The organism is Streptomyces albofaciens JCM 4342 (assembly GCF_008634025.1).
GTDB lineage: Bacteria > Actinomycetota > Actinomycetes > Streptomycetales > Streptomycetaceae > Streptomyces > Streptomyces albofaciens.
In genome coordinates, this window is the sequence record NZ_PDCM01000002.1 from 56,944 (window position 1) to 172,286 (window position 115,343).

Annotated in this window: 92 protein-coding genes and 10 pseudogenes (2 of these 102 only partly in view); 54 read left to right on the forward strand and 48 right to left on the reverse strand. The window is 70.3% G+C overall.

Going from position 1 to position 115,343, the window contains the following annotated elements; all coding sequences use genetic code 11:
- From CP973_RS40100 to CP973_RS21270, 5 genes are all read left to right on the forward strand, one after another.
- Positions 1-61 carry the 3' end of an ArsR/SmtB family transcription factor gene (locus tag CP973_RS40100; protein WP_167538472.1) on the forward strand. Its footprint begins 425 nt before the window's first position, so the window shows 61 of its 486 coding nt (coding positions 426-486); its start codon lies beyond the left edge, outside the window; it ends in the stop codon at positions 59-61.
- A 256-nt stretch (positions 62-317) separates the two neighbouring features.
- Positions 318-2,978, forward strand: a complete 2,661-nt coding sequence (gene lanKC / locus CP973_RS21255; RefSeq protein WP_150243932.1) for a class III lanthionine synthetase LanKC — start codon at positions 318-320, stop codon at positions 2,976-2,978.
- A 104-nt stretch (positions 2,979-3,082) separates the two neighbouring features.
- On the forward strand, positions 3,083-5,032 hold the full coding sequence (locus tag CP973_RS21260; protein WP_150243934.1) for an FtsX-like permease family protein: 1,950 nt from the start codon (positions 3,083-3,085) through the stop codon (positions 5,030-5,032).
- A complete protein-coding gene (locus tag CP973_RS21265; RefSeq protein WP_167538473.1) occupies positions 5,029-6,375 on the forward strand; it encodes an MFS transporter in 1,347 nt (448 codons plus the stop codon). Before CP973_RS21260 ends, CP973_RS21265 begins: the two co-directional genes overlap by 4 nt.
- A gap of 10 nt (positions 6,376-6,385) precedes the next feature.
- Entirely contained in the window at positions 6,386-7,159 is a 774-nt protein-coding gene (locus tag CP973_RS21270; protein ID WP_150243937.1) for an ABC transporter ATP-binding protein, read from the forward strand.
- Between the two features lie 193 nt (positions 7,160-7,352).
- On the opposite strand, the pseudogene CP973_RS21275 reads toward CP973_RS21270, so the two are convergent.
- Positions 7,353-7,502: pseudogene (locus tag CP973_RS21275) on the reverse strand (ISAzo13-like element transposase-related protein); the annotation flags it as partial.
- A 259-nt stretch (positions 7,503-7,761) separates the two neighbouring features.
- Complete coding sequence (locus CP973_RS21280; protein ID WP_208853272.1) at positions 7,762-9,438, reverse strand: nitronate monooxygenase; 1,677 nt, start codon at positions 9,436-9,438, stop codon at positions 7,762-7,764.
- A gap of 410 nt (positions 9,439-9,848) precedes the next feature.
- On the opposite strand from CP973_RS21280, the pseudogene CP973_RS21285 reads away from it, so the two are divergent.
- Positions 9,849-10,652, forward strand: a pseudogene (locus tag CP973_RS21285) (IS5 family transposase); the annotation flags it as partial.
- A 632-nt stretch (positions 10,653-11,284) separates the two neighbouring features.
- On the opposite strand, the gene CP973_RS41810 reads toward CP973_RS21285, so the two are convergent.
- The 3 genes from CP973_RS41810 to CP973_RS21305 form a co-directional block, all read right to left on the reverse strand.
- Positions 11,285-11,659, reverse strand: coding sequence for a methyltransferase domain-containing protein (locus CP973_RS41810; RefSeq protein ID WP_425282008.1), 375 nt, complete (start codon positions 11,657-11,659; stop codon positions 11,285-11,287).
- Positions 11,656-12,045 carry a hypothetical protein gene (locus tag CP973_RS40455; RefSeq protein ID WP_150243942.1) on the reverse strand — a complete coding sequence of 130 codons (390 nt, stop codon included), beginning with the start codon at positions 12,043-12,045 and terminating at the stop codon, positions 11,656-11,658. The genes CP973_RS41810 and CP973_RS40455 overlap by 4 nt, the downstream gene beginning before the upstream one ends.
- A gap of 86 nt (positions 12,046-12,131) precedes the next feature.
- Positions 12,132-15,503, reverse strand: coding sequence for a hypothetical protein (locus CP973_RS21305; RefSeq protein WP_150243944.1), 3,372 nt, complete (start codon positions 15,501-15,503; stop codon positions 12,132-12,134).
- A gap of 380 nt (positions 15,504-15,883) precedes the next feature.
- On the opposite strand from CP973_RS21305, the gene CP973_RS21310 reads away from it, so the two are divergent.
- Together CP973_RS21310 and CP973_RS21315 are read left to right on the forward strand one after the other, a co-directional pair.
- Entirely contained in the window at positions 15,884-18,319 is a 2,436-nt protein-coding gene (locus CP973_RS21310; protein ID WP_150243946.1) for a LamG-like jellyroll fold domain-containing protein, read from the forward strand.
- 151 nt (positions 18,320-18,470) lie between these two features.
- Positions 18,471-20,585, forward strand: a complete 2,115-nt coding sequence (locus tag CP973_RS21315; RefSeq protein ID WP_167538474.1) for a glycerophosphodiester phosphodiesterase family protein — start codon at positions 18,471-18,473, stop codon at positions 20,583-20,585.
- A gap of 918 nt (positions 20,586-21,503) precedes the next feature.
- Here the strand turns inward: CP973_RS21315 and CP973_RS21320 are convergent.
- Together CP973_RS21320 and CP973_RS21325 are read right to left on the reverse strand one after the other, a co-directional pair.
- Positions 21,504-22,055 carry a GNAT family N-acetyltransferase gene (locus CP973_RS21320; protein ID WP_167538475.1) on the reverse strand — a complete coding sequence of 184 codons (552 nt, stop codon included), beginning with the start codon at positions 22,053-22,055 and terminating at the stop codon, positions 21,504-21,506.
- 12 nt (positions 22,056-22,067) lie between these two features.
- Positions 22,068-23,303: an NsdA family TPR-like regulatory protein gene (locus tag CP973_RS21325; protein WP_150243952.1), complete on the reverse strand. Its 1,236-nt coding sequence runs from the start codon at positions 23,301-23,303 to the stop codon at positions 22,068-22,070.
- Positions 23,304-23,501: 198 nt separating this feature from the next.
- Between CP973_RS21325 and CP973_RS21330 the strand changes: the two genes are divergently transcribed.
- From CP973_RS21330 to CP973_RS21340, 3 genes and pseudogenes are all read left to right on the forward strand, one after another.
- A complete protein-coding gene (locus CP973_RS21330; RefSeq protein ID WP_150243954.1) occupies positions 23,502-23,906 on the forward strand; it encodes a DUF6415 family natural product biosynthesis protein in 405 nt (134 codons plus the stop codon).
- A gap of 445 nt (positions 23,907-24,351) precedes the next feature.
- Positions 24,352-24,739 (forward strand): annotated as a pseudogene (locus CP973_RS41815) (NF041680 family putative transposase); the annotation flags it as partial.
- A 1,682-nt stretch (positions 24,740-26,421) separates the two neighbouring features.
- The gene (locus CP973_RS21340; RefSeq protein ID WP_150243956.1) at positions 26,422-27,243 is read left to right on the forward strand and encodes a DUF1963 domain-containing protein; all 822 of its coding nucleotides are present in this window, start codon (positions 26,422-26,424) and stop codon (positions 27,241-27,243) included.
- A gap of 573 nt (positions 27,244-27,816) precedes the next feature.
- Here CP973_RS21340 and CP973_RS21345 read toward each other — a convergent pair.
- A complete protein-coding gene (locus CP973_RS21345) occupies positions 27,817-28,416 on the reverse strand; it encodes a TetR/AcrR family transcriptional regulator (RefSeq protein WP_150243958.1) in 600 nt (199 codons plus the stop codon).
- Between the two features lie 117 nt (positions 28,417-28,533).
- Here CP973_RS21345 and CP973_RS21350 point away from each other — a divergent pair, with 117 nt between their 5' ends.
- The 7 genes from CP973_RS21350 (at position 28,534) to CP973_RS21380 (ending at position 33,670) form a co-directional block, all read left to right on the forward strand.
- On the forward strand, positions 28,534-29,283 hold the full coding sequence (locus CP973_RS21350) for an SDR family NAD(P)-dependent oxidoreductase (RefSeq protein ID WP_150243959.1): 750 nt from the start codon (positions 28,534-28,536) through the stop codon (positions 29,281-29,283).
- Positions 29,284-29,298: 15 nt separating this feature from the next.
- The gene (locus CP973_RS21355; RefSeq protein WP_150243961.1) at positions 29,299-30,048 is read left to right on the forward strand and encodes an SDR family oxidoreductase; all 750 of its coding nucleotides are present in this window, start codon (positions 29,299-29,301) and stop codon (positions 30,046-30,048) included.
- A gap of 63 nt (positions 30,049-30,111) precedes the next feature.
- The gene (locus CP973_RS41820) at positions 30,112-30,336 is read left to right on the forward strand and encodes a transposase (RefSeq protein WP_150243963.1); all 225 of its coding nucleotides are present in this window, start codon (positions 30,112-30,114) and stop codon (positions 30,334-30,336) included.
- Positions 30,337-30,575: 239 nt separating this feature from the next.
- On the forward strand, positions 30,576-31,562 hold the full coding sequence (locus tag CP973_RS21365) for an aldo/keto reductase (protein WP_150243965.1): 987 nt from the start codon (positions 30,576-30,578) through the stop codon (positions 31,560-31,562).
- Positions 31,559-32,191: a TetR/AcrR family transcriptional regulator gene (locus tag CP973_RS21370; RefSeq protein ID WP_150243967.1), complete on the forward strand. Its 633-nt coding sequence runs from the start codon at positions 31,559-31,561 to the stop codon at positions 32,189-32,191. Before CP973_RS21365 ends, CP973_RS21370 begins: the two co-directional genes overlap by 4 nt.
- A 64-nt stretch (positions 32,192-32,255) precedes the next feature.
- On the forward strand, positions 32,256-32,972 hold the full coding sequence (locus CP973_RS21375; RefSeq protein ID WP_167538476.1) for an alpha/beta fold hydrolase: 717 nt from the start codon (positions 32,256-32,258) through the stop codon (positions 32,970-32,972).
- The gene (locus CP973_RS21380; protein ID WP_150243971.1) at positions 32,969-33,670 is read left to right on the forward strand and encodes a carboxymuconolactone decarboxylase family protein; all 702 of its coding nucleotides are present in this window, start codon (positions 32,969-32,971) and stop codon (positions 33,668-33,670) included. The genes CP973_RS21375 and CP973_RS21380 overlap by 4 nt, the downstream gene beginning before the upstream one ends.
- A 64-nt stretch (positions 33,671-33,734) precedes the next feature.
- Here CP973_RS21380 and CP973_RS21385 read toward each other — a convergent pair whose 3' ends face one another.
- Positions 33,735-34,262 (reverse strand): MarR family transcriptional regulator, encoded by a 528-nt coding sequence (locus CP973_RS21385; RefSeq protein ID WP_150243974.1) that lies wholly within the window; start codon positions 34,260-34,262, stop codon positions 33,735-33,737.
- A 59-nt stretch (positions 34,263-34,321) separates the two neighbouring features.
- Here CP973_RS21385 and CP973_RS21390 point away from each other — a divergent pair, with 59 nt between their 5' ends.
- Positions 34,322-35,266, forward strand: a complete 945-nt coding sequence (locus CP973_RS21390) for an amidohydrolase family protein (protein ID WP_150243975.1) — start codon at positions 34,322-34,324, stop codon at positions 35,264-35,266.
- A 457-nt stretch (positions 35,267-35,723) separates the two neighbouring features.
- On the opposite strand, the gene CP973_RS21395 is transcribed toward CP973_RS21390, so the two are convergent.
- Positions 35,724-37,145: a phenylacetate--CoA ligase family protein gene (locus CP973_RS21395; protein WP_150243977.1), complete on the reverse strand. Its 1,422-nt coding sequence runs from the start codon at positions 37,143-37,145 to the stop codon at positions 35,724-35,726.
- Between the two features lie 133 nt (positions 37,146-37,278).
- On the opposite strand from CP973_RS21395, the gene CP973_RS40460 reads away from it, so the two are divergent.
- Positions 37,279-37,521, forward strand: coding sequence for a hypothetical protein (locus CP973_RS40460; protein ID WP_208853273.1), 243 nt, complete (start codon positions 37,279-37,281; stop codon positions 37,519-37,521).
- A 199-nt stretch (positions 37,522-37,720) separates the two neighbouring features.
- On the opposite strand, the gene CP973_RS40465 is transcribed toward CP973_RS40460, so the two are convergent.
- The 3 genes from CP973_RS40465 to CP973_RS21425 form a co-directional block, all read right to left on the reverse strand.
- Positions 37,721-37,942 carry a hypothetical protein gene (locus tag CP973_RS40465; RefSeq protein ID WP_208853274.1) on the reverse strand — a complete coding sequence of 74 codons (222 nt, stop codon included), beginning with the start codon at positions 37,940-37,942 and terminating at the stop codon, positions 37,721-37,723.
- Between the two features lie 83 nt (positions 37,943-38,025).
- Complete coding sequence (locus CP973_RS21410) at positions 38,026-38,562, reverse strand: GNAT family N-acetyltransferase (RefSeq protein ID WP_150243979.1); 537 nt, start codon at positions 38,560-38,562, stop codon at positions 38,026-38,028.
- A gap of 636 nt (positions 38,563-39,198) precedes the next feature.
- On the reverse strand, positions 39,199-39,558 hold the full coding sequence (locus CP973_RS21425; RefSeq protein ID WP_150243985.1) for a hypothetical protein: 360 nt from the start codon (positions 39,556-39,558) through the stop codon (positions 39,199-39,201).
- A gap of 558 nt (positions 39,559-40,116) precedes the next feature.
- On the opposite strand from CP973_RS21425, the gene CP973_RS21430 reads away from it, so the two are divergent.
- A complete protein-coding gene (locus tag CP973_RS21430) occupies positions 40,117-40,950 on the forward strand; it encodes a rhodanese-like domain-containing protein (RefSeq protein ID WP_244409921.1) in 834 nt (277 codons plus the stop codon).
- Between the two features lie 805 nt (positions 40,951-41,755).
- Here the strand turns inward: CP973_RS21430 and CP973_RS40990 are convergent.
- Positions 41,756-41,887, reverse strand: a pseudogene (locus CP973_RS40990) (DUF6010 family protein); the annotation flags it as partial.
- Between the two features lie 123 nt (positions 41,888-42,010).
- On the opposite strand from CP973_RS40990, the gene CP973_RS21435 reads away from it, so the two are divergent.
- Positions 42,011-42,949: a GlxA family transcriptional regulator gene (locus tag CP973_RS21435; RefSeq protein WP_150243987.1), complete on the forward strand. Its 939-nt coding sequence runs from the start codon at positions 42,011-42,013 to the stop codon at positions 42,947-42,949.
- Positions 42,950-43,526: 577 nt separating this feature from the next.
- Positions 43,527-43,862 carry a hypothetical protein gene (locus CP973_RS40110; RefSeq protein WP_167538477.1) on the forward strand — a complete coding sequence of 112 codons (336 nt, stop codon included), beginning with the start codon at positions 43,527-43,529 and terminating at the stop codon, positions 43,860-43,862.
- Positions 43,863-44,002: 140 nt separating this feature from the next.
- On the opposite strand, the gene CP973_RS21445 is transcribed toward CP973_RS40110, so the two are convergent.
- From CP973_RS21445 to CP973_RS21470, 6 genes and pseudogenes are all read right to left on the reverse strand, one after another.
- Positions 44,003-44,245 carry a superinfection immunity protein gene (locus CP973_RS21445; protein WP_150243989.1) on the reverse strand — a complete coding sequence of 81 codons (243 nt, stop codon included), beginning with the start codon at positions 44,243-44,245 and terminating at the stop codon, positions 44,003-44,005.
- Between the two features lie 786 nt (positions 44,246-45,031).
- On the reverse strand, positions 45,032-45,433 hold the full coding sequence (locus CP973_RS21450) for a hypothetical protein (protein ID WP_150243991.1): 402 nt from the start codon (positions 45,431-45,433) through the stop codon (positions 45,032-45,034).
- Between the two features lie 232 nt (positions 45,434-45,665).
- Positions 45,666-45,978: pseudogene (locus tag CP973_RS21455) on the reverse strand (IS5 family transposase); the annotation flags it as partial.
- 1,099 nt (positions 45,979-47,077) lie between these two features.
- Complete coding sequence (locus CP973_RS21460) at positions 47,078-47,968, reverse strand: SDR family oxidoreductase (RefSeq protein WP_150243993.1); 891 nt, start codon at positions 47,966-47,968, stop codon at positions 47,078-47,080.
- A gap of 115 nt (positions 47,969-48,083) precedes the next feature.
- Positions 48,084-50,660, reverse strand: coding sequence for an FAD-dependent monooxygenase (locus tag CP973_RS41630; protein WP_341874844.1), 2,577 nt, complete (start codon positions 50,658-50,660; stop codon positions 48,084-48,086).
- 94 nt (positions 50,661-50,754) lie between these two features.
- A complete protein-coding gene (locus CP973_RS21470) occupies positions 50,755-58,140 on the reverse strand; it encodes an amino acid adenylation domain-containing protein (protein WP_150243997.1) in 7,386 nt (2,461 codons plus the stop codon).
- A gap of 522 nt (positions 58,141-58,662) precedes the next feature.
- Between CP973_RS21470 and CP973_RS40115 the strand changes: the two genes are divergently transcribed.
- Positions 58,663-58,983, forward strand: a complete 321-nt coding sequence (locus tag CP973_RS40115; RefSeq protein WP_167538478.1) for a hypothetical protein — start codon at positions 58,663-58,665, stop codon at positions 58,981-58,983.
- A gap of 637 nt (positions 58,984-59,620) precedes the next feature.
- Here the strand turns inward: CP973_RS40115 and CP973_RS21480 are convergent.
- Both CP973_RS21480 and CP973_RS21485 read right to left on the reverse strand, forming a co-directional pair.
- On the reverse strand, positions 59,621-60,613 hold the full coding sequence (locus tag CP973_RS21480; protein WP_150243999.1) for a hypothetical protein: 993 nt from the start codon (positions 60,611-60,613) through the stop codon (positions 59,621-59,623).
- The gene (locus CP973_RS21485) at positions 60,610-60,954 is read right to left on the reverse strand and encodes a PadR family transcriptional regulator (protein ID WP_150244001.1); all 345 of its coding nucleotides are present in this window, start codon (positions 60,952-60,954) and stop codon (positions 60,610-60,612) included. Before CP973_RS21485 ends, CP973_RS21480 begins: the two co-directional genes overlap by 4 nt.
- Positions 60,955-61,419: 465 nt before the next feature.
- On the opposite strand from CP973_RS21485, the gene CP973_RS21490 reads away from it, so the two are divergent.
- Positions 61,420-62,331 (forward strand): hypothetical protein, encoded by a 912-nt coding sequence (locus CP973_RS21490; protein ID WP_150244003.1) that lies wholly within the window; start codon positions 61,420-61,422, stop codon positions 62,329-62,331.
- 367 nt (positions 62,332-62,698) lie between these two features.
- Here the strand turns inward: CP973_RS21490 and CP973_RS21495 are convergent, their stop codons facing one another.
- Positions 62,699-63,157, reverse strand: a complete 459-nt coding sequence (locus tag CP973_RS21495; protein WP_150244004.1) for a DUF2867 domain-containing protein — start codon at positions 63,155-63,157, stop codon at positions 62,699-62,701.
- A 521-nt stretch (positions 63,158-63,678) separates the two neighbouring features.
- On the opposite strand from CP973_RS21495, the pseudogene CP973_RS21505 reads away from it, so the two are divergent.
- A pseudogene (locus CP973_RS21505) lies at positions 63,679-63,898 on the forward strand (gfo/Idh/MocA family oxidoreductase); the annotation flags it as partial.
- 57 nt (positions 63,899-63,955) lie between these two features.
- Here CP973_RS21505 and CP973_RS21510 read toward each other — a convergent pair.
- The 5 genes from CP973_RS21510 to CP973_RS21530 all read right to left on the reverse strand — a co-directional run bounded on the left by CP973_RS21510 (position 63,956) and on the right by CP973_RS21530 (position 68,388).
- Complete coding sequence (locus CP973_RS21510; RefSeq protein WP_208853276.1) at positions 63,956-64,654, reverse strand: SDR family oxidoreductase; 699 nt, start codon at positions 64,652-64,654, stop codon at positions 63,956-63,958.
- A complete protein-coding gene (locus CP973_RS21515; RefSeq protein ID WP_150244006.1) occupies positions 64,636-65,106 on the reverse strand; it encodes a VOC family protein in 471 nt (156 codons plus the stop codon). Before CP973_RS21515 ends, CP973_RS21510 begins: the two co-directional genes overlap by 19 nt.
- A complete protein-coding gene (locus CP973_RS21520; protein WP_280119022.1) occupies positions 65,103-66,314 on the reverse strand; it encodes an MFS transporter in 1,212 nt (403 codons plus the stop codon). Before CP973_RS21520 ends, CP973_RS21515 begins: the two co-directional genes overlap by 4 nt.
- Positions 66,315-66,427: 113 nt before the next feature.
- Entirely contained in the window at positions 66,428-67,576 is a 1,149-nt protein-coding gene (locus CP973_RS21525) for a ferritin-like domain-containing protein (protein WP_208853277.1), read from the reverse strand.
- Between the two features lie 20 nt (positions 67,577-67,596).
- Positions 67,597-68,388, reverse strand: a complete 792-nt coding sequence (locus tag CP973_RS21530; RefSeq protein ID WP_150244010.1) for a DJ-1/PfpI family protein — start codon at positions 68,386-68,388, stop codon at positions 67,597-67,599.
- Between the two features lie 257 nt (positions 68,389-68,645).
- Between CP973_RS21530 and CP973_RS21535 the strand changes: the two genes are divergently transcribed.
- The 5 genes from CP973_RS21535 (at position 68,646) to CP973_RS21555 (ending at position 72,673) form a co-directional block, all read left to right on the forward strand.
- The gene (locus tag CP973_RS21535) at positions 68,646-69,419 is read left to right on the forward strand and encodes a cupin domain-containing protein (RefSeq protein ID WP_208853278.1); all 774 of its coding nucleotides are present in this window, start codon (positions 68,646-68,648) and stop codon (positions 69,417-69,419) included.
- A gap of 51 nt (positions 69,420-69,470) precedes the next feature.
- On the forward strand, positions 69,471-70,028 hold the full coding sequence (locus CP973_RS21540; protein WP_150244012.1) for a type 1 glutamine amidotransferase domain-containing protein: 558 nt from the start codon (positions 69,471-69,473) through the stop codon (positions 70,026-70,028).
- Between the two features lie 129 nt (positions 70,029-70,157).
- A complete protein-coding gene (locus tag CP973_RS21545) occupies positions 70,158-70,889 on the forward strand; it encodes an HAD family hydrolase (RefSeq protein WP_150244014.1) in 732 nt (243 codons plus the stop codon).
- A 22-nt stretch (positions 70,890-70,911) separates the two neighbouring features.
- Positions 70,912-71,580 (forward strand): type 1 glutamine amidotransferase domain-containing protein, encoded by a 669-nt coding sequence (locus tag CP973_RS21550; protein ID WP_150244016.1) that lies wholly within the window; start codon positions 70,912-70,914, stop codon positions 71,578-71,580.
- A gap of 124 nt (positions 71,581-71,704) precedes the next feature.
- Positions 71,705-72,673: a LysR family transcriptional regulator gene (locus tag CP973_RS21555; RefSeq protein ID WP_208853279.1), complete on the forward strand. Its 969-nt coding sequence runs from the start codon at positions 71,705-71,707 to the stop codon at positions 72,671-72,673.
- Between the two features lie 124 nt (positions 72,674-72,797).
- Here the strand turns inward: CP973_RS21555 and CP973_RS21560 are convergent.
- Positions 72,798-72,995 (reverse strand): annotated as a pseudogene (locus CP973_RS21560) (IS5 family transposase); the annotation flags it as partial.
- Positions 72,996-73,324: 329 nt separating this feature from the next.
- Between CP973_RS21560 and CP973_RS21570 the strand changes: the two are divergent.
- The 4 genes and pseudogenes from CP973_RS21570 to CP973_RS41825 all read left to right on the forward strand — a co-directional run.
- Positions 73,325-73,675 (forward strand): sensor histidine kinase, encoded by a 351-nt coding sequence (locus tag CP973_RS21570; RefSeq protein ID WP_150244020.1) that lies wholly within the window; start codon positions 73,325-73,327, stop codon positions 73,673-73,675.
- Positions 73,675-73,779 (forward strand): annotated as a pseudogene (locus CP973_RS41005) (hypothetical protein); the annotation flags it as partial. The gene CP973_RS21570 and the pseudogene CP973_RS41005, both read left to right, overlap by 1 nt.
- 154 nt (positions 73,780-73,933) lie before the next feature.
- Complete coding sequence (locus CP973_RS41010) at positions 73,934-74,113, forward strand: hypothetical protein (protein ID WP_244409922.1); 180 nt, start codon at positions 73,934-73,936, stop codon at positions 74,111-74,113.
- A gap of 29 nt (positions 74,114-74,142) precedes the next feature.
- Positions 74,143-74,187 (forward strand): annotated as a pseudogene (locus CP973_RS41825) (hypothetical protein); the annotation flags it as partial.
- Positions 74,188-74,412: 225 nt separating this feature from the next.
- On the opposite strand, the gene CP973_RS21580 reads toward CP973_RS41825, so the two are convergent.
- The 4 genes from CP973_RS21580 to CP973_RS21595 form a co-directional block, all read right to left on the reverse strand.
- Positions 74,413-74,946 (reverse strand): lasso peptide biosynthesis protein, encoded by a 534-nt coding sequence (locus CP973_RS21580; RefSeq protein WP_167538479.1) that lies wholly within the window; start codon positions 74,944-74,946, stop codon positions 74,413-74,415.
- A complete protein-coding gene (locus CP973_RS21585) occupies positions 74,943-75,218 on the reverse strand; it encodes a PqqD family peptide modification chaperone (RefSeq protein WP_150244024.1) in 276 nt (91 codons plus the stop codon). The genes CP973_RS21580 and CP973_RS21585 overlap by 4 nt, the downstream gene beginning before the upstream one ends.
- 42 nt (positions 75,219-75,260) lie before the next feature.
- The gene (locus CP973_RS21590) at positions 75,261-76,895 is read right to left on the reverse strand and encodes an asparagine synthase-related protein (protein WP_167538480.1); all 1,635 of its coding nucleotides are present in this window, start codon (positions 76,893-76,895) and stop codon (positions 75,261-75,263) included.
- A gap of 214 nt (positions 76,896-77,109) precedes the next feature.
- Positions 77,110-77,223, reverse strand: a complete 114-nt coding sequence (locus CP973_RS21595) for a lasso RiPP family leader peptide-containing protein (protein ID WP_107088640.1) — start codon at positions 77,221-77,223, stop codon at positions 77,110-77,112.
- A gap of 176 nt (positions 77,224-77,399) precedes the next feature.
- On the opposite strand from CP973_RS21595, the gene CP973_RS21600 reads away from it, so the two are divergent.
- Both CP973_RS21600 and CP973_RS21605 read left to right on the forward strand, forming a co-directional pair.
- Positions 77,400-78,422 carry an ATP-binding cassette domain-containing protein gene (locus tag CP973_RS21600; RefSeq protein ID WP_150244028.1) on the forward strand — a complete coding sequence of 341 codons (1,023 nt, stop codon included), beginning with the start codon at positions 77,400-77,402 and terminating at the stop codon, positions 78,420-78,422.
- Positions 78,419-79,294 (forward strand): ABC transporter permease, encoded by an 876-nt coding sequence (locus tag CP973_RS21605; RefSeq protein WP_244409923.1) that lies wholly within the window; start codon positions 78,419-78,421, stop codon positions 79,292-79,294. Before CP973_RS21600 ends, CP973_RS21605 begins: the two co-directional genes overlap by 4 nt.
- A gap of 216 nt (positions 79,295-79,510) precedes the next feature.
- Here the strand turns inward: CP973_RS21605 and CP973_RS21610 are convergent, their stop codons facing one another.
- Together CP973_RS21610 and CP973_RS21615 are read right to left on the reverse strand one after the other, a co-directional pair.
- Positions 79,511-80,083, reverse strand: coding sequence for a GNAT family N-acetyltransferase (locus tag CP973_RS21610; protein WP_150244030.1), 573 nt, complete (start codon positions 80,081-80,083; stop codon positions 79,511-79,513).
- Positions 80,084-80,183: 100 nt separating this feature from the next.
- Positions 80,184-80,495 (reverse strand): hypothetical protein, encoded by a 312-nt coding sequence (locus CP973_RS21615; protein WP_244409924.1) that lies wholly within the window; start codon positions 80,493-80,495, stop codon positions 80,184-80,186.
- 877 nt (positions 80,496-81,372) lie between these two features.
- Here CP973_RS21615 and CP973_RS21620 point away from each other — a divergent pair.
- Complete coding sequence (locus tag CP973_RS21620) at positions 81,373-81,729, forward strand: hypothetical protein (protein ID WP_150244032.1); 357 nt, start codon at positions 81,373-81,375, stop codon at positions 81,727-81,729.
- A gap of 76 nt (positions 81,730-81,805) precedes the next feature.
- Here the strand turns inward: CP973_RS21620 and CP973_RS41830 are convergent.
- Positions 81,806-81,952: pseudogene (locus CP973_RS41830) on the reverse strand (DUF6283 family protein); the annotation flags it as partial.
- A gap of 900 nt (positions 81,953-82,852) precedes the next feature.
- Between CP973_RS41830 and CP973_RS21625 the strand changes: the two are divergent.
- The 4 genes from CP973_RS21625 to CP973_RS21640 all read left to right on the forward strand — a co-directional run bounded on the left by CP973_RS21625 (position 82,853) and on the right by CP973_RS21640 (position 85,699).
- Positions 82,853-83,056: a cold-shock protein gene (locus tag CP973_RS21625; protein ID WP_150244034.1), complete on the forward strand. Its 204-nt coding sequence runs from the start codon at positions 82,853-82,855 to the stop codon at positions 83,054-83,056.
- A 342-nt stretch (positions 83,057-83,398) separates the two neighbouring features.
- Positions 83,399-84,889 carry a DEAD/DEAH box helicase gene (locus CP973_RS21630; RefSeq protein WP_150244035.1) on the forward strand — a complete coding sequence of 497 codons (1,491 nt, stop codon included), beginning with the start codon at positions 83,399-83,401 and terminating at the stop codon, positions 84,887-84,889.
- Between the two features lie 47 nt (positions 84,890-84,936).
- On the forward strand, positions 84,937-85,341 hold the full coding sequence (locus tag CP973_RS21635; protein WP_150244037.1) for a CBS domain-containing protein: 405 nt from the start codon (positions 84,937-84,939) through the stop codon (positions 85,339-85,341).
- Positions 85,342-85,390: 49 nt separating this feature from the next.
- Complete coding sequence (locus CP973_RS21640) at positions 85,391-85,699, forward strand: SCO5918 family protein (protein ID WP_150244039.1); 309 nt, start codon at positions 85,391-85,393, stop codon at positions 85,697-85,699.
- A 262-nt stretch (positions 85,700-85,961) separates the two neighbouring features.
- Here CP973_RS21640 and CP973_RS21645 read toward each other — a convergent pair whose 3' ends face one another.
- The 3 genes from CP973_RS21645 to CP973_RS21660 form a co-directional block, all read right to left on the reverse strand.
- Positions 85,962-86,300, reverse strand: coding sequence for a MerR family transcriptional regulator (locus tag CP973_RS21645; protein ID WP_150244041.1), 339 nt, complete (start codon positions 86,298-86,300; stop codon positions 85,962-85,964).
- 1,029 nt (positions 86,301-87,329) lie between these two features.
- A complete protein-coding gene (locus tag CP973_RS21655) occupies positions 87,330-88,718 on the reverse strand; it encodes a phenylacetate--CoA ligase family protein (protein WP_150244043.1) in 1,389 nt (462 codons plus the stop codon).
- A complete protein-coding gene (locus CP973_RS21660) occupies positions 88,715-89,329 on the reverse strand; it encodes a TetR/AcrR family transcriptional regulator (RefSeq protein ID WP_208853280.1) in 615 nt (204 codons plus the stop codon). The genes CP973_RS21655 and CP973_RS21660 overlap by 4 nt, the downstream gene beginning before the upstream one ends.
- 91 nt (positions 89,330-89,420) lie before the next feature.
- On the opposite strand from CP973_RS21660, the gene CP973_RS40120 reads away from it, so the two are divergent.
- Complete coding sequence (locus CP973_RS40120) at positions 89,421-89,576, forward strand: hypothetical protein (RefSeq protein WP_167538481.1); 156 nt, start codon at positions 89,421-89,423, stop codon at positions 89,574-89,576.
- Between the two features lie 1,182 nt (positions 89,577-90,758).
- Here the strand turns inward: CP973_RS40120 and CP973_RS21665 are convergent.
- The gene (locus tag CP973_RS21665) at positions 90,759-91,667 is read right to left on the reverse strand and encodes a hypothetical protein (protein WP_150244046.1); all 909 of its coding nucleotides are present in this window, start codon (positions 91,665-91,667) and stop codon (positions 90,759-90,761) included.
- 1,164 nt (positions 91,668-92,831) lie between these two features.
- Here CP973_RS21665 and CP973_RS21670 point away from each other — a divergent pair.
- The 4 genes from CP973_RS21670 to CP973_RS21685 all read left to right on the forward strand — a co-directional run bounded on the left by CP973_RS21670 (position 92,832) and on the right by CP973_RS21685 (position 98,596).
- Positions 92,832-93,596 (forward strand): GNAT family N-acetyltransferase, encoded by a 765-nt coding sequence (locus CP973_RS21670; RefSeq protein WP_150250023.1) that lies wholly within the window; start codon positions 92,832-92,834, stop codon positions 93,594-93,596.
- 624 nt (positions 93,597-94,220) lie between these two features.
- Positions 94,221-94,772 (forward strand): sugar O-acetyltransferase, encoded by a 552-nt coding sequence (locus CP973_RS21675; RefSeq protein WP_150244048.1) that lies wholly within the window; start codon positions 94,221-94,223, stop codon positions 94,770-94,772.
- A 729-nt stretch (positions 94,773-95,501) separates the two neighbouring features.
- Positions 95,502-96,842 carry a cytochrome P450 gene (locus CP973_RS21680; protein WP_150244050.1) on the forward strand — a complete coding sequence of 447 codons (1,341 nt, stop codon included), beginning with the start codon at positions 95,502-95,504 and terminating at the stop codon, positions 96,840-96,842.
- A 407-nt stretch (positions 96,843-97,249) separates the two neighbouring features.
- Positions 97,250-98,596: a cytochrome P450 gene (locus CP973_RS21685; RefSeq protein WP_244409926.1), complete on the forward strand. Its 1,347-nt coding sequence runs from the start codon at positions 97,250-97,252 to the stop codon at positions 98,594-98,596.
- A gap of 453 nt (positions 98,597-99,049) precedes the next feature.
- Here CP973_RS21685 and CP973_RS21690 read toward each other — a convergent pair whose 3' ends face one another.
- The 4 genes from CP973_RS21690 to CP973_RS21705 all read right to left on the reverse strand — a co-directional run bounded on the left by CP973_RS21690 (position 99,050) and on the right by CP973_RS21705 (position 102,253).
- A complete protein-coding gene (locus tag CP973_RS21690; protein ID WP_150244052.1) occupies positions 99,050-99,394 on the reverse strand; it encodes a hypothetical protein in 345 nt (114 codons plus the stop codon).
- 288 nt (positions 99,395-99,682) lie between these two features.
- Positions 99,683-100,906 carry a beta-ketoacyl-[acyl-carrier-protein] synthase family protein gene (locus tag CP973_RS21695; protein WP_150244054.1) on the reverse strand — a complete coding sequence of 408 codons (1,224 nt, stop codon included), beginning with the start codon at positions 100,904-100,906 and terminating at the stop codon, positions 99,683-99,685.
- The gene (locus CP973_RS21700) at positions 100,903-101,169 is read right to left on the reverse strand and encodes an acyl carrier protein (RefSeq protein WP_150244056.1); all 267 of its coding nucleotides are present in this window, start codon (positions 101,167-101,169) and stop codon (positions 100,903-100,905) included. Before CP973_RS21700 ends, CP973_RS21695 begins: the two co-directional genes overlap by 4 nt.
- A 40-nt stretch (positions 101,170-101,209) precedes the next feature.
- Positions 101,210-102,253, reverse strand: coding sequence for a 3-oxoacyl-ACP synthase III family protein (locus CP973_RS21705; protein ID WP_150244058.1), 1,044 nt, complete (start codon positions 102,251-102,253; stop codon positions 101,210-101,212).
- Positions 102,254-102,446: 193 nt separating this feature from the next.
- Between CP973_RS21705 and CP973_RS21710 the strand changes: the two genes are divergently transcribed.
- Both CP973_RS21710 and CP973_RS21715 read left to right on the forward strand, forming a co-directional pair.
- The gene (locus CP973_RS21710; protein ID WP_150244060.1) at positions 102,447-104,702 is read left to right on the forward strand and encodes an MMPL family transporter; all 2,256 of its coding nucleotides are present in this window, start codon (positions 102,447-102,449) and stop codon (positions 104,700-104,702) included.
- Positions 104,702-105,607, forward strand: coding sequence for an AurF N-oxygenase family protein (locus tag CP973_RS21715; RefSeq protein ID WP_150244062.1), 906 nt, complete (start codon positions 104,702-104,704; stop codon positions 105,605-105,607). The genes CP973_RS21710 and CP973_RS21715 overlap by 1 nt, the downstream gene beginning before the upstream one ends.
- Before the next feature lie 3 nt (positions 105,608-105,610).
- Here the strand turns inward: CP973_RS21715 and CP973_RS21720 are convergent, their stop codons facing one another.
- On the reverse strand, positions 105,611-106,549 hold the full coding sequence (locus CP973_RS21720; protein WP_425282009.1) for an SDR family NAD(P)-dependent oxidoreductase: 939 nt from the start codon (positions 106,547-106,549) through the stop codon (positions 105,611-105,613).
- Between the two features lie 361 nt (positions 106,550-106,910).
- Between CP973_RS21720 and CP973_RS21725 the strand changes: the two genes are divergently transcribed.
- A complete protein-coding gene (locus CP973_RS21725) occupies positions 106,911-107,426 on the forward strand; it encodes a 2,4'-dihydroxyacetophenone dioxygenase family protein (protein WP_150244066.1) in 516 nt (171 codons plus the stop codon).
- Between the two features lie 242 nt (positions 107,427-107,668).
- Here the strand turns inward: CP973_RS21725 and CP973_RS21730 are convergent, their stop codons facing one another.
- The 3 genes from CP973_RS21730 to CP973_RS21740 form a co-directional block, all read right to left on the reverse strand.
- Positions 107,669-108,178, reverse strand: coding sequence for a GNAT family N-acetyltransferase (locus CP973_RS21730; RefSeq protein ID WP_150244068.1), 510 nt, complete (start codon positions 108,176-108,178; stop codon positions 107,669-107,671).
- Positions 108,179-108,287: 109 nt separating this feature from the next.
- Positions 108,288-108,761, reverse strand: a complete 474-nt coding sequence (locus tag CP973_RS21735) for an NUDIX hydrolase (protein ID WP_150244070.1) — start codon at positions 108,759-108,761, stop codon at positions 108,288-108,290.
- Between the two features lie 128 nt (positions 108,762-108,889).
- The gene (locus tag CP973_RS21740) at positions 108,890-109,612 is read right to left on the reverse strand and encodes a TetR/AcrR family transcriptional regulator (protein ID WP_150244072.1); all 723 of its coding nucleotides are present in this window, start codon (positions 109,610-109,612) and stop codon (positions 108,890-108,892) included.
- A 56-nt stretch (positions 109,613-109,668) separates the two neighbouring features.
- Here CP973_RS21740 and CP973_RS21745 point away from each other — a divergent pair, with 56 nt between their 5' ends.
- The 4 genes from CP973_RS21745 to CP973_RS21760 form a co-directional block, all read left to right on the forward strand.
- Positions 109,669-111,333 carry an FAD-dependent monooxygenase gene (locus CP973_RS21745; protein WP_150244074.1) on the forward strand — a complete coding sequence of 555 codons (1,665 nt, stop codon included), beginning with the start codon at positions 109,669-109,671 and terminating at the stop codon, positions 111,331-111,333.
- A gap of 523 nt (positions 111,334-111,856) precedes the next feature.
- Positions 111,857-112,870, forward strand: a complete 1,014-nt coding sequence (locus CP973_RS21750) for a hypothetical protein (RefSeq protein ID WP_150244076.1) — start codon at positions 111,857-111,859, stop codon at positions 112,868-112,870.
- 100 nt (positions 112,871-112,970) lie between these two features.
- Entirely contained in the window at positions 112,971-114,494 is a 1,524-nt protein-coding gene (locus CP973_RS21755; protein WP_150244078.1) for an amino acid permease, read from the forward strand.
- A gap of 109 nt (positions 114,495-114,603) precedes the next feature.
- Positions 114,604-115,343 carry the 5' portion of a GNAT family N-acetyltransferase gene (locus CP973_RS21760; protein WP_150244080.1) on the forward strand. Its footprint extends 61 nt past the window's final position, so 740 of the gene's 801 nt are visible here — the first part of the coding sequence; the start codon lies at positions 114,604-114,606; the stop codon falls past the right edge of the window.

A 115,343-nucleotide genomic window follows, 5' to 3' on the forward strand; every position in this document is an offset into this window, starting at 1 on the left:
GCTCGGTCGCCATCTTCTGCACGCCGGCCCGGACGCCGACGAACCGTGTGCCACCACATGACAGACGGCTCGGCGGCCGACCCTTCCATGACACCCGACGGCTTTCGCCTACGCATTCCTGCGCCCTTCTCGTGCGCCATGTCTACAAGTCAGCCGCTATGTGCCGCCCTGTTTAGCTGACACTAAAAAGGTTGCAAGTTGTACGACCGTCTTGGATCATGATCTTTCATTGACAGGGCCGGGAGCCCCGACCTCTTCATTATGTCCGGCGCACCGCTGGGCGAGTTCCCTACAGCTAGGGACAACGGAGGAACGAAGTGGACCCGAAATATGGGGTGTATATCGTCGCGGATCCCCATTGGTATGAGCCACTGGAACGCTGTGACGATGTCGCCTCGCGGTTCTCTTTGGCCGAGCGTGAATTACCTGACGGGTGGAAACGGGACCGGTATGGCATCTGGGAGATTCTCACCCCTATTGGGGGGCCGCAGTTGCCCAACCAAGGCTGGAAGATTCACGTCACCGCCACGCCCGATACCGCAGAGAAGACCATCGAGCAGACCTGGGCAGTGTGTCGGCGGCTGAACCTTTCCTGGAAGTTCCTGCGCAGCCGTCGCGTCACGCATGTGCTCAACAGCAAGTACGCCAGCCGCGCCGCCAGCGGAAAGGTCGTCACCGTCTATCCGCGTGATACCGAAGAGCTGCGCATTGCCCTCACCGAACTCGATGCGGTACTTGGCGGCCGCCCCGGTCCGTACATCCTCTCCGACCACCGCTGGAACACGGGACCGGTGTCGGTCCGGTACGGGGCCTTCACGCTGATGTGGTGCGAACTGCCCGACGGCTCACGGGTGCCGGCACTGCGCGATCCGCAGGGCAACGCCGTCCCCGACCGGCGTCGGCCGGCCTTCACCGTTCCCGACTGGGTCGACATCCCGGACTTCCTCACCGCCAGCCTTGCCGCAACGGCCGGGTGCGCTGACATCACGCTCAACGGCTATACGGTGCTCATGGCCCTGCACTTCTCCAACGGTGGTGGCGTATACCTGGCCGAGGCCCCCGACGGCACCCAGGTCGTCTTGAAGGAGGCGCGCCCGCACGCCGGTCTGGACGCGGCCGGCGCTGACGCGGTGGCGCGGCTGCGCAACGAATGGTCGGCCCTGGAAGCCGTCGGCCACCTGCCGTTCGTCCCACGCCCCATCGAGTACTTCACCGTCTGGGAGCACCGCTACCTGGCCATGGAGCATATCCAGGGGGAATCGCTCAGCACGTGGATGGGCCGCGACTACCCGCTCACCCGGCATGAACCCGATGAGCGGGTACGGGCCACGTACACCACGCTGGTCATCGACTACTTGGGGCAGGTGGAGTCCGCCGTCGAGGCCCTGCACGAGGCGGGGCTGGCCTTCGGCGACCTCCACCCGCACAACATTCTCATCCGTGACGACGACACCATCGCCCTGGTGGACTTCGAGACCGCCACGGCTGTCGACACCGAACGCACCACCGTGCTCGGCGCCCCCGGCTTCATCGATCTGTCACTCACCGGCGCCCGCGAGTGCGACCTCTACGCTCTGGGCTGCTGCCAGCTTTCCGCGGTCATGCCGCTCACCGGCCTGATACAGCGCACGCCGGCGGTCGTCGGCCACCTGATCGAGATGGCCACCACCGCCTTCCCGACGCTGCCGGCCGCATACGTCGAGCGGATGGCGGAACGCCTGGCCCTGTCCCCGACCGTGCGCCCCCACCTTCCCGGATACCGGACCGACGCGGTGCCCGCGCTCACCTCACCGCGCGCCCCCTCTCTGCTGCGCGGCATTGACCGGGCCGCCGGCACCACCCGCACCGACCGGCTCTTCCCCGGCGATATCGCCGGGCACCGGGACGGTGCGCAGCTCGGCCTCGCCCACGGAACACCCGGAGTCCTCCTCGCCCAGCTGAGCACCGGCTCCTGCGTAGACCCCGAGCACCTGAGGTGGCTGGAACGCGCGGTCCGGCGGGCGCCGGCCGGCACCCCGCTCGGTCTGTACGACGGCCTGGCCGGCACGGCATGGCTGCTGCACCGGCTCGACAACCCACTGGGTGAAGAACTGATCGACCGCGTTCTCTCCAGCCGGCTGCCTTCCTCGCCGGGACTGTTCAGCGGACTGACCGGCATCGCCCACCTTTTGTTGGACGTCGGCGTGCGTAACGAAGCTCTCACACTGGCAGCGGCCGTTCGGGACCGCATCGGCGAGGACGGCGCGCTGGACCGCCCCGGCCTGATGTACGGCTGGTCGGGACCAGCCGTACTGCTCGCCCGCTGCGCCCACCTGACCGGCGACGAGGAGTGGGCCGAGGCCGCCGCGACTGCTGTCCGCGCTGACCTCAAGCATGCGCGGGAGCTGGACGGAACCCTCCAGATGAGCAGTTCCCGACGGCTGCTGCCCTACCTCGCCGAGGGCTCGGCCGGAGTCGCCCTGGCAGCCATGGCACTGCCCGGCACGCAAGCCGCCGAGATGGACGTCCACGCCATCGTGACGGGGGCAGCACACGCCGCAGCGGTCCACACCGTGGCCCAGGGCGGCCTGTTCAACGGCCGGGCCGGTCTTGCCTACTTCCTGTCCCACGCCACTGCCCACGTACCGCAAGCGCGCAGGTGGGCCGAACACCAGCTGCGCCTGCTGTCCCTGCATGTGGCCGACCACGACGGCGGACAGGTCCTCTACGGTGACCAGCTCCTGCGCCTGTCCACCGACCTGGCCACCGGCGCCGCCGGCGCCCTGCTGGCGATGCAAGCAGCCAAGACGTCCGGCGCGCCCCTGCTGCCTGGTGCTCACCCGACCAGAGCTGATCACCGGCCGCAGCGGCCCGCCGGATCCTGTGCATCCGCACGCGGAGAGGAGGTGCCCGATCATGACGAACGTTCTCGCACTGCAGGAACTCGCCGAGGACACCCGCCTGGAGGGGCTGAGCACCATCAGCTTCATCGGCTGTGACACCTGATGGCTCTCAGCCATGAGAGAGGGGTGCGGGGGGCGCCACGTCGAGTGTGGTCTCTCCGCACCTTCTCCAGCCGATCGCTCTGTGAAGGACAGCAACCGTGTCTGTGGCGCCCCCCTCCCCGCCCCCTCTGAGCATCCCCCGCCTCACCCCCACCCGCCTTCTCCTGTCGGAGGTACGGGTGTATCCCGGGCGGGTGATCGGCGTGGCGGCAGCGTGCTGCGCCACCGCGGCGGGGGTCGGGGCCTGTCTGTTGCTGCTGCTCGGCGCGAGTCTGGCCGATCATCAGGCGGACTCGCCCGAAGCGGCCGCCGCCCAAGGCGCTCAGCAGATCATGGGGCTGCTGATGTCCATGCTGCTGATGTGCGCGGTCCTGGTCACCGGCTCCACCGTCTCGCTGTGGACGGGACAGCGGCTGCGCCAGTTCGCCGTCCTCAGGGCCCTGGGGACCACCGCCGCCCGGCTGCGGCTGATGGTGGCCGCGGACGTGGCACGCCTGGCCCTGGTCTCGGCGGCCGTCGGTGCCGCAGCCGGAGCCCTGCCGCTCGCAGTGCTCGGCCGTCACTTGCTGATCGAGCAGCAGATGTGGCCCGCCGGCACCTCGCTGCCGCCGCCCGTCCAGATATGGGGCGTCTGCGCCGCCGTGTGCCTGGCGACCGGCGGCATCGGCGTACTTGCCGCGCTGCTGAGCGTGCGGGCCGCAGGACGGGTCAACGCGATCGACCTCCTGAAGGACCACGAGAGCGCGCCCGGACTCCAGCGGAGTCGGGCCCGGTTGATCACCGGTCTGTCCTTGGCGTTGCTGTGCGGGTCCCTGCTGCCCTATATGGTCCTCTCGTCGCTTCCGGCGAAAGTACGCGCCGGCATCCCCACAGCACTGGCCCTGCTCGTCATCCCCACTCTGGCCGTGCTGGCCCCGTGGATCATCCCGCCGCTGACCCGACCGCTGTGCGCGGTCCTGCGCGTGCTGGACCGGCGCGTGGGCGCCGTCGCCACCGCAGGCCTGCGGGCCACGCCCGCCCGCACCGCGGCCCTGGCCGTTCCCGTCCTGCTGGCCGTGGGGATCACCGCCTGCATGCTCGGCGCCGGCGCCACCCTGGGTCGCGCGACCCAGCAGGAGGTCGCATCGGCGCTCCGGGCCGACGCGGTGATCAGCGCGGAACCGGGAGTTCGGCTCCCGGCCAGTCCCGGCCCGCTCCCTGGAGCCACCGCCACCCCCGTGGTGGCCACCCAGGTCACCGTGCCCGGCCGCAAACGCAGCTCAGCGCCCAAGCCGGTCCGTGCCTGGGGCGTGGACGGACGCGTGCTGACACGCGTGCTGGACCTTTCCGCGCGGGAGGGGGACCTCACGAAGGTCGCCGAGGGCACCTTCGCCGCAGGTGCCACCTTCGCTGACGAGGCGAAGTGGAAGATCGGCCAGTCCGTCGACCTGACGCTGGCGGACGGGACGACACAGCGGTCCACCCTCGTCGCGACCTACACGCGGGACCTGGCGTTTCCCCGCATGATTCTCCCGCGCGCCACCGCCCTCGCCCACACCGCCTCCGCCGCTGCCGACCGGATCTTTTTGACCGGACCGGGCAACGCCTGGCCCGCGGCGAAAGGCCAGACCGTCGCCTCACGCGAGGAATACGCGCAGACCTTCACCCGCAGCCCCGGCGACGACCTGGCCGCCCGGCTGATCGTGGCAGTGGTCGCGGCATACGCACTGCTGGCGGCGGCCAACACCAGTGCCCTGGCGCAGCGGGACCGGGCGGCGCAGCGCGCCCACCTGCGGGCCTTGGGGCTCAGCCGGTTCCAGATGCTGCGCTGTGTGCTGTACGAGGCACTGGGCGCAGGGGCGGTCGGGGCGGTGCTCTCCGGCCTGGTAGCCGTGGTGTGCCTGGTGCCGCTGTCCGTGACGCTCAGCCTCGGTCCGCTGCCGACGGTCGACGCGCCGTGGACCGGGGGTGTACTGGCGGCTGCCGCCGTGGCCCTCGGCGTCCCCGCCGTCCTGACGGCCCACCCGCTGCTGGCCGTCCAGCGGCAGTTCGCCCGGAGAGGCCAGTGACTGCAGCGCCGCCGGGGCCGGCACTGGGCAGACCGTTCTGGCTGCTGTTCGGCGAGGAGGCCGCGTCAGCGTTCGGAACAAGCGCCTCGGTCATCGCGCTGCCGGTGGTCGCGATGCGGGCCTCCGGGGATGTCCGGCAAGCCGGGCTGGCGAGCACGGCGTTGTCCGCGGGCATTCTCCTGGCCCGTCTGCCCGCCGGAGTGTGCGCGGACCGATGCAACCGCCGGACGCTGCTGCGCTCCGGCAATCTGCTCGGCGCGGCGATCCTCGCGACTCTGGCGCTGCTCCAGTCGCAAAAAGCCCTGTGCCTGCCCGTGCTGGCGCCTGCCGCGCTCCTTTTGGGCATGGCCGGAAGTACCCTGGTCCCGGCCGAGAACGTCGCCGTCCGGACGTTCGTGCACCCCGACCCTGTCCCGAAGGCCTTGTCGTTGATGCAGGCACGCACAGCCGTGTCCATGATCGCCGGGCCGGTGGCCGGCGGCGCGCTGCTCACGGTGGAACCGGCGTGGGTCTTCACCCTCGATGCCGCCACCTACCTCCTCGCGGCAGCATGCGTGGCGGCCCTGCCACCGAGGGCAGGGTTCATCGGCGCCGGGCAGCTCACACTGAAGGCAGCCTGCGACGGCGTCCGTTTCCTGTGGCGCTCGCCGTTCCTGCGATACGCCGCGGTCAATGCCGCTGTCCTGAACCTGATCTTCAACGGTCTGTTGATCGTCATCATCACCTCGGCCGGCAGCGGAGAGCGGGCCGGTCTGGGCATCGGGTTGCAGACCGCGGCGATCGGGGCCGGGGCCCTGGGAGGTTCTCTGATCGCGGCTCCGGTGGCCCGGCGTCTGCCGGCAGCGCGCGGGATCGCGTTGTCGACCGGCGCGATCGCTGTGGCATTGACTTGCTTCGCGCTCGTGCCCGGCGGCGCGGCTGCGGCGTTCCCGCTCGCCGTCGCCTCCGCTTTCGGACCGGTGGTCACCGTCTTGCTGACCACCGCGCAGATGCGGATGACTCCGGCTGAGCTTCAGGGCCGGGTGCACAGCGGGACCAGTTTCCTCGCTCAGGCCGCCTCCCCGCTGGCCCCGACTTCCGCCGCCGTGTCCACCCATGCCTTCGGACTTCTTCCGACCGTGCTGGGAGCCGCGCTGGTGGTGGTCCTCCTCGCTCTCGTCGGCAATGTCGTCACCGCCCGCCACATCCCCGTCTCATCACCAGCCACGGCTGGACGCACCGCGGCCGGCGGAGCCGGTGCTGAGACGACCGACGCCCGCGGAACCAGCGCAACCGAGCTGCCGGGCACGGGCCAGGACACCGGAGCCGGTGATCAGAAACCAACGCTCGGAAACCAGGAATGAGGTACCGCACATGACTCCGGCACACACCCCGCCCAGCCACCCAGATGATCATCCGGCAGCCGCTGCCTACGGCCTCACCAAGGTCCACGACATGGGCGGCCACCGGGTCACGGCGTTGGACAAGGTGTCCTTGGACATCCCCCGAGGGCACTTCACCGCCATCATGGGTCCCTCGGGCTCCGGTAAATCCACCCTGTTGCATTGCCTGGCCGGGCTCGACTCCCCGTCCTCCGGCGCGGCCTGGATCGGTGAGGTGAATCTGACCGAGCTGTCGGACCGGCAGCTGACGCTGATGCGCCGGGACCGGATCGGTTTCATCTTCCAGGCGTTCCACTTGCTGCCGACCCTGACTGTCTTGGAAAACATCACCCTGCCCACGGTGATCGCCGGTAAGCGCCCGGATCCGCAATGGCTCACCGAGGTGATCGCCACGCTGGGCCTGCGGGACCGGCTGGCCCACCGGCCGCCGCAACTGTCCGGCGGGCAGCAGCAACGAGTGGCCTGTGCCCGTGCGATGCTGAGCCAGCCGGAGATCATCTTCGCGGACGAACCCACCGGGAACCTCGATTCCCGGGCAGGCGCCGAGGTGCTGCGGCTGCTTCAGGAGTCGGTCCACCGGCTCGGCCAGACCATCGTCATGGTCACGCACGACCCGGTGGCCGCCTCCTGCACCGACCGTGCGGTGTTCCTCGCCGACGGAAGGGTCGTCGACGAACTGCAGCAGCCGACGAGGGACCGGGTGCTGGCCCGTATGCGGCTGTTCGACGCCACAGGCAACCCCTGAAGCGAGCGCGGTCTCTGGGGCAGAACAGTGCGGCCAGGAGGTGGTGCCCTGTGTCGTTTTCGAGTCCGACGAGACACCGGGGAAGGAGGGGGTGCCTGGCGCCGAGCCGGCCGGCCGTCGGCCCTCACCCACCGCCAGGCTCGCAGTGCGTCGCTGGCCCGGCGCACTCCTGCGACGCTCGGCTATTCCGCTCCCAGGCGCCCGGATCGAGTTCGGCGTGGACGGTCAGCCCGGTGCGGGTGGTGGTCGCCGCGATGCTGTTCACGATGACGTCGTGGCTGGTCAGCGGGCGGCCGGGCCAGTTCATGGAGATGCGGGAGAACAGCCGGTGCTCGATCTTGTTCCGCTGCAGGCGCGCCCGGCATCGCGATGCGCTTGCTGTCGAGGACCGGCCCGGCCTGATCCCGCCGGGCGACCGGGGCGCGTCCTTCGAAGACGACGGCCGCAGCCTGGCGGACCACCGCCAAGCCGGTCGGCGGGCAGCTGCGCAGGGCGGATCGCGGCACCCGGCACCCGGCACTGCGCGCTGATAGAACGCCGGCAGCGGCAGTTCCCGGGTGTGGCTCACCGGTGCCCTGCCCCGGTGCGGCTCCGTGCAACGGTCACTGGCGTCGGGGTTCTCGTCCGGTCGTCCGGGGAGCGGTCCCGTCTTCGCGTCCCCCCGTCAGCCACTCCACTACTTCGACTGCCCGATAGGGGCCGCCGTCCGGGCTCAGATCCGCCAAGAAAGTCAGGTCTTGGCCCAAGGTGACGACCGGCGGTTCGTCGCCTCCGAGGGGATGACGCTGACCGAGCCCAACGCTGGCCAGTAGCCCGTTGCACAGGCAGAGACGGCCCTCAGTGTCGGCAGCCGAGCCGCCCTTGCGGAGGTAGGCGGCCTCCGGTTCGGCGGGGCAGCGGTAGCCGATCGTGCCCTTGGCGGTGCGGTAGGGGACGCGCAGGTAGCCGAGGTCGCACACCCGGCGACGGGCTGTTCGGACCGCGGGATCGGACAGGGTGCCTGACACCTCAGCGACCTTGAAGGGGAAGCCGGTGGGCGATGCCCTCGGATCGTTGCGTACCTTCAGCGCCCCGGCGCGAGCCCGCGTCCTCAGCACCTGGCGCAGGCCGGGCTGCAGGCCCGACTCTTCGCACAGCGCGAACGCACTGCCGACCTGCACACCGGCCGCACCCAGGGCTCGCGCCGCCGTGAGCCGTTCGGGGTGGGCGGCACCGCCCGCGAGCCAGAAGGGAAGGCCGATCCCCGCCATCTTCGCGAGATCGGGGTGATCGCGCGGTCCATAGACGGGTTCGCCTTTCGCGTCGAGTTGCAAAGCGCCGCGCGGCGGAGCACTGTGGCCGCCTGCGCGATGGGTCTCGATCACAAAACCATCGGGTACCGTGGCTTCATCGCGGGCCAAATACGAGGCCAGGAGCGGCAGTGACACGATGGCAAGCACGTTCGGTCGTCGCAACGGTCGGGCGAGAACCGCCGATGGGGTGAGGTGGGGCATCTCGGCCGTGGATGGCCTCGCGTCCGGCCGGAGCGACTCGATCCGCACATCTCGTACCTGTCGCTTGCCTTGCGTCGGCGCCGTCCCACGGCAGCCCGTCCCCGTCCTCTCGCCCCCGCCGTCGATGTCGCTACCGCACTGACAGCCCTGGCCCGCCCCGAAGCCCGTGCGTTCCAGCAGGGCGGCCGGATCGAAATAGTGGTCGTAGTCCTCCTCGGCCCCGTCGAACCTGACACGCACGGTCACCGGCTCCAGCCGCGCAAGCCGCCGTGCCAACTCAGGCACGTGCCCGGGGACGCCCGCGCCCACCAGGACCCAGTCCACCCCCGCGAGGATCGCTCCGAACATGCCGGGAGCGAGCCCCAGTTGAACCTTTTCCAGGTAATTGATCCCGACCGGTCCCTCGTGCCCCTCCTTGGCGAGCCACACCTCTACGAAATTGCCGAGCACGGTGAGCAACTCGGCCTGCTCCCCGCGCTCGACCCGCAGCATCGGCTGCGCACGAAGGCGCTCTCCCGCCGCGACACCGCCTTCGACATAGAAGCGGTCCAGGACCGCGGTTGCCAACTCCGGTACGGGAAAGGCCGCAAGGGCGCGGCGCACGTCACCGCCCGGGTCGCCGATCTGGAGCCGTCGTGTCAGAAGAGCATCGAGTGCCGTGCCCGACACGACACCAAGCTGCCCGACGGAGCTGACAGCGCGGGCCAGTCGCCAGCCGGAGACACCGACGCCCATCCCGCCCTGGATGACCTCCGGCAGTTCTCCGCCCGCTCTGACCACCGGCATACCCCACCACCTAGCTACTCGATTCCCACAACCTACGGTCCCGTAGGTTCAGTCAGAGGCCCAGTCTTGACCACCGGAGCCCGGAGACACCCCGGCGAAAGGCCCGATTTGGGGTGACCAACGGCCCCCTGGCGGGGGCTCTTGGACCCCAACCTGTTCGTTACTGAACGTCGCGCCCTGCCGCAGCCAATTCGCCTACACCCTCGACCCGGGGATGCCGGGCGGCCAGGACCTGGGCCGCGGGGGCCGATACCGAGGGGGACCTGGTAGGTGCGGTGAAATCGCTGCGTCAGGCTGCCCCCAGCCTGACGCTCACGGCTGCCTACCAACGTGTCAAGGACGTCGCAGACCACGCGGCCTCAGGAGGTCTTGCAGAATGATCTTCGTGTGGCACGGTGGAGGGGACGGTGATGTCGTTCCTCGGGGTGAGGGTGACTCGGCGGGAGCCATGGGAGGTCAGCGACGAACTGTGGGCAGTGATCGAACCGCTGCTGCCCAGGCGCGAACGCCGCTACCGGTACCCGGGCCGCAAACGGATCGATGACCGCAAGACATTGCAGGGCATTCTGTCCGTGCTCCACACCGGCATCCAAAGGGAGTACCTGCCGCAGGAACCGGGCTTCGGGGCAGACCCCACGTGCTGGCGCCGCCTGGCCGTGTGGCAGCAGGCCGGTGTGTGGGCCCAGTTGCAACACGTTCTCCTGGACCGGTTACGGGCCGCGAACCGGCTGGACTTCTCCCGCGCCGCGATCGACTCCTCGCGCGTGCCGGCCAAGCGGGGGCGAAGCCGCCCCAAAGTCTGCCCGAGTCCGGTTGACCGAGGGCGGCCGGGCTCCAAGCACCATGTGCTGACCGACGGCGGCACTGTGCGGCGGGTCTCGCTCACCGGCGGCCATCGCAACGACGTGACACAGCTCCTGCCGCTGATCGACACCGTGCCGCCCGTCCGGGGCCGCCGCGGACGACCGCGCCGCAAACCCCGGGCGCTGTATGCCGACCGCGGCTACGACCACGGGATCTACCGCCGCCGACTGCGCCGGCGGAACATCGTTTTCAGGATTGCTCACCGCGGGCAGGCACACGGCTCGGGACCGGGCCGTATCCGGTGGGTCGCCGAAGCCGCCATCGCCCACCTCCACGGCCCCCGCCGACTGCGAGTCCGCTGGGAAACACACGACGACATGCACGACGCCTTCCTCCAGCTCGCGGGTGCACCAACGGATCGGGTGTGCGCCGGGGCTGAGCGGCATCGGGGAGTTCTTCTCGACCGTACTGACCCTCGGCCTCCCGACCTGGCTCACCGGCCGGCTGCACCTCGGTGCCGGGACGTACGCGGTGGTGCTGGCGGCGATGGGCATCGGTCGGTGGTGGGCAACCTGCTGACCGGGAATGTGGCCCTGCCGGGCCGCTTCCCGGGCGGATACTGCCTGGTGTGGGCGGTGCGAGGGGTGCTGCTGGCCGCGTTCGGCCTCAGCAGCAGCCTGCTGGAAGCGGCGGCCATCGCCACGACGGCGAGCACTCTGGTACCGCTGACCTCGATCAGCCTGAACACGGAGATCGACTACCTGCCGGGGCCGGAGCGGCTGCGGGTGTTCACCACCGACTCCGCTTTGCTCGTCCAGCGGACGCCGCCAGGCGTCGGCATCGTAAGCGTAATGGACGACGGGCAGACGGGCGCCGCTGGTCAGCGTGAGGTTGTTTACGCTGCAGCCGGACAGTGCACCGGGGCGGGGGTCGTTGACCGTGAAAGCGAGCAGCCCGCCGGGGCGGAGCCGGTTGCGGATCACGGGCAGGGACTGGGTGGGGTCGGCGTACCAGAGGGCGCCCTAGATGGAGAAGCAGGCGTTCAGCCAGGGCAGTGCGGCCAGACGGTGACGGCGTCGCCGATGCGCCAGAACAGGGTGGGCAGGTGTCCGTAGCGGGCGCGGGCCTGGGCGATGCGATGTGCGGCGACATCGATGCCAATGGCGAGCGCGGCTCCGTGGGCGGCGGCGTGGGCGATGTGTTCGCCGGTGCCGCAGCCCAGTTCCGCGACGCGCAGCCCGGCGAGGTCGCCGATCCAGGCGAAGTCGCCGACCCCACACCGGATGCGCGCACGGCACCGAACTTCCTTTAGCGCCTGCTTCTCGCCGTCGCCTGGCGTGTGCAGCGACGGTTCTGGTGTCGATGCCCAAGGAGGTTTCCCGTGGCCGCGGCCCGGTGTGTCTCCCCAAACGGTCACTGCGACAACGCATAAGCCACAAACGACATCACGATGACAGAAAAGACCGCGAACACGGTGTACCGCGCCGGGACATCGTACTTCTCCCGCTTCACCCCCCGGCCGATCTCCTCGGCGTACTGGTGCATGAGCTTTCGTGACGGGAAGAGGCCGACCGTGATGCCGAACCAGGCGAAGGAGTACAGCACCAGCATGTGCCGTGACGACCAGTGCTGGTACTGGAGTTGCCCGACCAGCACCATGCCCAGGCAGCAGGCGACGGAGACGGCCGGGAAGACGGTTCTCGCTTTGCGGCCCGGTATCCACTTGGCCATGGCGAAACTGAAGACGAACGTGGCCGCGGCCGCCATGAGTAACAGGTAGGCCAGGGGCAGGGATACGAGCATGGGGTGATCCTTTCGGCACGCGAGGCGCGGGGGCCGGCGACCCGTACGAGTCGTCGGCCCCCGCGGCCTGCCGTGCGTGGACCGGGTCAGAATCCCAGCGATCCCAGCAGGCCGGTGACCGGCGATACAAGGTCGTGTCCGAACTGCGTAATCTTCGTCACGACCCTACTGCCGCCGGCGGCGCCGATCCACTTCGACTGCCCGAAGGTGATCAGGCCCAGAGCCGCGCTGCCGGCGGAGGCCCAGAACTCGCCGCTGTTGAAGCCGTGCTCGATGCCGGTGAACAGCGAGCTGATCCCGCCGAGCGCCACGGAGGCGATGGCGAGGCCGCCCGCGATGGGTTCGAGGATGGGCGCGGCGGGCGGGAAGATCAGACCGGCGAGGCCCAGTCCGGCCGAGAGGAAACCGGTGCCGATGCTGGCCCAGTTGGTGGCGTTCGCCCACCACCCGGCATCCCGCCACCAGGGGGTGTCATCGCCCTTGACCTGGTCGTTGTCGGGCGTGTCGATCGGGTTCTTGCCGCTCTCCCTGGCCTTCCTCGCGGCCTCGGCCGCGGCTTTGGCCGCCGCGGCGATCTCGGCCTGGCGCTTGGCCGCGGCGATCGAGCGGGCCTGGCTCGCGGCGACCGCCGCCGTCCTGGCGTCCTTGCCCGCCTGGACGGCGGAGGCGCGGGCGCTGTTGGCCGAGGCCTGCGCGCTGTTGGCCGAGGCCGTCGCGCGGCGCGCCGCGCTCAGCGCGCGGTTGGCGGAGAAGTTCGCCGACCGCGCCGCCGACCGGGCGGTGGCGGCCGCCTTCTTCGCCTCGTTCGCCGAGGCCTGTGCGGCGGCGGCCGACTTGTCGGCGGCGTCCGCGTTGTCCTTCGCCTCCTTCGCGTACGACGCCGCGCGGTCGGACGACTTCTTGGCCTTGTCCGCCCACTCCAGCGCGTCCTGCGCCGCGTTGCGGGCCTTGGCCGCCGCCTCCTGAGCGCGCGCCGCGACCTCCTGCGCCTTGTGGGCGATCTTCGCGGCCGCGGCGATCGCGCCCCGGATGGCGGCGATGTGGGTGGCGGAGTCGTGGTCGAGCTGGGCGGTCTTGTACTGCACCGAGGCGACGAAGTTACGGCGTATCCACGCGGGCCCTTCCATCGCGGCCTCCGCGTGGGCCTTGGTGTACGGGCCCGCCTTGGCCAGGATGGACGCGGTCGCCACCGCGTCGTCCTCCTTCAGCGCCTCCTGGTACGCGGAGTTGAAGAAGGTGTGCAGCGCCTTGGGCGAGCCGTCGTCGAGCGCGGCGGTGACCGCGCGCCGTACGGCGGTGCCGGGCTCGGTGGTCAGGATCCGGGAGATCTGGACGCGGTTGTCGTCCGCGGCCGCCTGGATGGCACCGGATTCCAGGAACGCGGTGGGGGCGTCCGAGGCGTCGCTCTCCAGTGCCTTCTGCGCCGCTTCGGCGATGGTCGGGCTGGAGATCTGGGCCAGGTAGAGAACGGTCTCGCGGTCGTCCTGCCCCTGTGCGACGGCCCGGTCGGTGTCGATCCAGGCGTGCACGTCGGCGTCGGTGCCCGCGAGGGCGAACCGGGCCGCCTCCCTGCTCCACGTCCCGTGCGAGTTGCTCAGGGCGATGGCGGCCTGGCGGCCCACCGTGGCGGCCAGGGCGAGGTCACCGGCCTTCAGCGCCGCGTCGGCCCGGGCGATGAGGTCCTTGGTGGCCTGGTCGGTCTGTTCCGCCTGCGATCGCTTCTCCGCGAGTTCGGCCCGCTCCTGCTCCTCGATCTGCGCCAGCAGCCGGGCTTCCTCCCTGGCCTGCTTCGCGTCCTCGTCCAGGCGCTGCCACTCGGCCTCGCGGGCCTTCTTCTCCACCTCGATGGCTTCGGTGACGGCCGCGGTGGCGTTGTTGGCGGCCTTGGTGGCCTCGTTCGCGAACTCCTGCGACTTCTTCGCGTACTCGACGGCCTGCCCCGCGTACTTGGCCGCCCACTCGGCGGCCTCGGCGGACTTCTCCGCGTGATCGGCGGCGGAGTTCGCCGCGTCACGAGCGGCCCGGGCCGCCTTGGCGGAGGCGTTGGCCAGCGCTTGGGCGGTGCCGGCGGCGTTGGTGGCGATGGCGGCGTTCGCGTTGGCGATGCCCGCCTGGCGCTTGGCCTCGGCGGCCTCGGCGCGCGCCTTGCCCGCCGCGGCGGCGGCCGTGGCGGCGCTGGAGGCGGCGGAGGCGGCGTTGCGGGCCGCGGACGCGGCGGCGCTGCCGGCGGAGGCGGCCTGCGCGGACGCGGCGGCGGCGTGGTCGGCGGCCTTCGCGGCCGTACGGGCCTTGGCCGCGGCGTTACGCGCGGCGACCGCCGCGTTCTTCGCGGCGGATGCCTGCGAGGCGTTCTTGGAGGCGGCGATGGCCGAGTGGTAGGCGTGGGCGGCGGCGCTGCCCGCGGTGGCGGCCGCCTGGCTCGCGGCGGTGGCGGCGTAGGCGGCCCGCCGGGATGCGGCGACGGCGGCGTGCGAGGCGCGGATCGCGGTACGGGCCGCGTCCGCGGCGCCCTTGGCGGCACTGGCCGCCTTCCGGGCCGCCTTGCCGGACTTGACCACGTCCTCCTGGGCGGCCGCGGCCTCGGTCGCCGCCTTCTGGGCGGCCTCCTTCGCCTTCTCGGCCGCCGTGACGGCACGGGCGGAGGCCTCTTCGGCGAGCTTGGTCTGGGCGTCGGCCCGCTTGCCCTCGCGCTCGACGACCGCGACGAGTTCCTCGATCGTGGCGGACTCCTGGTCACGGGCGCGCGCGATGTGCTGGCCGGTGTCCAGGAACCATTCGAGGTCCTGGGCGGAGCCGTCGAGGGCTCGGGAGGCGTACTTCTTCACCTCCGGCCCCGCTCCGACCAGCAGCTTCGACACCTCCACGCGCAGGTCCTCCTGGCGCGCGGTGTACTGGCCTCCCGTCAGGAAGGTCTCCAGGGACGACTGGGTGCCGGCGTCGAGGGCGAGGCCGGCTTCCCGGCGCACGGCCTTGTCGCCGGTCGCCATCACGGTCGAGGTGGCCACCCGCAGGTCTTCGAGGACGGCGGGCTTGAACCCGCCCTGGAGGAAGGCCGCGATGGCCGAATCGCCGCCCTCGATCGCCGCGACGGCTTCGCGGCGGATGCCCTTTCCGGCGCCGGCCAGGGCGGTCATGATCGCGACCCGGTTGTCCTCCACCGTCACCCTGGGCAGTTCCTCGGCCAGGAAGGTCCGGATGTCGGCGTCGGTCCCCACAAGGGCCCGCTCGGCCGCCGCGCGGGTGGCCTTGCCGCCCGTCATCCACGCCTTGACGGCCTTGGCCCGGTCGGTGTCGGGCAGGGCGAACGGATCGTCGCCGGTGCCGCCGTCCGCGGGAGCCGCCGCCGGAACCGCCGCGGCGGAGACGGGGCTGAGGACGAGGCTCGATGTGGCGGCGACTGCGCCGGTGGCCGCTAAAGCGGTGAGGACGCGTCGTCTGCTCCAGTAGGTGGTGTCCAAGGTGGTCCCATCTGACGGCGCCCGGCGGCAGGACGCGGGCGGGCGGTGTGCCGCCGGACATGCTCACGTTGTGGTGGTCGGCACGCGTATGTCCGGTCATGGCGCCGGAAGTTGAGCGATGCCAGGACAGAGCGTGCCTCGTGACGATAGGCAAGTAAAGGTGATGTTGGCTATCTGTGTGCATGAAGTAAAGACGTGAGAAGGGATACAAAGCAGCTATGTACATGACTAGCTGCATTTGTCCGAATCTTTCCCGTGGTTTGCGGCACGGAGGCGTGATTCAATCTGGCCGTCTCCGTGCCCGTACCAGCACCGCACGTGACGCAGCCCGTCCCGGACGGGCGGGCGCGGCTCAGCTCACCTTCACCAAGGGACCTCGTATGAAGCTCGCACGGCGGATCATCGCCACGGGTGCGGCGGCAGCGGCCTGTGCGGCTGCCGTCAGCACCACCTCCACGTCCTGCTTAATCCCGGCCATGGCGACGGTCGCCGACGGCGAACCCGGTTACGCGATCGAGGACTTCGCCTACCCGGGCGCGGACAAGATCAAGGCGGAGAAGGGGATCACCCTCAAGCGCGGCGACGGCCAGATCCTCCTGGCCGAGTGCGGCAGCTCCCCGGGCCTGATGGAGATCTGGTCGCGGAAGAACGACAAGACCTGCTTCGAGGTCACCGGCGCCGCCGGCTACCTCGCGCTGGAGATCCCGGCCGTCTTCTCGGTCAAGGGCAGCGCCGACCAGGCGGCGGACATCACGCTCACCGCGCCGGACGGCAAGAAACAGGAGGTGAAGGTCCCGAAGAACGAGTGGACGCCGGTCGGCGAGTCCACCGATCCGCAGACCCGCGAGCACACGCTGGTCGAGATCTCCGTCGGCCGCTACCAGCCCGCCCCGCTGACCGGCGACCCGGCCCGCCCCTGGCTGACCCGGATCACCGTGAACACGCCGGGCCAGGAAGGCGGCCGCAGCTGCAGCGGAGCCCTCGTCGACCGCACCTGGGTGCTGACCGCGGCCAGCTGCTTCACCGACGACCCGGCCAAGGCGCTGCGGGCCCCGGCCGCCCCCACACCGTCCGCGACGGCCGCCTTCGCCGGCCGGGCCCCAGTGAAGATCAACTACCTGATACCCCGAGGTGACCGGGACGTCCTGCTCGCCCGCCTGGAGACCCCGGTCACCGACATCACCCCCGCCACCCTCGCCGGCGGCCCCTCGGCCGACGGAGCCGCGCTGGTCGCCGCCGGGTACGGCCGTACCGACACCGCGTGGCTGCCCAAGAGCCCGCACACCTCCGGCGTGACCCGCGGCAGCGCCACCGCTACCACCCTCGCGCTGACCGGCGGCCGGATCTGCAAGGGCGACACCGGCGGACCGGTCCTCGACGCCGACGGAAGCATCACAGCGGTGCAGAGCCGGGCGGACCACGCCGGCTGCCTGGGCCAGACCGGGCAGGGCGACAGCGCGGTCGCGGCGCGTACCGACAACATCGTGCCCTGGCTCGACGGCAGCACCTTCAGCGGCAAGGCACGGTTCGGCCTGGACGAGAAGGCCGGCGCACGCCGGGTCCTGGGCGGCGCCGCCCAGGAGTTCATCGCACGGCCGGCCGGCGGAGCGGAACTGGGCGTCCCCGGCAGGAACGGTACGGCGCTCCAGCTCAACGGCACCTCGGCGTACGCGGCCACGTCCGGCCCCGTGGTGGACACCACGAAGTCGTTCTCGGTGTCGGCCTGGGTCAAGCTCGGCGACAAGGACCGCAACTACACGTTCCTGTCGCAGGCCGGGAACCACGCCAGCGGCTTCCAGCTCTACTACTCCAAGACCTACGACAAGTGGGTCTTCAACCGCCACGCCAAGGACGCCGACGACACCGCGATCATCCGCGCGTCGAGCAAGGACGTCGCGCAGCCGGGCACCTGGACGCACTTGGCCGGTTCCTACGACGCGGCGAAGAAGACGGTGTCGCTGTTCGTGAACGGCAAGCTCCAGGAGTCGACGGCATTCACCACGCCGTGGCGGGCCGGCGGCGGCCTGCAGATCGGCCGGCTGCACTACAAGAGCGCCTGGCAGGAGAACGCCCTGGGCGCCGTCGACGACGTACGGGTGATCCAGTCGCCGCTCACGGCGGCCGACGCCGCTTCGGTCTCCGAGGGTGACACCCCGGCCCACCTCCAGGAACTGGCCGCCTTCCCGCTGGACGAGAAGTCCGGCAGCGCGAGCATCAGCGGCGGCAAGGGCGCGGGCCCCGTCGCCACGGTGGCCGGCGGCGGCGCCGAACTGGGCGTGCCCGGCAAGGTGGGTACGGCGCTGCACCTGAACGGCACGACGGCCTACGCGGCCACGTCCGGCCCCATGGTGGACACCACGAAGTCCTTCACCGTCTCGGCCTGGGTCAAGCTGGACGACAAGGACCGCAACTACACGTTCCTGTCACAGGCCGGGAACCACGCCAGCGGCTTCCAGCTCTACTACTCCAAGACCTACGACAAATGGGTCTTCAACCGCCACGCCAAGGACGCCGACGAAACCGCGATCATCCGCTCCACCAGCACGGACGTGGCACAGGCCGGAGTCTGGACCCAGCTGACCGGCGTCTACGACGCCGCGGCCAAGAAAATCCAGCTCTTCGTCAACGGTAAGCCCCAGCCGGCCACCGAATTCACCACGCCGTGGCGCGCCGCCGGAGCCCTCCAGATCGGCCGGCTGCACTACAAGAGCGCCTGGCTGGAGAACGCCGCCGGGACCATCGACAACCTGCGGGTCTGGGACCGGGCCGTCGACGCGGCCGAAAGCGTCAACGACGGCATCAGGGTGACCGGCTGACCGTCACCGTCCCCCGCTTTCCCACCGGGACCCGGCCCGTCGTTCGCGCGCGGGCCGGGGCCCTTTTCTCCATCGGCGAGTGAGTACGCACGTCCCGCGTGCCCGGTCGGTCCAAGAGTGAGGCATCGAAATGAAACCGCGCGGCAGAATCGTGCTGCCATCCCTCCTGATATCCACCCTCCTGGCCGCACTCGGCGTGGCCACGACCAACGGTCTGTTCACATCGCCACCGGAAGCCTGGGCCTCCGGGAGGAACGTACTGACGCAGAAGGCGGCTTTCGGCCTGGACGAGGAGGCCGGCGCGCGCCGCGTCCTGGGCGGTACCGCCCAGGAATTCACCGCACGGCCGACCGGCGGCGCCGAACTGGGCGTCGCGGGCAAGAACGGTACGGCGCTGCACCTGAACGGCACGACGGCCTACGCCGCCACGACCGGACCGGTGGCGGACACCACGAAGTCCTTCTCCGTCTCGGCCTGGGTCAAGCTCGGCGACAAGACCGGTAACTACACGTTCCTTTCCCAGTCCGGAAACCACGCCAGCGGCTTCCAGCTCTACTACTCCAAAACCTACGACAAGTGGGTCTTCAACCGGCACACCAAGGATTCCGACGACACCCAGATCGTCCGCGCGATGAGCAAGGACGCCGCCCGGACGGACGCCTGGACGCACCTGACCGGTTCCTACGACGCGGCGAAGAAGACGGTGTCGCTGTTCGTGAACGGCAAGCTCCAGGAGTCGACGGCATTCACCACGCCGTGGCGGGCCTCCGGTGGCCTGCAATTCGGCCGAGTTCTCTACAAGAGCTCCTGGCAGGAGAACGCCCAGGGCCTCATTGACGACGTACGGGTGATCCAGTCACCGCTCACGGCGGCCGACGCCGCTTCGGTCTCCGCAGGTGACACCCCGGCCCACCTCCAGGAACTGGCCGCCTTCTCCCTGGACGAGAAGTCCGGCAGCGCGAGCATCAGCGGCGGCAAGGGCGCGGGACCCGTCGCCACGCTGGCGGGTGAAGGCGCCGAACTGGGCGTCGCGGGCAAGAACGGTACGGCGCTGCACCTGAACGGCACAACGGCCTACGCCGCCACGTCCGGCCCCATGGTGGACACCACGAAGTCCTTCTCCGTCTCGGCCTGGGTCAAGCTGGACGACAAGAACCGCAACCACACATTCCTTTCCCAGTCCGGAAACCACGCCAGCGGCTTCCAGCTCTACTACTCCAAGTCCTACGACAAATGGGTCTTCAACCGCCATGTCAAGGACACCGACGACACCCAGATCGTCCGCTCCACCAGCACCGAGGCGGCACAGGCCGGAGTCTGGACCCAGCTGACCGGCGTCTACGACGCCGCGGCGAAGCAGATCCAGCTCTTCGTCAACGGTAAGCCTCAGCCGGCCACCGAATTCACCACGCCGTGGCGCGCCGCCGGAGCCCTCCAGATCGGCCGGCTGCACTACAAGAGCGCCTGGCAGGAGCACTTCGCCGGCACCATCGACGACATCCGGATATCCGGGCAGGAATCCGCCGCCCACTGCTCCCGCACCGAAACGGTCGGCCACCGCGGCGCGCCCAAGCTCGCCCCGGAGAACACCCTCGCCTCGCTGGAGGCGGCCGCCGACCACGGCGCGGAATGGGTCGAGACCGACGTGCAGTTCACCAAGGACGGCCAGGCGGTCATCATGCACGACCCGACCGTCGACAGGATGACCGACGGAACGGGCCGCATCGACCAGCTCACCGCGGACCAGATATCCAGACTGACCGTGAAGGGCGGAGGCCGGGTCCCCACCCTGGAACAGGTTCTGGCTTCCCTCAAGCAGAGGTCTGCACGCCTCCTCCTGGAAATCAAGGGACCCCAGTCCCCTGCTCACGTCGAAAAGACCCTCGAACTCGTCACCGAGGCCGGAATGGCCGAGCGCACGATGATCCAGTCCTTCGACGAGGACGTGGTACGCAACGCCGCCGCCTCCGCCCACAAGATGAAGGTCGCCCTCCTCCGCGACAAACTCGACCCGGACCCGGTCGCCACGGCCCGCAAGTTCTCCCTCACGGCCTACTCGATCGCCTACAAGGGCCTGTCGGCCCGCCCCACCGCCCTCGACCAGCTCAAGGCCGCCGGCATCGACGTCTTCGTCTGGACCGTCGACCGCGAATCCGACTGGGAGACCGCGACGACCTGGGGCGTCGACGGCATCATCACCAACCGCCCGGACGTACTCCTCCAATGGCGCAAGTCCAACTGCACGGAGCCGTCCCCCACACACTGAAGGACACACGCCCGGTGACAAAGCGCCCGCACAAGGCCTGAACACTCCTTCCCGAAAAGTGCTTCAAGCCCTGTACCGCCGTCCCCTCCTCACCCCGCGCACAGCGGACGGGAGGGGGCGGCGGTATGACTCAGAGGGTGCGCCGAACGTCAGGAGCCGACCGGGCCATTCCCTTACGGGCAGGCGTTTGGCGAGCGGGGAGACGCTGCCGCGCCAGCTCGCTGCGCGCGGGCCCGAATGCCTATGTCCGGCCCTGACCTGTGGTGGCGGCGTCGACACCCGCGCATCCTCACCGGAGGCCTCGGGCGTTCGCTCAGCTCGGTCGGTGCCCCGGCACCGACCTTGAGCAGCATGCCCTCAGCCTCGCGCCGCGGTGGGCACCCTACGGCCGGCCTTCTCCACGTAGTCAATCATCGCGGTGCCCCAGCTCAGGCAGATCTCCCCCGTCAACTCCGGCGCCCGCCCCGGCCCCTGGTCCCGCTCCCCCCTCGGTCATGCCGCACACCGTAACTGCCGGTTCCCGACCGTTGCTCTGTACCTACGGGCTTGTCTGTACCTACGGGCTTGAGGACTCCGGGACCTTCGAAGACCGCGACGCGCACAGCCCTCGACCTCTTCCTGAAGGACAAGCGCCCCTGCACGGGCCCGGGCCCCGAGGAAGCGGGGGGCATCGACCAGACGCCGGGTGGGAGGCCAGCACCGGACTTCCTCGGGCGCCTGCTCCTCTCTGCCCAGCGACGCATCGACCCTGCCGCGCCGCCGAACCGGTCAACGCCTGCGCTGCACAAGAATCACACAGAGTCCTCCCAGCAGGACGCCGACGATGCCAGCCACGAGGAGAATCGTCAGCACCGCACCGTCCTCACGTAGGGTCGATCACTCCCATCGCCTGCCTTTCGTCGTAGACCAGGCACCAGATCAGCCATGGAGCGGCTCGCGGAGCATCATGGTGTAGACCGGGGCGTCGGCGAAGGGCCGCTGGTCACCGAGAGCGCGGTAGCCCCACTGCTCATAGCGTTGCCGGACCGCCGGATGCGCGGCGTTGACCAGCAGCGTGGCCCGTTGCTCCGGCCGGTCGTGCAGGAGCCGTTCATGGAGGCGGTGTGCCTCGCCGGTACCGCGCCAGGGGCGGCGGACCATCACCTCGAAGACAGCGAAGGTACGCCGGCCGTCTTCGCGCGTGAAGTCGCCCGGCAGTGGATCGGCGGCGGAGTTCCACCAGGCGGAACCGGTCGGCAGCGGGGCACCGAAGGCGTACCCGGTCACCCCTCCCCCGTTGTCTCCCGTGCGGCCGAGGACAGCGCTCCAGCCGTCCAGGGAGGCGTACATGTCGGCGCGCTCGGCGAACCGGTCCACGTTGTGAAACACCTGACCCTCATCGGCATAGATTTCTCGGTAGACGTCGAGCAGCAGGCTGCGGACCTCGCGGTACCGGTCGGCGCGGACCAGCTGCAGCAGGCTCTCGGACACGGCGCTCATCTCCTACCAGGGGTGCGGGCCGATGCGGTGCAGCCAGTCGGCGGCGGTCGGCTCGTACGGTGCGAGGGCGGACAGGCGGGTGCGGAACTGGCCGAGCAGGATGCGGATGCGCGCGGAGGCCGGGGCCGGCCCGGCCAGGGCGAGGGCCTGGTCAGCGGTGGCGCATGCCTGCTCGATGTTGCGCTGAGCGGCCTGGGCCAGAGCGAGCGTGACGGTGTAGTAGACGCGGTTGCGGACCAGGTCGGGGCGCAACTGGGCCAGCGCGTGGTGGGCGCGGTATTCGGCGAGGTCGTACTGCCCGAGGCGCTGGTGGAAGACGGAGGCCAGGCCGTGGAGTTCGGCCGCGTCGAAGAAGCGCAGCCAGCCCGGGCGCCAGGCGGTGGTGTCGGCGCGGGTGAAGGACCGCTCGGCGTAGCCCAGGGAGCGCAGGACGGATTGACGGTTGCCGGTGCGGGCGTGGCAGGAGGCGGTGCGGGCGTGGGCGAGGGAGGCGTAGAGCGGGTCGCGGGCGGCGGCGCGGGAGGTGCGGGCGGCTTCGGCGGCGGCGAGCGCGTCGCTGTACCGGTCCTGCTGCGTGGCGAGCATGCTGATGTTGTGCCAGGCGCGCAGTTCGGCGTCCGCGTCGTGCGCCATTCCGGCCAGGGCGAGCGCCCGGTGCAGGTAGGCGGCGGCCCGGGCAGGGCTGCGGGTGTCGATCGCCGCCCAGGCCGCCGTGGTGGTCGCATCCGCGGCCAGCGCGTACAGCGCACCGCGGGCCCGGGATGAGGCCACCGTGCGGCGCAGCAGTTCCTGCGCCTGGTCGGCGCGGCGCAGCGCCGCATTCTCCAGGCCGCGGCTGCCGCCGTGCGCATCGTCCTGGTGGGCCAGGGCGTCAATCCGTGCGCGCAGGCGCCGGACGTCGCTCATGCCGACCGCGGCGCTCCTCGGCAGGGCGGCGCCACCGGCCGCGGTCACAAAGCGGCGTCGGCGCACCTCGTCCTCCTCCCCGTCAGCGGTACGGGGAACGAACCCCAAGCCGGTCGCCGACCGGCCGGTCACCATCTGCAGGGCCTGGCGTTGGCGGGCCTGCGGCCATGGAGTCTCTCCGGACAGCCAGCGAAAGACGGTCCGGTCGCTGACGCGGCCGCGCCGGCCGGTGAGCTGTTCCAGGGCCGCATTGACCCGGTCGGCCAGCTCGACCGTGGTGAAGCCGTGTTGGTCCATCCAGCTGCCGAGCGCCCGGTTTCTCACCCGCTCCATGAGGCCACGGTAGGGCGCCGGCCGCCCCTACTCGGGTAAAGGGCGGGTCAACTTGTCAGGGTGCCGACGGGGCGAGAGGGCAGTGGTTCGTCATGGTCCGCACGCCCGGCGCGGCGTTGTCTGGGCGTAAGCCGTTCCGGAACGCTCCGGTCCCCGCCGTACGCCGGAACGGGCACCGCACACGAAAAGGCAGCGCACATGGACCAGCAGCACATTCTGTACGACCCCGAGGGACTCTGGGAGCAGGCGCTGCCGCTCGACCGCGAACCGTACCTCTCGCTGGTCACAGCCGTCCTGGCCTGGACGGGCCCGGAGCCGGTGCTCCAGCCCCGCGACTATGAGCAGCTCAACCTGCAGCTGACCGGGCACGCCCGGGCCGTGGCCGGCGACGTCCAGCGGCGCTGCGCCGCACTGCCCAAGAACAGCAAGGCGCGGGCCCTGGCGGAGGTCGTCCTCGGCGAAGCCGAACGCCGCCTGGCAGCGCGGCCGGACGCCACAGTCGCCTGTGTGCAAAACCGTGCCCGCCTCGTACGGGCACTGTACGAACGCCTCGACCACCTGAAGGCTGCCGAACGGCCTGCCCCCGCCACTACAGCGCCCTGAGGAAGCGCTCCAAAACCGCCGCCCGGCGGTACCACCCCATGCCCCCGGGCGGTACGAAGCCCCGGCGCCGCACCGCCTGCGGCCGCCGGGCTTCCGTCGGCGCGATCCCGCCCGGAGACAAGCACAGCCCGATAGGTTCCGGACCAAGCCACTGGGCACGGAGGACCGCATTGCCGACGACATCACCCGCGGCAACGAAACGTGATGACGGCGGTGTCGACCATCGCGTTGAGTGTGCTGCCGCAGATCGACGGCGGGAGGCGCTCGCGGAACTGTCCCGCTTCCGGGCGGCCTTCTACGGGTGCCTTCTGCGCGGGCGGATGCGTTCTTCGCGCTGGCCGACGCGCTGTTACGTGCGGACAGCTCGACGCGGACGCCGGTGGAGTTGTCGTTGCTCGCTGAACACCAGCGCGGTTATGGCTTGCTGTACGGCGCCCTGAACTACCTGGAACACATCTTCCGCCTGTGCAAGCGGCCCCTCGGCCGGACGGGGCCGCGGCTTCGTGACCGGCCCACAGGCGGCGGACCGGTGGACCTGGCTCATCACCGTCGCGCACACCCGGCTCCCCCTCCCCGGACCGCTCCCGGTCGGCCGGCACAAGCCCGGGGACAAGACCACGCGTCCCAGCAAGAGGCTGACACCGACTCGCGTCCGGCGCGGGTTCCGGCACATCCGTCCGCACTCCGCGTGTCCGGCTCGTGCACCGAAACCCAGCCGCCCCGGCCCCGGACGCCCACCCGGCACCAGAAACCGGCACTCCATCACCCGCTACGACGTCGGCAAGCCCCTCGGATGCCCCGCGACCCTCATCAAACGTGACCGCCGAGGATAGAGAACAAGCTCAGGAGCTGTCACCGCTGCGGCTTCGGTCACCCCACCGGATCCCACCGGCCGCTTTCCGGCCATCCCTCGCGGTCGCATCGCCGCACAGGACCTGGGCAGGTTGCCGGTACCCCACGAGCGTGTGGCCGCGGCCGACATGGGTTGCCAGGCCAATCAGAACCGCGCGGCCCTGTATCCCGTGTACCGCGTAGTGCTCGATCCTGGAGGCGAGCGCCCGGGCTGCCCCTCAAGGCCGGGCTCACCACAGGATCCAAGCGCCTTCGAAGGGTGTGTGGCGCTCTCGCCGAGGCGCACCACGCGCCCGCCCGGCATGAACCACTCCGCCGAGCCGACCGTGCGACGACGTCAGGTGCCGGGCTGCCCGCTCGGCTTTCCCGGATGACCACATCGGAACGTACCGTTAGCCCGCCTTCGGCGGGTCGCCTACTGTCTTGGGCCCGACCAGCCTATGGAAAGGCCAGGTGGTTTCGTTGTCCTCGGCACCGCCCTCTCCGAGTAGTGACCCGAGCCCAACGGGTTCCGGACCAGTGCCTTCTCCCCGGCATCGGTCACGCCTGCGCCGGGCACGGGAGTGGTTCGGCGGACTGACCGAGGCCAGCAAAGTCGCCCTTGTCGCAGCGGTGATCACGACTGTCGGTGGAGGGGCGTTCGGTGTGGTCAGCGCCGCCACTACCGCGTTGGGCGGCAGCGGGAGCGGCAGCACCGGCAGCGATGGAACGCCGCAGAAAGCGGCTCCTGTCGAAACATCTTCCAGGCGCAGCACGCCTGGTGGTCGGCCGGATACATCGGACACCAGCCGGGCCACCCCGACCGCCGAGTGCGAGGTCCGCTCCAAGGTCCTGTACTGCACAGGCAACAAGGCCGGGGGCAAGTTGTACCGCCAGCGCGACTACCGTTCCGAAGTTGTCCATACACTCACCGGTACCTCCAGCCGGTATTCATGCTGGGGGCATGGAGCTCCCCACAGCGGAGGCAACGACATCTGGTACTGGACGCACTTCGAGGACGAGGACTACTGGGGCAATGTTCCGGCGGTGGACGTGAGCACGAATCAGGACCCCGCCCCCGGCCTGCCTATGTGCTCGTAACACCCGTGCTTCAGGGGCACCGCCCTCGCCGCCCCACCGGCCCGTGCCTTCCAGCCGGGGCCCGTACAGCGCCCGGCCGCCGGCGCCGGATTGTCCGGTCTCCGCCATCAGCGCGGCACCCCTGGCGGTCTCCCCCGCTGTCCAGCCGGTGATGCCGAACAGCAGCCGGACCAGACGCTCGGTGCCTTCGCGCTCACCAGCAGCGGCTCTAGGACAATGTCCGGCGGTGCCCGCCTGCGGCTGATCGCCTCCGGCTGAAGCAACGGGGCAGCCGCCCGGCTGCCTCCGGTACCGAGTGGCCGACCCGGTCAGCGGCTGAACATCTGCGGGGAGCGGGTGCGCCGACGGTGGTAGTCGTCAACGGCGAGCTCAGGCTCTTACCCAGATGAACCAGGGCGGATGCTTCCCGGCCGGTGAGGACAGCACCGATCTCGACAGGTTCATGGTCGGGTATGCGTTCGGCGAGCTGCTGGACTGAGGCCGCGGGCGCAGGTGTTGGAAAGGCCAGTAGCGCCAAAGTGTTTTGTGTTCACGCGAGTTCGTTCCTGTCGATGCCCGCCCATGATCCCGTTAGGGTGGCCCGATGACCGACGCGAGCATGGACAGAGTGAACCGCTTCCGGGCCGAGGCGGCATCCCGGGATCTGCCGTCGGAGGAGGTGGAGGAGTGGATACGTGTCGCCCGCCCGGCGGTGTACATGGCCGAGGGCGGTGACGGGCCCCTCGTGGCCCGGGTCGGCGGCGACCCCCTGCTGCCGCACGGCGCGCCGAAGCCGTCCGAGCCCTTCGTGGCCTCCGTCGACCTCGCGGCCCTCCCGCCGGGTGCGACCAGCCTTCCACTGCCCGCCGACGGCCACCTGCTCTTCTTCTCCGGCACCGATGTGGGCGGCATCGGGGGGCAGGTGTCCGACGCGGTGCTGTACGTTCCCGCCGGGGTCCCGACGACCCCAAGCCCCCTCGAACACAGTTGGCGCGAGCCGTACCGGTCGCGTGAACTGCGTACGGTCTGGCACCAGCCGAGTGCCCAGATGCCGGAGAGCTTCGCCCTCGACAGATGGGGCGACTTTCCCGAGGACGAGCAGTTCGAACTCGCCGACGAACTCAGCGACGCCTGGGCCCACGTGGGCGGCTACCGCCCTTCCTGGGTTTTGCAGATCGGCGGCCATCCGGTCTCGCCTCAGAACGATCCCGTTCACTACGCCCGTACCCCGGAGGAGGCCGGCCTCGGCGAGCAAGACGGTACGGCCCACGCAGAGGGCGCCGGTGACTGGGCTCTGCTGGCGACCTGGAGGTGCGGCGACGACGTCACGGAACTGGACTCCGGCGTGGCCCACTGGGTGATCCGCCACCGGGACCTGGCGGCCCGGCGCTTCGACCGGGTCCACCGCTACGTCGAAATGGCCTGACAGCGCGGGGCGGACGGCCGGCTCCCCGATGCTCACCGGCCGCCCTCCCTGCCCACGCCCACCCGGCCCGTGCCGCCACCGTGCCGATCGGTCCGGCCGGAACGGGTGCCGCGTCCTCGCTGCCCCGGCCTGCCCCGCCCCGCGGAGCGGGAGGGATACGGGCGTACACCCCTGGGTCGCCGCCGCGCCCTGCCGAGCGTCGCTTGGTGTTCCCCGGGCCGCGGCAGCGGCCGTAGGGAAGCTAGTTGGGTGAGCCGTTCCGATCGATGACGAGCAGAGATCGGCTCGAATGGCAAGCAGAGAACGGCTCGATGACGAACAGAGATCGGCTCGATGACGAGCAGAGATCGACGCTTCGGTACGCCGACTCGGCGTCCTGATCCGCCAGGACAGCCGCCGTCTGGCCGACGTGGCGGACATCCCGGAGACAGCGGCAGCTCTCCGCCGGCTCCTGCTGGATGAAAGCGGTTCTTCTCCTGTGCAGAGCCCGCGGCCATCACGCGCGAAAAACGGCTTCCGATGCCTTCACCGAGCGCAACAGTCAGGGGTTCCGGTCGCTCACGAGAGGTCCGGTTACGCCCGCAGTCCGTCCACCGCCGTGTCGATCGCCGCCAGGGCCGCCGCCCTGTCGAGCCCCGCCCTCGATACGAGCGAAAGGCCCTGGACGACATAGAGCAGGAGCTGCGCCTGGGCCTCCGGAGAACGGGTGTCCGCGACCTCTCCGGCGGCCTGTGCGCGGCGGAGTGCGTCGGCGACGATGCTGGTGAAGCGGCGGTACGAACGGGCGACGATCTCCGTGGCTTCGCTGTCCTGGGGGACGAGTTCGGCGGTCGTGTTGCCGACCAGGCAGCCCTGCGGCACGCCCATATCGGAGATCAGTTCGTCCAGCCGCGCGGGATGGGTCAGGATCTCGCGCAGGGCGGGCAGGAGCGGGCTGGTGTCGAGCGCGGTGACCAGGTGCCGCTCGTACACCTCCCAGTAGAGCCTGACGGCTTCGAGGTAGAAGCGGCGCTTGTCGCCGAACGCGCCGTAGAGACTGCCGCGCTCGACGCCCAGCGCGCCAACCAGGTCATGGATCGACGTGGCCCCGTACCCCCGGGACCAGAACAGTTCGAGTGCCCGCTTGAGCGTCTGTTCCCTGTCGAACTCGCGGGGGCGTCCAGTCCGTGCCACGGGCCCAACACTACGACTTCTTGACTCGGCGTTCAAGAAGTCGTAGCTTCCGCTGCATCACTTCTTGAACGGTCGCACAGAAGTCGGCGCTCACCGGCCGACGCGAAGGGCGGAACCATGGAATTCGCAGGCAAAACGGCTCTCGTCACCGGATCCGGCGCGATCGGCGGCCTCGGGCACGCGACGGCCGGAACACTGGGCGCGGGCGGAGCCGACGTGATCGTGACCGGCACCGATCCGCAGCGCGGTGCCCAGGTCGTGGAAGACCTCCGCGCGGCCGGTGGCGGGTCCGCCGGAACGGTGCGTTTCGTCGCTGCCGATGTGTCCGACGTGGCGGGCGTGCGGCAACTGGCCGAGGAGGCCGGAGCCGTCGACATCCTCGTCAACAACGCGAGCGTGATGACGATCGCCCAGACCACCGGGCAGGGCCTCGCGGGCTACGACGCCGCCTTCGCGGTCAATGTGCGTGCCCCGTTCCTGCTCACCGCCCTGCTCGCGGAGAAGATGGCCGCGCGCGGTGGCGGCAGCATCGTCAACGTCAGCTCCACCGCGGCCGGCCTCGGCATGCCGGGCATGGCCGTCTACGGCGCCACCAAGGCGGCGCTCGAATCGCTGACCCGCACCTGGGCAGCGGAGTTCGCCGCATCGAACGTACGGGTCAACGCCGTCGCCCCGGGTCCGATGCGCACCTCGAAGGTGGTCGCGGCGATGGGCCCGGACATGGGAGGCATGGGGCTGGCCACCGCACTGAAGCGCACCTGCGACCCGGCCGAGGTGGCCCAGGTGATCGCCTTTCTCGCCAGTGACCGGGCCAGTTACATGACCGGGGCGATCGTGGCCGCCGACGGCGGCCGCACCGCGATCTGAAGGGAGGCAGAAACCATGGATCGTCTTGCGGGAAAACACGCGCTGATCACAGGGGGGACGAGCGGCATCGGCCTGGAAACGGCCCGCGAGTTCCTCGCCGAGGGAGCGACGGTCGCCGTCACCGGCCGCTCGCAGGAAAGGCTGGACGAGGCGGCCCGGCAATTGGAGGGCCCGCTGCTGACCATCGTCAGTGACGCCGGCGACGTGCCCGGCCAGGCGGCGCTCGCGGCGCGGCTCCGCGAGGAGTGGCCGAAGCTCGACATCCTGATGAGCAACGCCGCCGACGTCACCCACCTCCCGATCGAGGCGTGGACCGAGGAGGCGTTCGACAGGCTCCTCGCGACCAACCTCAAGTCGCCGTTCTTCCTGATCAGGGACCTGCTGCCGCTCTTCTCACAGCAGTCCTCGGTCATCCTCGTCGGCTCGGTCTCCGCGTACATCGGACACGAGAACGCGACGGTCTACGGCGCGGCCAAGGCGGGCCTGCTCTCCTACACGCGCGGGCTGACCCATGAGCTGAAGGACCGCGGCATCCGCGTCAACGGACTGAGCCCGGGCCCGACGATCACCAACGCGTTCGCTCCCCTCGGCCCCGAACGCCAGGCCGCCCTCTACGAGGAACTCCGGCAGACCGTGCCTCTTCACCGCCTGGGAACCGCCACCGAACTGGCGAAGGCGGCGGTCTACCTCGCCTCGGACGAATCCGCCTACACCGCAGGGACCGTGCTGCGCGTTGACGGGGGCATCGGGCAGCTCGCTTACTAGGTCACTTCTGATGGCTCTTGTCGGTCGGGGTGGACCCAGCTCTGAGCCGGGCACGCGTCGGGCATGGTGCGGCGACATGAACTGACCGATGCGCAGTGGCGGAAGATCGAGCCGTTACTGTCGGCCAACGGCCGGCGCGGTGGGCAAGGGGCCGATCACCGCACGGTGGTGAACGGCGCGTCGTACCGGGCCCGGACCGGGGTGCCCTGGCCGGATCTGCCGGAGCGGTACGGGCCCTGGCTGACCGTGCATGAGCGGCACTGTCGGCGGTCGGCGGACGGCACCTGACAGCACGTCCTGGCACAGCTGCAGACCCAGGCGGATGCCGGCGATCCCGCCGGTGCCCTGCCTCGCGAGCTGGGGCCGGAGTGGGCGGTGAACCTCGGCTCCACCTGCTCCACCTCCTGCCGGGCCCGCCAGCACGCGACCGGGGCCCGGCACCGCCCGCCGTCCGTCTTCCCGCAAAAGGGCTGTACCGCCCGTGTTCCGGCGTCGAGTGTTGCGGATCAGTGGGATCCGAGGTGGCGATGCGCCACACCCCGCTCGGAACGCTCCAGGTCTCGGCGCAGGGACTGGGCTGCATGAGCATGAGCGAGTACTACGGCCGGTCCGACTGGGACCGGGCTCTCTCGGCCGTCCACCGCGCCCTGGATCTGGGCGTCACCCTGCTGGACACCGCCGACATCTACGGCGCCGGCCACAACGAGGTCCTGCTCGGCCGTGCGATCGCGGACCGGCGCGAGGACGTGTTGGTCGCCACCAAGTTCGGCATCGACCGCTCGACGAGTGATCACCGTCGCCGTGTGCGCGGGGAGCCGGACTATGTGCGCCGCTGCTGTGACGCCTCACTGCTGCGCCTGGGCGTCGAGCACATCGACCTGTACTACCTGCACCGGCCACCGCAGGATGTCGAGCTCACCGAGACCGTCGGGGCCATGGCGGAGCTGGTGGCCGCGGGCGAGGTGCGCCAACTCGGGCTGTGCGAGGTCGACGCGGACCAGTTGCGGCAGGCGCACGCCGTGCACCCGATCGCCGCGGTGCAGAGCGAGTACTCCCTGTGGAGCCGGGATGTCGAGGCCGTCGTACCGACCATGGCCGAACTCGGCGTCGGCCTGGTGTCGTACGCGCCGCTGGGGCGCGGTTTCCTGACCGGAAAGGGGGACCCCGGCTCGCTGGCAGAGAACGACTCCCGACGCGCCCACCCCCGGTTCCAGGACGATCACGCGGCCGTCAACCGGCGACTGGCCGAGACGGTGGGCACGCTGGCGGCGCAGATGGGTATCACCGGCGCACAGCTCGCACTGGCCTGGGTGTACGCCCGCAGTCGGCAGCTGGGGATCTCCGCGGTACCCGTCCCCGGCACCAGCAGCCCGGAGCACGTGGCCGAGAACGTGGCCGCGCTCACGATCCCGCTGGACGACGCGGTGCCGGCGCGGCTCGATCCGCTCGCCCGGGAAGTGTCCGGTGAACGGCACGGCGCGCTCCAGGCTTTCCGACCCCGGGTGCAGCTGTGACCGGCCCGCAGAACCGCGGGCGGGGACGGCCCCGCGAGGCCGCGCACGAGGAGCGCGTACTCAGCGCCGCCGCGCAACTGCTCCTGGAAGGCGGCGTCGCCGCGTGCACGGTCGAGGCGGCGAGCCGCCGCAGCGGGGTGAGCAAGCCCGCGATCTACCGGCGCTGGCCGCACCGCACCGCGCTGGCGATCGAGGCCTTCGCCGCGCACATCGACCGCCTGGTGCCGCTGGCCGAAACCGGGGACAGCGCGCAGGACCTGGTCCAGGCCGTCGCCCACCTGGCCGAGTACCACCAAGGCCGCGACGGCGTCGTCTTCGCCCAGCTCGTCGCCGCCGCCGTGCTGGAACCCGGCACCGCCGAGCTGCTCAACGCCCGGTTCTTCGCCCCGCGCCGCGCGGCGCTCCAAGCGCTGTGGGAGCGCGGGGTCGCGCGCGGCGAACTCGACCCGCACGTCGAACCCGATGCGGCGATCGATCTGCTCTTCGGCCCGGTGGCGTTCCGCCTGCTGCTGGGCCACCAGCCCGTCGACGTGGATTCCTGCGTGCGCCTGGCCCGCACCGCCGTACAGGGCCTGCTCCTCACCCGACCGACCACCCCGTCCCCGTCACCGACGGCAACCGGAGGTTAGAACCATCCTTCCCCTCACCGACACTCCCCAGCAGCCCCATGCGAAATTCCCGGGGCGCACCCTAGTGACCTCGCATTCGTTCAGCTTCGCCCGCCGTGAATGGATCGAGGCGAGCGCGCCGCTGTCGGAGCAGTTCCGGGTCGTGGCGGTGGACGCACCCGGCCACGGCGAGGCGCACGCGGTCCCGGGCTACACGATGGCCGAGATGGCCGCCGCGTTCGCCGCCACGATCAACGAACTCGGCCTGACCGACTACGTGCTGGTCGGCCACTCGATGACCGGCAAGATCATGCAGATCCTTGCCGGCCGGGCCGGCGCCGAACTGGGGCTCGCGCATCCACCGGCGAAGCTCGTGCTGATCACCCCCACGCCGCTCGGGCAAGAGGTCGGCGGCGAGGACCTGCCGCGCGAACTGTTCGAGAGCCGCAGGGACGACGCAGACGCCAAGAAGTTCGTGCTGGACCGCACCGCGCTGCCGCTGGAGCCGGACGTGTTCGACCGTGCCTGCGAAGACTACGCGCGGATGAATCGCAAGGCCTGGGACGCCTGGCTGAAGGAGGGGATATACGAGGACTGGGCCGAGCGCGCCGCGCCGATCGACGTCGAGACCCTGCTGATCGTCGCGGACGGCGACCCGACCTGGGGCCTGGAGATGCAGAAGAAGCTGACGGTGCCCCACCTGTCCAACGTCACGATCGCGTCGATCGACTGCGGCCACCAGGTACCGATGGAGGCACCGCAGGCCCTGTCCGACCTGATCACCGCCTTCGCCGCGTCATGACCGGCATCGCTCAGCCCTCGGCCGAGGACCGGGACTGGGGCGGGCGACTGCCCCTGGCCTCCCGCGGCCCGCTCACCGAGGAGCAGCTCGCCACGCAGCGGCGCATGCGGGACGAGGTCGTGCCGTGGGCCCGGCAGGCCGGAGCCGCCGCGGCCACGGCCGAGGGAGACCTGATCGGCCCGTTCAACGCGTTCGTGCACCGTCCGGCCACCGGCGCGGCCTTCCTGGACTGGGTCCTCACCGACCAGGCCCGGTCCTCCCTGACCGCGCCCCTGCGCGAGATCGTCATCCTCACCGTCGGGACGGCGTGGAACTGCGAGTACGAGCTCTACGTCCACACCGCGATGGCCCGGCACGCCGGCGTCGCCGAGCCGGTGATCGAGGCGGTCCTCGCCGGGCGCCCGAGTGCCGACTTCTCGTCCGTCGAGGCAGCCGTGCACGGCTTCACGGACGAACTGACACGCACCCGGTTCGTCCGCGACGACACGTACCGCCTCGCGGTGGAGGCGGTGGGGCAGACCGGTGTCCTCGACATGGTCAACCTGATCGGCGCCTACCTCGCGACCTCGGCCCTCCTCAACGCCTTCCAGGTGCCCGCGCCACCTCCCGCCGAACCAGGCCGGCCGGTTCCTCCGCCAAGACCGGAACGCGGGACCCGCGCAGATCGCGTACGGCTGCGGGCACCGACCCGAGCCTGAGGGCCCGCAATGCTCGGTTGGGGCCGACCGGGGACCAGGTCAGCGAGATCCGTCGCCTGGATGCTCAGCCCTCGTCCGCCGCCGATCCGGCTGTCCTGGGAATGGTCTCGTTGATGAGGCCGGCCAGGCGGTGCAGCTGTGCGGCGAGTACGTGCTGCTCCTGCGGAGTGAACTGCGACAGGGCCGCGTACTGGCGTGCGCGCAGCCGGGCCTGCATGACCGCGAGGTGTTCGGCGCCTTCCTGGGTGAGGCGGATGAGGACCTGGCGCTCGTCACGCGGTGAGCGGCGTCGGGTGACCACGTTCCTGCCCTCCAGCTGCTTGAGCATGCGGGTGGCGGTGGGCACGCTGACCTCGGCGTGAGCGGCCAGGCGGCCGACGGGCAGGCCATCGTCGTCGGCGTCCTCGGCCAGGGGGGCGAGCAGGGCGAGTTGTGCCGTGGACAGGCCGGCGGCGGACTGGCCGGCGGTGGCGGACCGCGAGCGTCGCATCGCGTAGAAGAGCCGGTCGGCGGCCTGGGCCAGCCCTTCGACGCCGGGATCCACCGGCAGGTCAGGGGCGCTGCCGGTTTCGGGATCGCCTGCTTGTCGCATGGCTGTTAGCTTACTGAATGAATTTTATTAGCAAGCTAAGTGTTAGGGAGCGACGCACTATGCCCTTCCCCGCTCGCATCGATGTCCACCAGCACGTCGTTCCGCCTGTCTGGGCCGAGACCCTCGCCGCGCAGGGCCTGGACTCCGGCGGCTGGGCCATCCCGGGCTGGAGCCCCAAGAGCGCGATCGCGATGATGGACCAGCAGGGCATCGCCACCGGCGTCCTGTCCGTCACCGCTCCCGGCGTCCACCTCGGCGACGAGGCGCAGGCCCGGGGTCTCGCCCGTGTCGTGAACGAGTACGGCGCAGAGGTCGTCAAGGACGCGCCCGACCGCTTCGGTCACTTCGCCGGCATCCCGCTGCCCGATGTCGACGCCGCCGTGGCGGAAGCTGTCCACGCGCTGGACACCTTGCACGCCGACGGCGTCGTACTGATGTCCAACGCCCGCGGCCGCTATCTCGGTGACCCCGACTTCGAAGCGCTGTGGGCCGAGCTCGACCGCCGGGGTGCGAACGTCCTCATCCACCCGGCCCAGCCCCCGATGGCCCTGCTCCCGGGCACCCCCGCCCCGCTCGCCGACTACGTCTTCGACACCACTCGCAGCGCCCTCAACCTGGTCCTGAACGGCGTCATGCACCGCAACCCGAACGTACGGGTGATCCTCTCCCACGGCGGCGGCTTCCTCCCCTACGCCGCGTATCGCTTCACCGGCCTGACCTCCACCGTCGTCGACCGCGAGCGCAAGGCCGAGGACATCTTGCGCGACCTGAAGCGGTTCTACTTCGACACCGCCCTGTCCGCCAGCCCCAGCGCCCTGCCCGCCCTGCTCGCCTTCGCCGAACCCGGCCACATCCTCTACGGCAGCGACTGGCCCTTCGCCCCCCACGAGGCCGGCAGCTACTACAACCACTACCTGGAGACCTACCCCGACTTCGCCCCGGGCCAGGCCGACGCCATCAACCGCAAGAGCGCCGAGATCCTCTTCCCTCGCCTCGCACGCTGACCCCGCGGACAGGTGCCACATGTCCACTTCGGGCCCCCGACTCCCCTATCGCCCTGCGTCGGATCGGATCCTGACCCGCCGCGTCTTCCGCGCAGTCGGTCCCCAGGTAGTCGGGCTGCCCGGAGACCGGGCCCTGAGGGCGTGCCGTACGGCTCAGGCTGGTCATACGCGGCTCAGGGACGCATCGGCACCGACGTACGCCCAGGTGAGGTGCGAGTGAGGAACTCGATGGCGTGGCCGTCCGGGTAGCTGACGCACACCCCGCGGCCGCCCGCCCGGCGGTTGATCTGCCGCGGCCTCGGCGGACTGTCTGGTCCACATCGTCGACACCGCACCGCAGCGCCGCCCGCTGCTGTCCAGCCGCCACCGATGGCCGCTCAAGCACTGGGCTGTGGTACCGCCTGACAGGCCCGGCGCCACGAAGGCGCCCTGGGCTTCGCCGGTCGGAAGGCGGAAGTCAGGTGACCCAGCGCTGCTTGGCGTTGCTCCGGAAGGCAGGGTCCTTGTGGGGAAGCAGGATGATCTCAGGCACGCAGCGAGAGGGCAGAGCTCTGTGCAGTTCCCGGTATTCGGCGTTGGTCTGCAGCAGTGCCTGGGTGACGGCCTGCCGGATCTGCTCGCGCAGGTGCTCGGTGCCGACCACGCCGGGAGCCAGTTCCACGCGCAGACACAGGCGCTGCTGGCCAGTCTGCGTGTCCTCGTGCTTGGACAGGTGGAACTTGCCTGATAGCGCGGCGGTCAGGCCGGGCTGTTCCAGGCCCGCTTTGATGTTGTCGGGGTAGATGTTCAGGCCGAAGAAGGTGCAGGTGACGTCGGCGCGTTCGTGCAGGGCGATGAAGTGGCCTGTCGTGTGGCGGGCGAGGGTTTCGGGAAGTGTGAGTCCGCAGCGGTCGGTGGTGTCCGACAGGTCGCTCAGCGTCAGGGTTCGTCCCCTGTCGCCGAGGTGGTGGCGGATCAGTGGCAGGGCACCGCGCATGGTGAACAGGAGGTCTCCGTCGGCGTCCTCGACGTGACGCAGGGACGGATCGAACTCCACGAGCGCGGGCAAGGTGCCGGCGCCGGGGAAGACGGTGTGGTGCGTGTGCGGGTCAGTGGCCGCGACGCGGCGGACGTGCACGGTGAGGGGAGTTTCGGTACCGATGATGCCGGTGTCCGCCGCGCCGTAGATGCTGAGCGAACCGGTCAGGGGATCGGTGATCTGTGCCGCGCGGTGGGTGGCCTCACGCCACCGTTCGGAGAAGTTCTCGCCGGAGAAGACCAGACGCAGATTCAGGGTGCCCAGGGGCACACCGGAGGAGGCCGCAGCCACCAAGATGTCTTTTACCAGGGGCGGGTAGCCCATGAGCAGCGTCTGCTGGAAGGCGGGGGCGACATCGCGCAGGATCCGCACGTTTTCGTCCACGTCGATGCCGGGGCAGATCGCCGTGAGCCGGTAGCCACGCCCGGCCTGGGCGGTGATGGCGCCCAACTCGGCTGTGGCGGCCACATGCGTGCCCATGGCGAAGGCGATGACGCACAAAGTGGGCTTGCGGCGGCAGTCGAAGGTGTCGAAAAGGCCTCGGTGCAGGCGTACGTTCTCCTGGTGGCGCTGATGGTTCTGCGGCCAATAGCCTGGTGTGCCAGTGGAGCCCGAACTCGTGGCGATGAGACGGATTCCGGTGATTTCGCCGTTCCACAGCAGGTCGCGTAGCGGATAGGCCTGGAGGTAATTGCGCTTGGTGGTGGCCGGCACCCGGCGAAGATCGTCCGACTGCACCACCTGGTGCGGATCACACCCCCGACGTTTGAGGAAGTCCGCGTAGGCGGGCACGCGTGCCGCTGCCCGCCGGAACAGCCCAAGCGGCCAGTCGGCGTCAGGCACGGATGCGGCATTCGCCATAGTCCTCCATAACTCTTTCCGTTGACGAACGTATGCCCGACGAGCAAGATCTTCCCTTCTGGATCCGCCGGACGGGTGAAGACCCGCGGCGCCGCGGGTGGCAGCGCCGCAGGGCCGGGCCAGCGGCGGGTCAGTGGCGGGTCAGTGGCAGGTCAGGCGGTCCACCGAGGTGATGATCAGGGGCGGCCTGGGGCGTCCCCAAGACGCCTCGCTGCTGCCGTACGCCGTCGTGGAACAGGTGGGCTCGGAGGTCGAGCCGGTGTGCCGGTACTTGCGCGACCGGATGCTCGGGGACGTCAGCCCATTGACGTGCCGAAGTTACGGTCACGATTTGCTGCGCTGGTTCAGGTTGTTGTGGCTGATGGGCGTCGACTAGGAAAAGGCGACTGAGGTGAGGCCGAGACGGCCGTTCTCGTGGGCTGGCCGCGCAACGCCGATAACCCGCAGCGCCGGCGACGGCGTGGCTCGCCGAGTTCGAAGAGCACTTCGACAAGCGCCGTGTGGAACTGGGCAATTGTGGCCGCCCGTATGGTGCACCGTGCGCACATGAACACGCTTGCATTCGATGCCCGGCCCTACAGGCAGACCCCAGAATGTTGCCCCGGCTCGACGAGATAGAAGGTAATCTGGTGACCCGTCGCCAGATAGCAGAAGTAGAAGGTTGGCGAGGTGAGATCGAAGGAATCGACCTCACCCTGCCCTTCCTGTGAGAGAAACATTCCCACACCCAGCGTTTCACCCGCCGCGTCAATCTCGGCCTCCCTACCCTGCGTCAGCAGCGATAGGACCTTCAGCATAAACTCGTCACCATCGAACGATGGTGACGAGAATCCCTCATGACCCGGCTCCACATCCTGAACCGACCGTCTCTACGCCGATATCACTCCGAGTTTTCAGCACGCCATTCCTCTTCAAGAATGCTGAACATCAGGGAGTCCCGCCAGCCGTCTCGGATCCATGCCGTGTGTCGAAGGTGCCCCTCGTACGTCATGCCAAGCTTGGTGAGCACTCGGGCGGAGCCGACATTCCGCGGGTCACAGGTGGCGAAGATTCGATGAAGCCTCAACTGGCCGAAGCCGCGTGAGAGAAGCTGGCGCCCGATTCCTGTGCCGATGCCTTGCCCCCATACCCGAGGATGCACAATGTAGGAGATCTCGCCCTGGCGCTGCGTGTGACTGCGGACATGCAACTCGCCCATACCGACAGCGTCGTACCCCAAGCGCGCTACGTGGGCGAACCTCTGCTGGGGTGTGCTCGACCAAGCCTCGACCGCGGCCTTCACGAAAGCGCGGGTCTGGTCTTCAGCGTTTGGTCCCCAGGGTTGGAAACGACAAGCCTCAGGGAGGCAAGCCCACGTGTGAATAGCCTGCCAGTCCTCAAGCGCGATCTTGTCCAAGGTCACCGAGTGCTGACTCATGGGGTGATCTTGTCAACTGGAGTCAGACAAGGCTACAGGATCAAACCATGCACAAGCATCAACTCGTCACCATCGGACGATGGTGACGAGAAGCGTGATGCAGGCCCAGGTGATGAGTGCTTCGCCTTCAGCAAGCACAGCAGGGAAAGGGCGGTGGCTCCCAGAGCGGCGCGGCCCAGCGCATGAGTCCGGTCGCGGCCTCACCGGTGCAGTCCGCCGGCGCGAAGAACCCGGGCAGCCGTACGGCCGAGAGCGGGTCCGCGTCCCGTGCCCAGTCGGCAGCGGCCCAAAGCGGCGGCCGTCAGCAAGGCGGCCGCTGAGACGCTGGAGCACGTGCAGAGGGATGGTTTCACCGCGGCCGCCATCCGGGTTGTCAGTGGTCGCTCGCATCATGGAAGGCGTGAGTGAGTAGATCGGGGAACCCGACCAGCACCACACCGCGGGCTCTCGGCCGAGGCGTCGCCCAGCTCATCCCCCAGCCCGGCGACATTTCTGCCGCCGGACGCGCCGCCGCTTCCCTGGCCGCGCTGCGTACCGTTGGCACGGTGCGTCCCAGCCCTGTGGGGCGACGCGTACACGTCGCCCCACAGAGGAGAACCAACGGCCGCGGTCCCGTGCGCGGCCGCCGGTCGTGGCTCAGCAGGCTCTGACGTACCAGACGGGGGTCCAGTTGACCGTACGGGCGTCATACGCTCTGGAGGTGAACAGCAGCCGGTGGTTCTTGTCGTAGAACCTCGCCACGGTGCCCGCGGTCTGGTTGTTGACCAAAGGCCCCGAGCCGATCAAGTTGGGCAGCTTGAACTCGAAGTTGCAGTCCTTGTACGCGAACGAGCTGCCGTTGGCGGCCTGGCCGCACACGAAGTAGTACGGGCATTCGAGCTGAGGTTTCGGCGGGGCCGTCCGTGCGGCGGCGGAGGAAACCGTGGCCCCGATCAGTGAGCCGCCCACCAGCGTTCCGATGGCCAGCAGGGCCGTGCCCAGTGTGCGCAGTCCCATGGAGCATCTCCTTGAGGTTGCGGTCCGCGGGCCGGCGGCGCCAGCCCGAGGCCAGTGTGGGCCGTGGGCCGCAGGTGGGCCAGCCGTTTCGGTCGGGCCCGAAAAACGCAGGCCGGGTCCCGTGCCGGGCGGCTCGTAAAGAGCCCCTCGATTCCAGGCGTTGGTGCGGCGACTACGCCGTCCGTCCCGCGAGGCGGAGCACCTCTGGTCCGGCCTTCCGGGAGGCACACGCACAGGCGCCCCACGAACGGCTGGCCCGTGGGGTGCTCCCGGATGCGGCGGCGGTCAGCTCTGCATCATGGCCTTGAGATGGTCCGGGCTCAGCTCGTTCGTACCGCGGTCGGCCGAGCCGCTCTGCGTCCGGGCGAGGGTCGGCGGGATGTGCTTCCTCGCGCGAATACGAAGTGCTCACGGCCGTGTTCTGGCCGTCGGTTTCGGCGAGCTGGGCGAGGTAGGCAGCCAGGGCGTGCGGGCCTCCGCCGCCGTGGCCGAGGACGAGGGCCTGACCGCGCCGACCGTATTGCCGTCTCGGCAAGCTTCCTTGCCACCCATGGTCACGTGCGTGCAGGCTGTGCCCAGAAAGCGCCGGCGCTCACCACTCAAAGCCGGAATCTCTCGGTTTCGGTCGTCTTTCCTTGTGCGCCGGGAACCTCTCCGATCCGAGCGGCACGCCGAGGGCCGCAATTGCCTTACAGAGCAGAGGGGCAGCAGGTGGAAAACCGTCATGTCGTGATCATTCCGATCGAGATCGACGAGGAGATGGAAAGCTCGTATCTCGACGCCTGGCAGAGCGCTGCGGAAGTGATGGCCGCGCAACCCGGTTTCCTTCGTACGTACATGTTCCGCACGATCGTTCCGGGGAGCAGGTTCCCTCTCGTCAACGTGGCGGAATGGGAATCCACCGCGCACTGGGAAGAGGCGATGAACGTCTGCCCGATGCTGGGACAGCAGATAGCCGTCGCCCATGCCTCGAACTACGAGGCGATCCGGACGGTCCTGCCCGCCTCGCAGTGGAACCCGGGCCGCGGTGACGGCCACACCCCCGCCGAATTGTCTCCTGCCGAGGCGCACCGCCGCGTCGTGGACGGGAAACTCACGCTGGTCGATGTCCGCGAGGACGACGAATGGGCGGCACGTCACCCGACCGGCGCCGTCCACGCCCCGCTCAGCATGCTGCCGGCCTCGCCGGCGGATCTGCCTGACGGCCCGCTGGCCTTCATATGCCGTACGGGCACCCGCAGCGCGCAAGCCGGCGCGCAGGCGATCCGCGCAGGACGGACTTCCGTGTACAGCGTGGCGGGCGGCCTGGGGGCATGGGAAGCGGCGGGGTTGCCGGTCACCCACCCCGGTCGCGAGGACGCGGCGAACAACGGTGATCGGGCGGTGAGTTGACCGGGCAGCGGGCCCGGATGGTGCGGTTGCGGCTGTCACAGCGGAGCAGGACGGGCCAGTGAGGGCCGGTCACCGTAAGCCGACAGGCGATTCGCCGTCAGGAACCGTTAACGGCGTAGGTCCTGTATCCCGCCCCCGCCCCTGAAGGTGCAGCCGTGTCCGCGTCGGTGTCGGGCGGCGGGTTCTGCCCTCCCGTCGGGGCATGGCGGAGAGCGGAGCCCCGCGGCCGACCTCACTGGCGCGTGCCGCGACTTCCAGATCACAACCTCCGGGCGCCGGAGGATGCGCGCCGAGGCGGTCCTCGGCCTGGCACCGAGCCGCACGGGCGGCGCAGGTGCTCGGCCGGCTCGGCCGGCGCAGGCGGCGCGGGGCGGCGCGGGCGGCGCGGGGCGGCGCGGGCGCTCGGCCGGGAACGGCTCGAAGGGACCGCGCCTGTACGACTGGGCGTAGATCGTCACAGCCTCGCCACGCCACCACCTGCTCACCTGCCGTTCGATCAGCACGGGCGAACCGCCTGCCATATGGCCTACGCCTCCCCGACCGCTACGTACCGCTCCCTGCGCTCCCTGCACTCCCAGACCGACCTGGTCATGGTCGCCGGGCCGGTGTGCGATCGAAGACGACTTCCAGGACGCGGACCAGAGGGCTGCCTGGGCGCCCGGTCCAAGGTGCTTGAGGGCTTCGCCCGGGCGCGCGTCTGCACCCGGGCATGCGTCTACACCCACGGCTCCTGCGCGACCTCGTCGACCGCCAGATGCCGGTGCAGTCCGGTCAGGAGGGGCAAAGGCGTGATCGTGCGCATGGTCTACTGTCCGGCTAGGCCCAACCTGCGGCGGACGAGCGCGATCAGGGAAGGTCCTCCGCGGAAGCACCACAGGGCGATGACCGGATCGCAGATGGCGCATGCCAGGGATACGTCGTGGGAGAACGGCAGGATCTAGTGACGGATTTCAACGGGATATTGCCAAGAGCTTCCAGAAGGCTCAGAACTGCTCATGCCATAGAGCTGCCGGAGTACCAGTCCGGATCCGGCAAGCCGATGGAGAGGTACGTTCTGGCCATGCACACCGTCGCTGTTCTCGCGCTGGATCAGGTGATCCCGTTCGACCTGTCCACCCCGATCGAGGTCTTCTCCCGGACCCGCCTGCCCGACGGGAGACCCGGCTACCAGGTCCGGGTGTGCGCCGAGCACGACGAGACCGACGCCGGAGCCTTCACCCTGCGTGCCCCCTGGGGTCTGGAAGGCCTCCAGGACGCGGACACGATCATCGTGCCGGGTGTCACCGACCCCACTGCACCGCCCTCTCCCGCCGTGCGCGACGCACTGCGGTCGGCCGCTGCCGACGGCACGCGGATCGCCTCCATCTGCGCAGGCACCTTCCCCCTGGCTGCCACCGGGCTCCTCGACGGGCTGCGCGTCACGACCCACTGGCGTGCGGCCGGGCTTCTGGCCGCCACCTACCCGGGCCTCGACGTCGATCCAGACGTCCTCTACGTCGACAACGACCAGTTCCTCACCTCGGCCGGCGCTGCCGCGGGTATGGACCTGTGCCTGCACATGATCCGCCGTGACTACGGCTCGGCCGTCGCCGCCGACGCCGCCCGCCTGTCGGTGATGCCTCTCGAACGGGAGGGCGGACAGGCGCAGTTCATCGTCTACGACCACGCCCCCACACCGCAGGGCTCCGAGCTTGAGGTGCTGCTCGCCTGGCTACGGGACAACCTGGCCCGCGACTTCACCCTCGCCGACGTCGCCGAGCGGGCCGGGACCAGCACCCGAACCCTGATCCGGCGCTTCCGCGAGCAGACCGGCACCACTCCACTCCAGTGGCTCCACCGAGCCCGCATCCGCCAGGCACAGCACCTGCTGGAAACCACCAAACACTCCGTGGAGCGCATCGGCTACCAGGTCGGCTTCGGCTCACCCACTACCTTCCGCGACCGCTTCAAACGCACCACCGGCGTCAGCCCGCAGACCTACCGGCGCACGTTCAGCTGAACCGGTGGCTCGGAGCCGCCGTCGATCCGATGAGTCTCCGGCCCGGTACAGCGACCTTGCTGCCGTACGCGGCCGGAAACGGGTACGGCCACCGCGTGACCATCGGTTGGTATGTGGACAAACGAAGATCGTGCGGTGGCCGCGGGCCACACCGTAGACCCGGCCCGCTGGCGGGAGATGTGCGTTCCGGGGCCGCCGCGACCGGCCGTCCCTCCCCCGAGATCGGGATGGCTCTTGCCCAAGTGCTGTGCTTGGACGACGACGTACTGGCCGGTACCGCGCTCACCGCCCGGGTCACCCCCGCCTGGAGCCCGGGCGGCAACCTGATCGAGTTCACGTTCCTCGATCCGCGTACCACGCGTGTACGTGTACGAGCGCACGATGGGCGAGAAGCAGTTGTACGTGGACGGCACCGGCATCCTCCGTCTCAAGTTCGAGACGTTTGCGCTCACCGGCCCTGAGGGCCACATCCTGTATGTGTCCGACTATGTGTCCGACCGTGAGAAGCCCTCGGGGCGAGCACCTCGCCACGGCGGCGCCCCTGCGCGGTCTTCCGCTCCGAGGAGCGCTGCGGGCCGTGGACCAGCAGAGCCCTTTCCGCTGCCAGATGGGTTTCCCCAGTTCACGTCACGCCGATCGGCCGCTGATATTCACACCCCGCGACTACGCCTTCGCCCCCCGAGACTTTGGTAGCAGTGCCGCCTACCGCAAGGTCTGCCGCGTCGCTGCCCTCACTCCCCTGCCCGACGGGTACGGACTACTTCTGGTCGTCGACGACACGGGCGATAAGCACACCCTGGCCACCGCAGATGTTGAATACGTACGGGCCATTGCCGATGCTTGTCCCACACCGGAAGTACTGGCCGGCCTGACTGCCCAGCGAGAAATTCGTTACGAGCGCGGGCTGGCCTGACGGCTGACCTGAGTGCTCTCGTCATCCTGCTCATCCTGCTCGGAAGCTAGCACTATGGCCAGCGTCGGCTTCGCTACGCGGCCTGCATGGGCAGGGAGGCGTTCGTAGCGACGCTCTGGCATCCCAGACTCGGACCGTAGTCAGACGCCCAGCCGACCGCCCGGGACCGACACCGGGTCGGAGTCGCGTGCGGGCATCGACATCGCCATGAACAGGGCGACAAACCAGAACAAACCAGTGAAAGCGCCGATCACGTTGACCACGATGACCAACCGCAGGCGCTGCACCCTCCTGCGATAGGCGACGAGCGACGGCACGCTGAGGAACAGCAACGCCACGAGGGCCACGCCCGTCAGCTCCAAGGGGCCTATGTCTGAGAACATCAGCCCACCCTACCTACGTCATCTACGTCCCCTGATTCACCGGACGCGAGGTCGGTCGACACCAACCCGGTGCTCGTTACCGGTCGGAGCACCAGCGGACCGTTCCGGGATCGAAAGCGACCTCTGACTGGGCGGCGTACGCAGGTGCCCGTGCTGCCCTGCGGCCGTACGGCCTAATTCCTTGGAAGCAGCCCGCATTCCTTGGTAGCAGCCCGCGCCGAGGGTCCCGCGGGCCTGACCCGATGCCCGCGACCGCGGCTCCGTGGAAGAGATCCGGGAACCGTTCGGACGGCGGCGCTGGACCCCGTACACGCCGCACGCCGGAGCGACCGAGGTCCGCGATATCGGGTGGGCTGGCTGAGCACAGGAGTTGCCCTATGCCGGCCGTCAGACAACCCAGCAAACAAGGGAGAACGGATGAGCCCCGGCCTGCGGGCCGTCACCTCCCATACGCTCCTGCACCACCAGCTGATGTCAGCCCGCAACCGGAGCCGGGGCCCGGCAGTCCCACTTTCGTGGCGCGCTCACGCATCACGCCGAGAGATCAGCCACCCGCACGGCGAACCCTGGGACGCGACAGCCGAACTGGACGGCTCCCTTCACCGCCCGCTGCCTGCGCCAGGAGTGCGCCCACGCCCCGGTCCGCGAGTTCTGGACCGGCCTGTCCCGATAGGACGATGGCCCGAGTTTCTGGTCAATCCGGTCCGCCGGTCCGGGGCGCGGGTCAGTGCAGCAGGAGGAAAGAGAGGAAAGAGTCGCCCCCTTGCCACTGTGCATCGCAGCTACTTACGCCGCGTGACCTGACCACTTGATGGGCTGCTCCAGGGACGCGTTGAAGGGGGCGCAGGAGGCGTACGATATGGCTCCGGAAGCCGCCACCTCGCCCTTCGGGAACTCGCCGTTATCGCATCTCACCGCTGCGAAGAACGAGCCTCCGATGCACTTGACGCCCACGGTGGTGTCGTCGTGCCAGACCATCGCGCAGAGAAGCCTCGTTGCGTTTGCAGGAGCTGCGGACGCATTCCCCGCAGTAGCCGTGAGTCCTGCCCCGGCCATGACCACGGCCGTCAGCGTACTGACGATCATCCGTTTCATGAACACCCCTTTCCGTCCGGGGCGTTGATGCCCCAGGGACAGCTCATGTTGCTCATGTGCAGGAAATAGAGCAATGGTGATGGAGCCGATCAAGACAATGGATGATCTATCCGCTTGTTACCGCTTTGTCTGCGTGCTGACCGAGCGGGCAGCGGACACACAGCAACCTCGATCACCCAGCGCAACGCCGGTGGGGTGTGCTCGCCGCACTGCGGAGCAGTTGGCCGGGCTGACTACGTCCGGAATGCGGCACCTCGCGAGGACCCGGCGAAATACTTACTGAACTGAGCGTTTCGTCCTGGGGGTGGTGTCTGGTCCTGTCGGTTCAGGTGTCGCGCCAGCTTGGAGTGTTCTCACCGGTGAGGCGGCGGGTCATGAAGTCGATCATCGCGAGCTGGATCAGGGCTTCGCTGCGGTGCGGGGAGGGATTCGTGGTCGCGGACGAGGCGGCGGTGGTGCATGAGCCAGCCGATGCTCCGCTCGATGGTCCAGCGCCGCGGGATGACCGCGAAGCCGCTGCTGCCCGGCGGGCGGGCGACGGGCTGGACGTCGATGCCGAGGCGGGCGCCGTGGTCGATGGCGGTGGTGCGGTAGCCGGCGTCCACTCACGCCTTGGTCACGCGCGGGTGGGTTGCGGCGAAGGGACAGCAAGGTGGCGCCGGCGAACCGGATGAGGCACGTCCGGGGGCCAGCGGCAGGCCGAGGCGCGGCGCCCCGAGGACGACCCGCAGAAGCTGTTCACGGAGGCCTGCCTGCACGGCCTGAACGCGCGGCGGTGCGGTGACGTCGACTCGCTGGACAGCTACCTGCCGCCACCGGTGGCGCTGCTGACCCGCAGGATGGACGATGCTTCGAAGTGCCCAAGCTGTCCGCAACGTAGCGCCAAGGCCGGGGCGTTGACTCGTCCCACCTCCCCTGACACGCCGAGCCTGCCGCGCCCGGCCGCACCGGGCATGACGAGTATCCCCTCAGGTCACAGCACGCGACAGCGCCCAACACGACAAAGCTCGCGACAGGCCCCGAGCCGGTCACCGGGCAGCCCCGGTGACCGGTGACCGGCTTCTCCGTGGGGTCAGAGGCGTTCGCTCCACAACACGGTCGGAGCGATGCGGGAGCGGCAACTCCTCGGGGGACCGCTGCGAGGCGTGGCAGAACGCTCCGCGCCCCGCCGTACACCGTAAAGACCTGCCCGAATCCCTGCTGACCTGGCCCGACGCACCCCGGTGAAAGTGCCGGGCCGACGCGGCGCCGGTCCGGCGGCACGCCCGACCGAACCGCCCCGCCCGTCCCCGACGCCCGCGCCCACCCTCAGCCTCAGCCTCAGCCTCGATCATCTGCCCGGCGAGCGCGCCTCCCCGCCGGTCTGGCTGTGGCCCTCCGCCACCGGCGCCGCTCCGGATGATGTCGTCTTCGCTTGGTCCTACTACCTGTGCTCGCCACACCGATAACAGCCGACCGGCGCAAGCCGCGGGAGAAGAACACCAAGCCCGGCACGCCCCTCACATCGACCCGCATCAGCCGCTGGCTCGGGCATATCCGCCCCCGTCTAGTGCCGCATCATCTAGTACCGCTTCAGACGGCGGGGAAGTTCGGCGACCGATGGCACCGCGACGGCGACGGCTGACGCCCTTGCCGGCCGAGCCCGCTTCTCGGGCCCGGCCGGGCTTTTTCTCGCGGCACCTCTGACCGGCCTTACCGGCGCCTCTGACCGGTCTTAGCGGCACCTCTGACCGGTCCTTACCGTTGACTCTTGGTGACGGTGCCGAGGCCACGGTCCAGGGCGGCGGCCGGCAGCAGCCGCGACAGTGCGCCGGCTGCCCGGACGTCGGGGCCGACGCTGTAGCGGGTTCGGGGCCGGGGGGCGGTCAGTGCCCGGAAGACGGTGCGTGCGACGTCCTGCGGCTGTGTGGCGCTCGACTGGGCCCGTCGTTCGTTCATCCGCATGAATTGTTCGAAGGGGGCTCGGTAGAGATCGGCTATGGCGTCGGGGGCCTGGTTCAAGAGTCCCTCGCCGGTTTCCCGGACCTTGTCCCAGATGGGGGTTGCGATCGCGCCGGGCCTGACGATGGAGACCGAGATGCCGAAGGGGCGCAGCTCACGGCGGAGCGCGTCGCTCATGGCCTCTTTCGCGAACTGCCCGGTCGCGTACGCGCCGAGGTAGGGAATGACCACGCTGCCCAGGCCGGAGGAGACGTTGACGATGCGTCCGCGGGTGCGGCGCAGCTGGGGCAGGAATGCCTGGGTGACGGCGAGCGGGCCGACGACGTTGGTGTCCAGCTGCTGCCGCAGCCCTTCAGGAGGCACGCATTCCATGGGAGCCGCGACGCAGGTACCGGCGTTGTTCACCAGGGCCCACACGCCTTGTTCGTCCACGGAGCGGGCGACTTCGGCCGCTGCCGTCTGGATCGACTTCTCGTCGGTCACGTCCATGAGTACCGGGTGCAGCCGTGCGGAGGTCGCCTCGGCGCGCAGTTTCTCACCGTCCTGCCTCTTGCGCACCGTGGCGAAGACGCGGAAGCCGCGTTCTTCCAGCCGGAGTGCGCACTCCTTGCCGATTCCGGTGGAGGCGCCGGTGATGACGACGGCGCGTCCGGCCGGGGGCAAGGGCGTGGGCCGGCGGTTTGACAAAGGTTTCTCCTTGAGTGGTGGGGTGTGTGGTCCGGGTCGAGTGTGTGGTCCTGGTGGGGTGTGCGGCCCCGGTCGGGTGCGCGGTCCTAGTCGGGTGCGCGGTCCTGGTCGGGTGTCAGTCGTCGCAAGTCTCGGATGCGCCGGGTTCAGGTGCGCCGGGGTCGGATGCGCCGGGTTCGGGTGCCACCGCGGTCAGCAGGGTGTGTACGGAGGTGTCGGCGATGTGGCGGGCTCGCGGCGCCGGCACGATTCCTTCGGTGTAGCTGAAGTTCCAGGCGAGTTGGCCGTGGCTGGTGAGTGCGGTGGCCACGAGGGAGCCTGTCACCGAGATGCTCGCGATGATCTGGGTGCCGGAGATGCGCCACGGGCCCACCCGGTCGGGGAAGGCATAGCGGCCGAGGTTGGACAGGCACAGGTTGATCGGGCCCTGTTCGTCCAGGTGGTGCATAAACGCGTCGGCATCGGCCGGAGTCCTGGGCCCCACCCGGTCCAGCAGATTGATCATGGACAGGTGTTCCTCGCGCTTGCGGCGGTCCGCCAGGTCCCGGCTGATGGCGCGGGCCATGGGCCACAGCGGCGCGCCGGGGCGGTAGAGGACGCGGGTGGGAAGGGTCGCCGCGTAGGTGCCGGCTTCGTCGTAGGAGACGGCGGGTTCCAGTTCGGCGCGGAAGTCGAGCGGGGAGCCGATCGAGAAGTGAGCCGGTTCCCGGGTTTCTGCTTCCAGGGCGACGGCGGTGACCATGGCGGCGGCCAGGGCTCCGTGCACGGTGACGTCGTGCTGCTTGCAGGCGGCCACGAGCAGGTCGAGCTGGTCGGTGGTGAGGGATTTGTGCACCATGCGGGTGCGCCGTTGGTGAAAGGGGACCGGGTGGCTGGGGGTGACGCGCCGTGGCTGAAGCCTTCGGGTTTCTTCCTCGTCGCGCTCGGTCAGGGCCGTGAGGGCGGCGGCGCCCGCCTCGCCCCGGTGGCGGGGCGGGAGCAGGTCTTCCGCGGCCGGCAGCGCCCGGTGCGAGGTACGGGGCGGCTCCTCGCCGGCGCTCAGTTGCGCGGTGAGTTCGGTCCACTGCCTGAGCAGGGTCAGTCCCGTCATGCCGTCGGCTATGCAGTGTGCTGATGTGAGCAGCAGGTCGTGGACGTCCTCGGTGCGTTCGGCGCTTTCCCGGCTGATGACGACGGCTCGCAGCAGCGGTCCGGTGTGCCAGTCGGCGCCCTCGGCGAGTTCGTGCTCGTCGATTTCGCGTTGCCAGCGCGTGTCGGCCTCGGGGTCTTCGGCGGGCACCTGGATGTGGCGCAGCGGTATCGGCCGTCCGCCCACGGGGCGGAACGCGGGGGCCGCCCCTTCCTCGTCGCTGCTGACGGCGACGCGCAGCAGTGGGTGCCGGGACTGGAGGATGTCCAGGGCGCGGCGCAGCAGTGGCAGCTCCAGGGGGCCGTGGACCCGGGTGCGGACGACGCTGTTGAGCGGGGAGGTCTGGTCCGCGATCCAGTACCAGCGTTCCAGGGGGCTGAGGTTTCGCCGGAGGCGTGGTTCGGGGTCCGGGACGGCGGGGAAGGTGAGGGCTTGCTCGTTCTGCAGGGCGAGGTCCTGGTGGGTTGTCAGGCGGAAGTGGTCGTCCCGGGCCTGCCGCAGTTCGGGGGTGTCGGCCTGTTCGAGGTCGCTCATCGACCGGGAGGTGGCGACCATGGTCCGGGTGCGGTCGCGGCGGCGGTCCTCGTACGTCCGCAGGGCGAGCGGGAGGTCGTCACGCGCTCCGGGTTCGGCCAGGGTGTGGGCCAGGACCACGGCGTCCTCGATCGCCATGGCGGCCCCTTGGCCGAGGGTGGTCAGCATGGGGTGCGCGGCGTCGCCGAGGAGGGTGACGGGGCCTTCTCCCCAGCGTTCGAGGAAGGTGCGGTCGCGGGAGGGTACGGCGAGGATGTCTCCGGGCGGGGTGGCCTCGATGACGGCCCGCACCTCGTCGGCCCAGTCCGCGTAGGCGCGGGTGATCTCGTCCTTGGTGCCGTCCCAGGCGTGCGAACGGGCAGTGGGCATGGACTTCGTGCCCCACCAGTAGGCGTGGCCGTGGCCGATGTCGATGAGGCCGAAGCGCTGTCCGCCGCCCCAGTAGTGGCGCACGCTGCCCGGGGGGAAGCCCGGGTGGCGGAAGGGGACGATGCCGAGCCAGCAGACGTAGCCGCTGTCGTGGGACGCCTCCGGTCCGACGAGTTGGGCGCGGATGGCCGAGTGGAATCCGTCGGCGCCGATGAGGAGGTCGCCGTGCGCCGTGCGCCCGTCCTCGAAGCGGACGGTGACGCCCGTGTCGTCGCTCTCGAACGCGGTCGCGGCGGCACCCAGGTGGAGGGGGCAGTCCCCGGCCGCGTCCAGCAGTGCCTCCAGGAGGTTCGGGCGGCTCAGGCAGACACTGGGCGCTCCGACCTTCTCGCAGACCTCCTTGAACGGCAGGTCTCTGATGGTGCGGCCGCGGTGGTCCAGAACGGTGAAGGATTCAATGGCCCGGCCGCGCTTTTCCAGGTCGAGGTCGATGTCCAGTGTGGCGAGCGCGTTGACGGCGTTGGACATGACCGACAGGCCGGAGCCGGCGGCCCGCAGTTTGCCGGCGCGCTCGTGGACGGCCACCTCGATCCCGACGCGCCGGAGGGCGATGGCGCAGGCGAGGCCGCCGATTCCGGCTCCGATGACGATGGCTTTCACCGGTCGGCTCCTTGGGGTGTCTGAGGGTCTCTGGCTTTGCGGAATTCCGGGAGTTCCGGTGCTTTTCGAGCTTTCTGGGGCTGTCGGCATGCGGTCAGCTCTCCCCGTCGGGTCCGGCCGGGTCGGCGACGATCAGGTCCGCGACCGTCCTGGCCACGTGTTGCACGTACGGTTCTTCCATGATCGTGAGGTGGTTGCCGGGCACGCTGACGACCTGGAGGGGGCCGTCGGTCATGTCGCTCCAGCCGTTGGTCGGGTCCTCGTGGCGGCTTCCGGCCGCGCCGTGCATCGCGGCGAGGACGTCCGGCAGCGGCTCGTCGGCACGGACCAGGGTGAGCCCCTGGTTCCCGGCCTCGGGCCGGTAGTTGAGCGTCGCGTGCCAGTTCGCTCGGTAGACGTGGAAGAGCCGGCGTATGACGGCGCCCGAACTACCGGCCGGCAGGACGCCCTCCTCGGTCGCGATACGGGCGATGAAGTCGAACTTCTCCTCCAGTGAGGTCAGTTCGTCCGGTACGCGCTCCATCGGGGAGTCGCCGCCGCGTTCCAGCCAGAGCAGTTCCCAGAAGAACCACCCGAGCAGTGCGTCGTCGTTGTGCAGGTGGCGCTGTCCCTGGGTCAGCGCGGTGGTGTCCAGGAGCACCAGGCGGGTCACGTCCTCGCCGGCCGCCCGCAGCCGGCGTGCGATCTCGAAGGCGACGAAGCCGCCGAAGGACCATCCGCCGATGGCGTACGGGCCGTGCGGTTGGACCGTGCGCAGCGCGGCGATGTAACTGTCCGCGATCTCCTCGACGGTGCGCAGCGGCGTGGTGCCGGGGTCTGCCCCGGCCGCCTGGAGCGCGTACAGCGGCTGGTCGTCGGGAAGGTGCCGGGCGAAGGGTACGTAGCACAGCACGTTGCCGCCCATGGGGTGGACCATGAACAGGGGCGGGCGGGTGCCCTGCGGGCGGATCGGCACCAGGGGGTCGTACGCGGCGACCGCGCCGCCCGCGCGCAGCCGCGCCGCGAGCCCGGCCGCGGTGGAGGTAGCGATGAACTGCGACAGCGGGATGTGCACGGCGTAGCGCTGTTCGATCTGGACCACCAGCCGCATCACGGTCAGGGAGGTGCCGCCCAGGTCGAAGAGGCTGTCGTGCACGCCCACGGCGGGCAGTCGCAGCAGGTCCGCCAGCATCTCGGCCACCGCGCTTTCGTAGGTGTCCTGCGGCGCGGCCTCGGCGGCTTCGGCCGTGGGGGCGAGCGGCATGGTGCGCAGGGCGGCGTCGTCCCGCTTGCCGCTGGGGGTCAGCGGCAGGTGCGCCACCCATCGCAGGTGGGAGGGCACCAGGTACTCGGGCAGCGTGGTGCGCAGCCGCTCGCGGATGGCGGTCAGGTCCGCGCTGGTGCCTTCGCCCACGAGGAAGGCGGCGAGGAGGCACTCGCCGTTCGGGTGCTGCCGGGCCACGACGGCGACGTCGCGCAGGTTCGGGAACTGTCCGGCCAGAGCGGTGACGGCCAGCTCCACCTCGGCCGGTTCGACGCGGAAGCCGCGCACCTTGACCTGGGTGTCGGCCCGGCCGGTGCAGACGATCGTCCGGTCGGGCAGCATGATCCCGAGGTCCCCGGTGTCGTAGAGCAGACGGCCCTCGCCTGCGAAGGGGTGCCGGACGAAGCGCTCCTTGGTCAGGTCGGGGCGGCCTTCGTAGCCGTCGGCCAGGCAGGTGCCGCCGAGGTGGATGGTGCCGCGTACTCCGGCGGGCACCGGGCGCATCCGTTCGTCCAGTACGTGCGCCTCGGCGCCGTCGACGGGGCGTCCGATCGGGGGCAGTGCGGGGAAGGCGGCCGGGTCGCCGGTCATGGTGAAGGTGGTGGCGACGTGGGTCTCGGTCGGCCCGTACTGGTTCTCCAGGACGGCGCCCGGCAGTGCGGCGCACAGCCTGCGGATCTCCGGGGTGACGCGCAGCTGCTCACCGGAGGAGATCAGCACCCGCAGCGCCCCGGGGGTGATGTCCAGTGCCTGGGCGGTCTCGGCCAGTTGCTGCAGTGCCACGTAAGGGAGGAAGACCCGCTCGATGCCCTCGCGGTCGATCAGGCGCAGCAGCTGGGGCATGTCGCGCCGCTCGGCGTCGTCCACCAGGTGCAGCGTGCCGCCGGAGCACAGTGTGGAGAAGATCTCCTGGAAGGAGACGTCGAAGCTCAGGGGCGCGTACTGGAGGGTGGCGCCGCCCACGGCGCCGCTGGTGGCCTGTGTCTGCCAGGCGACCAGGCCGGCCAGCGAGCGGTGCGGCATGGTCACGCCCTTGGGGCGGCCGGTGGAGCCGGAGGTGAACAGGACGTAGGCGGTGCTGTCGGCGGAGATCTGCGCCGGGGGCTCGGTGGCGGGGAACTCCGCCGCAGGGTCAGTGGCGGGGACCTGCGCTGAAGGGTTCGTGGCGGCCTCGGTCACCGACTCGGCGGGCAGCAGCAGTGACCGGTCGGTGACGAGGTGGGCGTGGGCGGCGTGGGCGATCACGCGGAAGGGCCGGACCGCATCCAGCATCATGGCCAGCCGCTGGGCGGGGTAGCCGACGTCGAGCGGCACCACGGCGCACCCGGCCCGCACGACGCCCAGGACCACGGCGATGGTCTGCGGTGAGCGGTCCATGGCGATCCCGATCCGGGCCTGGAGCGGGGCGCCGAGCGCGCACAGCCGCCGGGCGACCCGGTCGGCCGTCTCGGCCAGCCGCGCGTAGCTCCACCGCTCCTGTCCCATCGCCAGGGCGGTGGCGTCCGGGGTGCGGGCAGCCTGGCGCAGGAAGCTTTCGACGACGGTGGGCCGGGGTGTGGCCCTGGCGAGGGCCGGCCGCGGGGCGAGGAAGGCGAAATCGGGCTCCGCGTGCGGTTCCTCCACCAGCTTGCGCAGGATCTGCTGGTAGCCGTGGGCGAACAGGCGGGCCTGCTCCGCGGTGAATCCGTGGCTGCCATGGTCGATCCGCAGCCACACGCGGCCGCTGTCCGGTTCGGTGATCGCGTTCACCAGGAGCCGGAAGTCGGTCTCTTCCCAGGTGCGGAAGGTGCGCAGCCGTATGTCCGGCAGCGCCAGGACCTCGGACAGCTGGTGGAAGTGCACATAGTTGAAGGCGGTGTCCAGGACCGGGCCGCCGTGGTCCTCCTGGACGGCGCTCAGCGGGTAGCGCCGGTGGGGGTGGCAGTCCTGTTCCTGCCGGAAGGCTTCGCGTGCCACGTCCAGCCATTGGGCCTGTGCGACGTCCAGGCGCAGGGGCACGGTGTTCAGGAAGAGCCCGGTGGTGCGTTCGGCGTGGGCGAGTTCGGGCCGCCCGTGGGTGATCAGCCCGGTGGTGACGTCGTGGGTGCCGGCGAACATGGCCAGGGTCAGGCAGTGCGCCGCGAAGAGCACGGACTTCGTGGGCAGGCCGCGCTCGGCGGCGAACGTGCGTACCCGGGCGATGAGGTCGTCGGGCAGGTCGGTGCGGTGTGAGGCCGGTTCCCGGCCGGCGGCGGGCAGGTGCGTCCCGAACGGTTCGATGTGCAGCGGTTCGCAGCCGGCCAGCTTCTCCTTCCAGTACCGCCGCGCCTCGGCGGACTGCAGGGCGGCCCGCTCCTCCCGTACGTAGGACGCCGCCGAGGGCGGGACCGTGCCGTCGACGGGGCCGATGCCCAGGCCCAGGCCGTGCGCGTAGTCCTGGAGGAGTTCCTGGAGGAGGTTGGCCACGCTGCCGCCGTCGAGCAGCGCGTGGTGGAAACTGAGGACCAGTTCGACGGCCCCGGGCCGCACGTGGGCCCGCAAGAGGTACAGCGGCGCCCGGTCGAAGACGTAGGCGTGATGGCGGCGCTGTTCGATGTGCGCGCGGACCTCGGCGTCGGCCGCGGCAGCATCCAGCGGGCGCAGATCGACGATGTCCAGGCCGCCGGGCGCCTGCGGGCGGACGATCTGCAGCGGCTCGGAGAAGCCCGCCAGGTCGAAGGCGGAGCGCAGCGCCGGATGGCGCGCCACCAGCCGGTCGAACGACCGGCGGAACGCTGCCGCGTCCCAGGGCAGTTCGAGGGTGTACTGGAAGACGTCCTTGTACGTGGCGGACTTCTCGCGTCTGCGGCTGTGGTAAAGCAGGCCGAGCTGAAGCCGGGTGAGCGGCCAGGCGTCCTCGGCGCCTTCCAGGCGGGCCCGGTCCACGCCGGAGACGAGGGCGAACGGGGCGGGAGCGGCGTCGCCGCCGGGCGCCGCCAGGCTTTCGACGAGCGGGGCCAGTCCGGCCACCGTCGGGTTGCGGATCAGGTCGGTCAGGGAGAACCGCAGGCCCCGTGCTTCGGCCTGGGCCCGCACCTTGAGCATGAGGATCGAGTCGCCGCCGAGGGTGAAGTAGTCGTCGTGGACGCCGACGGCGTCGTGGCCGAGCACCCCGGCCCAGACCTCGGCCAGGACTGCCTCGGTACGGTTGCGCGGCGGCCGGCCGGTGGCGGGCTCGGCGGCATCCCGGGGCAGGGGCAGCGCGCGGCGGTCGGCCTTGCCGTTCGGGGTCAGCGGAACGGCGTCGATCCGCACGAAGAAGGCCGGGACCATGAACACCGGCAGCTTGTGCGCGAGCAGGTCGCGCAGGTACGCGGGGTCGATGGCCGCGTCGGCGACGTAGTAGCCGACGAGGTGGGTGCCGCGGGTGGCGGTGGTGCGGTCCACGACGATGGCGTCGCGGACACCGGGCAGGGAGCGCAGGGCACCGGCCACCTCGCCCGGCTCCACGCGGTTGCCCCGGACCTTGACCTGGCCGTCGATCCGCCCGAGGTACTCCAGGGTGCCGTCGGCCAGCCATCGTGCGAGGTCACCGGTGCGGTAGAGGCGCCCGTCCCGGGTGAACGGGTCGCGGACGAACTTCTCGGCGGTCAGTTCCGGACGGTCCAGATAGCCCCGCGCGACCCCGGCGCCGCCGATGCACAGCTCACCGGCGACCCCCACCGGCTGGGGCTGGTCGCCGGGGCCCAGCACGTACAGACGGGTGTTGTCGATCGGCCGGCCGATGGGGACCCGGGTGACGCTCCGGGCGGAGGCGTCCGGGCAGTCGTAGTACGAGACGTCGACCGTGGCCTCGGTCGGCCCGTACAGGTTGACCAGCCGAACCGGACCCTGCGCACCGGATGTGCCGACGACGCGGCGGAACTGCTCGACCCGCTCCGGCGGCAGGGCCTCGCCGCTGCAGAAGACGTACCGCAAGGACGCCAGGCCCGCGCGGGCCTCGGGCAGTCCATGCACCAGGTCGAGGAACGGGCCGAGCATCGAGGGCACGAAGTGCACGACGCTGACCCGCTGCTCACGGATGGTCCGCAGGATCTGACGCGGGTCCTGCTGGCCGCCGGGCGGCAGCAGGGCCACCACCGCGCCCTCCAGGGCCCACCAGAACAACTCCCACACCGAGACGTCGAAGGAGACCGGCGTCTTCTGCAGCAGGACGTCGCCGTCGCCCAGCGGATAGCGGCGCTGCATCCAGGCAAGGCGGTTGACGACGCTGTGGTGCTCGACCATCACGCCCTTGGGCCGGCCGGTCGAGCCCGAGGTGTAGATGACGTAGGCCAGGTCGCGGGCGCCGGCCAGCGGCGGGAGCGGGGCGCCGTCGGCCTGCAGCAGTTCCTCTATAGGGCGCACCTTCGTCCCGTCGGATCCGTCGGAGGCGCCGGACCCTTCGGGCCCGTCGGAGGCCGGGCCGGTGCGCAGGCCGGTGGCGGCGTCAGGGCCGGTGCCGGTGCCGATGTCCAGGCGGGTACCGGTACCGGTACCGGTACCGTCGATGATCACCACCTTGGCGCGGCTGTCTTCCAGCAGGAATCTCACGCGTTCGGACGGGTAGCCGGGGTCCACCGGTACGTAGGCGCCCCCCGACTTCAGCGTGCCCAGGATGGCCACCAGCAGCTGGGGCCCCCGCTCCATCATCACCGCGACCCGGTCGTCGGGGCCGACGCCCTCCTCGCGCAGGGCCCGGGCGACCCGGTTGGCCCGTTCGTCCAGTTCGGCGTAGGTCAGCGTCTCGCCGGTGGCGCCGATGACGGCGGTCTGCCCCGGGCGGCGGGCGGCCTGCTCCTCGAACAGGGAGTGGAGCGTGGCCCGGTCCGCGTAGGGCACCGTCGGACCGTGGCTGCGCACCGCGGTCAGGTCCTCGTGTTCGGCGGGCTCCAGCATCGGGACGGCCGACGCGGGCTCGTCCAGCATGTCCACGCCGTGCTCCAGCAGCGTTGCCAGGTGGCCGGCGACCGAGGCGATGGGCAGGTCCTCGTCGAAGACATCGAGGGCGTAGTCCAGGTCGATGCGCAGGTCGGACGTGCCCCCGAAGGCGAACACCATCACGCCCAGGGCGTCCTGATCATGCGAGGGGGCCACCACGGCGGGCTGCCGTTCGAGGCCCGGCACCGGTGACGGCCAAGCCCAGTTCATGTAGGAGAGCGTCACGTCGAAGAGCCGGCGGGGGCCCTCGGCCGACGGGGGCAGTTCCCTCAGGACGTCGCCCAGCGAAAGCCGTTGATGGCGCTGAAGCGCACGGGCCGCCTTCTCGGTTTCGGCGACGAGTTCACGTACCGTTCGTCCGCCGAGCGCCGGGATGCGCAGCGGCAGCGTGTTGGCGAACTGGCCGAGAATGTCTTTGTGGTGCTCTTCCGGACGGTTGAGTAAGGGGATGCCCAGCGCCACCTCCTGACCGCGGTGCAGCCGCGTCAGCCAGGTACCGAACATGGCGGCGACGTAGGCGAACGGCGAGCAGCCGGCGGCACGGACCCGTTCGGCGATACGGCCCTTGACGACGAACGAATGGCGGCCGCGCCCGCTCCCGCCGGCCGTGCCCGTGAAGAGCGCGGGCGCCGCGCCGGCGAGGGTTTCCCGGTGGAACGCACGGTCACGATCGCTCTCGGCACCGGCGCGGTAGGCGGCTTCCTCCTCGACGAACGCCAGGTAGGAAGCGGGCTCGTGGCACCCCGCGCGCTCCCCGCCGCCGCCCGTGGCCCGCGCGTAGTCCTCAAGGATCTCCTGGCTCAGCCGGTTGAGGGACCAGCCGTCGATGATGATGTGGTGTGTCTTGACATACAGGTGCGTGATGTCCGCGCTCTCCACCAGCAGTGTGGCTTCGGCCAGCGCGCCGCCGTCCGTGAGTGGCATCGCCGTCGCCAAGGAGCGCCGCATCCACGCCAGGCACGCGACGTCCGGTTCGGGCTCCTGCGCAAGGTCCACCCTGCGGACCCGCACGCCCTCGTCCCCCACCCACTGAAAAGGCGTCCCCGCCTCCTCGCCGAACCGCAGCCGGAACACCTCATGGCGATTCAGCGCACGTGCGATGCACTCGGCGAGCACATCGAGATCAAGCCCGCCCCGCAGCCGGTCGTGGAGAATGCAGTTGAACTGCGGGGACTGCGGAGCCTGAGAACTGGCGGCCCAGATATCGCGTTGGTAGGCCGTCAGCGGGCTCCGCGCGTGGCCGTTCACCTGCGCCTGTTTTCCCGGGAGGGTTGATTCGGCAACCACGATCCTCTTCATGATCGGCATCATGCCGCCTCATGACTGGGCGTATCCCTGAAGTGTGTGGCGAAAACAGCACTTGTGTGGCGCGATTGGCATCTGTTGTGACATGAATGGGCAACTGACGTGGCGCGAAAGGACATTTGCTGAGGCGACAACGGGGCAACCGCATCCCGGCTCCGGTGAACCGCGTACCGCTTCACACGCGAAGTGCCATTGCCACAGTGAACGGCGCTGGGCGTACGGACGGCCACCGCACACCCGGCACGTCCGGTGTCGCTCACCACGCTCGCGTCGTACATGCGCATACGGCGCCCACCACGGCCTGACGGCTGCTCATTGGGTGGGGCGGCCCCTTTCGAGGGCAGTCGAGCCGGGAAGACAATGATCAATAAGGTCGAGGCGGCGGCTTGCCTCCCGTTGTCCTGCAAGGGGCACTGGATGACGAGGGTTCCGTCGGCGATTCCATTCCGGCGACGTTCAGGGAAAGTCCGGTCGCCTGGTCGCTGACGTGGTGAGATCCGAAAAGGCCGGGACGGGATGCTGCACGCCGAAGTTCTGGGTGCCGTTGGAATCGACGTGCGGATGACAGTCCCGAACGTCCATCTGTGCACCCGCCTTGCCGACGGGGCCGCCGCCGACATCCGGACACTTGCCACTCGCGGCACCGACGCTCCGGTCGAACAGGAGCTGGAAGCCGTCGGGCGCAGAGTCCACATCTGGTTGGTGCCGTTGCCGGAGTTAACGTCCGGCAACAGCGGTCAGCGGTCCGCGGTCAGCGGTCAGCGGTCAGCGGCGGAAACAGGTCAGACGTGTGGCGGCATCCTGAACGGCTGGTCGAACGGCTCGTCCTCCCAGTAGGTACGCACGTTGCGGCACCCGGGCCGCGTACACATCCAGAACCCGTCCGGTGCCCGCCCCGTCTCCTCCCGCACAATCCGCCGCTGCTCGCGGCTGTCCAATGCGACGTGCTGCTCCCGCGACCGGCAGGTCGCGCAGTACAACTCCCTCAAGTCCTTCGCCATACCCCCACCGTCCCCGGCCTGTTTGGTTCCGGGAAGCCGCGCATGGGCCATCTGTCGGCATGCACGTTCTCACCGAACTGGGCGGGCTCGGGGAAGCTCCCTGTAGGCGTAGGTGGGCCAGCTCCCGCGCGGTCGGAGCGGTGCGGGTGGCAGGTCTTGGATGCGCCAGGAGTTCAGTGATCCGCGACCACGGGCAGCTTGGCCTCTCCCCCGCAGGTCTGGCGACCAGTTCAGCCAGTTCAGCCCCGGACGACAGGGGCCGGCGTATCAGGACGGACGGCAAGAGGTCCCGGTACGCCGACAGGCGCTGAGGGGCGCTGAGGGCGCCGAACAGTGGTTCCGCGAACGGCCCAGGGCCTCAAGGTCGTTCTCCGTCGGTCCCCGCGCACGGCCCCGGTCGAGCTACTGAGCGGTGGCCCTGCCCCATCGATCTGCACTGCGGCGCCGCCTGCCGTTGGTCCCGCAGCATCGGATCAGCTCCGTGCGGGGCCGTTGCTGCTCGGGGCGCGGCGCCGGAGGCGCACCACGACGGCCGCCACTACGGCTGCGCCGAGGAGTGTCCCGGCCAGGAGGCCGCCGTACGGTGCGGTGTCGAGCAACCGGTGGTCGCGCCACAGCCACAGCAGCGCGGCCGTGACCACTCCCGCGGCCGTGAAGCGCGCGCTTCGCCCGCCGCGTGCCAGGGCGGCGAACAGGAAGACCACCAATACGGCCAAGGGCGCCAGGATCTCCGCCATCCACAGTGCCTGTGTGGTCCACACCGTCTCCCCGACGGAGCCTTTGACCCAGGCGATGGTATGGGTGAGGAAACTGGCCACGGCCACGGCCGCGATCACTGTCCGGTCGCGGACGCGGACCGGCGGCAGGTCCGCCGGGCAGCACAGCAGGATCAAGGCGATCAGTACGGGATAGAGGATATCCGAGGTGGCGGCCAGCGGGCGGTCCAGGTACTGGTGGTAGATGAGGTAGTCCGTCTCGAACACCCAGGTGGTCGCGGGCAGGGCCACGACACCGAACACGGCGAGCAGCCGCGCCGGCGCCCACCGTCCCGCGGCCCCGCACAGCAGCGCCAGCGCACAGGCCAACGTCACGCACTCATTGACGAGCCACTCCACCCGGTCCGCAGTCCGCCCTCCGTCCGCCCATAGCTGCGCCGTCCAGTCGTCCGCCCACAGCGTGCTGTTCATCAGCACACCGAACAGAGCGGGGGCGCACACGACGGCCAGGACGTAGGGCGCGGCGGCAGCCAGAAAACGTCCGGGGCCGTCCGCGGAGGTCAGGCACAGATGCACCCGCAGCGCGTGCCGGACCATGTCAGAGGCCTCTCGCAAGCGCACCAGGCGTCCGGCGTCCCGGATCGCCTCGGCATGGATGGCGGCGATCTCCGGCCCGTGCTCACGACGGTATGACGCCGGGTACAGGCGCAAAAGCCGTGCGGCGCGGGCCTCTTCGGGGGACTCGGTCACACGGCCCCCTTCGGGCAGGGCCGGTGAACGGCGAGCCGTCGCTCGGCCTCGACGGCAGTGGCGCGCAGGCGCTCGGCTTCGGCGGCCAGCGTGGCGCGCCCCTCGGAGGTCAGGGCGTAGGTGCGACGGGCCCGTCCGCCGACGGTCTCCTCGCTGTGGACTTGGATCTGCCCGTCTTCCAGCAGGCGTTGCAGGGCGCTGTAGAGGGTGCCGGTTCGCAGTGTCACGCGTCCGTCCGAGATCTTCTTGACCTCCTGGGTGATCGCGTAGCCGTGCCGGGGCTGGTCCGCCACCGCGCACAGGATCAGTGAGCTCGGTTCCTGCAGAGATCGTCTTTTCACACCCCCACCATAGGTCGACCGACCGCATATGTCGACCAACTACCTATAGACGCTTCCGCATTCATGTCGGTCCGCTCGGCGCGTTCTGCTGCTTCGCGCCCGGCACGAACGCCCGCTCGCCCGCAGTCGGTCGCGGGCCGGCGGACCTGCACCTCGGTGCCGTCCAGCCGCAGCCCGACACCCCGGCTCCCAGGGAACGCCGCCGCCGTAGTTCCACCGTCCCGCAGACGTACAAGCGATCCCGCTCCCGCACCTTGCGGGCTGCCGGGCCGAGCAGGCGGACAAAGGTGTCTATGTAACGGTTTTCCGCGACACCGCTGTTACGTGGAAGCGATTCGTCCGTCAAAGACGCCTCGTAACTTACGCACAGCAGTCACCGCCCGCCTCACAGCACCGCCTGTGAAAGGCGCGTACGACGCACGTTTTTCGTCCCGTTCCACACGCTCAGCCAGTCAGGAGTCACGTATGTCCGCCTTACTGCGTCACCGCCGCACCGCCTTGCGCACCCTGGCGGCCTGCGCCGCGGTGACCGCCACCGTGCTCGGCCCGGCCGCCGCGGCGTTCGCCGACAGCCCGGCGCGCGCGGCCGGACCGACGCCTGCCGACATCGCACGGTGCACGGTCACCGAGAAGGTCGACTCGATCCTCCCCATCGAGGGTGCGTACGTGGAGATCGTCAACCGGCCGATCCCCAAGTACGGCCCTGAAGGGCCGCAGGCGGTCCTGAAGGACAAGAACGGCAACGTCCTCGGCGGTGTGACCTACAACCACCCCGTCAACGAGGAAGCCGGACTCAAGCTCACCGAGTTGGACAGCGGCCGGGCCCAGCTGTGGCAGCGCCGCCCGGCGGGCGGGGTCGCCTTCCTCCACACCCATGACTTCCCCGCGCTGCCCAAGGGCTGCCCGGTCCGCTGGGAGACCGAGGGGGGCGGCACCTACGTCCGGACGGTGAAGCTGGCGGACGGCGGCTCCATCGCCAAGATCTACCGGATGGGCCCCGACCACTACCGCGCGGAAGGCTTCTTCCAGGGCGAGTCGTTCGGTTCCATCAAGGCGACTCCCGCCACGCCCTACGTGGCCGGCAACCTCAACGGGATGATCACCGCGCTCTCCTCGAAGGGCGAGGTGGCCTCCTGGATCGCGAAGGCCCGCCCGACCGGCCCGCACAACGAAACGCTCGCCGACGGCAAGACCGTCGTCCGGGTAATCGAACTCGGCGACCAGCGCTACCGGGCGGTTCTCGCCGACAAGGGCGGGCGCACCCTCGGCATGATGGAGGTCGACGGCGACGCGAGGTTCCGCGCGGCGATCAAGGTCGGTTCCCTGTGGGCCGTACTGGAGACCGACGGCAGCGTCACCTCATACGTGGCGCGCTGAACCGGAGCAACGCCCCGCCTCGCCTGGGCGTCCCTCACCGCGCGGACACCGCCGCGTCCGCGCCGGACGCCCAGGCAACTCGCCCGGCTGCATGCTCACTTCGCAACTTCGCCGCCAAGCCCCTGGACGGGACAGCCGACCTCAACAGGCCTGTCAGCCGACCTCAACGGGCCTGTGGCAGTCGGCCACAACGATCACAGCACCGGCGTGGCAGGCAGCGCATCGTTGGCCGCCGGCTGGGAGGGCAGCTTCTACTGCCGGCGCGCCGGACGCCCGGTCAGCTCCTCCCATGCCTGGATGGGCGGTCACTGCCTCAGCCGGGCCGACGGCATGGCCTTCGTGAGTGGTCGTCATCAGGCTCGGTGCGTTATGCCGCTTTGCGGATCGCTCGCCTGAGTAGCAGCGGAATGGCCTGGTGATGCAGGGGAGCTGCTGAGGCCCATACAGCCCGGCCGACAGGGTTCTTGAAATGCACGAAGGTGGACCATGTCAGTGAGGAATGGTCCAGGCGAACCATGTTGCGCGCAGTGAGCAGCGGCGAGTGCGCCTCCAGCGTGACCGCGTCGGGCCCGGACTCCGTGACGAGCCAGCCCAGTACGTGCTGCGCCGAAACGCGCGGGCCCAGCCGCAGGCCCAGCCCGCCGCGCCAGCCGCCGTACAGGCACCGCCGGAGGACGGCGGGCGCCTTCTCGAAGACGGCTCGGGCCCAATCCACTGGCAGCAGGTGCGGCAGGCCGGTAGCCGGTACCGCGAACGCCGACGCGTAGTGGGCACCGGCCGGATCAACCCGGACGCGGCGTACGGGCAGCGAACGCGAGGCAGACATGGGCGGAGTATAAAGACGCATCGGTTTTCACAACAGCCCCACTCGCGCGCCGAGAGGGCAGCAGCGCCCCGATCTCGTCCGGGGCCCTGGCGGTCACGCGCCACCGCGACCGCCGTCTTTCCTCTTCGTTCCTTCGGGCGCGCTCCCTCCGGCGGGCTGGACGCCCCCTGCTGGCCAGCCTCCGCCAACAGCTGCCCAAGCACGCAGATAGGAGCTATGCACCCGAGCCGACCAGACACCGCATCCCGTACAGGCGGCGCCGACCGTCGTGCACTGCGCCTCAACACCCACTATCTCGATATTCACGTCGACCGACAGCACGGCGATGTCCGCGATCGACGGGAACAACAGCTCCTTCAGCCGGAGCGCGACCTCTTCCACGGCGGGCTTTCAGCCCGACCACACCTGTGACGGCCGTTTTTCGGGCAACTTCCGGAGCTGACCCGAGACGCTCAGCTGTCACTCACGGTGACGGCGTCACGGAAGCTGTGCCAGAGCCCAAACTCCCCGACATACCCAGCGGCACGGACTACATCATGCTGTTCCGGGCTCATGCAGTGCTTCCACCTTGGGCTGGTGCCGGACTTCGACGTCTACGACGCGGCGGTGTGGAGCGCTCCGGTGCCGCTGAGTCACACCTCGATCAAGGCGAAGGGCGAACCGCAGGAGGTACCGGACTTCACCCCCGGCCTGTGGCACAAGCCCCGCCCGGGGGCGGACTCCCCCAGGCCGAAGGGGTAGCGGCGCCGGGGCCGGACGGGCCTGATGCCGTGCCCGGCCCCCGGGCCGGTCCCGACACTAGTTGACCTGGCCGATGGGGCGCATCTGGATGTGGTTGATGTCCATTCCCTCCGGCTGGTCCAGGGCGAACAGGACGCAGTCGGCGATCTGCCCGGCGGTCATGACCGGCGCGTTGGGACGTCCGCCGCGGTTCTCCCAGAAGGGGGTGTCGACCATGCCCGGCGCCACCAGGGTGACGCCCACTCCGTCGGGGGTGGCCATGAGCCGGGTGTTCTCCGCTAGGGCGTGCACGGCCCACTTGGTGACCGAGTAGAGGTTGCCGGGCGTGTTCTTCACGCCTGCCACCGAACCGACCAGAACCAGCCGCCCCTTGGTGTCCTTCAGATGCGGCAGGGCCGCCTGGACGACGAGCGCGGGCCCGAGGACGTTCGTGAGGATCATCGAACGCATCGCCTCTGGCACGTGGTCGGCAAGCGTGCCCGGGAGGGAGAATCCGGCGCTGACGACGACGTTGTCCAGCTGCCCCCAGGACTGCACGGTCAGGTCGACGGCCCGGCGCACGTGCTCGGCGTCGGCGGTGTCCCCGGGTAGCGTCATGAGCTGGTCCTTCGCCGCGCCGGTACTGTCGGCGAACTCCGCCAGCCGTTCGGCGCGGCGGGCCGTGACGGTCACCCGGTGTCCCCGCGTGAGGAGCCGGCGCGCGGTTTCGGCGCCGATTCCGGTGGAGCCACCGGTGATCAGCGTGACGGGTTCCATGGGTATGCCTCCTCGTTGATGGCGGGCATCGGGTCTCCGCCGGGGTTCCAGGTGTCGATGAAGGCGGACTGGCGGCCGAGTCCGACCAGTTCGACGTGCCCGCCGAGACTGGCGAGGCGGTGGTAGGCGAACGGCCGCCCGAAGGGACAGCCACTGAACGTCTGCGGAAAGCCGGCCGCGGAGAGCCTGTCCGTACCGGACGTGATGTCGGAGGTCCACCACCCCAGGTGGTGAAATCCGGGCCGGCTCGTGTCACCCCAGGGGCCGCCGGGCGGGGCCTCGATCAGCTCGATGTACGGCGCACCGCCGGCGGTGAACACGATCCGGTAGTCCCACTCACCGATCGATGCCTCGACCGGCTCGCTCCACTGGACGGCTGCCGCCGTGGTCAGGTCCCGCATCGCCGCCTCCAGGCGCGGGACGGTGAAACAGACGTGGTAGAAGTCGCTCATGCCACATTCTCCCGCTCGGTTTCCGGCTGCGCCGCGCGTGCCGTGACCGGTGCGGGGAAGGCGTTGCGACGCGCGCCCACCGCGATGGCGGCCGCCAGCACGAAGACGGCGCACGAGATCCACGGCAGGACGGCCACGCCGCCGAAGCCCAGAGCGACACCGCCGGTGACGGAGCCGATGGACATGCCCGCGTTCAGCACGGTGACGATCATCGACTGGGCGACGTCGGCAGCCGGTCCGGCGGCGCGGGCGGACGCGGCCTGGAACATGGTCGGGGCGAGACCGAGGGCCGATCCCCAGCCGAACATCACGACGACGACCGGCCACGCCTCGGTTCCGAGCAGGCCGAACAGGGCCATACAGGCGGCGAACAGGCCGAGCGTACCGATGACGACGGCACGGAGGTTTCTGTCGATGAACGCTCCGGCGGCGAACAGCCCCGCCATGGCGGCGACGCCGAACGCGAGCAGAACCGGGCTCACCGCGTCTCCGAGACCGGCGCGCCGCAGGTAGGGGTCGACATAGGTGTAAAGGTTCATGTGGCCGACCTCGAACAGCAGGGCGGAGGCCAGGATGGCCACCAGGCCCGGCAGCAGGAAGACGCGGCGCAGGGGCATGCGGGTGGCGGCCTCCTCGCCCGGGAAGGGGCGCACGGTGGTGTGGATCCACAGGGCGACGAGGAGGGCGAGTCCGCCCATGACGGCGAAGGTGTAGCGCCAGCCGAGAAGATCTCCGGCGTACGTTCCCACGGGGACGCCGAAGGCCAGGGCGGTGGGCACGCCGGCCATGGAGACGGCCAGGGCCCGGCCCTTGACCGGCTCGTCGACCAGCCGCATGGCGTATCCGGCGATCATGGCCCACTGGACCCCCGCCCCCATACCGGCGACGAGCCGGGTGGCCATGGTCAGCGCGTAGGAGTCGGATACGGCGGTGAGGATGTTGACCAGGGCCACGACGGCGACGGTGGCCACGAGCAGGGGCCGCCGGGGCAGACCACGCGTGAGCGAGGTCAGGGGTATGGCGGCGATGACGGACCCGGCGGCGTAGACGGTCAGGAGCTGACCGGCCTGGGCCTCGGAGACATCGAGTCCGCGACCGACATCACCCAGGAGACCGGCGGGGACGGTTTCGGTCAGCATGGTCAGGAACCCGGCAGTGGCCAGGGCCAGCAGACCACCTAATGGAAAGGTGCCACGTTTACGTGTCACGACGGTGACGTTCCCCCTTGTTGAACAGTGTCTGGTGGGCCCCCGCGCGGGGCGGAAGTACGGTAGGGCCCCCGGTGGCCTCGCGGCCGAAGCCGCCAGGAGACCCTAGGGGATCAGCGGACGCCGTTGTTGTTGATGAAGCGGGGTCCGTAGAAAACCGGCCGACTCAGCTCGGTATATCGCGCAAGCGCCTTGTACTGACGCGGGTAAAGCTCTTCGAGGCGGCCGATGACCTGCGCGGGCACCCGGTGGCGCATGATGGTGAAACACGAACTCACCCGCATCTGGTCCATCTGCGTCACCGCTGCCCCCAGGGATGGCCACCAGGTTTCCGCCGGGCCGTTCCACGCGCGGTCGAGACAGGCCATCATTTCGGTGTAGGCGTTGTCGAACCTTTCCAGTTCCTTACGGACCTCCGCCGCGTCCGGGTCTTCGGCCAGTACGGCCGCATAGCCGTCGGAGGGGACCGCGAGGGTATTGATGACCACCGGCCACACGATCTCTTCACCCTGGAAGAAGGCGGCCTCGTTCTCCCGCGTGATCTCGGCGCCCGCTTCGGGAGCGAGATAACGCCGGCCGTACCGCAGTTCGGCGAAGCGGGCGTAGTGGGACCCCTCCCGCTGGAAGTCCTCACCGGCTTCCACGGTTCCGGTTCCCCGGCCCTCGCCCTGTTCGGTGATGAGATCGAGCCCGGCGTGGAACTTCTCCACGGGATCGACGCCCTCGGCCGGCTCGAAGGTGAGGTAGCCGAGATTGCCACCGATCTGATTGGACGGCCCGCCTTGTTCGACGGCACGCCGCAGGGCGTCCTTGTGGTTGTCGACCGCCTCGCGGATCGCGTCGTAAAAGGCGCCGATGGTCGGGTAGACCGCGGCGCGCTGCCGGGAGTCGAGCAGATAGTCCGGCGCCTCCAGACGCATGAAGTTCTCCAGCGAACGCGGGGAGAGCTGCGCGAGGATGACCGGCAGGTCGGGTGCCACGCCGCCGGGAAGACCGCGGGTGGCGTAAACCGGGTCCAGGGTGGCGATGCGCGGTGTGCCGCCCAGGGCGGCAACCATGTTGGCGGCGATGGCCATGTGGACCATCTCTTCCATCAGCACCGAGCGAATGGTGTTGTAGGAGGGGTAGTTCTGTACCTCCAGGGAATACATGGCCGCGCAGTACAGCGGCATGGTGGAGTGCTCCAGTGCCACAGCGGTCTGGAGGGCTCCGCGAATCCAGCTGATGTCGCGCAGGAAGACGGGCGTCACCTGGGCAGCCACGGGAGCGGTACCCCTTCCGGTCACAGCTCGTCGTCGGTCCTGGCCGGGTACAGCATCGGTTCGAAGAGGTTCTGGAACGCCTCCTCCAGCTCCGGGTGGTGGTAGAACTCCGGGCCGGTCTCCTCGAAAATCGCATCCCCGATGCCGCCGTAGGTGTCGAACATCATCGAGACGATGGTGCCGACCTCCCGGCCGAAATAGTGGGCGACCAGGGCGACCGCGCCGCCGTTGATGCCGTAGGAGCCGGTGAAGGTCCAGATGCGGGAGACCGGGTCGCCGTACCACATGCGCCGGTTCTCCGGCACGTTGAAGCCCTCGTTGCGCATACCGCGGGCGATGGCGGCGACGGAGGTGAGGATCTCTCCGTTGATGATGCCGGAGCGGGTCAGCGCCCCGACGCCCGAGCAGTTGGCGGCGATCACCTTGCCGGCCTCGTGATGGCGCCGAATGGCCTCCTGGACGCGCTCGTCGGACAGCAGTGCGGCCGAGCCGACGCCGCCGGGGATATAGAAGATGTCGAACAGGTCGTCCTCCGAGAGGACGCCGTCGGGAACGACGTTGGTGCCCATCTGCATCTTGATCACGCCGGGTTCCAGGGCGACCAGACGCACGCTCAGGTCCCGGGGAGCCGCTTCCCGCTGCCAGGGGGCGATGGAGCCGTTGAGGACCATCGCGGTGCCCTTGAAGATCTCGGTGGGGGTGAGGCAGTCCTGTTCGGAGACCGATTCGTATCCCAGGACACCGATGGAGTCGATCTGAGTGGTGCGGATTCCCGGCGTCCGGGCCTCCGGAGCGGTCCGGCGTTCGCGCATGGGAGTGGGCGCATTCACAGTGTGCTTTCCCTTCCTCGAAGGAAACGGCCTGTGCCCCTGTCGGGGCCTGCCGACGACCTTCACACCCCCTGACCAACGGAATCAAATAACCAGTCGGACAGGGGGCATCAGGGAAGCTTCGGGGACAAGGAGCGTTATGGGGGGCTGGCGTGTCGTCTATTTGGCTCTTGCCGGGCTGATCCCTAGGTTCGTTGACGGCCGGGGGACGCGGCCGACAACCAACGGGGAGCATGCTCATGTCCGAGTTGACGCACCGCCCAATGGCGGCCCAGATCCACGAACGCATCACCCGGATAGATCCGGGTCCGCGTGACTTCTCCGCACTCAGCGAGGTCGTCCGCAAGGGAAGCCGTATCGGCAACGAACGTCTCGACGGCGACGACCATCTCAACGAAGTGATCCCCAAGCCCTGGGGCATGGAGTTCCGGATCTACGTGGACGACTTCATCGACGTGTGGAATCTGAAAATCGACGAGGATCAGGCCACCTCGATGCATGTCCACCCGCGCAAGCTCACCTACCTGCTCTGCCTGGCCGGTCAGGGAGTCACCGACACCCTCACCGACCAGTACCCGGTAGGCGCCGGATCGATCCTGCGGATCGGAGGCGGCGCCTTCCACTCGACCCGCAGCCTGGGCCCCGGCCCGCTGTGGCTGGCCGAACTCGAAGCCCCCCGCAACAAGTTCGACCTGATCCGGCTGCGCGACCACTACAGCCGGGAGAACACCGCGTACGAGACCGAACACGCCGACGTGCCCGAACTCCCGGCCAAGCCGGTCTCCTACCTGCCCCAGGCCCGACTGCGCGAGCGGTCCCCCGGCGGCGAGTTCGCCTTCTCCATCCGCGCCGGCGCCGACATCTTCTACCGTCGCCGGGCAGCGGACCTCTTCCACGTACCGCTGGGCCTGACCGGCGTGGTCACCGGTGAGATCGACGTTCTCGCCCCCGCCAGGGCAGACGACCGGCGCCCGGCGCTGGATCAGTACTACCTCTCCCTCGTCCTCGCCTGACCCGGCACCACGCACACCGACACCTTTCGCACCGACTCCAGGAGGACACCCATGCCCCACGCGGTGATCGTCACCGGGCCCGGATTCCAGGACCACGACGTCGTCTACACCTACTACCGGTTCATCGAAGAGGGCTGGCACGTCGATGTCGCCACCAAGAACGGCGCCGATGTCATCGGCAAGTACGGCGTCCCGCTGCCGATGGACAAGACCGCCAAGCCGCTGGTCGCCTTCGACCGGCTCGATGCCGACACCTACGACGCGGTCATCCTGACCGGTGGCCACGAGGCTCCCGACCGGGTCCGCCAGGACCCCCACGTCCTGGCATTCGTGCGCGCCATGGACGCCGCCGAGAAGGTCGTCGCCGGCCTGTGTCACGGCCCCTGGATCATGGTCTCCGCCGGTGTTCTCAAGGGACGTACCGCCTGCGCCTACATCGGCCTCCGCGACGACGTGATCAATGCGGGCGCGAACGTGGTCGATTCCGATGTGATCGTGGACGGCCACATCATCACCTGCTCCTACTACGCCTACGTGGGCCGGTTCATGCGGGAGGTCTTCGCCACCGTCGGCGCGAAGCACCCGGACCGGGCCCGGACGGCGAGCTGACCCCTATCCGTCCGCGCATCTTCGGCCCGGCAGGACGCCGCCCCGATGCGTGCGGGGCGCCGCCGGAGGCTTCCCCCGGCCGGCGAGCCGGCGCCCCGCACAGCCGACGATCCTGGAGGTGAACCACCGTTGCTGGTACTCGACTTCGACGGCGTCATCGCCGACGCGTTCCTCGAATGCGCCCTGGTCACCTACTACGCCGAGCACGATCCCGAGCAGCTGGCCGTCCGGCCGGTCCGGGAACTGGCCGACGCGCTGCCCAAGAGCTTCCTGGACCGCTTCCGCACCGTACGGAAGTACGCACGGCTGCTGGAAGACTTCATGGCGGCCCGCGATCCGGCCGCCGAGGCCATCCGCAGCACGGCCGATCACGAAGCGCTGCTGGCCCGCCTGCCGCCCAGGAAGCTCGCCGCCCTCGCCTCGGGGGCGAGCGCCGTCCGGGCCGCGCTGCGTACGGTGCAGCCAGGCCCCTGGCTGGACATGCACACCCTCTACCCAGGCGTACACGACCTGCTGCACCGGCATCGTGGACGCGGCACGTCGATCGTCACCGCGAAGGACGCCGCCTCCGTGTGGGAGATCCTGGCGCACCACCGGTTGGAGAACACCGTGGTCGAAGTGGTCGGTGACTGCTCCGACAAGCGCTCGGCCGTCCTCGCCCTGGCCGCCGCCGACGGCCTGCCGAACGACGCGGTGACCTTCGTCGACGATCACATCACCAACGCGCTCGCGGTACGCGACACCGGCGCCCGCTCCCTGTGGGCCTGGTGGGGCTATCACACCGATGAGCACATCGAACGCGCCGTCGCCCGCGGGCAACGACGCATCTACCTGCCCGAACTGGCCGCCCTCACAGCCTGATCCACGAAGAAAGGACACCGTCATGCCGAAGGTTCTCTTCGCTCTGACCTCCCACGACCGGCTCGGCGACACCGGCCGGCGCACCGGCTTCTATGTGCCCGAGATCGCCTACCCTGCTGAGGTGTTCACCGCGGCCGGGTGGGACGTGGGCGTGGTATCCGTCCAGGGCGGTGAAGCCCCCCGGGACGGTGTCAAGGAGGGCGACACCGTCTCCGCCGCGTTCCTCGCCGCCTACGCCGACGAGCTGAAGAACACCCCCTCCGCCAACCAGCTCGATCCGGCCGACTACGACGTCATCTACTTCGTCGGCGGCCACGGGACCATGTGGGACTTCCCCGGCGCCACCGACCTCGCCGCGCTGACCTCCGCGATCTACTCGCGCGGCGGTGTGGTCGCGGCCGTCTGCCACGGCCCGGCCGGCCTGCTCTCGGCCGATCTGGACGACGGCAGCCCGATCGTGCAGGGCAAGCAGGTCGCCGCCTTCACGAACGAGGAGGAAGCCGCCGTGGGCCTCGACGACGTGGTCCCGTTCGCGCTGGAGACCGCGCTGATCGAGAAGGGCGCGAAGATAACCAAAGCGGAGAATTTCGCCGCGCACGCGGTCGCCGACGGCCGTTTGGTGACCGGTCAGAATCCGGCCTCGGCCACCAGGGTCGCCGAGCTGGCCATTCTCCAGGCCACCCCGGCCTGACCTGCTTTTCTTCGGAGGGTGACCGGCGGGCGAAAAGCTTGAATTCCGATTGAGAGGAGGGGCGCGATGCGCCCGCCGGCGCTTGACAGAATCATCTACGTGGCACAATGACCAGGGGGACGGTATGGACCACGCTGAACGGCGCGCAGCCTTCCCCGCCGGCAACGGGGGGCCGGACGACATGCAACTGGGTTGGTTACAAACCTTCATAGCCGTTTACCACACCGGATCATTCACCAAGGCGGCGCGGCTTCTCGGTATCACGCAGCCGGCTGTCACCCAGCACATCAGAGGTCTGGAAGCCGAGCTCGGTAAGCCGCTGTTCGACCGGACTCCACAGGGAGCCGAACCCACGGTCGACGGCAAAGCCCTGGCGCACGACATCGAAACCCCCATCACCCAGATCAACGCGGCCGTCGGCCGGTATCTGGACCAGACGTCGAGCAACCGCCCCGTGCATATCGGAGGGCCCGCGGAGCTGGTCACCGCCCGCGTGCTTCCCTCGATCAGCCCGCTCATCGCCTCCGGCATCGACGTACGCATCAGCCTCGGAGAATCGCCCGAACTGCTCGCTGCCCTGAAGAACGGTCAGCTGGACATCGCCATCTCCACCATCCAGCCCCGCTGCCGCGGCGTGGAGGGCCTGCCGCTGACCGACGAAGAGTTCGCTCTCGTGGCCTCGCCCCGCATCGCCGACAGCCTGCCTGCGGGACTGGCCGCCGCGGATTTCACCCGGGCGCTGGAGAAGGTCCCGCTGATCGCCTATGCCGATACCGTGCCGATCATACGCCGCTATTGGCGGACGGTATTCGAGATTCCGCCGCCGGCCCACCCGGCCGTTGTCGTACCCGACCTGCGTGCCGTCGTCGCCGCCGTCGTGGCGGACGCCGGTTTCTCCGTTGTCCCCACCTATCTGTGCGCCCGTGAACTGACGGGCGGGCAACTGGTGACGCTGCTGGACCCGGAGGTACCGCCGATCAATACGTTCTATCTCGCGACGCGTTCCGGCTCGCAGTACGACGCCCGCCTGTCCAGGCTCTACGACCTGCTGGCGGAAGAGGGGCGCCAATGGAAGATGACGGCCCAGGAATAACCCCCGACGGCAAGTGATGTCACGCCCTGCACGTTCTCGATTCCGGCATGACGCAGTGCCGGAAGCAGGGCGTTTCCGCGGTCTCCGAAACGGGAACGTACGGCGGTCGTTTTCTCCCCGTGTTTCATCCCTGGATGCCGGTTTTATTGTGTTTGGCCGGGTCGCGCCAGGAGATGGTGGTCTCGCCGGTGAGGCGGCGGGCCATCAGGTCGGCCATGGCCAGGTGGATCATGGCTTCGGAGCGGGTGGGGGGCTCGTAGTCGTGGGCCAGGTGGCGGTGGAGCATCAGCCAGCCGTAGGTCCGCTCCACCGCTGCTGCTCGGCGCAGACCCGGAGTTGCAGCTCGCGGAGTTCTCGCGGGGGAAAGGCCACGCTCCGGGCGCTGTCGGCGGTGCCGCGGGTGTACTCCAAACGGGCCAGCGTGCGCGGGTGTTGCTTGGGATGGGTGGGGACTGGCTCGTCCGTGGGGGCCATGCGGAAAAGCGGTCTGTGGTGTCCTCTACCTCTCCTCACCGACTTCGCCGCCGGGAGCGGGCCCCGATCCGGGCAGGGTGCTCACCCGGGCGGCGGCCGAGTTGCGCGCGGTCAACCGAGGGCTGCGCACACTGGTCGAAGGCCTCTGTCCGGCTGCGCTCACGGAGCAAGGGTCCGGTGACCGCGGTGGAAGCACTGGCCGAGCGGGCGCCGCTGCCGGTGGCGGTGGACGTTCCCGCTCAACGGTGGCCGCAGGAGGCCCAGCTGGCCCTGTACTACGTCGTCACTGAGGGGTTGGCGAACGTATACCGGCACGCCGGCGCCTCCCGTGCCGAAATCCGCATTACCCACTTCCGGGGCAAGCTCATCCTCGAACTCTCGGACGACGGCCGTGGTGGTGCCGGCCTCATGGCCCGAACGGGTCTGCGCGGACTCCAGGACCGGGTCGGTGCACTCGGCGGCACCCTGGTGCTGTACAGCCCCCGGGATGCGGGGACCCGGCTCACAGTGGAGCTGCCGTGCGCGTGATGATCGCCGACGACTCCCGTCTGCTGCGTCAGTTGCTCGCTGAGGCGCTCACCAGCCGCGGCTTCGACGTGGCAGGTGTCGCAGGCACCGTCCCGGAGATCCTCCGCTTGGTCGCGGCAGGCCCGCCCGATGTGGTCGTGCTGGACGTTCGTATGCCGCCTATGGGGACGAGGGCATCCGGGCCGCGGAGGCGATCCGGCAGACCATTCCCGGGTCGGTCTGCCGGTGCTGTCTCACTACGCCGAGACCTCTTGCGCCGTGCGGCTCTTGGAGGGCTCCAGCAGAGCGGTCGGTTACTTGGTCGAAGACCGGGTGCAGGACACCGCTCGGCTCACCGTGGCCATCGACCGGGTCGGCGGCGGAGAGGTCGTCATCGACCCGATGTCGTCCACCGGATGCTGCGCCGCCGGAGAACCGTCGATCCGCTGGAAGCCCTGAGCGATGGCGAGCGCGGCGTACTGGCCCTGATGGCCGAGGGGCCGTCGAACTCGGCCATTGCCCGAAGACTCCACTGCAGCCCCAAGGCCGTCGAGAAACGGACGACTTCGATGTCCCGGAAACTCCGGCTCTCTCACGGAGAGCGAGGGCCGGGCCGACGTCAACCTGCGCGTGCTTGCCGTACTCACCTTCCTGCGCAGTGCTGGGTTCGAATGAACTATGGCCCCTGGAAGAGCAACCACGCGAGTCGAGGCCTCCCCTGTCGCCTCCTGCCGGGTGCGCACAACGTGGACAGCCGGTCAGTCCGGTCGGCGGAGGGCGGTGCAGCCGACCCGTTGCAGCGCGGTGCAGCCGACCCGTTGCAGCACTGTATGGCCGCTCTGGACGACCGGGACGTCGTTGAGGACCTCGCCGTACAACTCGGTCCAGGAGTGAAAGGCGAACCGGGCGCCGATCGACGATCGCTGCCGGGCGATGACGGTCTCGGCCGGCAGTCCGAGCACCGACAGGTGGACGGCCAGCGCGAACGACCTGGCCAGGCACAGCGCCTCGGGTGCGGCCAGGCGTACGACGAGCTGGCAGCGCGGCAGTTCCCGGCGGGCGAGGCGGACGGCCGTCGCCTCCGGCAGGCCGCGGTGGGCGCCGGTAGCCGGCCGCAGATCGCGCAGCAGGGTCTGCGCGACGCCCCAACCGCGCCGGTCCAAGGCCCGTAGCGCCCGCGCGGTGCGCACGGCGGCGGTCAGCCGTGCCGAAGCAGGCGTACGGGGCACGGGCCCGGCCGCCTCGTCCCCCCAGAGCAGGAAGGCCCAGTCCGCGGTCGCCCGGGCCGTCACGGCGATACGCCGCCCGGCTCGGCGAGGCGGCTCTCGGTGAGCTGGGCGGCGAGCGACGTGATGCCTTCGCGCAGTTCGCCGTCCGTGGCGTCGATGCGTTCCGCGAGGTCGCGGACGGCTTCGTCGTACGTCTCGCAGCGCAGGGACGCTTCCAGGATGAGCGTCGCGGTGGGGTTCAGCTCGAAGTAGACGCCTTCGGCGGTGTCGAGGAGGACACCCGTACCGTCGGCGGGATCGAAGACGGTCTGTTCGGCGAGGCGGATCAGCGTCATCGGGGGTCTCCTGTCGCGGGGCCGGGGGCTGTCATCCGGTGTTCATGTGCCGGGTATGGGGGCGGTCTTGTGCGGGAGGTCACGCAGAAACAGTTCGACCATGGCCGTGCACAGCAGGTTTTCGGCATTGCGGCGCAGCGCACGCGGGTCGGCGAGAACGGCGGCCAGCCGCTGCGGGTCGACGACGCCGAGGGTGGTCAGCCGGGCGTCGGGGCCGCCCAGGAGGTCGGCGACGGCATCCGGATGGCGCAGGCACCACATTTCGTCGGGCGAACCCAGCCAGTCCCTCCCGTAGTGCCGCCACACGCAGGAGGGCACCCGTCGGCGAGCGGCGGCGAGGCGCAGCACGGGCTTGTCGATGGTGCGCCCGCCGTACGGGATGACCCGGTAGGCGTTCGGCAGCCGGGCCGCCAGCCGGCGCAGCTGACGGCCGCCCCAGGGCTTGGCGCAGTGGATGCCGTGCGGCCGCCAGACGGTGAGGTGCAGGGTGTGTTCCTGCGCGGCCGAGTCCGGCTCGTACTGTTCCGGGCCGGCGCCGGGCACAGGAACGAGGAAGTCGCTCGCGCGCTCGGTCTCGGCGGTCGCTTCGGGGTCCTCGTAGAGCGAGTAGCCGCGACGGACGCTGCGGACGATGCGGCTCAGCTCCCAGCGGGAACTGAGCAGGCCGTTGGCCATGGCCCAGCGTTCGCGCCACGGCACGTCGGCGACGGCGACGTCGTACAGGCCGAACCGCAGTGGTCCGAAGACGACGTCCCCGTCCAGCCCGGAAAGCACCGTACGTACCCCGTCCGCGGCGATCCGGCGGGCCGTCAGGTCCAGGCGGCGGAACCAGACGTGGTTGAAGGGCAGCGGGAAGTCGTGGCCGTCGGGGAAGTAGGACTCGTCCTCGCCGGGCGGGTCCACGGTCACCAAAGGGACGGAGAACTCTTCGCACACCTGGCGCGCCCGCGGCGACTCGTCGGCAAGGGGGTCTGCCGTGCACATGTGGTACGCGATGACGTCGGCCCCGTGGTCGGTGAGCGCGGCGAGCACGGCGGCGGAATCGACGCCGCCCGAAAGCAGGACGCCGATGCGGCCGGCGGACGCGTACCGCCGGGTCTCCTCCAGGAGCAGTTGGTAGGCGAGGTCGGCGTAGGCGCGCAGCGAGGTGCGGCGGGGCATCGGCAGCGGGGTGATCCGGTCGTACGTCCCGGTGTGCGCCGACCGGCCGTCCGCGACGGCGAACTGGCCGGGAAGCAGCCGGTCCAGGCCGGGGAAGACGAAGACGTCCTCACCGCGGCAGGCGCGCCAGAGCGTTTCGGGTGCGAAGCGCGGCGGCCCGTCGAGCAGGTCGCGCGGATCGCTCGACCACCGTGTCCAGCCGTCCGACACGCGGTAAAAGAGCTGGTCGGCGCTGCATACTCCGCGGAAGAGGACGACGCGCCGGGGCGTGACGACCGCGCCGGCGACATCCGGCGGAAGGTGCCGGAGTGCGGCGTACGCGTCCCGGTCCACCTCCCGGATCAGACGCTCCAGCCGCTCCGGCGGCAGTTCTCGCGGGGCCGGGCCGGCGAGTGCGAGGTAGGCGTGCGGAACCGGTTGGGGGATGCCGGGTACAGGTCCGTCCGTACCGGCCTGAACCCACTGCTGGAGGCGGCTGCCGCGGAGCCGGTGGCCATGCCGGGCTTCGAACGGCACGGGTACGTGACCGGAGCGCGCGTCGACGTGACCTGAACGCGCGTGTACCCGGTCGAATGACACATGTTCATGATCGACGGTGACTGTTCCGGCAGCGACCCGCCCGGAACAGCCGGGGAACTCCGTGACGTACCGACCGGCCATCGTTCTCCCGGGGGCGTCGTACGGTACGGGGCGGAGCCCGGAAGGCTCCGCCTCGTACCGACTGGGATGGCTACCAGATGTTTCCGTGGCCGAGCAGGTCGGGAGTGCCGCGGCGCAGCTGGCCGGTCAGCTTCTCGACCCGTCCGATGCGGACGACCTTCGGAGGCGTGTAACGCAGACGCATTTGTTGTCACCTTCCTTCTACGGTCGAGTCGACACCGCAAAGACGTACGGCGCATATAGGGTTTTTTCCCTCTGTTTCCAGACTGAAGGGTGCAGCGTGTCACGTCAAAAGGAACCGGAAGGACGGGCCCGGAAGCGGGGCCGCGCGGCCGGCCGCCGGACGCCCGGAGCCCAACGGTGACCGAGGCCGCACACCGCGCCGGCCACGCCGACCGGTACGCGATCTGCGCCCACGGCCTGACCAAGCGCTACCCCGGCACGGAGGCGGTCCGTGGAGTCGACCTCCATGTACGCCCCGGGGAGACGTTCGCGTTCCTCGGCCCCAACGGCGCCGGCAAGACCACCACCATCGCGATGCTCTGCGCCCTGGCCCGCCCCAGCTCGGGGCAGGCCAGGGTGGCCGGGGCCGACATCCGTACCCAGCCGCAGCAGGTACGGCGCGGAGTCGGCCTGCTGTTCCAGAACAGCGCCGTCGATCCCGACCTCAGCCTCGAACGCAACCTCCACCTCCACGCGCGCCTGTACGGTCTCTCCCGGGCCCGCTGCCGGTCCCGCAGCGCCACGCTCCTGGAGCTCACCGGACTGACCGAGCGCCGCCGGGACCGCGTACGCACCCTCTCCGGCGGGCTGCGCCGCCGTCTGGAAATCGCCCGCGCCCTGCTCCACGAGCCCGGCGTGCTCTTCCTCGACGAACCCACCGTCGGCCTCGACCCGCACGCCCGCGCCCAGATCTGGGAGCACCTGGCACGGCTGCGCGCCGAGCACCGCACGACCGTGTTCGTCACCACCCACTACCTGGACGAGGCCGAACACTGCGACCGCATCGCCATCCTCGACCGCGGCCGGGTCGTCGCCCACGGCACCCCGGCGGCGCTCAAAGCCGCCGTCGGCGACGACCGGGTCCGCGTACGCACCGGTGACGACACCGCGGCGGCCACCGCCCTGCGCCACGACCTCGCCCTGCGCCCCACCGCCGGGCCGGACGGCCTCACCGTGGCCGTGGCGGCGGGTCCGCAGCAGGTGCCCCGCCTGTGCGCCGCCCTGGCCGCCCGCGGCATCCCCGTACACGCCATCACCCTCGCGGAACCCACCTTGGACGACGTCTTCTTCCACCACACCGGCCGCCGCATCACCCGCCCCGGACCGCCACTCGGCCACGGCGCCCCGGCCCCCGGCCCCGGACACGGGGACCGACGGTGACAGACCGCACGCAGCACCCGGTGCCGCCGGGGCAGCCGCCCGTGACACCCCGGGCCGCCGAAGCCCCCGGCACCCTCACCCGGGAACTGCGCGCCGTCCATGCCCTCGTCCTGCGCAACCTGTCGCACATGCTCGCGCAGCCCGCGCAGACCGTCCTCATGCTGGTCCAGCCCCTGCTGTTCCTGCTGCTCCTCGGCGGCGGCCTGGCCGCCCTGGTGCCCACGACGGCCGTCGGCGGCGACTACCGCGCCTACCTCTTCCCCGGCGTACTGGTGATGACCGTGCAGACCCCCGCGGTGACCGTCGGCATGCGCCTGATCACCGACCGGGAGAACGGCTATCTGCGCGAGATGCTGATGGCTCCCGTACGCCGCTCCACCCTGCTGTGCGGAAGCTGCCTCGGCGGTACCGCGGAGGCCACCGTCCAAGGCGCGGTCCTGCTCGCCACAGCAGGCATCGTGGGACTGCCCTACCAGCCCGTACTGCTGCTCCGGCTGCTGGCCGTGATGGCGTTGACCTCGTTCGTCCTCACCGTCCTGGCGGCAGCGCTGGCCATCGGCATCCGAACGGTCGAGTCCTTCCACATCATGCTCAGCCTGGCCCTGATGCCGCTGCTCTTCCTCTCCGGGGCCTTCTTCCCCCTGACCACGCTGCCCGGCTGGCTCACCCAGTTGGCCGCCGTCAATCCTCTGGCCTACGCCGTCGACGTACTGCGCCGCGGCATCGCGCACCACGTTCCCGGCTCCACGGCCGCCACCGGAGTGCACTGGGGCAGCTGGCAGCCTCCGGCCGCGCTCGAAATCGTGGTCCTGGCTCTGCTCGGCGCCTGCGTCCTGCTGTGGGCCGCCCGCCGCTTCGGCCGTCTGGAGTGAGGCGCGCCGGGGGCGGGCCGCGGCGCCGGCCGGGCCACTGCGCAGCACCGCGGCGCGCTGGAAGGCAGCTCCGCCTATGACGCTGCCGCGTCCTGGCCGAGCAACTGGCGGCATCGTGACGGCGGTGACCGCCACAGCCCGCACACAGTTCGGCGGCCACGACCATCTGGGCGGCCTGGCCCTTCGGGGAGTCGAGAAGGGCAGCGAACTCGTGCGTCACGGGCGCGGCGGTGGCAGGCGTGAGGAGAATGCGGTCACCAGAGACGGGTCTGTGAACAGCGTTTCCAGTTCGGGGAGCCGTTCGGCACGGCGTGCCATGAGGCACACGCGGTGGTGAGTGCGTTGTACCTCGTGCAGCAGAGTGAACCCTTGAGTCTCGTAGTAGCGGACCAGGCCCGGGAACATGCAGCCGCGCCTCACCCACTCCTTTCCACGGCGTGCGGCGTGGTCCACGCCCCACAGGGCGATCAGGGTTCCGGGCTTCACCTCGCGGTGAGCGGGGTCGGTCACGGTGGTGAAGAGGTAGTACACGGGTTCGGCGAGTTCTTCGGGGGTCCATCCCCACGGCGGGGTCTGCTCCTGCACGGTGGTGCAGCCGATGATGCGGGAGTTGTTGTGATCTTCGAGCACCCACATGGCGCCGTGGGAGTTCCCGGCCTGGGCGGCGAGGTTGTCCGCGCTGTCACGCCATGTCGGCATGTCGCGCTCTTCCAGCCACGTGGAGCGGGAATTGATCACGGCGGCGATGGCAGGGGTGTCGACTGAGGCAGCCGGGCGCATGGCGAACATCGGTGACTCCGCATCGTCAAGGGGCTGTGGCAGCCTCCCACGGTCGGACCCGGAGTTCGGTGGGTTCCGCCCCGGTCGCGGAGCGGAACCCACGTGAGGGTTACAGAAACGCTTGGGTGGCCATGTGGAGGTTGATGACCTGGAGGAGTTGGGCGTCGCCGTCCTCGCGGTACGCTCCTTCGCTGAGTCGTCGTACTGCCTGCCGGAGTCCGTCGGGGTCGACGAGCCCGTCGTCGAACAGTGCTGATCCCTCGTACAGCATTCGGACGAGAAGCGGCCGGCCGTGGGTGGTCAGGGCGTGTTGGACCACTTCGGCGAAGGACTCGCGCTGTGCGGGTTGGGTGACATCTTCGCTCAGGCCGAGCGCGACGAGCCGGCGGCGTTGGAGTTGTTTGAGTACGCGCCAGTCCAACGGCAGGCGCCGCCTCTCAGACGTCCGGACCGGCCGGGCGCCGCGCGACGTCGCCTGCCGGTCCCGCCACCCCGGCCCGTCCCCCAGCCCCCACCTGTCCCACCGGCCGCACCGCGCCCGCCGAAGCCGAAGGGGCCACCAGCGTCAGCATGACCGAGGCTGCGGCCAACGCCACCGCGAGCCGGGCCGGTTGCCGCCGGGCGCCGGGTAACTTCCGTACCCGGTTCCATATCTGGTTTTGCGTCTGGTTTGTATCTGATTCCGTATGCGTCTCACCATATGTCTCACACCGGCAGACGCTAGATGCACAACCGGCAGTCCTCACTACAGCCAGCCCCCGACATCAGGTGCAGCCCCCCTGGTTCCCGACCGGATCGCGCCACACCAGTCGGCCGCAGACGTCAGCCCATCCGTCGGCTCCGGCCCGGCCCGGCCCGGAGCAACGCCGACGCCGGCTTCGCCTACCGTAGAAATCCACCCGGAGCCATGGTCCGACAGCCCCCCGCTCCCTGGGGGCGCACTCTCGCAGTACGCCGAGACACCGGCCGACCGCCACCCGTCGCCTGCGCCGAGGAGTGCACCCATGCCCGCAGGGGCAGCGAGGCCCGGCAGCAGGATGGCGCCGGCCTTATGCGGGAGCCGGTTACGGTGCTGCCAAGAGACGCTCGAAGGCGTCGTGCGCCGCGCATACGCTCCCCTGGCCTCAACGGTGGAACGCCGGGGTTTCGTCTGGTCCATGGTGCACCGCCTCACCCGCGCCACCGCGGTCTCCCGCCGAGCCTCCGCCGGGCCCCCGGCGACAAGACAGTAAGCGCCCGTTCTGCCCGGTAGTGCCACTGCTCAAGCTGCTGGATAGCCGGTGAATATAATTTGCCGCATGTCGAAGCCTGACGAGCTGTTGGTTGACGTAGCTGCCCTGGTGGAGTCCGGGCAGAGCACTCAAATGTCCCTGACCGTGGTCACCGGTGGTGCTGTCATCACCGGGCGGCTGGCCCCCGAAGCAGTGTGGCGGCAGCGGGTGTCGGAAGTACTGACGGGTTCGGACCGCGTGGGCGAGTTCTCCGCCGTCTTCGACGCCCCCGTGAAGAACGGGCCGCCTACGCATCTGCATTTCCATGTCGCCCGGATCCTGCAGGGCACGGTCGGGATCCCGGAGACGGGCGGAATGTACCGTGTCGCAATCGAGGACGTCAGTTCCTGGACCGTGGGCGATTTCAGCTATTCCGACCACTGAGCCACCACTGCGGCGGTAAGGCGCTGCACGCGGCGTGAGCCCGGCCGGCTGGGGCTGATCGGGGGCGGCTGCCGAACTAGGGCTGGGCGGGGCGGCTGGAGTGGCAGCCCGAGCGCCGGTCGGTCCCGGGCCGGGAGGTCGCGGCCGAGTGGCGGTACGCCTTGGCCGGGAACCGGCCGGGCGGTGCGCCGCGCCGCCACGGGGACGGCTCGGCTCCGCCGCACGGCCACGCCCGTGCGGCGGGCGGCCAGGTGTAGGTCGTCCACGGTGCCGGTGCGGTCGGCGAACAAGCGGCCGACTACACGGCCAAGATGCCCTCGCGGGCCGCAGCGCACGCCCTGGCCGCCGCCGTCGGAGGCGGTGCGGCCGCAACCCGGGCCCGTACATACGGCCACAAACGCGCCACGGATGCCTGCGGTGCGCGGCTGACGCACGGCCGCCGAGAACGCCAACGTCGCCAGCGCCACAGCACGCCCGGCCCGCGCCTCGGCCCGTCGCCTCAGCCCGCGCCTCGGCCGAAGCCGCCGGGCAGGGCGCCGCTGCGGCCGAGAAGGCACAGGAAAGACTCTTGCCACCCACGGTCACGGACATGGTGGGACCGCCGACGGTTGGCTCCCGGTCGCCCAGGACGCTTGCGGGTGTCCCCCGTCTTCGTCTGAAGGACACCAGCTTCCCCAGCAGCTCGCGCGAGTGAAAGCGGCTCTCGTTCCCGGGCAGTCGGCGGCGAGCTTGCGCAGCGCAGTGCGGTGGAGGTCCAGCGGGGGGGGCGGGCGACATCACACCCTGCGAGACCCGCTCGTGACCCGAAAACTTCGCTTTTTCTGGAGGTAGCACTCCGGTTTGTTCAATATCTGTGTCCGCGAGGTGAGAGTTTGGCGGACCGCGTAGTGAGAGTTCCTGCCGCAGTGAGCGCGGTGGAATTATTCAAGCGACAGAGGCCGCTGCGGCGTGCTACTGTCGATCTCAGTTGCAGTTGTGGTTCCCGAACTTCAAGGGCCCCCACTCGGCTCCAGCCGACGGGTGCGTTTTTTATTCCGGTCATTTTCCGGACGGGGTAATCATTGCGGCGACACGGCGTCCGCACAGTGCGGATCCCGATGTACTGCCCCAAAGGAGATATGACATGGCTACTGGCACCGTGAAGTGGTTCAACTCGGAAAAGGGATTCGGCTTCATCGAGCAGGACGGTGGCGGCCCCGACGTGTTCGCCCACTACTCGAACATCGCCGCCCAGGGCTTCCGCGAGCTGCTCGAAGGCCAGAAGGTGAACTTCGACATCGCGCAGGGCCAGAAGGGCCCGACGGCCGAGAACATCATTCCGGCCTGACACTGACGCACAATTTGAAGCTGGGGCCCGCATCCTTCGGGGTTGCGGGCCCCAGCCGCATGCACTTCCCGCAGCGGTCTCACCGGCGGGATGACGCGGACAAATCCGCGACCCCGCCACGCGCGGATCCCCGTTCAGCGATGCAGAAGCATCGTGAAGAACCATACCGAGGCCGGCACCCGGATTTTACACATCCCGGCGCGTCGCCTATTTCAGCACCTGCGCCCGAGCATTTCCCCATCGGCCAGCTGCGTTTTTACTATCGGTCCATACTTGAAATTCTCCATGCCGCTCACCGCTGCGGGAATTCCTTGATATGCGCCGCATCGAGGAAGGTTCCGCATGAACCGCACACGCACGAACGACCGCTTTGACCGCCCCCGCGGTGCCAGTGCCGCCGCTGGAAAGGGCGCCGGCCGCTCCGGCTCGGCGCCGCGCCGTTCCGGCGGGCCGAACCGTTCCGGCGGTCATGGCCGCCGGCCCGCAGCGCTGCGGGGTGAGTTCGCGCCCCCCAAGACGATCACCGCCGCGCTGCCCGCCGTGGAGAGCTTCGCCGATCTCGGCATGCCCGAGCAGCTCCTGGCCGAGCTCGGCAGGCAGGGCGTGAGCGCCCCGTTTCCGATCCAGGGCGCGACGCTGCCGAACTCCCTGGTGGGCCGTGACGTCCTGGGCCGCGGGCGCACCGGTTCCGGCAAGACCCTCGCCTTCGGCCTCGCGCTGCTCGCCCGTACCGCCGGACAGCGTGCCGAGCCCCGACAGCCGCTGGGGCTGATCCTCGTACCGACGCGCGAGCTGGCGCAGCAGGTGACGGATGCGCTCACTCCGTACGCCCGCTGCGTCAAGCTGCGGATGGCCACGGTGGTGGGCGGCATGTCGATCGGCAGGCAGGCCGGCGTGCTGCGGGGCGGCGCCGAGATCGTCGTCGCGACCCCGGGCCGGCTCAAGGACCTCATCGACCGTGGTGACTGCCGGCTGGACCACGTGGGCATCACGGTGCTGGACGAGGCCGACCAGATGGCTGACATGGGGTTCATGCCGCAGGTCACCGCGCTGCTGGACCAGGTGCGTCCGGAGGGGCAGCGGATGCTGTTCTCCGCCACCCTGGACCGTAACGTCGACCTGCTGGTGCGCCGTTACCTGAGCGATCCGGTCGTGCATTCGGTCGATCCGTCGGCCGGTGCGGTCACGACGATGGAGCATCACGTCCTGCACGTCCACGGCGCCGACAAGCACGCCACCACCACGGAGATCGCCGCCCGCGACGGCCGCGTGATCATGTTCCTGGACACCAAGCACGCCGTCGACCGGCTCACCCGGGACCTGCTCAACAGCGGGGTACGGGCCGCCGCGCTGCACGGCGGCAAGTCGCAGCCGCAGCGCACCCGTACGCTGGCGCAGTTCAAGGCGGGGCACGTCAGCGTGCTGGTGGCGACCAATGTCGCGGCGCGCGGCATCCACGTCGACAATCTCGACCTCGTCGTCAATGTCGACCCGCCGACCGATCACAAGGACTACCTCCACCGCGGTGGCCGGACCGCCCGCGCCGGCGAGTCCGGCAGTGTCGTCACCCTCGTCACGCCGAGCCAGCGCCGCGGCATGGTCCGTCTGCTGTCGGACGCCGGTATCCAGCCGCAGACCACCCAGGTCCGCTCGGGCGAGGAGGCGTTGAGCCGGATCACCGGCGCCCAGGCCCCGTCCGGCATCCCGGTCGTCATCACCGCGCCGGTGGCCGAACGCCCTCGGCGCAGTGCCTCCTCCCGGGGCCGGCGCCGCTCCGCCTCGGCGGCCCGGCGTGCGCCCGTGCGCAAAACCGTTGCCGATGCGGCGGCCTAGATTCATCTGCGATCAGAAAGCTCACCCATCTCTGTAGGAGGCACCTTTTGACGCTGGTTCGGATGCAGACCCGCCCGACGATCGACAGCGCCGTGCACGGGGAGGTGATCGACGTCGTGGAAGCGGCCGGACCGCAGGTCTGGGACGACATGAGCGTCGAGGTGGCCTTGTCCGTCATGGCCGCCGCCCGCACGGGCCGGCTGGTCGTCTGCGATCAGGACAGCCAGTGCACCGCTCTGGTCACCCAGAGGGAACTCACTGCCGTCCGCGACAGCTCCGCATACACGGACCGCGTCCGCCTGCGCGACGTCCTCGGTGTCCACGCGCCGTTCGCCGCACCCGTGACCACGATGGCCGAAGCCGAGCACGCGATGTGCACCCGTCGGCTCAGTGACCTGACGGTGGTCGATGAGCAAGGCGAAACCCCGGGCGTCCTCGCCCCCTCCCGTTGAACGGCCCCGCCCCGGCCAGGCCGTTCTTCCCCTCTCCTTGTGAGGTCACATGCGCTGCGTCATCGCCCGCTTCCCCTTCGAGCTCACCAAGAGCGGCGTTCTGGAGTCGATGAGGGGCATCACGCCCGAAGCCGGCACCGGTGAATCCGTGACCATCGGCCGCCGCCGCTATCCCGTCAAGCAAGTCGGCCAGGTCATCACCCGCCAGGACCGCCGTGATTTCACCGCCGGCGAAGTCGTCCGGGCCATGACGCGGCTCGGCTTCACCTGCCACGCCCTCCCCGAGGCCACACCCGAACGCGCCCTCAGCCCGCTCCAGCACGCTTCCGCGATGCTCGGCACTCCCCTGACTGCCTGACCGGGGGAAACGGCCGCGAGCCGATACGGGGACAGCGTGTGGGCCCGGCCGGAACGTCTCGGCCGGGCCCACACGGCTTGCAACGGGTCCCCGGCACTCGCGGAACTCGGACGAACCTTTGTGAGAACGACGGGGCGTGGCATCCGTGGCCCAAGGCGGCTCCGGGCCCGGGCGAAAGCACTCAAAACATACAGCCGCCCTGCGGGCAGCGTGCGCGGGCGGCAGTCACGAAACTTCTGAAGACCGCCCGGCCCCGTCCGTCTCAGGGCTCGGTCGGCGGGTTCGGCCGTTCGGCGGCGCGGCGGTATTCGGCGTTGATCCGCTGGGCCTCTTCGAGCTGGTCTTCGAGGATGATGATGCGGCAGGCGGCCTCGATGGGGGTGCCCTGGTCGACGAGCTCGCGGGCGCGGGCGGCGATGCGCAGCTGGTAGCGGGAATAGCGGCGGTGGCCGCCGGCGGAACGGAGCGGGGTGACCAGGCGGGCTTCGCCGATGGCGCGGAGGAAGCCCTGAGTGGTGCCGAGCATTTCGGCGGCCCGCCCTATGGTGTAGGCGGGGTAGTCCTCGTCATCGAGCCGGTCGTACGAGTCGTCTGCTGTCATTGAACCTCTCTCATCGCGCGCGTCGAGGGGCCCGGATGCCGCATTGGCACCCGGGCCCCGAAGGAACTACTACACCATCTGCCGGCCTTGGCAGTGCGCCGGCCTTCTGTGTCCGCGGACCCGGCCGAAAGGCCGCCGGGACTGCGGGGATCGCGGTTGCTTGACCGGAGACCACCTCACTATCGATGTCCTGCGGTACCCGGGCCTCAGACGTGCGCCCGGGCGATCCTGATGGCGATCGCTCCTCCGTTCTTCCCTCGGTGATCAACTGCTCTACTGCGTACTGCTGGTGATGCGAACTGCTCTGCGGCCTGTGACAGCGCCGCTTTCCGGCAGCCGGCCCATCGCCGTCCTGTACCTGCTGCGGCATGGAACCCACCGCCTTACGCCCCGGTGCGCGCGCCTGCAGCCGACGCCTTCACCGAGGTACTGCTCACGGCGGCCCCTGATCACTGCGGGCCACCCAGTGCGGCCGTCAGTCCCGTCACCGTCCTGCGTCAACCGTGGCTTCGGAACTCCACCGCCGCACCGTCCTGCGTGCTGCATGTGCGGGTCCTGCTGCCCGGCAGTTCGTCTCTGCCGGGCCCTGCGGTCTCTCTGGGTTACGAGAGAAACCATAACCGTGCCACCACCCAATGTCTACCCTGACCGACATAGATTTTCGTTCGGGCGGCGGGGAGGCATTCGGCTTCGGGCAGTGCCGGGGCTGGGGCACGGCCCGCACCGCCTGAGTAGCAGCCCGCAGGCCGGGCGCACGCACCGGACAGGCAGGACCGGACGTTGTCGATCCAGAGACCAAGTGACCTGACGGACACGGTGAGCGCCGGCGTCGCCCCTGCCCGCTCCGGGGACTCCGCCGCCGATGCCCGTGAGCGCGCCCGGGCTTCCTGGACGGCCGGGCCCGGGCCGGCCGCCCGGATCGAAGAACCGGCACACTGCCACCCGCTTCGACGTGGGCACAACAATCAGTGGGCACAAACAGTGACCAGAGGCCCCCGTCGAACGGGACCGGGCACCTCAAGGGCGAGCTCAGAGGCGGGTGTCCGGCTGGTCGAACGGAATGACCGTTCGGTACTTGCCGCCAGGCGTCTGCCGGGGTGGTTCCTCGGCACGCTGGACCGAAACGTGGTCGAGTTTGTTGTCGGCGAGGAGGCGGGTCAGCTCCAGGTGGGCGCTCTGCCACACGCGGTTCGGGTCGGCGTCGGCGGTCGGCAGCAGACGTACGCGCAGGGTCGACGGGGCAGTCTGCTCGACCTGGAACAGCTCGACCCCAGGAGTGCGGTCGAAGAGGGTGCCGAAGGCCAGAGGGGCGAGCTGTACGGGGGTGCCGCAGCGGGTGGGGAAGGTGAGGATGTCGCCTGCGCGCCCTCGCACGCGGATCGCGGGCAGCGGGTTGCCGCACGGGCACGGGTCGGGCCGGAGCAGGACGCTGTCACCGAGGTCGTAGCGCAGGAACGGTTGTACGCGGTTGGCGAGGTTGCTGATCAGCACGGTGTGCGAGAACTGGCCGGGCGGGGTGGGCCGGTGATCGGCGTCGACCGGTTCGAGCACGGCCCAGTCGCTGTTGACGTGGTACCAGCCGCGAGCGCAGCTGTGACTGAGGTAGGTGCACTCGGTCGCGCTGTACATCGCACGGACCGTGGCGCGAAAGGCGCGGGCGATCCTGTCGGTGTCGTCCGTGGTCATCGTCTCGCCGGCCGGCTGTATCAGCACCGGGTCGATACGCAGGCGGCCGGCTTCCTGCTCGGCGGTGAGCAGCTTGATCGTACTGGCGTAGCCGATGACGAAGGCGGGACGGTAGTCGTTGAGCTGGGCCACCAGCTGCGCCATCGGTGTGTGCACCGGGAAGGCCCGGATCAGCTTGCTGCGCCACCCTCCCGCTTGGAGCGTGCGGGAATACGCGGCGAAGCCGACGTAGTGTCCGCCGGTGGCCACCAGTTGGGCGAAGCGGCCGCCGTGAGCGGCCGCCCGGAGGAGGCCGGCGGGCCCCAGCCATGTGGCGAGCGCACGGGAGGTGAGTGCGGCTCCCACGTCCATGTACCGGTCGTCGAGGACGAAGAGGCCGCGTCGGCCGCTGGTGCCCGAGGTGGTGGCCACCATGTACTTCCCGTGGAAGCGCTGTCCGATCCGGTCGGGATCGTCGCTGAAGGCGCGCACCTTCTCGTACGTGATGGCGCGGTCGGCCACCCAGTCGTCGAAGTGACCCATCAGTTGCTTCTTGTCGGTGACCGGCAGCAGCGTCGGGTCCTCCACCCGCTCGGGCAGCCCGCGGTAGAGGTCGCGGTAGTACGGGGAGGCGGCCCGGGCATGGGCGACCATGTCTGCCAACCGGTCGCGCTGCCGCCGCGCGACGGCGGCCATACCTGCCTTGCGAGCCTTGCGGGCGTCGCGTCCAAGCCACGTTAAGGTCTCGGTCATCGTGCGGTACTCCCTTGGCTTATAGGGGTCGACAGCCCGACCTGCCCCAGGACGGCCAGGAAGTAGGCTTTGACCTCTTGCGCGCCGGTGGTGTCGGGGTGTGCGGCGAGGTGCTGCAAAGCGGCGCCGCTGAGCAGCTGCTGAAGGATTTCCGGGTCACTGTCCGGGGGAAGCTGCCCGGCCGCGCGGGCCCGCTCCAGAGTGGCGCGTACTGCGAGGCTGCGGTGGCTGCCGTACGCCTTGTGGTAGGCGCGCAGCAGTTCGGGGAGGTCGTCGACCGTGCCGTAGAGGCGGCGCATCAGCCTTCGCGCGCGGGGCTTGCCGAGGTGCTCGGCCCAGGCCGTAACCATGCTGTCGATGTCCGGCCAGTCCATCGAACCGGAATCCACATCCCGGTACTCCCACTCGACCGCGCGCACCAGCAACTCGGTCAGGGTCGGGAAGCGCCGGTACACGGTGGCGCGGGTCACTCCGGCGCGGCGCGCCACCTGCTCGATGCTGGCCAAGCCGGCACCCCGCTCGATGAGCAGATCGAGCGCCGCCGCGAGAATCGCCTCGTCCGCCTCCCGGCTGCGCGGGCGGCCAGGGGCCTTGACGGCCGGGGTCGACACGGCGGGAGCACTTCCTTCGGGAACGTCATTGTCAGACTTCACAGGAATAGAATACAGGTCTGCTCTGTATTCTATTGCGCCGGCTCATGCCGTGTCAGCACTGCCATCAGCGTCTCCTGCCCCCAGCCGGGGCCGCACCGGCGTCCGGCCAGGTCTGCTGGTCGTGGACGTCCAGGAGGTCGTACTGCGGCACCGGAAGAACGGCATGATGTCGGAGCTGCTGCTGGAGTCCGGCGTTGGTACGTGAAACCGGACGATGGGGCGAAGGCGGTCAGCCGGGCGGAGGCGCACGCATGTCACGACGTGCCAGGACTGAGTGCCCGCCGACTCCTCCGTCCCGGTCCTGGGCAACCAGCGGCAGTGACAACGCGGTCGAGGCCAGGCTGCAGTTCGCAGGCGGCGGCCGCTCGGGCACACGCAAGCCCAGAGGACGGGCGCGCGTTCGTCCTCTTCTTCGCCGATCCGGGGCCTACCCCCCGTCAGCACACCGGTACGTCCCGTCAGCCCCACGGCCAGGTGGCTGCACCGACGGGTGCGTCGGTATCCAGGACGGGCCATCTGACCGCTTCTCTCACGCAGGACGTGAAGTGCCTCGTTCCGGCAGATGGAATGCCGGTGCGCCTGAATCACGGTTGGTCAGCGCAGTATGCCTCACATTCCATGTGTGGTAGGCAGGCAACGGCTCCCCGGAGAAGCATTGCCGGAACCGGCCACCGCCGCGCCCAAGAAGGGAAGCCGATCCTCAGGGCATACCCCGCCCAACTGCATCGGCGCATAAGGAGAGCTGGGCCCCAGCGTCGGCTTCGTGGCCTACAAGAACGGCCCTATTGTCCAGAAGCCAGAAGAGCAGTCCACCTCCGACGTCATAGCGGTCTTCCCCACAGGCGAGCCCGATTCCGAACACCCGACGATCGATGCCCTGCGGGACCGCTTCACGGTTATAAATGCCTCGCCGAACGACCCCTACCTGAACGGCACGTCGGCTGCTGATACTCGACTGAAGAACACCTCGTCGCCTTCACAACGAAGATGTCGTTTGCCATTCCTTCCCCAGGGGCCACACTGGAATGAGACCGTGCCAGGGAATCGACGATGACGTGATAGTCAGGCAGACCCAAGCAGAAGCCCGCACGTCACACCGACAGCTGGTGTCGGTGTGGCGACGCCGGGTGCGCGGCTCCCGGCTGCTACCGCTGGAGACACCCTCGGCGACAGGTTGACTCTGCACGATCTGGTCGCCGACGGGCTACGAGTACCTCATCCTCAAGGCCGCTTTCGAGGATGCTCGGCTCGCTGCCGTACTCGTGAGCAGATGGCGGACAGCCGTGCGCAGTGAAGCCGCACCCGAGATCCTCGGAAGTAGTGGGTCAAGGCTGGGTGTGCAGAGCGGTGGCGGGTTTGTGGCGGGCGGGGCGGGGTGTCCGGAGGTTCACCAGTCGACGCATTTGAAGGCCATGCCGATCCAGGCGCCGGCAATGGCGCCGATGCGTCCGTCGGTCCACATCTTCTCCAGCGACTTGCGCTTGGCGCCGTACTGACGGGCAAGTTTGCGGTAGTTCTCGCACGCCTTCGCCTTTGCGTCCGGGCGCGAGCCGAGCTCGGGGTAGGTACTGCTGCCGTACGGGTCGTTGATGACCATGCCGATCACCGGGGCCATGCCCTTGCCGATGGTGTCGGAGTTCCAGAGCCTCTTGCGGTCGTTGGTGGTGACCTTGCGGCCCTCGTCGTCGATCAGGTTCACGCGCAGCTTGTCGCCGTCGGGGGTGCCGTGCCCGCCCCGGTACTTCCAGGTGACCAGTTCGACGGTGTACTTGTTCTTCTGCCAGTTCCAGTTGTCGAAGTCCAGGCCGGCGAAGTACGTCAGGTTGCCGTCCTTGGCGTAGTAGTTGACGCCGCCGCCGACCCCGCCGCCGCTGCTGTTGATCATCTGGATGCGGCCGCTGGCGCCTGCCGCGATCGACTTGGGCGGCACACCGTAGGGGTACTCGCCATCGACTCCGTTGCCGGTCGACCACGACGGAGTGTTACCCGCGATATGACTGCGGGACAGTTGCAGGGTGTGACCGGTGTTGTTGTAGATGACCACCGTGGTCGTCGGGGTGAGGTACGTTCCGGAGGGCATGCCGGCGGCCTGAAGCAGCGGGGTGAAGCTGTAGGCGCGGCCCCAGGCCGACTGCGGCGGATGCGCCGGCGGCTTCGGCCGCACCACCGCCTGGGCCCCGGCTGCCTCGGCGCCGGGCAGCAGCACGGCCGGCGTGAGCGCGGCCCCCGCCGCCACCACGGCGACCGCCCATCGTCCGCGCCGCCCGAACCGGAAATTGCCGGTATGCATCAACATCGTCGTCGCTCCTTCGGCCCCGGTCACACACCGCGGCACCGCAGGAAGAATCCCGTGCGTCCCTCCCCGCGACACCCAGCAGCCCCCAACTCGACTCGAACAGTCGAACGGGGAAGCCCGGTCGTTCGGGGCGTAGGTGGTCGCGGCGCTGCCGTGCGGAGGGTCGGCGGGGCCGCCGGGGACGACGTCTGCCCTGAGCCGCGGCGCTGGTGTCCCCGCCCGGCTGCCGTCCCGCCCGGCTGTCCGGTGCCGCCCTGATGTCAACGTCTCCTTGCTGTCGGCGTCGCCCGCCCGCACCGGCGACGGGCGGCAGCAGCGAGGTCCCCTGACCCGCGGTGAACGACCCGCGCCACGGACACGGGCTCTGTGACGGCGACGGGCTGGACTGCCCCAGCTTCGTTATCAGACCAGCGCCCCGCCGTCGATGCGGGTGAGCGGCGCCCGGGCCTCCGTGCCGCGGAAGTAGCGCCCGTGCCTCCGTGACGCGGAAGTGGTGCGTGCCGAAGGCGGCCATGGCCGCATCGTGGGCAGCCGTGGCCCGGGCACGTGCCTCGTTCGTACGGCCCAGTCCCAGAAGGGCTGTGGCGTCGATCAGCTCGCCCGCGCCGGCGGCCCCGGACTTGTCCGGCCGGTCGGGCAGGTCCCAGCACAGTGCCCTGGCCCGCTGCATCTCGGCGAGCGTCTCTTCGTCACGTCCCTGGCCGTTCAGGCTGCGCGCCAGGCCGAGCCGCAGGGGCGCTCGTACAGCCCTCCCGTGATGCGGGGGTCAGCGAGAGGCCCGTACCTGAACGCGGGGTAGGCAAGCGTTTCGCAGGCCATAGTCTCGGCTTGCGTGTCACTGGGCTTCCGGGCGTCCACGCATCTGGGCTCCGACTCCGGGCTCCGGGCTCCGGGCTCCGGGTGACAACCCTGACCGATATTCGAGGGAAGGGCGCTCTGTGGGGGCCTGCGGCGTCGTGCCTGAGCGTTCGGGTCCCGAGGTAGGGCAGCTGGCTTTGCCGCGCGTACGCGAGCGCGGGTTCAGGGGCGTATATCGAATGTGCCGACTGCCGGTACGCCACCGCCGGCGGACGTCCCAAAATCACGTGCAGTCTTCGCCGGGTCATGCTGGGGTTGTTCGCTGTGAATGCTCATTTCCCCGTGCAAGCCGACTTGCTGGACAGGATGGAACGGAACCTGGCGGAGCATGCCTGTCACCTGCATCGGAGCATGGCCGGCGCAGTCGTCACGGAGACGGATGACCTCTTGGTCGCCGACAGCGGTCTGGACGACGATACGTTCAATATCGTCGCCACCGCCCGCTTCGCCGCCGCCACCGCACCGGCACGTATCACCGAGACCGCTCAGGCGCTGGCTCGCACCGGCCGCCGCTTCTCCTGGTGGGTGGGTCCTGCCTCGACACCCCCGGACCTCACCGATCGCCTGACGGCCGCCGGTCTGCCGGCGTCCGAACGCGAGACGGCCATGTGGGCCGAGCTGGACGACACCCTGCCGCCGCCCGCCGCCCACGGACCGGACATCCAGGCAGTGGCCACGCCAGAACAGCTCGCCGACTACGCCGCGGTTCTCGCCGCGCTCTGGGACCCACCCGCCGACACCGTCCGCCGCTTCTTCACCCGGGCCGCCCCGCAAGCACTGGCCGCGCACTGCCCGGCCCGGTACTTGGTCGGGTACGTGGAAGGCCGTCCGGTCTGTTCGGCCGAAGTGTTCCATCACGCGGGCGTTGCCGGGATCTACAACATCTGCACCCTGGCCACCCACCGCCGGCGTGGTTACGGCGGTGCCATCACGCTCGCCGCGCTCCGCACGGCCCGCGACCGAGGCCACCGCATCGCGGTCCTTCAGGCATCCGCCGACGGCGAGCCCGTCTACCGCCGCCTGGGGTTCCGCTCCTGCGGCCAGTTCACCGAACACGCCATCAATCCCTGAATTACCCGAACCCCGCTCCCCCACCCCACTGTCCCGTGCCCTTCTGCCCACTACGGCACTGATCACAACCGTTCGTTGATGGCTGTTACGAGGACAGTGGCCCCGTTGCGTCTGCCGCAGCGGTCCCCGTACCGCCATGACAACTACGGCACGACAGAGTCCGAGGGCGACAATCGCATCTGCACCTACAACCTCATCCAGGAGAACGGCGCCCGTTCCAATCGATCCCCTACTCGGGCAGGCATGAGCACTCCCCCGCCCCTGTCAACCTCTGGGCTCGCCCGGAAGCCGCCGCGAATCTCGTGCCGCCGGCAGGATGAGGGGCGTTGTATGGACCGCTGCACGCCGGACAATGGGACGCCTGGCGGTGTCAGCCGAATACATCGGCGCCCCTTCCACGCAGGCGTCAAGGGCACCTGCGTGGAAGGGGCGCCGATTTGTTCCAAGTGGTCACCCTTGGAGGTTGACCGTTTCAGGCCTCGTGAGCCCCGACCGAGAACGCGCCCCAAAGAGAGAAGACCACCTTCAGCATCCATACTTCGGTCCGCTGCGACAACTATTGGTTGTGAACGGCAGGTCTTTAGGTTGTTTGATCGCGCGTTCTGCAGGTGATGGGATCGCCACATGTCCACTCGCACAGACCAGGTCCTCTACGTCCAGACATCCGAGTTCGCGCGCCATGCGGAGCGAATCGTGGAAGTGACCGACGCGACGTCTCGGCTGAACGTGCTGCCGTTCAGTGACAGCGAAGGTCGCACTGAACTACTTTCAGTTGTGTTCGGTGGCCCGCTTCCGGAGTCGGTGACGATCTACCCGCCGTTCTTCACCGAGTACGGGCTGAACACGACGTTCGGAGAGAACGTCTTCGTCAACCAGGGATGCACGTTCATGGACAAGGGCGGGATCCGCATCGGCAACGGTGTCATGATCGGCCCGAAGGTGAGCCTCATCACCGGGGGTCATCCTCTGCCCCTCGCCGAGCGTCGCGAGTATCTTTCCTTCGCCCCGATCGTCGTCGAAGACGACGTCTGGATCGGGGCGTCTGCCGTGATCCTGCAGGGAGTGACCATCGGCGCCGGTGCCGTGGTCGCCGCCGGGGCGGTGGTGACTCGCGATGTTCCTGCCCGCACCCTGGTCGTGGGAGTCCCCGCTCGGGTGATCAAGGCGATCGACTGAATCCGGCCGGGCCACCGGCCTCCAGCATCCTCAACCGGCCCGGACGTGGACGCTGGAGGCCATGTCTGCGGCCCGGTCCCAACGCCCCGTCAGGCCCGGCCGGCCGACCGGCAGTGGGACCGACCGGCGTCGGTCACCGTGGCAGAACCTGGGGGCCGACCACCGCAGGATCGTAGAGGCGACCGTCTACCGGCACCGGATGCGCTGGTTGGGGCTGACGAAGAGCCTGCTCTTCATCGTCGTGAGCGGGCTTGTGATGCGCGTTGTGGGAGGGCCCGGCGTAGCGTCAGCTTCGGCGTACCCGCTCGGGCCGCTGTCCTGCCTGATCTTCGAGCAGGAGTGGGCGTACGGGCTGGAACGCTTGGTCAGTTGCGCCCGGTGGTGTCCGAGTGCCGGGGCCAGCGACCGTCGGTTCATGGCGGCAGCGTAGTGGGAGGGGCACTTTGTTCCGCCTCGCAGGAGGGGCCCTCCGGTCCGCTCCGCATCCCTCGTCCGACCCCCTCCGACCTGCACCGATGTAGCATTCAGCGAGTTCTCGCACGCGGTTCCCGGCCAGGCCGCGGGACGGCATGGCCCCCCGCGCTCCGTTTCCGCGTCACCGTGATGCGGTATGGGCAGACTTGATCGACAGTCAGCCCGGACCGCGGTGCTCAGCGCCGCCGACAGCAAAGGACAGACGACGTGGCCGTGGACGCCGCCCCCTCCGTCACAGCGAGGCCGATACCCCGCGTGCCGGGCGCCTTGCCCCTCCTCGGGCACGCTCCGACGCTCATCCGCGATCCTTTCCGCTTCTTCCTGTCGCTGCGGGAGCACGCCGACGACCGCGGCCTGGTACGCATCCGACTCGGCCGGATGCCCGTCTACATGGCCACCACTCCCGAGCGGCTGCACGAGGTCCTGGTGGACAAGGGCCGGTGGTTCGAGAAGGGCCGGTTCTTCCAGCGTCTCAAGCGATTGGCCGGCGAGGGCCTGAGCACCGCGGACGGGGAGCTGCACAAGCGCAACCGCCGCTTCCTGGCCCCCCTGTTCGGCGCGCAGCGCATCAAGGACTACTCCCTGGTCATGAGCCGCAACGCGCGGCGCCTGTCCGCGTCCTGGCAGCCCGGCCAGCAGGTGGACATCTACGAGGAGTCCGCCGCCTACTCGATCGACTCCATCGCCATGTCGCTGTTCAGCACGGAGGTCGGAACGCCGGCGGTGGAGACGATCCGTACCGAACTGCCGGTGCTGTTGGACATGCTCCTCAAGCGTGCTGCCTCGCCGAGGATCCTGGACCGCCTGCCGGTGCGCTACAACCGCGTTTTCGACCGGGCGTCCGCGCAGTTGACCGGGGTGATCGACCAGGTCATCGCCACCGCACGCGCCGGCGGCCACGCCGAGGAGCACGACGACCTGCTCGCGCAGTTGCTGCGGGCGCAGATTCACGACGACGTCCCGGTCCGCCTCAGCGAGGTCCAGATCCGTGACGAGGTGGCCACGCTGCTCTTCGCCGGGGCCGAGACCACGGCCTCGACCCTGGCCTGGGCCTGGCACTACCTGGCGCACCATCCCGAGGTCGACCGGCAGGTGGTGGCCGAGGTCCTGGAGGTCGTCGGACCCGACCGCCCGGTGACCATCGAAGACGTGCCCCGGCTGACCGCGATCCGCCGGGTGCTGGACGAAGTGATCCGCCTGCACGGCGTCACGTTCCTGATGCGCCGCAGCATCGCGCCGGTGACCCTCGCCGATGTCACGCTGCCCGCGGGCACCGAGGTGGCGTTCAGCATGTACGCCATCCACCGCGATCCCGAGGCCTTCGAGGACCCCCACACGTTCAACCCGGACCGGTGGCTGAACCCCGAGACCAAGCGGTCGTTCCTGCCCTTCGGCGGCGGCAACCGCAAGTGCATCGGCGATCAGTTCGCCCTGGCCGAGGCCACCATCGCCGTCGCGGAAGTGCTGCGCGACTGGCGCATGACCCCCGCCGACGGCCACACTCCGCGGCAGGTGATCTCCGCTGTCGCCCGGCCCGACCGGGTGCCCATGACGGTGCGGCCGCGTAACCCCGTAACCGACCGGCCGGACCGGTGATCAGCCTGGGTGATCAGCTTGGGAGCGCGGGCCCGGAACAGCTTGGGAGCGCCGGCCCGGAACAGCCTGGGAGCGCGGGCCCGGAACAGCCTGGCAGGCGGCCTCCGTGGCCGACTGCCGCAGGCGGACAGGTTCCTGACGCTTCCTGACGCCCTCCCCAGTCACCAGACCTAGCCCCAGCTCCACCTCCACCCCCAGCCCCAGCCCCAGCCCCAGCCCCAGCCACGATTCGGCTGATCATGTATCCGGTGGGGCGGTAGGCTGCTGGCAATGCTGATCATCACGCCCTGTGTGCCGTGCCGTCGCACAGGGCGTGAGGTGTCCCAGCACCGGGGGAGCCGGAAGCCACAGCGCGACAACGGCGGGCTGGGCAGCAGGGCCCGCTCGCAACGCCGCTGGGAGGCACCATGACGTATCCAGACCCCCGTTCCTCGTCCGCGCCGACACCGCCTCCCGGCTGTCCCGCGCACGCCCAGAACGCCGACGGTCCCTGGCAGCGGATCTACGGCCCCGACGCCGAGCCCCTGGGCCCGGTGCTGGAACGGCTGCGCATGCAGTACGGGGACGTGGCGCCGGTCCTCGTCCCCGGCGATATCCCGGCCTACCTGGTCCTGGGCTACAACGCGATACGCGATGTCATGCAGAGCAACTCCCGCGTGGTCTGCGACTCCCGCCGCGGCCGCGTCTACCAGGACGGCCGGATCCCGGCGGATCATCCGCTGGCGCCGATGACCGCGTACCAGCCGGTCGTGGCGTTCGAGGACGGCGTGCCGCACGCCCGTCTGCGCAGCGCCGTGGTCGACAGCCTGGACTTCAACCGGCACTCCCTGCGCCGTTACATCGGCCGCTACGCCAACCGCCTCATCGACTGCGTGGCCTCCCGCGGCACCGCCGACCTGGTCACCGAGTACGCCGCGCAGCTGCCGGCCCTGGTGATGGCCTGGATGTACGGCATGCCCGAGGAGGAGAGCCCCGCCCTGGTGGCCGCTGTGCGGGACCTGAGCAGCGGCAATGAGCGGGCCGCCGAGGGCAACGCGTTCGTCACCCGCACCATGGAGGAGCTCGTGCGGCGCCGGCGGGCCGGTGAGGGCGCCGACAACGCCATCGGCGGCCGGGACTTCGTCAGCCGTCTCCTGGACCACGAGGCGGGCCTCAGCGAGCAGGAGGTCGTCGAGCACCTGCGTATGATCTTCGTCGCCGGCTACACGCCGACGGTCGCGCTGATCGCGAACACCCTGCTGGTGCTGCTGACGCAGCGCCAGTTCAGCCATGACCTGACCAGTGGCCAGATGACGCTGCCCGAGGCCCTGGAGCGCGTGCTGTGGGACCACCCGCCGATCGGGCTGCTGCCCACCCGCTGGGCGGCCGGGGACATGACCATCGCCGGCCAGCGGATCAAGGCCGGAGACATGATCGTCCTGGGGATCGAGGCGGCCAACACGGACCCCGCCGCCCGGGAGCCCGGACGCCCGGTCGTCCACAACTCGGGGCACCTCGCCTTCTCCACCGGCCCCCATGAGTGCCCCGGCCGCGACATCGGGCAGGCCATCGCGGAGACGGGCATCGACATCCTTCTGAGCACGCTCAGGGACCTGGAACTGGCGGTGCCCGAAACCGAGCTGCAGTGGCAGTCGGCCTGGGTCTCCCGCCGCCTGCTCTCGCTGCCCGTGACGTTCACCCCGCCGCGGACCGCAAGAGTACGCGCTCCTCAGCCGGAGGCCGTCGGCGTGGGGGTGGGGGTGGGCACCCGCTAGCAGTGGGCCGCCTCAGGCGGTGGCCATGCTGCGGGTAAGAAGGCCGGGCGGGGGCGCATGCGGCTGCGGCCGCTGACAGCTCCGTACGGGGCGACCCGACGGTCGACAGCGAGCGGAGCCGTCGGCGTCGAGCACGCTGGGCATCGAGAGTACGGCGTTCCGTGAGCCTGCGGCCGGACCGGCGGGTGGCCGGCCCGGCCGCAGGTAGCACGCGCGATGACGAAGCCAGGGGGAAGGGCGGTTCCGTCCCCGTGACCTTCCGGGCGCCCAGTGGCCGGATGCCGAGGACGGCCCCCGGCCCGTCTCCCCCACCACACATCCGCGTACAGCCGCCGGTGCTCCCGAGCTTCGGGGGCCGTGCCCGGCAGCGGCCCCGCCAGCGGCGGCGGGCGGTGGCTGAGACGGTACGAACAGAACGAGGTGACGAGGTGACGAGGTGTCGGCCCGCTCGCGTCATCCGAAGATGACCGAGCGCACCTTCAGCCGCTCCGATGCACCGCCGGTGTGCGGCCGCAGGCGGTAGGAGTCGCCTTCGCAGTCGGTGCCGGTGAAGACGGTCGCCCAGGCGTCGGTGCGGTTCTGCGGCGAGTGGCCGGGCTGGGGGTTCTCCTGGCCGACACCGTGGAGGTTGATGCACCGGCCGCTGGGCGGGTTGTTGAGGAAGCCGCTCGCCTCGTCCCCCTCGACGGTCACATAGGAGTAGCGGAACTGCCCGGAGGCCGCCGAAGCGGAACCAGGGACGGCGGCCAGGAGCAGGGCGGCGCCGAGCACAGCGGTCACAGCGGAGCGAAGACGCATCGACGGTTTCCTCTGCGGTTGGGAAGGGCGGTTGGGAAGGTTGCCGCCTGCACCTCTGCCCATCCCGGCAGACGCACATCCACACATCACCCCTATGGAGGACAGGCGGACACGCGGACACGCGGACACGCGGACACGCCGTACTCCGCCCTGCCCCGACCAGCACCGGCGGTCACGCGGGACGGCACCCGACCCGAGCCAGATCCCGACCCGAGCCATGTCCCGACCCGAGCCAGGTCCCGCCCCGAGCCAGGTCCCGCCCCCCGAGCCATGTCCCGCCCCGAGCGATCAGACCCGCTGCAAGATCAGCACGGTGTTGTGTCCCCCGAACCCACAGGAATTGCTGGCGACAGCGTCCATCCGGTGCGGGCGCGCGGCCTTGGTGACGACGTCTAGAGCGATATCGGGGTCGAGACGCTGGAGGTTGGCCGTGGGCGGGACGGTCTGGTGGTCGAGGGACAGGGCGGCCAGTGCCGCCTCGATCGCACCCGCCGCGCCGAGGGGGTGGCCGGTGACTCCTTTGGTGGAGGTGACGGGGGGCGGGTGGCCGTCGAAGACGCGGTTGAGGGCGGCGCCTTCGATGCGGTCGTTCAGCGGCGTTCCCGTGCCGTGGGCGTTGACGTGCCCGATGTCGGAGGTGGTGAGCCCGGCGTCGGCGAGGGCGGCCGTGAAGGCCCGTTCGATGCCCACGCCGTCGGGGTGGGGGGCCGCGTAGTGATAGCCGTCGGTGGCGGTGCCGTACCCGCTGAAGTGCGCGCGGGGCCGGGCACCCCGGGCCCGGGCGTCGGCCGCGCGTTCCAGGACCATCAGGCCGGCGCCCTCGGCGAGGACGAAGCCGTCGCGGTCCACGTCGAAGGGGCGGCTGGCGCCCTCGGGGTCGTACAGGCGGGTGGAGAGCGCCCCCATCTGCGCGAAGCACGCGGAGGGCAGCGGGTGGCAGGGGGCTTCGGCGCCGCCGGCGAGGGCGATGTCGCAGCGGCCGGCCAGGAGCAGGTCGCGTGCGGTGCCGAGGGCGGTCGCGCCGGAGGCGCAGGCGGTGGTGACGGCCATGCTGGGGCCGTGGGCTCCGAGGGCGATGCAGATCTCCGCGGCCGCGGCGTTGGCGGTGGTGCGGGGGATCAGGAGCGGGGAGAGCTTCTCGTAGGCGCCGTCGATGAGTTTGCGTACGGCGGGGATGACGAGGTCCTTGCTGTCGTAGCCGACCCCGACGACCACGCCGACCCGGGCGCCGTCCCAGGTGGCCGGGTCCAGGCCGGCGTCGTCGACGGCCTGCCGGGCGGCGGTCAGGGCCAGGTGCGTGAAGCGGTCCATGCGCCATACCTGCGGCCCGAGCGCGGCTTGGACGTCGAACGGCGGGACCCGGCAGCTGATGGGCACCGGCACGTCACCCAGGGACGGGTCGGCAGCGGCGGTGGGGGTCCCGGAGCAGACCGTTTCCCAGGTGGCTTCGGTGCCGACCCCGGCGGGGGTGACCAGGCCGATGCCCGTGACGGCGATGTCGTCGCCCTTCATGCGAGCGTCTCCGGAACCGGGGCGGGCTGGGCCTGTTCGACCGCGGCCGCCGCCTGGGCGAGGGTGACCTGGAGGGACTTGAGCGCCTCGTCGCCCGTGGGGACGCGCAGGCCCAGCTCGTCCTGGAGGACGCAGAGCAGTTCGACGACGGCGAGGGAGTCCAGGCCGATGTCCTCCAGGGTGGCCTCGGGCCGGATGATGTCGTCGGGGATGTTGAAGTGGCTGGTCAGTACGGACTTGACTGCTTCGTAGACAGGCGTCATCGGACTTCCTCGGTCGTCGGGACGAGAACGGGCGGCGGCCTCACAGCCGCAGCGTCATCAGGCCGGCGCTGCTGCCGGCGGCCAGACCGATGAGGGCGACGAGGTCGCCGGGATGGGCCCGGCCGGTTTCGAGGGCGCGGGTGAGCTGAAGGGGCAGGGAGGCGGAGGCGACGTTGCCGTGTTCGGGGAGGGTGATGATCAGTTTGTCGCGGGGGACGCCGATCGCCGGGCCGCACAGTTCGTCGAGGTCGGCCAGGGCGACCTGGTGGGCGCCGATGAAGGCGAAGTCGTCGAAGGTCACGCCGAGTTCGTCCAGTGCGCGGTGCAGGTGGGTGCGGCCGAGGGTACGCAGGCTGTCGCGCATCCGGACGCTGTCCATACGGAAGCAGGCGGCTGCTTCCGGGCCCGAACGGTGGCGCAGGGAGGCGATGCCGCCGTGCAGCACGGTCGCCGAGGGCCAGGCCGCGGAGTCGGCGGCGAAGCGGCAGCCGAGGATGCCCCGGGGCGGCAGCGGGCGGGGGGTCTTCCGGGCCGTCCACAGGAGTGCGGCACCGGCGTCGGAGAATCCGTAGGCGGGCAGAGCGCGGGCGAACGCCGCCGCGTCGGGGACCCGTAGCTGGGCGGAGACGGAGGGCGCCTCACCGCAGGTGATCAGGACGGTGCGGTACCGCCCGGACGCGATCAGGGCCTGAGTGATCTCCATGGCGTTGAGGACGCTGTTGCAGGCGTTCTTCACGTCGAAGACCGGGCAGGTCAGGCCGAGCTTGGCGGCCACGACGTGGGACGTCGCCGGTTCGATCATGTCCTGGCTGGCCGCCGCGAAGATCATCAGGTCGATGTCGGCGGGCCGGATCCCCTGGTCGGCCAGGAGTCTGCGGGCGGCGCCCGCCGCCAGGTCGGACGCCTGCTGGTCGTCGTCGATCAGATGGACGCCCGTCACCCCGGTCAGCTGGGTGATCAGCCCGGGAGGCGGGGTGAAGCCGCCGCTGGCGGCCGCGATCTGGGCCTCCCGTTCGCCCATGCTGACCCAGCGCTCGGGCAGGTACGTGGTGGCCCCCGCCAGGCAGGCCCGAAGGTCGCTCATGGCCTCACGCTAGGGCGGCACCACCGGGCGCCACGGCGTCCCACGCCGTTGATGTGTTTAAGTGCCCGCGTTTGGCGCTGCCGGGCGTTCGCCTGAAGAGGTGGCGATGTGTGTTGCCGGGTCCGCCCCCTGTCTACACATGGGGGCGGGAAGGGGCGAGGGAGACCGTCCGGCGAAGGGGTGAGTCACGACGATGCGCAGTCCCCGGTGCCGCGTTCCGTGGGTCGTTCTGGCGCTGGCCGCAGTGCTGGCGGCGGCCTGCGCCTGGTTCGGGGCGGCGGTGGAGGGGCGGCTGTCGCCGGGCGGGGTCGTGCCGGCGGCGACCGAGGCCGCCCGGGCCGACCGGCTGCTGCACGAGGGTTTCGCCTCCGCCCCGCCGCACCTCGTACTCGTCACCCGCGTGTCCGGTGCCACCCGGTCGGTCGAGGACCGCGCCGCGGCGGAGCAGGGAGAGCGGCTGGTACGGCGGCTCAGCGCCGACCGCTCCGTCTCCCAGGTGGTCTCCTACTGGCGGACCAGGGCGCCGTCGCTGCGCTCGGCGGACCGGCGCAGCGCCCTCGTACTGGTGCGGCTGCGCGGACGCGAGCAGGAAGCGACGGCGGCGGCCGGACGGCTGGTACCGCGGATGGCCGGCCGCCACGGCCCGCTGGAGGTCGAGGTCACCGGTGAGGCCGCCTCCCGCGCGGAGGCGCTGCGGCTGGCCGAGCGGGACCAGATCCGCGCGGAACTGCTGGCCCTGCCGCTGACCGCGCTGCTGCTGCTCGTGGTGTTCGGCTCTGCGGTGGCCGCCCTTCTGCCCGTTGCCGTGGGCGTGCTGGCCGTACTGGGTGCCCAGGCCGTTCTGCGGCTGCTCACCTTCTGCACCGAGGTGACGGTGAGCGCGACCAACATCTCCTCCGCGCTCGGATTCGCCCTCGCCGTCGATTACAGCCTCTTCCTGCTCGCCCGCCACCGGGAAGAGACCGCGGCCGGCGCCGAACCCGGCACCGCCCTGCGCACGGCGCTGCGGACCGCGGGCCGGGCCGTGCTGTTCTCCGCGGGCACGGTCGTCCTGTCCCTGGCCTCGCTGCTCGTCTTCCCGCACACGATCCTGCGCTCCATCGCCTACGGCGGCATCGCGGTCACCGCGTTCGCGGCCCTGGCCGGCCTGGTCGTGCTCCCGGCCCTCCTGACGGTCCTGGGGCCCCGCGTCCACCGGCCGGGCGTCCTCACCCGCCGGTACGGCCGTGTCCGTCCCGGCCCGTACGCCGAGGGCCGGGCCGCCGGGCCGGGGCGGTGGGGGCGCGTGGCCCGGGGCGCCCAACGGCGGCCCCGGCTCGTGGCCATCGGCGTCACCGCGGTGCTGCTGGTGCTCGCCACCCCCTTCACCCGGGTGCAGATCGGTCTCTTCGACGACCGCGTCCAGCCCGCCTCCTCCACCGTCGCCGAAGCCGGTACGGTGCTGCGCCACGCCTACCGGCCGGGCGCCGTGGTCACTCCGGCCACCGTGGTCCTGCCGCACTTCGACCTCCGGCGGCACGCCGCCCGGCTGGACGCCTACGCCCGGCGCGTCTCCCTCCAGAAGGGTGTGGAGCGGGTGGAAACGGCCACCGGCTCCTACTCCCGCGGCGCCCGCACGCCTCCGGCGGGCACCGCGGCATCCGCCTTCGCCTCGCCCCGCGGCGTCTGGCTGGCGGTCGCCACCCCCGGCGAGCCGTATTCCACCGCCAACCGCGACCTCGCCCGGACCCTGCGCGGGCTGCCCGCCCCCGCGCCCGTACTCGTCGGCGGGCCCGGCGCCGTACTCGACGACGTCCAGCGGGCGCTCCTCTCCCGCCTGCCCTGGTGCCTGTCCCTGGCTGGGGCGACGCTGCTGGCCCTGACCCTGGCGCTGACCCGGCGACCGGTCATGGCCCTCACCGCGCTGCTGCTCAACGCCCTGAGCCTGGCGGCCAGTTTCGGCGCCCTGGTGTTCGTCTTCCAGGAAGGCCACCTGGCCGGCCTCCTGGGCGGTTTTCCCGTCACCGGCACCACGGACGTGCTCATGCCCGCGCTCGTCTTCGGCATCGCCTTCGGCCTGTCCATGGACTACGAGATCTTCCTTCTCGCCCGTGTCTGCGAGGAGTACGAACGGGCCCCCGACGCCGCCACCGCCGTGGTCCGGGGCCTGGACCACACGGCGCGGCTGTTCACCTGGGCCGCGCTCACCCTGGCCGTCGTCATGGCCGCGCTGGCCACGTCGGACCTGGTGATGCTGAAGATCATCGGCGTCGGCCTCGCACTCGCGGTCCTGCTCGACGCCACCGTCGTCCGCGGGCTGCTCGCCCCCGCCGTCCTGGCCCTGGCCGGACGCGCCGCCTGGTGGAGCCCGTGGCCCCGCCGCCCGTCGGACCCCGTTTCGCAGCCCCTGCCGCCACGGCGGCCCCTGACCGGGCCGGCCGGTGCGCAACACCCCAGGAGTGACCCCTGATGACCGACCGGGCCCTGCGGCTCTCCCGGAGCCCCCACACCACCGCCCAGCGTCTGCTGAACGCCTCCGCGGCCCGCTCCTACGACCCCGCGGCGGACATCGACTGGAGCGCCCCCTTGCTGGACGACGCCTGGTTCTGGCCGCCCGAGCGGCTCGCGCTCTACGGCACCCCTCTGTGGGAGCGCATGGACCACCGGCAACGCCTCGAACTCTCCCGCCACGAGGCGGCCCACATGGCGCAGATGGGACACTGGTTCGAGCTGGCCATCATCCGCATGCTCGCCCGCCACCTGATGAACCGTGACGTCCTGGACGCACGCGCCTTCTACGCGCTGACGGAGATGGGCGACGAGACCCGGCACATCACCATGTTCGGACGGCTGCTGGCCACCCTCGGCTGCCCGGTGCACCGCGTCCCGGCCCACATCCGGCTGCCCTTCCCGCCGGCCGCGGCCGCGTTCCAGGACATCACCACCTTCACCAGCGCCCTGATCATCGAAGAAGTGCTCGACAGACTCCAACGGGAGGCCGCCCAGGACGAACGCGTCCAGCCCCTGGTGCGGTCGGTGTGCCGTCTGCACGTGGCCGAGGAGGCACGCCACGTCAGCTTCGCCCGCGCCGAACTCCGCGAAGCCGTGACGCACGCGTCCCGGGGCCGCCTGGCCTTCCACCGCCTCCTGACCGCCCTGGTCGCCTCCCACACCGTCCCGCCGCTCCTGCGTCCCGACCGGTACGGCGACCTCGGGCTCGCCCCCGGCGAGGCCCGCCGTCAGGCACGCCACAACCCCCACCACCGCGCCACGATGCTCTGGTGCGGAGAAAAGCTGATCGCCTTCCTCACCGAAGTGGACCTGATCAGGCGCCCCCAGCACCACCTGTGGCGCCGCTCCGGCCTGCTGGCCTGACCGTCACCACGGTGTGCACCAGCGCCGCGCCGCGTACTCGACCAGCGGATGGGCGGGAGCGCCCATCGCCACCCGTTTGAAGTGGTCTCTCACCCCGACCGGGACCAGCGCGTCGGCGAGCAGCCCCGCCTTCGCCTGCCTGCCGACCACATACCGGTGACGCGGCCGACGGGCGACGAGCGCCCGGCAGACGGCCGACACGACCGGCTCCGCGCTCGGCAGCCGCGTACCGGACTCCCGCAGCGCCGCCTCCGCCACCCGGTACATGTCGCCGAACAGCGTCTGCCGGGCCGCCAGCGCCGCCAGGCCGTCGGCGGCCCGGTCCTGGATGGCGCTCGCGTACGCGCCCGCCTCGACAACGGCGACCCGCACCCCGCCGGGCCCGGCCTCCATCCTCAGCGCGTCGTTCAAGGCGCCCAGCGCCGCCTTGCCCGCGCAGTACCAGCCCATGCCCGGGGCCGTGATACGGCCCGCGAGGGACGAGACGTTGACGATGCGTCCCTCCCCGTACTCACGCATCCCCGGCAGCACCAGCCGGGCCATGCGCGCGGCTCCCACCACATTGACTTCCAGCAACTGCCGCACCGCCGCGTCCTCAAGGTCCTCCACCGCCCCCACCAGCGGGACACCGGCGTTGTTCACCAGGGCCCACGGTCCGCCCCCGGTGGCCTCCGCGACCTGCGCGCACGCTCTGCGGCAGGAATCGGCATCCGCCACGTCCAGCAGCACCGTCCGCAGCCGTACGGCGGACTCGGCCGCCACGGCCCGGAGCTTCTCGGCCTTCGGCTCGTCACGCGCCGTGGCGAAAACGTCGAACCCGGCCCCGGCCAGACGCAGCGCCACCCCCAGACCCACACCACTCGTCGCACCTGTGACCAGAACGCTTCGACGCACCACACACCTCCACAGAAGCGGTACCCGCCCACCATGCGCACCCACCACCTCCGGCAGCCGAAGGCCGCTCCGGTGTGTCGCACAACCACCCGGCGAGTTCAGCCGTTCACCTCGGTCGATCGGGGCGCAGGGGCGTTGGCGGGGGTACTTGGGCCGCGCGGAGAGTACGCGTTCGGGAGGTCCTCCCCCACGCGGGACACGATCAGCTCCCCCGCGCGGGACACGACAGGGGTCCGTGCGGTCCGTCCGGCCCGGCGCGTGATCAGCTGACGTCATATCAGCAGCCCCACGGAGAACAGCGGTCGGCTGTGCCCGGCCGTCCTGGAAGTCACTGTTGTGCCGGGCCGGGCGAGTCGAGCATGGGTGTGCGTGCGAGTCCGTCCCAGCAACAACAGGAAGGACATCAGTCATGACGATCAGCTCGACCCCGGACGCGGACAGTCTGGCCGCGGTCGAAGCGAGGATCGATCGGCGCCGGGACCAGTACGCGCTGCCCGAAGGGCACGTCGCGGAGGCGGATTCGCCATGGCTCCCGTTCGTCCCGCAGGTGATGATCAAGCATCTGACGTTCGACATCCGCAGCAGTTCGGCCGCGAACGTCCTGTGGGTACAGGCCGGCGGCGAGCTGGGCCGCCACCGCCACCGTGGCCCGGTCTCCGGCTACGTGCTCGACGGCAGCTGGCGCTACCTGGAGTACGACTGGGTGGGCCGCCCGGGTGACTTCATCCGGGAAAGCCCGGGCCGCACCCACACCCTGGTCTCCGACGAGGGCATGAAGACCGTCTTCTGGCTGAACGGACCGGTGGAGTTCCTCGACGAGCAGAACCGGGTGACCGAGGTGATCGACGTCTTCTGGTTCATCGACCACTACGAGCGCGGCTGCCAGGAACAGGGCATCCCGATCAACCGGGCGCTCTACCTGTGATCCCGTTGAGCCCCCTGCAAGATCAACGATGAACAGCTGACGGGTTCTCACGGCCTCCGCCGAAACGCCTCCCGCCAGTGGCCCGCACAGGCCGTCGTCGGCGAGTATGCGACATCACCCGTGAAGGGCAGTTGAACCACAGCGCGAGCTGTGCACGGGATAGCGGGCTCTCCCCCGGCACCTGCCTTCGCCGGCCACTTCTTCGTTACCCCCCGTGTCGCCGTCCCCGCCCGGCCTGCACCTCAGAGGGCGGTCCAGTGGTAGGTCACGTCCGGCTCGTTCTCCTCGTTGCGGCTGCCGTCGTCCGACTCCCCGGCGGTGAAGCCGTGGCGCTCGTAGAAGGCGCGGGCCGCCTGGTTGCGCTGGAAGACGTGCAGCGAGAGCTCGTACGGAGAGGCCTCTCTGACGGCGGCCAGGAGGGCCGAGCCGATGCCCTGCCGCCGTACGTCCGGGCGCAGGTAGAGGTGGTCGAGCACGGTCCCGTCGAGGGCGGCGAACCCGACGATCTCGGGCTTCTCCCCGGTCTCGGCCACCCACACCGTGCTGCCGGGCAGGACGACGGCCTCGATCCAGGCCCGGGTCTGCTCGTCGCTGTACAGCCGGGGCAGGTACGGCATGGCCGCGGCCCGCGAAGCGAGGAACACGTTCGTGATCCCGGCGGCGTCCGCCGCTACCGCCTCGCGCAGCCGCAGATCCTGCGGTGTGGTGCTGCTTTCGGTGCTGCTTTCAGTATTGTGCGGGTTCGACGACATGGGGCGCTCGTTTCAGTCGGTGACAGGGGGGCGTTTCTGTCGGTGACAGGGCCAACTGCGCGGGCTTCCCCGCCTCGGGCCGCACCGACAAGCGCAGGGCGCCAGGACCTCAGTGCTGAATGAGTCCTCCGACCGGAACCGGAGCGACATGCCCCGTCGCCGGAAGCGTCCGTGCCAGAGCGAGACCGATGTCGACCAGCGATGACCGGCGTAGTCCGGCGACGTCGGGTATCGGTGTCCAGACCGATTCGGCGATTTCGCCGTTCGGCTCGGGGCGGAGTTGGCCGCCGGTTATCCGGACGCGGTAGAAGATGCCGACATTCTGGTGCTCCGGCAGGCCGGGCAAGGGGCGGTCGGCCGCGGGGATCACCCGGGAATCCACGCCCAGCAGGCGTTCGACCGCCGCGTCGCAGCCGGTTTCCTCGGCGACCTCGCGGATCACCGCGTCGAACGGGTCCTCCCCGTGCTCGACCCGGCCGCCCGGAAGCGTCCAGTTGCTTTCGCCTTTCGGCGATACGTGACGGGCGAGCAACACCCGTTCGTCCTCCATGCACACGGCGTACGCCGCCAGCCGGAAACTCAACCCCCACACCTCCCCGGGGGACTCTATCCGGCACAGACACTCGGCTCAGTACCCGTCACAGGCCCCGGACGACACCGCCGTACCCCGGATGTCCCCACCGCCGGTGCCGGGCAGGGCTTCGCGGCCGGTCAGCGGTGCGCGAGGCCCCCGATCATCAAGGTGAGGGTGAAGTCGAACCGGTCGTGGCCCTCGCCCGCGGTGAGTTCGGCGGCGTGGCGGGTGGTGTGGGGGAATGCCGCGGCGGGCAGGGCGGTGAGGCGGCGTTGCAGTTCGTCGCGGTCGAGGACCCAGGCGTCGTCGTCATGGGCTGCTCGTCGGCGGGCGATCGACGCCTCCAGGCAGTAGGCGGCCACGTACAGCAGGAGGGCGTCGACGGCCCAGGCGGCGTCCTGCGGGGCGACGCCTCCGGCGAGCAGGACCGCCAGCAGTGCTTCGCTGACGCGCAGCGTCTCCAGGTCGGTGGGGGCCATGGCCAGCGCCGCGCGGGAGATCCCGGGGTATTTCAGGTACTGGTCGCGCATCTGGACGCACACGCCGCGGATCTGCTCCTGCCAGGCCGCGGGGTCGGGCTCGGGGAGTACGAGCTCGGCGCACAGCCGCCCGATGAGCAGCTCGTCCAGGTCGGCCTTGTTGACCACGTGGGCGTAGAGCGAGGCGGGGCCGGTGTCGAGCGCGCCGGCCAGGCGGCGCATGGTCAGCGCCTCGTAGCCCTCGGTGGCGACGACGCCCAGCGCGGTGTCGACGACCTGTTCCACGGTGATCGGAGCCTTGCGGCGCCGTGGCTGGGGGGCGGTTCCGGCTTCGGGGTTCGGCGGCTGGTGGCGGGCCGCGCGTCGCTCTCTCGGGTTCACACCGTCATCATAACTTGACGCGAACAGCGTTCGTACGTAGAACGGCGTTCGTGAATATGTGCGTGAAGCAGGATGTGGACGTGACCGTGGTCGGAGCCGGGCCGGTGGGCCTCGTGCTCGCCGCGGAGCTGGCGCTCGCCGGGGCGACGGTGCAGGTGCTCGAACGGCTGGCCGAGCCGGACGAGGGAATGAAGGCGGGGGCGATCAACGTGCCGACGGCCGAGGCGCTGGACCGCCGCGGCCTGCTGCCCGCCGCCGAGCAGGTGCAGCGGGAGATGCTTGAGCGGGTGGGGTCGTTCGCCCGTGGGGCCGGCGACGAGCGGCCCGGTGACGGCCGGCGAGCGCGCGAGCCGCGGTTCACCGGGCATTTCGCGGGGATGGTCCTCGACCCCGGCCTCGTGGACTGGTCCGATCCCGACCTCGCCGCGCACACCGCGGTCGACGGTGCGAGGATGGTGCCGCAGCGGGAGCTGGAAGAGCTGCTGGCGGGCCATGTCGCGCGACTCGGCGTGCCGGTGTGTCGCGGGGTCGAGGTCACCTCGCTCGAAGACACCGGCGAGGGCGTACTCGTCGGCACCACCGCGGGCACGGTACGCACCGGATGGCTGGTCGGGTGCGACGGCGGCCGCAGCACCGTACGCCGCCTCGCGGGCATCGCTTTCCCCGGCACCGACCCCGAACTCACCGGGCATCTGGCGGTCGCCGACATCGCCGACCCGGAGAAGCTGGCGCCCGGATGGACGTGGTCGCCCCACGGGGCGTACCGCTACGGGCCGCAGCCGGGGCGGGTGGTCACCGTGGAGTTCGACGGCGTCGGCGCCGACCTCGCCCGCGCTCGACACGGCTCGCGCGGGGCGCCCAAGGCGCCGGTCACCCTTGAGGAGGTGCAGACCAGTCTGCGCCGGGTCTCGGGCACGGATGTCACGCTGACCGCGCTGCGCGGCACCGCGACCCGCTGGTCCGACAACGCCCGGCAGGCCGCGACGTACCGGTCGGGACGGGTGCTGCTGGCCGGTGACGCCGCGCATGTGCACTCGCCGTTCGGCGGTCAGGGGCTCAATCTCGGGGTCGGCGACGCGATGAACCTCGGCTGGAAGCTCGGCGCCGTGGTCGCCGGGTGGGCGCCCGAGGGGCTGCTCGACAGCTATGACGCCGAGCGGCGTCCCCTCGGCGCCTGGGTGCTGGACTGGACGCGGGCCCAGGTTGGGGTGTTGCGCGGGGACGCCAGGTCGGCCGCGCTGCGGGAGGTCGTCGCCGGCCTGCTGAGCACCCGGGACGGCGCGACGTACGCCGTCAAGAAGATCTCCGGCGTCACCCAGCGCATCGACCTGCCCGGTGACCATCCGCTGGTCGGGCGGTTCGCGCCGGACCTGTGGCTGCGGGACGGGTCCCGGCTGGCCGACCACGGTCACGGCGGCGGGTTCCTGCTGCTCGACCGCACTCCGGACGGCGCGTTCGCCCGCCTCGCCGAGGCGTGGGCCGGGCGGGTGGGCATCGTGACCGACGACCACGCGGCGCCGGCCGGGGTACTGGTACGCCCGGACGGAGTGGTCGCCTGGGCCGCCGACGCCTCCGGCGACGCCGCCGTCGGCGGGCTTGAGGCCGCTCTGCGCCGGTGGGCCGGCGTGCCGTCGTCCCCGTCCGTCGAGGTGCCCGGCACGCCGGCCGCTTCCGTTGGGCGTGCCCGGCACGCCGGCCGCCGGGAGCGTCCGACGGCGTAGGGGTGCGCCGTCCGGCCGCCGCGGCCCCGGGGGCCGACCGCCGACTGCCGCGCCCGTCGGCTCATGGCCGAATCCGTATCCCGATAACCGGCCAACCTGGGATTCCTCTGGCCATGCGCTTCCCTCAGGCGCTTAGGTAGCTGTCAGGCATCCGCCGGTCCGTCTCGGACAGGGTTACGGAACGGCCGGTACGCGTGGGCGCTGGCGCCCGCACGCCGGCCCGGCCCCGCCCCGCCGTCCCGTGGGACCGCACACCCGCACCCTGCCCAGAGGAATTCCCTGTCCATGCCCGCGACTGCTCACCGCCCGGTGTCATGTCCCCACCAACCGCCGCACCGCGGTGCCCACGGCAGCGGCCGGGGAGCAGCCCACCGCACCACCAGGCTCCGGGACTGTCCGAACCGGCCGGTCGCCTCATGAAGGCGCCCAGACCGGCCCCGGCCCGGCACCGCCGCCCACCGCACTCCCCCGCCCCTCCCGCCGGGGGCACCGCCTCCCGTCCGGCCGGCCGGGAGGAGCGCCGATGACCGCCTCGCACCCGGCCGGTCGCGACCCGGATCTCTACCGAGCGGTACAGGACATCCGGGCGGGTTACTGGATGCAGATGCGGCAGGTGCTGGCCCGGACCGGGTACTGGGCGCAGTGGACGTCGCGTACCCAGGTGCTGGGTGTGGCGGCGGCCGAGACCAACACCGTGGAACTGTGGCTCGAAGAGGAGCCGGACAGCCTCGCCGCGCAGGTGATGTACGCCCGGGTCGCCACCGAGCGGGTGCTGCGGGCCCACCGGAAGCGGACGGCGACGAGCCCGGGGCAGGCACGGCGCCTGGAGAAGCTGGCGGAAGGGGCCTGGCAGGCGAGCAGCAGGGCCGCGGCCTTGCACCCCGGGGACCCGGTGCCCTGGAACTGTTTCATCGCCCTGACCGAAACGGACGCGATCGGACGCCACCCGCAGCACCGCGTTCCCCCGCCGCAGCCGGAGCACCTGCTGCCGCCCGGACCGTGGGGGCTGCTGCGGGAGGCGCACCGGCGGGACCCGTTCAACCGCGAGGCGTGGCACCGCATGTCCCAGGCGCTCCAGTCCCGTCCGGGCCCCGCGGGCCGGCGCGCGGTCGCGACGGACTTCGCGCGCTGGACGGTCTCTCTCGCGCCGGCCGACTCACCGCTGCTCCTGCTCCCGGTCTACGCCCGTGTCCAGGAGAACCGGGAGCGGCGGGACAGCGGTGAGGGCGCGGTGAATCTGCTCTGGAGCCGTGACGACATCACCCGGGCCGTCACCAGAGCTTTCACGGGCTGGTTCCGGAACTGCGATCCGGCCACCAGTTCCCAGCTGGACCTGAACCACCTGGCGTACGCGCTCGTGCGGGGCGGCTTTCCGCACTGGGCGGCGCAGGTCTTCGAGGCCATCGGCGTCTTCGCCACACGGGATCCGTGGCAGTACCACGCCCAGCATCCCCACCAGTGGCAGGAAACGTTCGAGACAGATCGCGACGCCTGTCTGAAGTCGCATGCCCCGCACGTGGAGGAACGCCGCCCGTGAATTCCCGCCGCTTTTCCGGGCGGGCGCCACCGAGGCCCCCGGCGGCCCGACAGCCCGCCTCGTCCTTCCCCCTTTCTGCTTTCCCGTGCGGAGATCCACGATGCGTACTTCGGCACATGCACGACGGCACCGGCCCGGCCCGCTCGACGAGGACGAACGCCTGCTCAAGGAGCTCGGCTATACGCAACAACTGCACCGGCGCATGGGCGCGTTCGGCAATTTCGCCGCTTCCCTGTCGGTCATCTCCATCATGTCCGGGACGCTGCTGCTGTTCGGCTTCGGCCTGAACAGCGGCGGCCCCGCCGTGGTGATGTGGGGGTGGCTCGCCGTCGGACCGCTGGTGCTGTGCCTGGCGGCGGCGCTGGCCGAGATCACCTCCCGCTACCCCACCAGCGGTGGCCTGTACTACATGGCCCGCCAGCTCGGCGGTGAGCGGTGGAGCTGGTACACCGGCTGGCTCAACCTCCTGGGCCTGCTCGCCGGGATCGCGGCCCAGGACTACGGCATCGCGACCTTCACCGCCGCCTGGGCGAACCTGCAGTGGGGCATCGTGCCGTCCCCGGGGGGCCTGCTGGCGCTGTACGCGGTCATTCTCGTACTGCACGCGGTCCTGAACCTCTTCGGCGCCCGGCTGATGAACTTCCTGACGTCCGTGAGCGCGTGGTGGCATCTGGCCGGTGCGGTCGTCATCATCAGCGCCCTGACGTTCATCCCCTCCCACCACCAGCCCGCCGGCTTCGTGTTCTCCGAATTCACCAACAACACCGGCTGGGGCGCGCCGGTGTATGTGATCCTGCTGGGCATGCTGCTGCCGTGCTTCGCCCTGGCCGGTTACGACACCTCCGCGCACCTGAGCGAGGAGACCAGCCGGGCCTCCGTCGCCGCGGCCCGTGGCATCGTCCGCTCGGTGGCCGTTTCCTGGGTCGCCGGCGGCATCCTGCTGGCAGCGCTGATGTTCGCCGTGCAGGATTACGCCGCGACCCTGGCCAGTCCGACCGGCGTACCGGTGGCGCAGATCTTCCTGGACGCGCTGGGCGTGGCCACGGCCAAGGCCCTGCTGCTGGTGATCATCGTGGCGCAGTTCCTGTGCGGATACACGGTGACCGCCTCCGCCAGCCGCATGATCTACGCGTTCTCCCGGGACGGCGCCCTGCCGGGCTGGGCCCGCTGGCAGAAGGTCAGCCGCCGCACCGCCATTCCGGCCAACGCCGTCTGGCTCGCGATCGCCGTCGCCTTCGTCCTCGCCCTGCCGTCCCTGTACTCCGCCGGCGCGTTCTCCGCAGTCACCGCCATCTCGGTCGTGGGCTTCACCCCCGCGTACGCCATTCCGGTGCTGCTGCGGCTGCGCCACCGCGACAAGTGGACGCCCGGGCCCTGGCAGCTGGGCCGCTGGAGCCGGCCGATCGGCTGGACGGCGGTGCTGTGGGCGGGCGCGGTGACCGCGCTGTTCATGCTGCCGCAGACCAGCCCGGTCACCGCAGCCACCTTCAACTACACGCCTGTCGCCACGTTGGCGGCCCTCGCCCTGGCGGCCCTGTGGTGGCGCATCGGACGCCGTTCCTACGTGGAGCGCCGTTCCAGCACGGTCCGGACCCAGGACGAGGAGCTGGAAGGCATTGTCTGATGACGCCTCGAACCTGCGGCGCGGGGAAAGCCGCCCAGGGCACGGCTCCCCGGAGCCGCCTGCGACCGGCTCACAAGACGTCACAAGCCCGATCACGTGTGGAGGTACGGTGACCGATTTCGCGGAGGCCGTCGAATCGGTGGAACAGCTCGTCACCGCCTGGCGGACCATGGTGCTCGACCGCGACGCGGACGCGGATGTGCGCGACCTGCCGGGCATCGCCGTCCGGTGGGCCGACAGCCGGTTCTCCTTCTGGAACTGCGTCGCCCTGACCGATGTCGGGGCGGGCGCCGATCTCGTCCGTCAACGCCTGAACCAGGCAGCGGACATCATGCGCGCCAAGAAGCACCCGGGTTACCTGTGGCTCTTCGAGGACCTGCTCGACGACGAGGCCCGCTCCGTGTTCGGGACGGCGGCCGAGCAGGCAGGTCTCCGGTACGCGTTCCCCGGTACGGGGATGGCCGGCGACCTGCTCCCGGTCCCCGACCCGGTCCACCCCGACCTCACGTTCGTCCGCGTGAGCGACGACGAGCAGTTGCGGGCGTACGCGGACCTCAATTCGCGCGCCTACGGCTTCCCTCTGGAGGACGGCCGCGAGGGGCTCGTCGGGTCCGCGCTCTGGAAGAGCGGGATACACGCCTATCTGGCCCTGCGCGGGAACACACCGGTGGCCTGCGCCGCCACGCTCGCGGCGGACGGCCGCCTTTTCGTCGCGTTCGTCGCCACGGATCCGCGGTGGCAGCGCAGGGGCTACGGCGAGGCGGTCACGCGCAAGGCGCTGCACGAGGGCGGCCGGGCCACCGGGCTGACCCGCGCCACGCTGCACGCGACCGCCGCCGGGGCCCCGGT

What these genes read in the sequence shown, in the direction of transcription:
- CP973_RS21700 (WP_150244056.1), bottom strand. Translation starts at nt 101,169, where the DNA reads ATGACGCCTGTCTACGAAGCAGTCAAGTCCGTACTGACCAGCCACTTC.
- CP973_RS21695 (WP_150244054.1), bottom strand. Translation starts at nt 100,906, where the DNA reads ATGAAGGGCGACGACATCGCCGTCACGGGCATCGGCCTGGTCACCCCC.
- CP973_RS21350 (WP_150243959.1), top strand. Translation starts at nt 28,534, where the DNA reads ATGGAATTCGCAGGCAAAACGGCTCTCGTCACCGGATCCGGCGCGATC.
- CP973_RS21620 (WP_150244032.1), top strand. Translation starts at nt 81,373, where the DNA reads ATGTCGAAGCCTGACGAGCTGTTGGTTGACGTAGCTGCCCTGGTGGAG.
- CP973_RS21355 (WP_150243961.1), top strand. Translation starts at nt 29,299, where the DNA reads ATGGATCGTCTTGCGGGAAAACACGCGCTGATCACAGGGGGGACGAGC.
- CP973_RS21705 (WP_150244058.1), bottom strand. Translation starts at nt 102,253, where the DNA reads ATGAGCGACCTTCGGGCCTGCCTGGCGGGGGCCACCACGTACCTGCCC.
- CP973_RS40455 (WP_150243942.1), bottom strand. Translation starts at nt 12,045, where the DNA reads ATGCTCGTATCCCTGCCCCTGGCCTACCTGTTACTCATGGCGGCCGCG.
- CP973_RS21585 (WP_150244024.1), bottom strand. Translation starts at nt 75,218, where the DNA reads ATGACGCTGATCCGCCTCGCCGAACAGACCGTCTTCGATCCCGCCGAC.
- CP973_RS21595 (WP_107088640.1), bottom strand. Translation starts at nt 77,223, where the DNA reads ATGCGTCTGCGTTACACGCCTCCGAAGGTCGTCCGCATCGGACGGGTC.
- CP973_RS21665 (WP_150244046.1), bottom strand. Translation starts at nt 91,667, where the DNA reads ATGTTGATGCATACCGGCAATTTCCGGTTCGGGCGGCGCGGACGATGG.
- CP973_RS21640 (WP_150244039.1), top strand. Translation starts at nt 85,391, where the DNA reads ATGCGCTGCGTCATCGCCCGCTTCCCCTTCGAGCTCACCAAGAGCGGC.
- CP973_RS21745 (WP_150244074.1), top strand. Translation starts at nt 109,669, where the DNA reads ATGTGCGTGAAGCAGGATGTGGACGTGACCGTGGTCGGAGCCGGGCCG.
- CP973_RS21380 (WP_150243971.1), top strand. Translation starts at nt 32,969, where the DNA reads ATGACCGGCATCGCTCAGCCCTCGGCCGAGGACCGGGACTGGGGCGGG.
- CP973_RS21445 (WP_150243989.1), bottom strand. Translation starts at nt 44,245, where the DNA reads ATGTTCTCAGACATAGGCCCCTTGGAGCTGACGGGCGTGGCCCTCGTG.
- CP973_RS40115 (WP_167538478.1), top strand. Translation starts at nt 58,663, where the DNA reads ATGCTGCACGCCGAAGTTCTGGGTGCCGTTGGAATCGACGTGCGGATG.
- CP973_RS21340 (WP_150243956.1), top strand. Translation starts at nt 26,422, where the DNA reads ATGACCGACGCGAGCATGGACAGAGTGAACCGCTTCCGGGCCGAGGCG.
- CP973_RS21610 (WP_150244030.1), bottom strand. Translation starts at nt 80,083, where the DNA reads ATGTTCGCCATGCGCCCGGCTGCCTCAGTCGACACCCCTGCCATCGCC.
- CP973_RS21410 (WP_150243979.1), bottom strand. Translation starts at nt 38,562, where the DNA reads ATGAGTCAGCACTCGGTGACCTTGGACAAGATCGCGCTTGAGGACTGG.
- CP973_RS21675 (WP_150244048.1), top strand. Translation starts at nt 94,221, where the DNA reads ATGTCCACTCGCACAGACCAGGTCCTCTACGTCCAGACATCCGAGTTC.
- CP973_RS21690 (WP_150244052.1), bottom strand. Translation starts at nt 99,394, where the DNA reads ATGCGTCTTCGCTCCGCTGTGACCGCTGTGCTCGGCGCCGCCCTGCTC.
- CP973_RS21725 (WP_150244066.1), top strand. Translation starts at nt 106,911, where the DNA reads ATGACGATCAGCTCGACCCCGGACGCGGACAGTCTGGCCGCGGTCGAA.
- CP973_RS21535 (WP_208853278.1), top strand. Translation starts at nt 68,646, where the DNA reads ATGTCCGAGTTGACGCACCGCCCAATGGCGGCCCAGATCCACGAACGC.
- CP973_RS21730 (WP_150244068.1), bottom strand. Translation starts at nt 108,178, where the DNA reads ATGTCGTCGAACCCGCACAATACTGAAAGCAGCACCGAAAGCAGCACC.
- CP973_RS21425 (WP_150243985.1), bottom strand. Translation starts at nt 39,558, where the DNA reads ATGGGACTGCGCACACTGGGCACGGCCCTGCTGGCCATCGGAACGCTG.
- CP973_RS21325 (WP_150243952.1), bottom strand. Translation starts at nt 23,303, where the DNA reads ATGGAGCGGGTGAGAAACCGGGCGCTCGGCAGCTGGATGGACCAACAC.
- CP973_RS21555 (WP_208853279.1), top strand. Translation starts at nt 71,705, where the DNA reads ATGGACCACGCTGAACGGCGCGCAGCCTTCCCCGCCGGCAACGGGGGG.
- CP973_RS21490 (WP_150244003.1), top strand. Translation starts at nt 61,420, where the DNA reads ATGTCCGCCTTACTGCGTCACCGCCGCACCGCCTTGCGCACCCTGGCG.
- CP973_RS21495 (WP_150244004.1), bottom strand. Translation starts at nt 63,157, where the DNA reads ATGTCTGCCTCGCGTTCGCTGCCCGTACGCCGCGTCCGGGTTGATCCG.
- CP973_RS21755 (WP_150244078.1), top strand. Translation starts at nt 112,971, where the DNA reads ATGCGTACTTCGGCACATGCACGACGGCACCGGCCCGGCCCGCTCGAC.
- CP973_RS21540 (WP_150244012.1), top strand. Translation starts at nt 69,471, where the DNA reads ATGCCCCACGCGGTGATCGTCACCGGGCCCGGATTCCAGGACCACGAC.
- CP973_RS21625 (WP_150244034.1), top strand. Translation starts at nt 82,853, where the DNA reads ATGGCTACTGGCACCGTGAAGTGGTTCAACTCGGAAAAGGGATTCGGC.
- CP973_RS21310 (WP_150243946.1), top strand. Translation starts at nt 15,884, where the DNA reads ATGAAGCTCGCACGGCGGATCATCGCCACGGGTGCGGCGGCAGCGGCC.
- CP973_RS21515 (WP_150244006.1), bottom strand. Translation starts at nt 65,106, where the DNA reads ATGAGCGACTTCTACCACGTCTGTTTCACCGTCCCGCGCCTGGAGGCG.
- CP973_RS21685 (WP_244409926.1), top strand. Translation starts at nt 97,250, where the DNA reads ATGACGTATCCAGACCCCCGTTCCTCGTCCGCGCCGACACCGCCTCCC.
- CP973_RS21395 (WP_150243977.1), bottom strand. Translation starts at nt 37,145, where the DNA reads ATGGCGAATGCCGCATCCGTGCCTGACGCCGACTGGCCGCTTGGGCTG.
- CP973_RS21645 (WP_150244041.1), bottom strand. Translation starts at nt 86,300, where the DNA reads ATGACAGCAGACGACTCGTACGACCGGCTCGATGACGAGGACTACCCC.
- CP973_RS21385 (WP_150243974.1), bottom strand. Translation starts at nt 34,262, where the DNA reads ATGCGACAAGCAGGCGATCCCGAAACCGGCAGCGCCCCTGACCTGCCG.
- CP973_RS21365 (WP_150243965.1), top strand. Translation starts at nt 30,576, where the DNA reads ATGCGCCACACCCCGCTCGGAACGCTCCAGGTCTCGGCGCAGGGACTG.
- CP973_RS21655 (WP_150244043.1), bottom strand. Translation starts at nt 88,718, where the DNA reads ATGACCGAGACCTTAACGTGGCTTGGACGCGACGCCCGCAAGGCTCGC.
- CP973_RS21330 (WP_150243954.1), top strand. Translation starts at nt 23,502, where the DNA reads ATGGACCAGCAGCACATTCTGTACGACCCCGAGGGACTCTGGGAGCAG.
- CP973_RS21280 (WP_208853272.1), bottom strand. Translation starts at nt 9,438, where the DNA reads ATGCCGGTGGTCAGAGCGGGCGGAGAACTGCCGGAGGTCATCCAGGGC.
- CP973_RS21670 (WP_150250023.1), top strand. Translation starts at nt 92,832, where the DNA reads ATGGAACGGAACCTGGCGGAGCATGCCTGTCACCTGCATCGGAGCATG.
- CP973_RS21530 (WP_150244010.1), bottom strand. Translation starts at nt 68,388, where the DNA reads ATGCGCGAACGCCGGACCGCTCCGGAGGCCCGGACGCCGGGAATCCGC.
- CP973_RS21390 (WP_150243975.1), top strand. Translation starts at nt 34,322, where the DNA reads ATGCCCTTCCCCGCTCGCATCGATGTCCACCAGCACGTCGTTCCGCCT.
- CP973_RS21710 (WP_150244060.1), top strand. Translation starts at nt 102,447, where the DNA reads ATGCGCAGTCCCCGGTGCCGCGTTCCGTGGGTCGTTCTGGCGCTGGCC.
- CP973_RS21715 (WP_150244062.1), top strand. Translation starts at nt 104,702, where the DNA reads ATGACCGACCGGGCCCTGCGGCTCTCCCGGAGCCCCCACACCACCGCC.
- CP973_RS21270 (WP_150243937.1), top strand. Translation starts at nt 6,386, where the DNA reads ATGACTCCGGCACACACCCCGCCCAGCCACCCAGATGATCATCCGGCA.
- CP973_RS21470 (WP_150243997.1), bottom strand. Translation starts at nt 58,140, where the DNA reads ATGAAGAGGATCGTGGTTGCCGAATCAACCCTCCCGGGAAAACAGGCG.
- CP973_RS40465 (WP_208853274.1), bottom strand. Translation starts at nt 37,942, where the DNA reads ATGCTGAAGGTCCTATCGCTGCTGACGCAGGGTAGGGAGGCCGAGATT.
- CP973_RS21510 (WP_208853276.1), bottom strand. Translation starts at nt 64,654, where the DNA reads ATGGAACCCGTCACGCTGATCACCGGTGGCTCCACCGGAATCGGCGCC.
- CP973_RS41820 (WP_150243963.1), top strand. Translation starts at nt 30,112, where the DNA reads ATGGTGCGGCGACATGAACTGACCGATGCGCAGTGGCGGAAGATCGAG.
- CP973_RS21750 (WP_150244076.1), top strand. Translation starts at nt 111,857, where the DNA reads ATGACCGCCTCGCACCCGGCCGGTCGCGACCCGGATCTCTACCGAGCG.
- CP973_RS21630 (WP_150244035.1), top strand. Translation starts at nt 83,399, where the DNA reads ATGAACCGCACACGCACGAACGACCGCTTTGACCGCCCCCGCGGTGCC.
- CP973_RS21435 (WP_150243987.1), top strand. Translation starts at nt 42,011, where the DNA reads ATGCACACCGTCGCTGTTCTCGCGCTGGATCAGGTGATCCCGTTCGAC.
- CP973_RS21550 (WP_150244016.1), top strand. Translation starts at nt 70,912, where the DNA reads ATGCCGAAGGTTCTCTTCGCTCTGACCTCCCACGACCGGCTCGGCGAC.